The 83,179-nt window shown below is 69.4% G+C and carries 74 protein-coding genes; 29 read left to right on the forward strand and 45 right to left on the reverse strand.

All coding sequences use genetic code 11. The features are described from left to right. Positions 1–303 precede the first annotated feature (303 nt). Positions 304–1,470: a PQQ-dependent sugar dehydrogenase gene (locus DXK32_RS12105; RefSeq protein WP_247877107.1), complete on the forward strand. Its 1,167-nt coding sequence runs from the start codon at positions 304–306 to the stop codon at positions 1,468–1,470. Between the two features lie 8 nt (positions 1,471–1,478). On the opposite strand, the gene DXK32_RS12110 is transcribed toward DXK32_RS12105, so the two are convergent. Continuing rightward, positions 1,479–1,703 carry a DUF1127 domain-containing protein gene (locus DXK32_RS12110; protein ID WP_114858727.1) on the reverse strand — a complete coding sequence of 75 codons (225 nt, stop codon included), beginning with the start codon at positions 1,701–1,703 and terminating at the stop codon, positions 1,479–1,481. 149 nt (positions 1,704–1,852) lie between these two features. On the opposite strand from DXK32_RS12110, the gene DXK32_RS12115 reads away from it, so the two are divergent. Continuing rightward, complete coding sequence (locus tag DXK32_RS12115) at positions 1,853–2,692, forward strand: TrmH family RNA methyltransferase (protein ID WP_114858728.1); 840 nt, start codon at positions 1,853–1,855, stop codon at positions 2,690–2,692. On the opposite strand, the gene DXK32_RS12120 is transcribed toward DXK32_RS12115, so the two are convergent. Further along, positions 2,678–3,613 carry a LysR substrate-binding domain-containing protein gene (locus DXK32_RS12120; protein WP_114858729.1) on the reverse strand — a complete coding sequence of 312 codons (936 nt, stop codon included), beginning with the start codon at positions 3,611–3,613 and terminating at the stop codon, positions 2,678–2,680. The two genes, DXK32_RS12115 and DXK32_RS12120, sit on opposite strands and share 15 nt — an antisense overlap. Before the next feature lie 129 nt (positions 3,614–3,742). Here DXK32_RS12120 and DXK32_RS12125 point away from each other — a divergent pair, with 129 nt between their 5' ends. Then, positions 3,743–5,212: a catalase gene (locus DXK32_RS12125; protein WP_114858730.1), complete on the forward strand. Its 1,470-nt coding sequence runs from the start codon at positions 3,743–3,745 to the stop codon at positions 5,210–5,212. 68 nt (positions 5,213–5,280) lie between these two features. Here DXK32_RS12125 and DXK32_RS12130 read toward each other — a convergent pair whose 3' ends face one another. Further along, positions 5,281–5,694 carry a winged helix-turn-helix transcriptional regulator gene (locus tag DXK32_RS12130; RefSeq protein ID WP_114858731.1) on the reverse strand — a complete coding sequence of 138 codons (414 nt, stop codon included), beginning with the start codon at positions 5,692–5,694 and terminating at the stop codon, positions 5,281–5,283. A 116-nt stretch (positions 5,695–5,810) separates the two neighbouring features. Between DXK32_RS12130 and DXK32_RS12135 the strand changes: the two genes are divergently transcribed. Continuing rightward, a complete protein-coding gene (locus DXK32_RS12135; RefSeq protein WP_114858732.1) occupies positions 5,811–6,656 on the forward strand; it encodes an SDR family oxidoreductase in 846 nt (281 codons plus the stop codon). 65 nt (positions 6,657–6,721) lie between these two features. Here the strand turns inward: DXK32_RS12135 and DXK32_RS12140 are convergent, their stop codons facing one another. From DXK32_RS12140 to DXK32_RS12150, 3 genes are read right to left on the reverse strand one after another with little or no spacing between them, the layout of a single operon-like run. Next, positions 6,722–9,799 (reverse strand): MexW/MexI family multidrug efflux RND transporter permease subunit, encoded by a 3,078-nt coding sequence (locus DXK32_RS12140; protein ID WP_114858733.1) that lies wholly within the window; start codon positions 9,797–9,799, stop codon positions 6,722–6,724. Between the two features lie 10 nt (positions 9,800–9,809). Then, positions 9,810–11,006, reverse strand: coding sequence for an efflux RND transporter periplasmic adaptor subunit (locus DXK32_RS12145; protein WP_114858734.1), 1,197 nt, complete (start codon positions 11,004–11,006; stop codon positions 9,810–9,812). Then, on the reverse strand, positions 10,996–11,712 hold the full coding sequence (locus tag DXK32_RS12150; RefSeq protein WP_114858735.1) for a TetR/AcrR family transcriptional regulator: 717 nt from the start codon (positions 11,710–11,712) through the stop codon (positions 10,996–10,998). The genes DXK32_RS12145 and DXK32_RS12150 overlap by 11 nt, the downstream gene beginning before the upstream one ends. A gap of 146 nt (positions 11,713–11,858) precedes the next feature. Between DXK32_RS12150 and DXK32_RS12155 the strand changes: the two genes are divergently transcribed. The 4 genes from DXK32_RS12155 (at position 11,859) to DXK32_RS12170 (ending at position 16,483) form a co-directional block, all read left to right on the forward strand. Further along, complete coding sequence (locus DXK32_RS12155) at positions 11,859–12,290, forward strand: hypothetical protein (RefSeq protein WP_247877108.1); 432 nt, start codon at positions 11,859–11,861, stop codon at positions 12,288–12,290. A gap of 74 nt (positions 12,291–12,364) precedes the next feature. Further along, positions 12,365–13,861, forward strand: coding sequence for a multicopper oxidase family protein (locus DXK32_RS12160; protein ID WP_114858736.1), 1,497 nt, complete (start codon positions 12,365–12,367; stop codon positions 13,859–13,861). Between the two features lie 224 nt (positions 13,862–14,085). After that, complete coding sequence (locus DXK32_RS12165; RefSeq protein WP_114858737.1) at positions 14,086–15,123, forward strand: polysaccharide pyruvyl transferase family protein; 1,038 nt, start codon at positions 14,086–14,088, stop codon at positions 15,121–15,123. Positions 15,124–15,196: 73 nt separating this feature from the next. Continuing rightward, positions 15,197–16,483 carry a hypothetical protein gene (locus tag DXK32_RS12170; RefSeq protein WP_247877109.1) on the forward strand — a complete coding sequence of 429 codons (1,287 nt, stop codon included), beginning with the start codon at positions 15,197–15,199 and terminating at the stop codon, positions 16,481–16,483. Here the strand turns inward: DXK32_RS12170 and DXK32_RS12175 are convergent. From DXK32_RS12175 to DXK32_RS12195, 5 genes are all read right to left on the reverse strand, one after another. Next, on the reverse strand, positions 16,446–17,252 hold the full coding sequence (locus DXK32_RS12175; protein ID WP_114858738.1) for an ABC transporter permease: 807 nt from the start codon (positions 17,250–17,252) through the stop codon (positions 16,446–16,448). The two genes, DXK32_RS12170 and DXK32_RS12175, sit on opposite strands and share 38 nt — an antisense overlap. A 3-nt stretch (positions 17,253–17,255) precedes the next feature. Next, on the reverse strand, positions 17,256–18,023 hold the full coding sequence (modA, locus tag DXK32_RS12180) for a molybdate ABC transporter substrate-binding protein (RefSeq protein WP_114858739.1): 768 nt from the start codon (positions 18,021–18,023) through the stop codon (positions 17,256–17,258). 285 nt (positions 18,024–18,308) lie between these two features. After that, entirely contained in the window at positions 18,309–19,814 is a 1,506-nt protein-coding gene (locus DXK32_RS12185) for a tagaturonate reductase (protein ID WP_114858740.1), read from the reverse strand. Positions 19,815–19,841: 27 nt separating this feature from the next. Further along, a complete protein-coding gene (locus DXK32_RS12190) occupies positions 19,842–20,915 on the reverse strand; it encodes an aldose epimerase family protein (protein WP_114858741.1) in 1,074 nt (357 codons plus the stop codon). A 136-nt stretch (positions 20,916–21,051) separates the two neighbouring features. Continuing rightward, positions 21,052–22,104 carry a GNAT family N-acetyltransferase gene (locus DXK32_RS12195; protein ID WP_114858742.1) on the reverse strand — a complete coding sequence of 351 codons (1,053 nt, stop codon included), beginning with the start codon at positions 22,102–22,104 and terminating at the stop codon, positions 21,052–21,054. 223 nt (positions 22,105–22,327) lie between these two features. Here DXK32_RS12195 and DXK32_RS12200 point away from each other — a divergent pair, with 223 nt between their 5' ends. Further along, on the forward strand, positions 22,328–22,930 hold the full coding sequence (locus tag DXK32_RS12200) for a hypothetical protein (RefSeq protein ID WP_114858743.1): 603 nt from the start codon (positions 22,328–22,330) through the stop codon (positions 22,928–22,930). A gap of 20 nt (positions 22,931–22,950) precedes the next feature. Here DXK32_RS12200 and DXK32_RS12205 read toward each other — a convergent pair whose 3' ends face one another. The 6 genes from DXK32_RS12205 to DXK32_RS12230 form a co-directional block, all read right to left on the reverse strand. Next, entirely contained in the window at positions 22,951–24,777 is a 1,827-nt protein-coding gene (locus DXK32_RS12205) for an IlvD/Edd family dehydratase (protein ID WP_114858744.1), read from the reverse strand. A gap of 110 nt (positions 24,778–24,887) precedes the next feature. Further along, positions 24,888–25,865, reverse strand: coding sequence for a Gfo/Idh/MocA family protein (locus tag DXK32_RS12210; protein WP_114858745.1), 978 nt, complete (start codon positions 25,863–25,865; stop codon positions 24,888–24,890). A gap of 8 nt (positions 25,866–25,873) precedes the next feature. After that, entirely contained in the window at positions 25,874–27,085 is a 1,212-nt protein-coding gene (mmsB, locus tag DXK32_RS12215; protein ID WP_114858746.1) for a multiple monosaccharide ABC transporter permease, read from the reverse strand. After that, positions 27,082–28,665 carry a multiple monosaccharide ABC transporter ATP-binding protein gene (gene mmsA / locus DXK32_RS12220; protein ID WP_114858747.1) on the reverse strand — a complete coding sequence of 528 codons (1,584 nt, stop codon included), beginning with the start codon at positions 28,663–28,665 and terminating at the stop codon, positions 27,082–27,084. Before mmsA ends, mmsB begins: the two co-directional genes overlap by 4 nt. Before the next feature lie 187 nt (positions 28,666–28,852). Next, a complete protein-coding gene (gene chvE / locus DXK32_RS12225) occupies positions 28,853–29,929 on the reverse strand; it encodes a multiple monosaccharide ABC transporter substrate-binding protein (protein ID WP_114858748.1) in 1,077 nt (358 codons plus the stop codon). Positions 29,930–30,044: 115 nt separating this feature from the next. Further along, the gene (locus DXK32_RS12230; protein ID WP_114858749.1) at positions 30,045–31,073 is read right to left on the reverse strand and encodes a LysR family transcriptional regulator; all 1,029 of its coding nucleotides are present in this window, start codon (positions 31,071–31,073) and stop codon (positions 30,045–30,047) included. A 151-nt stretch (positions 31,074–31,224) separates the two neighbouring features. Here DXK32_RS12230 and DXK32_RS12235 point away from each other — a divergent pair, with 151 nt between their 5' ends. The 7 genes from DXK32_RS12235 (at position 31,225) to yjfF (ending at position 39,482) form a co-directional block, all read left to right on the forward strand. After that, the gene (locus tag DXK32_RS12235) at positions 31,225–32,109 is read left to right on the forward strand and encodes an SMP-30/gluconolactonase/LRE family protein (RefSeq protein ID WP_114858750.1); all 885 of its coding nucleotides are present in this window, start codon (positions 31,225–31,227) and stop codon (positions 32,107–32,109) included. Positions 32,110–32,149: 40 nt separating this feature from the next. Beyond that, on the forward strand, positions 32,150–33,076 hold the full coding sequence (locus DXK32_RS12240; protein WP_114858751.1) for a dihydrodipicolinate synthase family protein: 927 nt from the start codon (positions 32,150–32,152) through the stop codon (positions 33,074–33,076). A 36-nt stretch (positions 33,077–33,112) separates the two neighbouring features. Further along, the gene (locus tag DXK32_RS12245; protein WP_114858752.1) at positions 33,113–34,696 is read left to right on the forward strand and encodes an aldehyde dehydrogenase (NADP(+)); all 1,584 of its coding nucleotides are present in this window, start codon (positions 33,113–33,115) and stop codon (positions 34,694–34,696) included. A 191-nt stretch (positions 34,697–34,887) separates the two neighbouring features. Next, positions 34,888–35,853: a galactofuranose ABC transporter, galactofuranose-binding protein YtfQ gene (gene ytfQ, locus DXK32_RS12250; protein WP_114858753.1), complete on the forward strand. Its 966-nt coding sequence runs from the start codon at positions 34,888–34,890 to the stop codon at positions 35,851–35,853. Positions 35,854–35,891: 38 nt separating this feature from the next. After that, complete coding sequence (ytfR, locus tag DXK32_RS12255) at positions 35,892–37,454, forward strand: galactofuranose ABC transporter, ATP-binding protein YtfR (protein WP_114858754.1); 1,563 nt, start codon at positions 35,892–35,894, stop codon at positions 37,452–37,454. Next, a complete protein-coding gene (locus tag DXK32_RS12260; protein WP_114858755.1) occupies positions 37,451–38,500 on the forward strand; it encodes an ABC transporter permease in 1,050 nt (349 codons plus the stop codon). The genes ytfR and DXK32_RS12260 overlap by 4 nt, the downstream gene beginning before the upstream one ends. 4 nt (positions 38,501–38,504) lie before the next feature. Continuing rightward, the gene (gene yjfF / locus DXK32_RS12265; protein ID WP_114858756.1) at positions 38,505–39,482 is read left to right on the forward strand and encodes a galactofuranose ABC transporter, permease protein YjfF; all 978 of its coding nucleotides are present in this window, start codon (positions 38,505–38,507) and stop codon (positions 39,480–39,482) included. A 6-nt stretch (positions 39,483–39,488) separates the two neighbouring features. Here yjfF and pth read toward each other — a convergent pair whose 3' ends face one another. The 9 genes from pth to DXK32_RS12310 form a co-directional block, all read right to left on the reverse strand. Continuing rightward, the gene (pth, locus tag DXK32_RS12270; RefSeq protein ID WP_114858757.1) at positions 39,489–40,064 is read right to left on the reverse strand and encodes an aminoacyl-tRNA hydrolase; all 576 of its coding nucleotides are present in this window, start codon (positions 40,062–40,064) and stop codon (positions 39,489–39,491) included. Positions 40,065–40,153: 89 nt separating this feature from the next. Then, positions 40,154–40,765 (reverse strand): 50S ribosomal protein L25/general stress protein Ctc, encoded by a 612-nt coding sequence (locus DXK32_RS12275; RefSeq protein ID WP_114858758.1) that lies wholly within the window; start codon positions 40,763–40,765, stop codon positions 40,154–40,156. Between the two features lie 323 nt (positions 40,766–41,088). Beyond that, on the reverse strand, positions 41,089–42,024 hold the full coding sequence (locus DXK32_RS12280) for a ribose-phosphate pyrophosphokinase (RefSeq protein WP_014199935.1): 936 nt from the start codon (positions 42,022–42,024) through the stop codon (positions 41,089–41,091). 199 nt (positions 42,025–42,223) lie between these two features. Further along, on the reverse strand, positions 42,224–42,703 hold the full coding sequence (locus DXK32_RS12285) for a bacteriohemerythrin (RefSeq protein ID WP_114858759.1): 480 nt from the start codon (positions 42,701–42,703) through the stop codon (positions 42,224–42,226). Between the two features lie 118 nt (positions 42,704–42,821). Next, on the reverse strand, positions 42,822–43,589 hold the full coding sequence (gene pgeF / locus DXK32_RS12290) for a peptidoglycan editing factor PgeF (protein WP_114858760.1): 768 nt from the start codon (positions 43,587–43,589) through the stop codon (positions 42,822–42,824). A 46-nt stretch (positions 43,590–43,635) separates the two neighbouring features. Next, a complete protein-coding gene (locus DXK32_RS12295; protein ID WP_114858761.1) occupies positions 43,636–44,766 on the reverse strand; it encodes a class I SAM-dependent methyltransferase in 1,131 nt (376 codons plus the stop codon). Positions 44,767–44,783: 17 nt separating this feature from the next. Next, positions 44,784–45,590, reverse strand: coding sequence for a prolipoprotein diacylglyceryl transferase (gene lgt, locus DXK32_RS12300; RefSeq protein WP_114858762.1), 807 nt, complete (start codon positions 45,588–45,590; stop codon positions 44,784–44,786). A 58-nt stretch (positions 45,591–45,648) separates the two neighbouring features. Next, complete coding sequence (gene rfaD / locus DXK32_RS12305; protein ID WP_114858763.1) at positions 45,649–46,635, reverse strand: ADP-glyceromanno-heptose 6-epimerase; 987 nt, start codon at positions 46,633–46,635, stop codon at positions 45,649–45,651. Positions 46,636–46,758: 123 nt separating this feature from the next. Continuing rightward, positions 46,759–48,462, reverse strand: coding sequence for a long-chain-fatty-acid--CoA ligase (locus DXK32_RS12310; protein ID WP_114858764.1), 1,704 nt, complete (start codon positions 48,460–48,462; stop codon positions 46,759–46,761). A 282-nt stretch (positions 48,463–48,744) separates the two neighbouring features. On the opposite strand from DXK32_RS12310, the gene DXK32_RS33455 reads away from it, so the two are divergent. Together DXK32_RS33455 and DXK32_RS12320 are read left to right on the forward strand one after the other, a co-directional pair. Next, positions 48,745–49,278, forward strand: coding sequence for a cold-shock protein (locus tag DXK32_RS33455; protein WP_282184581.1), 534 nt, complete (start codon positions 48,745–48,747; stop codon positions 49,276–49,278). 109 nt (positions 49,279–49,387) lie between these two features. Further along, positions 49,388–50,050, forward strand: a complete 663-nt coding sequence (locus tag DXK32_RS12320; RefSeq protein ID WP_114858766.1) for a chemotaxis protein — start codon at positions 49,388–49,390, stop codon at positions 50,048–50,050. A 7-nt stretch (positions 50,051–50,057) separates the two neighbouring features. On the opposite strand, the gene DXK32_RS12325 is transcribed toward DXK32_RS12320, so the two are convergent. Continuing rightward, positions 50,058–51,110 carry a serine hydrolase domain-containing protein gene (locus DXK32_RS12325; RefSeq protein ID WP_114858767.1) on the reverse strand — a complete coding sequence of 351 codons (1,053 nt, stop codon included), beginning with the start codon at positions 51,108–51,110 and terminating at the stop codon, positions 50,058–50,060. Positions 51,111–51,259: 149 nt separating this feature from the next. Here DXK32_RS12325 and DXK32_RS12330 point away from each other — a divergent pair, with 149 nt between their 5' ends. Next, positions 51,260–51,760: a hypothetical protein gene (locus DXK32_RS12330; RefSeq protein WP_114858768.1), complete on the forward strand. Its 501-nt coding sequence runs from the start codon at positions 51,260–51,262 to the stop codon at positions 51,758–51,760. Between the two features lie 80 nt (positions 51,761–51,840). Here the strand turns inward: DXK32_RS12330 and ppdK are convergent, their stop codons facing one another. From ppdK to bioF, 7 genes are all read right to left on the reverse strand, one after another. Then, positions 51,841–54,534: a pyruvate, phosphate dikinase gene (gene ppdK / locus DXK32_RS12335; protein WP_114858799.1), complete on the reverse strand. Its 2,694-nt coding sequence runs from the start codon at positions 54,532–54,534 to the stop codon at positions 51,841–51,843. Positions 54,535–54,813: 279 nt separating this feature from the next. Beyond that, the gene (locus DXK32_RS12340) at positions 54,814–55,521 is read right to left on the reverse strand and encodes a DUF2270 domain-containing protein (protein ID WP_114858769.1); all 708 of its coding nucleotides are present in this window, start codon (positions 55,519–55,521) and stop codon (positions 54,814–54,816) included. A 55-nt stretch (positions 55,522–55,576) separates the two neighbouring features. After that, positions 55,577–56,575 carry a biotin synthase BioB gene (gene bioB, locus DXK32_RS12345; protein ID WP_114858770.1) on the reverse strand — a complete coding sequence of 333 codons (999 nt, stop codon included), beginning with the start codon at positions 56,573–56,575 and terminating at the stop codon, positions 55,577–55,579. 25 nt (positions 56,576–56,600) lie between these two features. Then, positions 56,601–57,905, reverse strand: a complete 1,305-nt coding sequence (gene bioA, locus DXK32_RS12350; RefSeq protein ID WP_114858771.1) for an adenosylmethionine--8-amino-7-oxononanoate transaminase — start codon at positions 57,903–57,905, stop codon at positions 56,601–56,603. After that, on the reverse strand, positions 57,902–59,311 hold the full coding sequence (gene bioD, locus DXK32_RS12355; RefSeq protein ID WP_114858772.1) for a dethiobiotin synthase: 1,410 nt from the start codon (positions 59,309–59,311) through the stop codon (positions 57,902–57,904). Before bioD ends, bioA begins: the two co-directional genes overlap by 4 nt. Next, positions 59,308–60,111: an alpha/beta fold hydrolase gene (locus DXK32_RS12360; protein WP_114858773.1), complete on the reverse strand. Its 804-nt coding sequence runs from the start codon at positions 60,109–60,111 to the stop codon at positions 59,308–59,310. Before DXK32_RS12360 ends, bioD begins: the two co-directional genes overlap by 4 nt. Beyond that, entirely contained in the window at positions 60,108–61,289 is a 1,182-nt protein-coding gene (bioF, locus tag DXK32_RS12365) for an 8-amino-7-oxononanoate synthase (RefSeq protein WP_114858774.1), read from the reverse strand. Before bioF ends, DXK32_RS12360 begins: the two co-directional genes overlap by 4 nt. Positions 61,290–61,381: 92 nt before the next feature. Between bioF and DXK32_RS12370 the strand changes: the two genes are divergently transcribed. Then, complete coding sequence (locus DXK32_RS12370; RefSeq protein WP_247877110.1) at positions 61,382–61,813, forward strand: GIY-YIG nuclease family protein; 432 nt, start codon at positions 61,382–61,384, stop codon at positions 61,811–61,813. A 296-nt stretch (positions 61,814–62,109) separates the two neighbouring features. Further along, positions 62,110–63,117, forward strand: coding sequence for a BMP family ABC transporter substrate-binding protein (locus DXK32_RS12375; RefSeq protein ID WP_247877111.1), 1,008 nt, complete (start codon positions 62,110–62,112; stop codon positions 63,115–63,117). A gap of 3 nt (positions 63,118–63,120) precedes the next feature. Here DXK32_RS12375 and DXK32_RS12380 read toward each other — a convergent pair whose 3' ends face one another. Further along, positions 63,121–63,831, reverse strand: a complete 711-nt coding sequence (locus DXK32_RS12380; protein ID WP_114858777.1) for an RluA family pseudouridine synthase — start codon at positions 63,829–63,831, stop codon at positions 63,121–63,123. A gap of 195 nt (positions 63,832–64,026) precedes the next feature. Here DXK32_RS12380 and DXK32_RS12385 point away from each other — a divergent pair, with 195 nt between their 5' ends. From DXK32_RS12385 to galU, 3 genes are all read left to right on the forward strand, one after another. Beyond that, positions 64,027–64,773, forward strand: a complete 747-nt coding sequence (locus DXK32_RS12385; RefSeq protein WP_114858778.1) for a VWA domain-containing protein — start codon at positions 64,027–64,029, stop codon at positions 64,771–64,773. Positions 64,774–64,806: 33 nt separating this feature from the next. Further along, positions 64,807–65,550 carry a DnaJ domain-containing protein gene (locus DXK32_RS33040; protein WP_114858779.1) on the forward strand — a complete coding sequence of 248 codons (744 nt, stop codon included), beginning with the start codon at positions 64,807–64,809 and terminating at the stop codon, positions 65,548–65,550. A gap of 133 nt (positions 65,551–65,683) precedes the next feature. Further along, positions 65,684–66,553 (forward strand): UTP--glucose-1-phosphate uridylyltransferase GalU, encoded by an 870-nt coding sequence (gene galU, locus DXK32_RS12395; protein ID WP_114858780.1) that lies wholly within the window; start codon positions 65,684–65,686, stop codon positions 66,551–66,553. A 53-nt stretch (positions 66,554–66,606) separates the two neighbouring features. On the opposite strand, the gene DXK32_RS12400 is transcribed toward galU, so the two are convergent. Next, a complete protein-coding gene (locus DXK32_RS12400; protein WP_114858781.1) occupies positions 66,607–67,218 on the reverse strand; it encodes a hypothetical protein in 612 nt (203 codons plus the stop codon). After that, positions 67,215–67,775 carry a hypothetical protein gene (locus tag DXK32_RS12405; RefSeq protein WP_114858782.1) on the reverse strand — a complete coding sequence of 187 codons (561 nt, stop codon included), beginning with the start codon at positions 67,773–67,775 and terminating at the stop codon, positions 67,215–67,217. Before DXK32_RS12405 ends, DXK32_RS12400 begins: the two co-directional genes overlap by 4 nt. Positions 67,776–68,054: 279 nt before the next feature. On the opposite strand from DXK32_RS12405, the gene DXK32_RS12410 reads away from it, so the two are divergent. Continuing rightward, on the forward strand, positions 68,055–68,807 hold the full coding sequence (locus DXK32_RS12410; protein ID WP_114858783.1) for an isochorismatase family protein: 753 nt from the start codon (positions 68,055–68,057) through the stop codon (positions 68,805–68,807). 130 nt (positions 68,808–68,937) lie between these two features. Next, complete coding sequence (locus tag DXK32_RS12415) at positions 68,938–70,122, forward strand: pentapeptide repeat-containing protein (RefSeq protein ID WP_114858784.1); 1,185 nt, start codon at positions 68,938–68,940, stop codon at positions 70,120–70,122. A gap of 22 nt (positions 70,123–70,144) precedes the next feature. Here DXK32_RS12415 and DXK32_RS12420 read toward each other — a convergent pair whose 3' ends face one another. Then, a complete protein-coding gene (locus DXK32_RS12420) occupies positions 70,145–71,137 on the reverse strand; it encodes a BMP family lipoprotein (protein ID WP_114858785.1) in 993 nt (330 codons plus the stop codon). A 170-nt stretch (positions 71,138–71,307) separates the two neighbouring features. Here DXK32_RS12420 and DXK32_RS12425 point away from each other — a divergent pair, with 170 nt between their 5' ends. Together DXK32_RS12425 and DXK32_RS12430 are read left to right on the forward strand one after the other, a co-directional pair. After that, complete coding sequence (locus DXK32_RS12425) at positions 71,308–72,135, forward strand: SDR family oxidoreductase (RefSeq protein ID WP_114858786.1); 828 nt, start codon at positions 71,308–71,310, stop codon at positions 72,133–72,135. A 336-nt stretch (positions 72,136–72,471) separates the two neighbouring features. Next, positions 72,472–72,729: a hypothetical protein gene (locus tag DXK32_RS12430; RefSeq protein WP_114858787.1), complete on the forward strand. Its 258-nt coding sequence runs from the start codon at positions 72,472–72,474 to the stop codon at positions 72,727–72,729. A gap of 87 nt (positions 72,730–72,816) precedes the next feature. Here DXK32_RS12430 and argE read toward each other — a convergent pair whose 3' ends face one another. From argE to DXK32_RS12460, 6 genes are all read right to left on the reverse strand, one after another. Then, complete coding sequence (argE, locus tag DXK32_RS12435) at positions 72,817–74,013, reverse strand: acetylornithine deacetylase (RefSeq protein WP_114858788.1); 1,197 nt, start codon at positions 74,011–74,013, stop codon at positions 72,817–72,819. Beyond that, positions 74,010–75,017, reverse strand: coding sequence for an ABC transporter ATP-binding protein (locus tag DXK32_RS12440; protein WP_114858789.1), 1,008 nt, complete (start codon positions 75,015–75,017; stop codon positions 74,010–74,012). The genes argE and DXK32_RS12440 overlap by 4 nt, the downstream gene beginning before the upstream one ends. Next, positions 75,014–76,003, reverse strand: a complete 990-nt coding sequence (locus DXK32_RS12445) for an ABC transporter ATP-binding protein (RefSeq protein ID WP_114858790.1) — start codon at positions 76,001–76,003, stop codon at positions 75,014–75,016. Before DXK32_RS12445 ends, DXK32_RS12440 begins: the two co-directional genes overlap by 4 nt. A 12-nt stretch (positions 76,004–76,015) precedes the next feature. Beyond that, a complete protein-coding gene (locus tag DXK32_RS12450; protein WP_114858791.1) occupies positions 76,016–76,918 on the reverse strand; it encodes an ABC transporter permease in 903 nt (300 codons plus the stop codon). Then, the gene (locus DXK32_RS12455) at positions 76,915–77,892 is read right to left on the reverse strand and encodes an ABC transporter permease (protein ID WP_114858792.1); all 978 of its coding nucleotides are present in this window, start codon (positions 77,890–77,892) and stop codon (positions 76,915–76,917) included. The genes DXK32_RS12450 and DXK32_RS12455 overlap by 4 nt, the downstream gene beginning before the upstream one ends. Positions 77,893–78,053: 161 nt before the next feature. Next, positions 78,054–79,652: an ABC transporter substrate-binding protein gene (locus tag DXK32_RS12460; RefSeq protein ID WP_247877112.1), complete on the reverse strand. Its 1,599-nt coding sequence runs from the start codon at positions 79,650–79,652 to the stop codon at positions 78,054–78,056. A 345-nt stretch (positions 79,653–79,997) separates the two neighbouring features. Here DXK32_RS12460 and DXK32_RS12465 point away from each other — a divergent pair, with 345 nt between their 5' ends. Further along, positions 79,998–81,437 carry an aldehyde dehydrogenase family protein gene (locus DXK32_RS12465; RefSeq protein WP_114858794.1) on the forward strand — a complete coding sequence of 480 codons (1,440 nt, stop codon included), beginning with the start codon at positions 79,998–80,000 and terminating at the stop codon, positions 81,435–81,437. A gap of 152 nt (positions 81,438–81,589) precedes the next feature. On the opposite strand, the gene DXK32_RS12470 is transcribed toward DXK32_RS12465, so the two are convergent. Then, on the reverse strand, positions 81,590–82,951 hold the full coding sequence (locus tag DXK32_RS12470; RefSeq protein WP_114858795.1) for a nucleobase:cation symporter-2 family protein: 1,362 nt from the start codon (positions 82,949–82,951) through the stop codon (positions 81,590–81,592). Positions 82,952–83,179 lie beyond the last annotated feature (228 nt).

The following is an 83,179-nucleotide window of genomic DNA, read 5'->3' on the forward strand; positions in this document are numbered from 1 at the left end:
GTAGGTCGCCGCCAGGTCACCACGGCACACGCCACGCCATCCAAGGACGTGGACGCAGCAGGGCTTCGCATTCGCTTGACAATCGGCTTCATGAACGACAAAGTCGGCGCTTTTCCCAGCGGGAAGCGCCGGTTTTTCGTTGTGTCCGTTGTGCCCGAAATGTCGTCGCGGGCCCCCTCCCTAACCCTCCCCCGCCCACGGCGGGGGAGGGGATCAAAGAGGGAAACTCGGGGCCGGGCGTCTTGTTCGTGGCCGTGGCGCCCCCACCTACCCATCGACAGCGACGATGCGGGAGGACGAGGAATGCGCATGGGCCGAACCGCCGCCCTGATGACCGCCACCACCCTTGCGGCTTGCCTGAGCGTCACGGACGCGAGCGCCGTGGACAAGGTGTTCAAAACCGAAAAGGCCATGGTGTCGGTGAAGACCGTCGCCAGCGGCCTCAGCCATCCATGGGGACTGGCCTTTCTGCCCGACGGGCGGATGCTGGTGACCGAGAAGGACGGCCGGTTGCGCATCGTGGCGCCGGACGGCACGGTGTCCGCTCCGGTGAAGGGCGTGCCGAAGGTCGACGACCGCGGGCAGGGAGGCCTGCTCGACGTGGCGCTGGACCCGGACTTCGCGCAGAACCGCTTCGTCTATCTCAGCTTTTCCGAGCCCGGGACGGAGGACGGCACCAACTCCACCGCCGTGGCGCGCGGCGCGCTGAGCGCCGACGAGACCGCCCTGACCGACGTCCGGGTGATCTTCTCGCAGAAGCCCAAGGTGGAAAGCCGCATGCATTATGGGTCCCGGCTGGTCTTCGACCGGCAGGGCCACCTGTACGTGACTCTGGGCGAACGCTCGCTGGAGCAGTTCCGGACGCAGGCGCAGGACCTCGACTCGCATCTGGGCAAGGTGGTGCGGATCAACCGCGACGGTTCGGTGCCCGCCGACAACCCCTTCGTGAACCGGTCCGGCGCGCTGCCGGAAATCTGGTCCTACGGTCACCGCAACATCCAGGGCGCCGCCTTGAATCCGCAGACCGGCGCGCTGTGGATCAACGAGCACGGCCCGCGCGGCGGCGACGAGGTCAATGTCCCCGAACCGGGGAAGAATTACGGCTGGCCGGTGGTCTCCTACGGCGTGAACTACAACGGGACGCCCATCGGGACGGGCAAGTCGAGCGCGCCCGGCATGGAAGAGCCGGTGTATCAGTGGACTCCGGTCATCGGCTCCTCCGGCATGACCTTCTACACGGCGGACACGCTGCCCGGCTGGAAGGGCAGCCTGTTCAACGGCGGACTGGCGACCAAGGAGGTCGTGCGGCTCGAACTCGACGGCAACAAGGTCAAGCACGAGGAGCGTATGTTCCGCGATCTCGGCAAGCGCATCCGGCAGGTCAGCCAGGGTCCCGACGGGGCGCTCTATCTGCTGACCGACGAAAACAGCGGCGAGATCCTGCGGGTGACCCCGGCGGGCAAATCGTAAGCTCCGGTTCAGCGGCCTCGGCTGCGCTTGGATGGCCTCGTCAGGCGCTCAGCGGCCATCAGGTCGCTGCGGCTGACGCCGATGTCCCTCAGCAATCGGTCGTCGAGGCGGTCGGGGGTGGCGACTCTTCGCGTCCGGCGTTCCATCAGTTTGCGGCAGGCTCCCAGCAGGGCGGAAGCGAGTGATTTCGGCAGGGTTGCGCCGAAGGCGCGGACGACGGGCAGGGTCGGCATGGACGATTCCTCCATTCGGGCGGGGACTGCCGCCCCGCGTTGCCGGTCCTGTCTAGCGGGCATTGGCCGGCGGGGAAGTGGCCCCCTTCACACCGGCCCCGCGCTTTCCGGACTTCCGATGGGACGGCAGGGGCGCTAAACAGGCGCCCATGCCAGCCATCATTCCCCCCTCCATCATCCCCATCGACGACCCGGACGATCCACGGATCGCCGCCTACCGCGACGTGAAGGAGCGCGACCTCGTGGGGCGGGAGGTGCGCTTCATCGCCGAGGGGGCGGTGGTGCTGCGGACCCTGCTGACCGCCTCGCGCCATGAAACCCTGTCGCTGCTGATTGCGGAGAAGCGGATCGCCGGGCTGGTCCCGATGCTCGACTCGCTGCCCACGGGAGTGCCGATCTACAGCGCCCGGCAGGAGGTGCTGGACGCCATCGCGGGCTTCCCGCTGCACCGCGGCATCCTGGGGCTGGGGCGGGCGGCGCCGATGCCCGAGCCGGACGCGCTGCTGGCCGCGCTGGGACCGCGGGCGACCGTGCTGGTGCTCTGCGGGATCGGCAATCACGACAATGTGGGCGGCATCTTCCGCAACGCGGCGGCCTTCGGGGTGGATGCGGTGCTGCTCGATTCCGGCTGCTGCGACCCGCTTTACCGCAAGGCGATCCGCGTGTCGGTCGGGGCGGCGTTGCGGGTGCCCTTCGTCCGCATTCCGGGGGGAACCGACCCGGTCGCGCTGCTGGAGCGGCACGGCTTCGCCGTCCTCTCACTGAGCCCGGCGGGCGCGGTGACCCTGGCGGGGCTGCGCCGTCCGGAGCGCGCGGCGCTGCTTCTGGGGTCGGAGGGGCCGGGCCTGCCGGCGTCGGTCCTGGCGCGGACACGGACGGTGCGCATCCCCATGGCGCCGGACTTCGATTCCTTGAACGTCGCCACGACCAGCGGGATCGTCCTGCACCACCTCGCCTTCATGGCGGAGCCGGAGTCAGGAGTCGGCTGAGCCGTCGATCCGGCGCAGGCCGGGCGGGGTGGCGTCGCGCAGGCTCCGGGCGAGCGCGCGGAAGCCGGCGGCGCGCGGGTCGCTGGCCCGCCAGACCAGCCCGACGACCCGGCCGGGCGGATCGCCCTGGAAGGCGCGGTAGGCGACCAGCCCGCCCACCGTCGCCGCCTCCCCGTCGCCGGTGGCGAGCCGCGGCATCAGCGTGTAGCCGGTTCCGCTGGCGACCATATGGCGCAGCGTCTCCAGCCCGGTGGCGTGGCGCATGCCGCGGCTGGTGGCGCCGCAGGCGGCCAGCGCCTGATCGCGCAGGCAATGCCCCTCCTCCAGCAGCACCAGCTCCCCGGGGTCGAGGTCGGCCAGGGCGATGGAGGGTAGGCTTTCCAGCCGGTGGCCGGTGGGGTGGGCCAGCACGAAGGACTCGAAGAACAGGGCGTCGCAGGTCAGCCCCTCCGCCTCGACGGGCAGGGCGAGCAGAACGGCGTCCAGCCGCCCCTCGCGCAACTCCTCCAGCAGGCCGTCGGTGCGCCCCTCGGACAGCACGAGCTGGACGTCGGGCAGGTGCCGGCGCATCGCGGGCAGGACGTGGGGGAACAGATACGGCCCCAGCGTCTGGATCGCCGCGATGGAGAGCGGACCGTGCAGGGCCCCCGCCGTTCCGCGGGCCAGCGCCAGCAGGCGGCGCGCCTCCTCCAGGACGACGCGGGCCTGGCGGATCACCACCTCGCCCTGCGGGGTGGGCAGCACGCGGCGGCTCGTCCGCTCGAACAGCGGGATGCCGAGCAGGTCTTCGAGCTTGCGGATCTGCGCGCTCAGCGACGGCTGGCTGACCGAGCAGCGCTCCGCCGCCTTGCCGAAATGCCGCTGTTCGGCCACCGCCACCACATATTCCAGATCGCGAAGGGACAGGCCGGCGAGATTCATGGGTAAGGATTCATAGGTTCAGGCTATCGAAGCATTTGAAACGATGTCTTGGATATATCAACGAAGCGGCGGGATAACCAGGGGGCAAAGCGGACGCGGCAACTGATAAGAAACGCAAGGAGTTGAGCCATGAGCACCCTGACCACCGCTGCCGGCATTCCGGTCGCCGACAACCAGAATTCCTTGACCGCCGGCCCGCGCGGTCCGGTGCTGATGCAGGATTTCCACCTGATCGAGAAGCTGGCCCACTTCAACCGCGAGCGCATTCCGGAGCGGGTGGTCCACGCCAAGGGGGCCGGCGCCTACGGCGTCTTCCGGGTGACCCGCGACGTGACACCCTACACCGCGGCACGGTTCCTGTCGGAGATCGGCAAGGAGACGGAGGTGTTCCTGCGCTTCTCCACCGTTGGTGGCGAGAAGGGCTCCGCCGACGCCGAGCGCGACCCGCGTGGCTTTGCCGTCAAGTTCTACACCGAGGACGGCAACTACGATCTGGTCGGCAACAACACGCCGGTCTTCTTCATCCGCGACCCGCTGAAGTTCCCCGACTTCATCCACACGCAGAAGCGCAACCCGGCGACCAACCTGAAGGACCCGACGGCGGTCTGGGACTTCTTCTCGCTGTCGTCGGAGACGATGCACCAGCTGACGATCCTGTTCAGCGACCGCGGCACGCCGCGCGGCTACCGCCACATGGACGGCTTCTCCAGCCACACCTTCTCGTGGATCAACGCGGCGGGCGAGCGCTTCTGGGTGAAATACCACTTCAAGTCCCGCCAGGGCATCCAGAACTTCACGGCGGATCAGGCCGTGCGCATGGCCGGTGTCGATCCCGACCACGCCACCCGTGATCTCTTCGCCGCCATCCGCGACGGTGATTTTCCGGCCTGGACCGTCTCGGTGCAGATCATGCCGGAGGCGGAGGCCGACGCCTATCGGATCAACCCGTTCGACGTGACCAAGGTGTGGCCGCACGCCGATTACCCGCTGGTCGAGGTGGGCGAGATGGTGCTGAACCGCAACCCGGAGAACTTCTTCGCGGAGGTCGAGCAGGCCGCCTTCAGCCCGGCCAACGTGGTGCCCGGCATTTCCTTCAGCCCGGACAAGATGCTGCAAGGGCGTCTGTTCGCCTACGCCGACGCGCACCGCTACCGGCTGGGCGCCAACCATCAGGCGCTGCCGGTCAACCGTCCGCACGCCGCGGAGGTCCGCAACCATCAGCGCGACGGCGCCATGCGCTTCGACGGCAACGGCGGCGGCAGCCCGAACTACGAGCCGAACAGCTTCGGCGGGCCGGTGCAGAACCGTGCGGTGGCCGAGCCGCCGCTGCGCATTTCCGGCGACGCCGCCCGCTATGACCACCGCGAGGGCAACGACGACTACGCCCAGGCCGGCGCCCTGTTCCGCCTGATCGGGGCGGAGGCGCAGGAGCGGCTGATGGACACCATCGCCAATTCACTGGGGGAGGTGCCGCTCTTCATCCAGCGGCGGCAGTTGGCGCACTTCTTCGCGGCGGATCCCGCCTATGGCGCGGGCGTCGCGAAGCGGCTGGGGGTGCCGGCGGCGGCACAGCCTGAAGAGGCCGCCGTGGCCGGCTGAGGCCCAGCTCCCGAACACTCGGCACCGCCGGACGCACCCCCTCGCGCCCGGCGGCTTTTTTTGACCGGTCACTCCGCGGCGGCGCTCTGCCGATTCGTCCAGCCCTCGGCAATCCGCGGCAGGTTGAACTCGATCCAGTCGGCGAGGAGGCGCACCTTCTCGGCGGCTTCCCGCCCCAGCGGCGTCAGGCTGTAGTCGACATGGGGCGGCACCACGTCGTGGGCGGTGCGCTTGACCAGCCCGTCGCCCTCCAGCCATTGCAGCGTCTGGGCCAGCATCCGCTCGCTGACCCCGCCGATGGTGCGGCGCAGTTCGCTGAAGCGCAGCGTTCCGCTTTCCAGGGCGATCAGGACCAGGACGCCCCAGCGGCTGGTGACGTGTTTCAGCACCTCCCGCGAGGGGCAGGCCGCGGCCATCAGGTCGCCGCGCTTCATCCGCTCCGACAACGGCAGCGGCGTGCAATCGTCGTCCGGTTCCGGCATGGCCGTCCTCCTTCCACCAGGAATCTTCACACTTACATTTATGTACGTACTTACGAAAAGTAAGCAAGTGGCTTAGGTGAATGGTCACCACCCAACCGCAAACGGGACACCCGACCATGACCATCGCCGTCACCGGTGCCACCGGCCAGCTTGGCCGCCTCGTCATCGCCCGCCTGAAGAAGACGGTTCCGGCCTCCGGGATCGTCGCCCTGGTGCGCTCTCCCGCCAAGGCCGCCGACCTGGGGGTCGAGGCCCGCGAGGCCGATTACGGCAACCCCGAGACACTTGCCCGCGCGCTGGCCGGCGTCGACACGTTGCTGCTCATCTCCTCGAACGAGATCGGGCAGCGGGCGGCGCAGCACCGCAACGTCGTCAACGCCGCGAAGGCGGCAGGCGTGGGCCGGATCGTCTACACCAGCCTGCTCCACGCCGACCGCTCGCCGCTGAGCCTCGCCGAGGAGCACCGGGCGACCGAGGCGGACATCAAGGCGTCGGGCCTCCCCTTCACGATCCTGCGCAACGGCTGGTACACCGAGAACCACACCGGTTCGGTCGGCGCGGCGCTGGCCGGTGGCGCCGTCATCGGCAGCGCCGGCGACGGGCGGATTTCCTCGGCCACGCGCGCCGACTACGCCGACGCGGCGGTGGCGGTGGTGACCGGCACCGGCCATGAGGGCAGGACCTACGAGCTGGCCGGGGACGAGGCGGTGACGCTGGCCGATCTGGCCGCCGAAATCTCCCGCCAGTCCGGCAAGAACATCCCTTACCGGAACCTGCCGGAGGCCGATTACGCCGCCATCCTCGCCGGCTTCGGCCTTCCGGAGGTTTTCGCGAAGGGCATCGCCTCCTGGGACGCCGATGCGTCGAAGGGCGCGCTGTTCGACGACGGGCGCCAGCTGTCGGCGCTGATCGGCCGTCCGACCACGCCGCTCTCCGCCGCCGTGGCCGCGGCCCTTCCCTGAAAAGAAAAAACCCCCTCGACCGCGTGGGGCGAGGGGGTTCGGAAAGGTTGCCGTTCGGTTCGGCCTTACTGCGAGGCCGCCGCGATCTCCCGCGCGCGGCGGGAGACCGATGCCGCGTAGTGGTCCTTGGCCAGCACGGTGTAGACCGCCGGCAGGACGAACAGAGTGAACAGCGTGCCGATCAGCATGCCCGACACGATCACCAGACCGATGGAGAAGCGGCTGGCCGCACCGGCGCCGGCGGCGGTCAGCAGCGGCAGGAGGCCCACCACCATCGCCGCCGTGGTCATCAGGATCGGGCGCAGGCGGACGCGGGCCGCGTGCTCGATGGCGGTGCGGCGGTCCACCCGCTCGTTGATCTGCATCTCGCGGGCGAACTCCACCATCAGGATGCCGTGCTTGCTGATGAGGCCGATCAGCGTCACCAAGCCCACCTGCGTGTAGATGTTCATGGTGGACAGGCCGAAGAACAGCGGCAGCAGCGCGCCGCAGATCGACATCGGCACCGAGATCAGGATCACCAGCGGGTCGCGCAGCGATTCGAACTGCGCGGCCAGCACCAGATAGATGACCACCAGCGCGAAGACGAAGGTGACCATGAGCTGGTTGCCCTCGGTCACGTACTGGCGCGACTCCGACAGGTAGGAATGGCCGAAGCCGGCGGGCAGGACCTCGCGGGCCTGCCGCTCCAGGAACTCCACGGCCTGGCCCATCGTCACGCCCGGCATCGGCACCGCGGAGAAGGTCGCAGAGGGAAGCTGGTTGTACTTGGTCAGGGCGTTCGGCTCCGTCGCCATTTCGATCGAGACGACGGTGGACAGTGGGACCTGCGCGCCGTTGCCCGCGGTGACGTAGTAGCGGGTCAGCGTCTCCGGCGTCAGGCGCTTGTCGCGCGGCACCTGCGGGATGACCTCGTAGGAGCGGCCGTTCAGGTTGAAGCGGTTGACGTAGTTGCCGCCGACCAGGACCGCCAGCGTGTCGCCGATCGACTGCATGGACAGGCCGAGGTCCGCCGCCTTCGACCGGTCGACGTGCAGCCGGACGACCGGGCTGTTGAACTGCAGGTCGCTGTCGGTGACGATGAACATGCCGCTTTCCATGGCGGCGGTCTTGATCCGCTCTATGGCGTTGAAGATGGTCTGGTAATCGCCGGGGCTGTTGATGACCATCTGCACCGGCAGGCCGCCGGTGGAGCCGGGCAGGGCCGGCGGCGACACCAGGAACACCTGCGTGCCGGCCACCTTGCCGAGATCGGCCTGGACCAGCGGCTGAAGCTCCTTGGCGCTGCGGGTGCGCTCGTCCCACGGCTTCAGGATCATGCCGGCGAAGCCCTGGGTCAGGGTGGGCAGGCCGTTCAGCACGAAGCGGGTGTCGGTCTCCGGATAGTGGGTGAACACCTCGTCCATCTCGCGCCCGTAGGCGTCCATGTAATCGAGGTTGGCGTACTGCGGCCCCTTGGTGATGCCGAACAGGATGCCCTGGTCCTCCTCCGGCGCCAGCTCCGACATGGTGTTGGCGAAGAGGAAGCCGACGCTCAGCAGAACGCCGAAGCCGAACAGCAGGGTCGCCGCCCGGTAGTCCAGCGCGCCGCCCAGACGCCGCCCGTACCAGCCGGACAGCCTGTCGAAGGTGCGGTCGACGAAGCGGGCGAAGCGGCCCTCGTTCATGTCGCGGGTCAGCAGGAGCGAGCACATCATCGGCGACAGCGTCAGCGCCACCACGCCGGAGATGATGACCGACCCCGCCAGGGTGAAGGCGAACTCGCGGAACAGCGCGCCGGTCAGCCCGCCGAGGAAGCCGATGGGGGCGTAGACGGCGGCCAGCGTGATGGTCATGGAGATGATGGGACCGATGATCTCCCGCGCGCCGATCAGCGCGGACTCGACGGGCGACTTTCCCTCCTCCAGGTGGCGGTGGACGTTCTCCACCACCACGATGGCGTCGTCCACCACGAGGCCGATGGCCAGCACCATGGCGAGCAGGGTCAGCAGGTTCAGGCTGAAGCCCATCGCCAGCATGATCGTCGCCGCACCCACGATGGACAGCGGGATGGTCACGATGGGGATCAGCACCGAGCGGAAGGAGCCCAGGAACAGGAAGATCACCACGATGACGATGCCGACCGCTTCCAGCAGCGTCTTCTGCACCTCGTCGATGGAGGCCTGGATGAAGCGGGTGGAGTCGTAGACGATCTCCATCTTCAGCGACGGCGGCAGGTTGCGCTCCAGCTCCGGCACCAGCTTGCGGATGTCCTCCACGATGGTCAGCGGGTTGCCGGTCGGCGTGGAGTTGATGCCGATGAAGATCGCCTGCTGGCCGTTCATCGACACGCTGGCGTTGGAGCTTTGCGCGCCCAGCTCGATCTCGGCGATGTCCTTCATGCGGACCAGCGCGCCGTCCTTGGACTTCACCACCATCTGCCGGAACTGCTCGACGTCGGTCAGGCCGGTGTTGGTGGTGATGTTGGAGACGACGAAGACGCCCTTCGCCTGTCCAGGGGCGGACTGGTAGTTGTTGGCCTGGATCGCCGCCCGCACGTCGGCGGCGGCGATGTTGCGCGCGGCCATCCGGTCGGGGTCGAGCCAGACGCGCATGGCGAAGGTCTGGCCGCCCAGGATCTGCGCCTCGGCCACGCCGGGCACGGTGGACAGCAGCGGCTGCACCACGCGCGTCAGGTAGTCGGAGATGGCCGCCCCGGACAGCTCCGGGCTGGCGAAGCCCATGTAGAGGATGGAGGTCGTCTCGCCCGTGGACTTCAGGATCACCGGGTCGTTGGCCTCGCGCGGAAGCTGGTATTTGACCTGCTGCACCTTCGACATCACGTCGGTCATCGCGACGTTGGGGTTGAAGTTCAGCCGGATGTAGGCGGTGACGAGGCTCACCCCCTGGGTGGAGGAGGAGGTGATGTAGTCGATGCCTTCCGCCGTCGCCACCGCCTGCTCGATGGGCGTCGTGATGAAGCCCTGCATCAGGTCGGGGGAGGCGCCGGGGTAGGAGGTGGTGATGGTGATGACGGTGTTCTGCAACTCCGGATACTGCCGGATCGGCAGGTCCGTCAGCGAGCGGACGCCGACCAGCAGGATCAGCAGGCTGACCACCAGCGCCAGGACCGGCCGTCGGATGAAGATGTCGGTGAATGACATGGCCGGGTCCTCAGTTGCGCGGAACGGTCTGCGGCGGCACCAGCGCGCTCGCTTCCGTCGGCACCACGGCGGCGCCGTTGTTCAGCTTGAGCTGGCCGGAGGACACCACCCGGTCGCCGGGCTTCACCCCGTCGAGGATCTCCACCTTGCCGTCGAAGCGGTCGCCGGTCTTGACCGGCACGCGCTTGGCGACATGGCCGTCCTTGCCCTCGGCGTCCTTCTGGGCGGCGACGACGAAGACGCTGTCGCCATAGACCGTGTAGTCCACCGCGGTTTCCGGGATGACGATGCGGTTCGCGGCCGGCGGCTGGACGACGCGGATGTTGGCGAACATGCCGGGCAGCAGCTTGCGCTCCGGGTTCTTCAGCGTGGCTCGCACCTTGATGGCGCGGGTGTCCGGGCTGACCTGCGGCTCGATGGTCGAGATCACCGCGTCGAAGGTGGCGCCGGGCGCGGCGTCGGCGGAGATCAGCACCGGCTGGCCGACGCGGATCTGGCTCAGCGCCTGCTCGGGCAGGGTGAAGTCGACGAACAGGTTGGCGAGATCGGTCAGCGTGACGACGGGGCCGCCGGCGCTGACATACTCGCCGACATTCACCTGCCGGATGCCCAGCTCGCCGTCGAAGGGGGCGCGGATCAGCTTTTGGGCGATCAGCGCCTCGGTCTTCTTGATGTTGGCGTTGGCCTCGTCGAGCTGGGCCTGGTTCTGGTCCACGGTGACCTGCGGGCCGGCCTGGTTGCGCAGCAGGTTGCGGGCGCGCTGCAGGTTGTTCTCGGCCAGCTTCGCCTGGGCGCGGAAGGCCAGCACGTCGGCCTGCTCGGTGGCGTCGTTGAGCTGCACCAGCGGCGCGCCGGCCTTCACGGTGGCGCCCGATTCGAAGAAGATCTGGGTCACGCGCCCGACCACCTCCGGCGCCACGGTGACCTGCCGGCTGGCGGTCAGGGTGCCGATGGCGGTGGTGTATTTGGGAACGGACTGCGCCGTCGCCTCGGCGACCGAGACGGGGGTCGGCGGCGGCTTGTTGCCGGCGAAGAAGTCGGCGATGGCCTTGTTGCGGAAGTTGTTGAAGGCGTACAGGCCGCCGAGCAGCACGGCCAGGATGACGGCCATGATGATGATGCGGAACGCCAGCCGCCCGCGGGTGACCGGACGGCGTTCGGTGGTCCGCTCCGGCGCGCGAGCGGAATGGTCGATGTCACTCGTCACGATCAGCCTCTCTCGAACAGGTCGGTTCTGGTTCTGTTGATTGGGTGCAATGCAATAAAGGCGTGTAAAGGGCAACCGCTTCCTCCCGCAGGCCCAGGCCACGCAGGATGAAGACGACCGCGTCGCGGATGGTGCGCCGCGGCTCGGCCAAAGAGGGGACGAGCGGCGTCGGCGGCAGGTGAATGGTGGCCAGGGTCGAGCCCAGCATCTCCGCAAGCCAGAAGGCGTTCTCGGTCACCGGGGCCGAGGGGATGAGGTCGCCGGAGTCGCGGGCGGCGCGCAGCGAGGCCAGGAAGGGCGGAGCGATGTGCTCCGACATCCAGCGGCGCACCATGTGGGCGAACTCCCCGTCCTCCAGCAAACTCATGAAGTAGAGCCGGAAGCGGGGAAGCATGGTGTCGCGCTCGCTCGGCAGTTCACAGGCGTAGCAACTCACCATCGCCTGGACGTAGGCGGCGAGCGTCTCCGTGCTCGGCGGCATCGCCAGCAGCTTCGCCAGATCCTCGTCCCCATCCACGCAGGAGCGGAAGATCGCCTCGTAGAGGGCGGCCTTGCTGGGGAAATGCTTGAAGATCAGCGCCTCCGACACGCCGGCGGCCTGCGCGATCTCCTTGGTCGTGGTGGCGGCGAATCCCTTGCGCGCGAACAGCGGAAGGGCCGCGTCGATGATCGCCGCGCGCCGGGCCGAGTTGTCCAGCCGTCCCATGATTAACCTTATAGCATAAGTGAGTACTAACTCACCTTGTTCGGGCTGGGGATAGCACGGTGCGTCCGGGCTGTCCAGAACCGTGATCGCGGCGCGAATTTGCGCTTGACCTTCCCGCCGCTGGAAGGTGGAGACTGTGCCGTGTGATGCCGATGCAGGAACGGGACACGGCGATGGCGCGGGGTGGACGCCCCCTTGGCGGGAGGATGCCGATCGGGCGGCTGCTGGCGGGGCTGCTGCTGCTGGCCGCGCTGGCGCTGTTCGCGCCGTCCGCCGCGCAGGCGCACGTTCATGCCGGCGCCCATGGTCAAAGTTACGCCGCTTCCTCGCCTTCGACGCCGGTTGGGCCTGTCTGGGTGGCCGATGCCGACCATGCGCCCCCGGCGGACGACGCCTGCGCTGGCCGGAAAGGGCTGTCCTGCGGCGGGACCTGCCCGATGATGCTGTCGGGCATTGCCACCACGGCAGCCTTTCCGACGCCGCCGCTCCGTGCGTCCGCACCTTTCCGAGCCACCGGCCTGTTGCCGGAGGGAATCGGTCCGCCGCTGGCCTTCAGACCACCGCGCTTGGCCGTTTGACCGAACTCCATGCCCGAGGTGCGCCTTCACCGTGCGCTTTGGGTCGGCATTTCGCAAAAACGGACCATCGCATCATGACGATTCTGCAGACTCGCCGCCGTTTCCTGGCGTCCGCGGCTTCGGCCGCCGTGCTGGGCGGCCTGTCCCCCCTCCTTCCCGCCGTCGCGCGCCCGGCGCGGGCCGCGGCGCCTCTCCGCCTCGCCGTCGAGCGGCGGGTGCTGGAGGTGATGGGCAAGCCCGCCTCCGTCTTCGGCATCCGCCAGCCGGACGGCACTGCCGGCCTGGTCCTCGATCCGGGGCAGCGCTTCCTGGTCGATCTGGCGAACCGGGCGGGGGAGGACACGGTCATCCACTGGCACGGCATGACCCCGCCCTACGCCCAGGACGGCGTGGCCGACGCGAACCGCCCACTGATCCGCGACGGCGCCAGCCAGGGCTACGATTTCGAGCCGCGGCCCGGCACTCACTGGATGCACTCGCACCACGGGCTTCAGGAGCAGCGTTTGATGGCGGCCCCGCTGATCGTCCGCACTGCCGACGACCGGCGGGCGGACGTTCAGGAAGTCACCGTGCTGCTGCACGATTTCACCTTCAAGGACCCCGCCGAGGTGCTCGCCGGGCTGACTGGTGGCGCCATGGATCATGGTGGCGGGCATGGAAGCGGCCACGGGGGCCATGGCAGCGGGCATGGCGGGGCCATGCCGATGATGGACCACTCGAATATGAAGGGCATGGGCGGCATGACCATGGCCGCCATGGACCTCAACGACGTGGAGTACGACGCCTACCTCGCCAACGACCGCACGCTCGACGATCCGGAGGTGGTGCGGGTGGAACGCGGCGGGCGGGTCCGGCTGCGGCTGATCAACGGGGCGACCTCGACGGCCTTCCACATCGACCTCGGCGTCCTCGACGGCACGGTGGTCGCGGCGGACGGCAACCCGGTCCAGCCGGTGACGGGGCGGCGCTTCGGCATGGTCATGGGCCAGCGGCTGGACATCCTCGTCCAGCTTCCCGCCGGGGGCGGTGCCTTCCCCATCCTGGCGCAGCGGGAAGGGGAGCGTCAGCGCACCGGCATCATCCTCGCCACACCCGGCGCCACGGTGGGCAAGACCGCCGGCCTCGCGGACGCCGCCGCCGGGCCGGTGGACCTGTCGCTGGAGCGGCGGCTGACCGCGCTCGACCCGCTGTCGGAGCGTCCGGTGGGGGCGGCCTTCACCATCCGGCTGACCGGCGGCATGGCCCCCTATGTCTGGACCATCGACAACCGACCCTTCGGCGAGCACCGGCCGCTAACCGTCCGCAAGGGGCAGCGGGTGAGCATCACCATGGTCAACGAAAGCCCGATGGCCCACCCGATGCACCTGCACGGCCAGCATTTCCAGGTGACCGCGCTCAACGGGACGGCGCTGGCCGGGGCGGTGCGCGACACGGTGCTGGTGCCGATGAACGGGTCCGCCACCATCGCCTTCGACGCCGACAATCCTGGGCGCTGGCCGCTGCACTGTCACAACCTTTTGCACATGGCGACGGGGATGATGACCGAATTGGTGTGCAAACAAACCATATGAACACGAATATTCCGGCGCGGCCCGACCGCGCCGGAACGGGTACCGCAAAAGTCCCGCGCCGAGTCGGAGGGGTGGAGCCGGCAAATCCAGGGGCATTCCTTTGGGAGCGAACTTTCACGCATCACCCCCATTCACATTGGGCCGGGGCGTGTCACTTCTCTTCCATCTGCGGGGCCGGCAACCAATGTTCCGGGACCAATCTTCTGCGGGGGCGGCCATTGGCCATGGATACGTGGTGTTATGACGGCGGTGCCGGGGGGCGCGCGGCCGCCGGATCTGGTGGTGGGTCCGCCGGCGGTGCCGCCGGTGCGGCGGACCTGTGGCTGTACCCGGACCTTGCGGCCCTGGAGGCGCTGTCGCTGCGGGTGCGGGACTTGGTTCTGCCGCATCTTGGCAGCGGGCCGGCCGTCTATGCGGACATCCCGGTCCATCTGAACGTCGGGGATCTGCTGATCAACCAGGGGGCGGAGGCGCTGTTCGCCGACGGCGGCGTGGAGATCCGCGAGCGGGTGACGCTGGGCAACGCCCGTCGCCTGCTGCGCCGCCAGCGCGACGGGCAGGCGGCGATCCTGCTGCACGGCGGCGGCAATTTCGGCGACCTCTATCCCCATCATGAGACGTTCCGGCAGAAGGTGCTGGAGAGTTTTCCATCCAGCCGCGTCGTGCTTCTGCCGCAGACCGTCTACTACCGCGACCACGACCGGCTGCGCCACGACATGAAGCGCTGGGCGGCCCACCGCAATCTGGTCTTCATGGCGCGCGACGCGCCGTCGCTCGATCTGGTGCGGCCCTTTCTCGGGGAGCGGGCGATCCAGGTGCCGGACCTCGCCCACTACCTGACGCGCTACCCGACGCGGCTGACGCCGGTCCGCCCGGCCCACGACACCACCCTGCTCGTCATGGCCCGGCGCGACCAGGAATGCGCGGGGCGCCATTGGCTGCGCCAGGATTCGCCGGTCTTCGACTGGGAGGATCTGTGCGGGCCGGAGGATTTCGCCGGCTTCGCGCTGGCCGCCCGGCTGATCCGGCTGGACGACGCGGTGCCGCTGCCCGCCGATCCGCTGCGCGGCTGGTATCCCATCCGCGACCGGCTGGTCCGCAAGGCCGTCGCCCATTTCGGCGCGGCCAACGCCGTGGTCACCAACCGCCTGCACGGAATGCTGCTGGCCCTGATGATGGGGCTGCCGGTGCAGGTGCGCGACAACTCCTACGGCAAGCTGACCAACTACATCGACAGCTGGCTCGCGGATTGGAAACGGTAAGGGTCCCGGGAACGTTTGCGCCCCGCATCCGTCTGTCATCCCGGAACATGGGCTGAAGAGGGCGTCGGCGGGTATGGCGGGCATGGTGGGCAAGGGGGGGCTGCACATCGGATTCGAGGAGACGGCGAGCGGCGGTCTGGTCCGCCGCACCGTCCTGCTGTCCGAGGACGGCGCCCGCCGCCGGCACCGTGTCGTCTACGAGTTCGAGGACCCGGCCGGGACCGCGGCGGACCGGCCGATGGACGGGTCGGTCATGGCCGTCCTGTTCCACGCCATGGAGCGGGGCCTTCCCGTCCATGTCCATGGGCCGCTGACCCGCAAGGCGCTGCACAACATCGACGCGCTGCAAGGGGTGTGGCGGCGCTGGCGTCCCGACCGCTACCGGACGGTGGAGATCATCCCGGAGACGGTGGTCGACCGCGATGCGCCCAAGCCGGGGCGGCGGGCTATCGCCGCCTATTCCAGCGGGCTGGACAGCACCTTCACCATCCTGCGCCACCGGCTGCTCCTGCCGCCGGAGCGCCGCCACCATGTCGGCGCGCTGCTGATGGTGCACGGCTTCGACGTGGAATTGGACCGGGCCGAGGATTTCGAGCGGCTGGTCGAGCGCACCCGGCCCTTCCGCGATCTGGTCGGGCTGGACCTGCGGGTGGTGCGCACCAACAGCAAGGAACTGCATCTCCAGAACTGGCAGGATTCCCACGCGGCGGAGCTGGCGGCCTGCCTGCATCTCTATGAGGCGGAGTTCGAGTTCGGACTGATCGGCAGCACCAAGCCCTACGACGCGCTGGTCATCCCCTACGGCACCACGCCGATCGCCGACCATCTGCTGTCCGGCGACGGCTTTTCGATCGTCCATGACGGGGCCGCCTATTCGCGGACGGAGAAGGCCGCGGCGGTCGCCGCCTATCCGGAGGCGGTGCGCTCCCTGCGCGTCTGCTGGGAGGGGGTGCAGCAGTTCCGGAACTGCGGCGTTTGCGAGAAATGCGTGCGCACCCGGATGAACTTCGCCGCCGCCGGGGTGCTCGCCCCGGACTGCTTCGACGGGCCGCTCGACCCCGCGCGCATCGCCGGAATCCCCGTGCGCAACGAACCGCAGGCGGCGGAACTGCGCTCCATCCTCGACTACGCCCGCCAGCACGCGGTGGAGGGGGAATGGCTGGAGCGGCTGAAGGAACGGGTAGGCACCATCCAGCCGGACTTCGGGCAATCCGATCTTGGCTCTCCCGAGCCCCGTCCCGTCCGGGCGGTGAAGGGTGCCGCCGCGTCGCTGCGGCAGGCGGCGGTGGGTCTGCTCGACGCCATGGAGCTGAAGCAGCCGCTCAAGCGGGTCCGCAACCGGCTGCGGACCCGCGGCTGACCCTGTCGCCCCGTCGCGCGCCGAGCAGCCGCATCGCCACCAGCATCAGCAGAGCCGCCGCCAGAAGCAGGATGGCGCAAGCGACGGCGATGCCGGTTTCCCCGGTGGCGATGTTGAGGAAGACGGCCATGGGCAACGTCTCGGTCTTCAGGCGGGTGGCTCCGGCGACCATCAGCGTGGCGCCGAACTCACCGAGCGCCCGCGCCCAGGCCAGAACGGCGCCCGCCGCGATGCCCCTGGCGGCCAGCGGCAGCTCCACCCGCCAGAACACCGCCCAGGGGGCGGCGCCCAGCGACTGCGCGGCGACGGCGTAGCCCCGGTCGACGGACCGGAAGGCCGCCGTGGCGGTGCGCACCACCACCGCGGTGGACACGAAGGCCAGGGCCACCACCACGCCCGCGGGCGAGAACAGCAGTTCCATCCCCAGCGCGGGAACCGGCCCGTTGCGTCCGAGCAGGAACAGCAGCCCCAGCCCGGCGACCAGCGGCGGCATGACCAGCGGCACGTCGAGCAGCGTGTCGAGCAGGACCTTTCCCGGAAAGCGCCGCCGCGCCATCAGGTAGGCCGCCGGCAGGCCGAGGGCCAGCGCGATCCCCAACGCCGCGACGGAGGTCAGCGCCGACAGCCGCAGCGCGAACAGCGTTTCCGCCGCGCTCAGGGCGGCCCAGAGATCGTCCGGGGGCAGGCGGGCCAGCAGGGCGCCCAGCACGCCCGCGATCGTCAGCGCGACGATGGCGAGCGGCAGACCCAGCAGGACGGCGAAGCCCATCCGTCACATCCTCGGGGCGGGTGGGAAGCCGAAGCGCTGGAAGGTGGCAAGGCCGGCGTCCGAGGCCAGGAAATCGGCGAAGCGCTTGGCGGCGTCCGGCGCGGCGCTGGTCTTCAGCACGGCGACGGGGGCGTATTCGGCCTCGTACCAGTCCGGCGGGATGGCGAGGACGGACAGCTTGCCGGGATTCTGGGCGGCCTCCGACGCGCCGATGATGGCGGCGTCGACGTTGCCGTCCAGCACATAGAGGGCGAGCTGCTTCACGGTCGCGGCGCGGACGGTGACGTTGCGGCGGATCGCCTCGCCCTGGCCGGACTTGTCCAGGATGTCCTCCGCCGTGCGGCCCAGCGCCATGGCCTGCGGGTCGCCGAGTCCGACGCGGACGCCCGGCTTGGCGAGGTCGGCGAAGTTGCGGATCGCCTCGGCCTTCCCCGGCGCCACGGCCAGCACCGGGCCGTGCACCACCAGCACCGTGAGGTCGGCGACCGCGCCCAGCTCCTTCAGCTTGTCGGTGTAGAAGGTCGTGCCGGGGATGAACAGGTCGCCGGTCCTCGTTTCGGCAAAGCGGGCGAGGAGCTGGCCCGACCCGCCATATTCGGCCGTCACGGTGATCCCGGTCTCCTTGCGGAACGCCTCGATCAGCGCGTCCACCGGCGGGCGGAGGCCGGCGCCGACATAGGCGTGGAGGTCCTGGGCCGCCGCGGCGGCGGTCTGGGCGGCGGTCTGGAGGGCCAGCAGCCCGAAGGCGAGGACGAAGGCTTTCAAACGCATGGACACGGTTCCTTCGGTTCGTTGCGGAATGACGACTCGCCCGACGCTGTATCGATTCGGATACTGCGCTGGATGGACGCTGTCAACAGGCCGTTGTACGCGAAGGTATATAGCGGTGGCGGGACATCCCGTGTTTCCCTCTCCCCTCCGGGGAGAGGGTTAGGGTGAGGGGGGTGCGCGTGTGCCGGACTTACGGCCATGTGCAACCCCCTCACCGGCCCTCCGGGCCACCCTCTCCCCAGAGGGGAGAGGGTTATTATGAAGAGCCCATGTGGCTTAAGGGACTCAACTCACCAACGCTTCCAAAGCGCCGCGCATGCCGCGCTCCTCGATCACCGCCAGATGGATGGCGGTGCGGTGGGCCAGACCCGGGATGCGGGTCAGGTCCTCGCCCCACAGCGCGGCGTCGGACAGCACGGCGTCCACCAGCGCCGCCGGATCGCCGCCATGCGCCGCCCAGGCGTCGGACAGCACCGCCAGGACCGCCGCGTCGTCGCGGATGGGATAAGGGCCGGCGTCGCGGCTGCCGGTGCAGGCACCGTCCGCCGCCGGCGTTCCCTTGTAGAAGCGCAGCAGGGCGGCCAGCGAGAAGGACAGGCCGTCCGGCGCCTCGCCATGGGCAGCCGCGTAGTCCTTCAGGCTGGGCAACACGCGCACCTGCCACTTCGACACCGAGTTCAGCGAAATCGCGATCAGCTCGTGCCGGATGTGCGGGTTGCCGAAGCGCTCCATGATGGTGCGGGCGTAGTCCTGGCGCTCGGCGTCCGGCAGGGGCACGAAGGGCACGATCTCCCCGAACATCACCGTGTTCAGGTAGGCGGACAGGGTGGCGTCGTCCATCATGCCCTTCACCGTGTCCACCCCCGCCACGAAGGCGGCGAGCGCCCCGGCGGTGTGGGCGCCGTTCAGGATGCGCACCTTGCGCGTGCGGTAGGGCTTGAGGTCGTCGGTCCAGACCACGTTCAGCCCGGCCTTGTGCAGCGGGAATTCCTCGGCCAGGGCCGCCGGGCCTTCGATGACCCAGACATGGAAGGGCTCGCCGGCCACGGCCAGCGGGTCCTCATAGCCCCACGCGGCGGTGAGCGCAGCGGCCTCGTCGCGCGGATAGCCGGGGACGATGCGGTCGACCAGCGTGTTCAGGAAATGGTTGTGCGCCTCGACCCAGGCGGCGAAGCCGGACTCCAGGCCCCAACGCTTGGCGTGGGCCAGCACGATCCGCTTCAGCTTGGCGCCGTTGGCCTCGATCAGTTCGCAGGGCAGCAGGACGAGACCGCTCTCCGGCGTGCCGCCCAGCGCGGTGAAGCGGGCGTGCAGCAGCGCCGCGACCTTGGCCGGGAAGCTCTGTTGGCAGGCGCCGGGGGTGTAGGGCTCCGCCACGTCGGCGATGCCGGCCTCCGTCGTGTTGGACACCAGGAAGCGCAGCGCCGGGGACGTGGCAAGGGCCAGCATGCGGTCCCACTCCGCATAGGGGTTCAGCGCGTCGGACACGCAGCTCACCACCCGGCGGGATTCGACCGCCGCGCCCCGCTCGATGCCGCGCAACAGGACGGTGTAGAGCCCAGACTGCGCGTTCAGCAGGCCGGCGACGCCCTGGTCCAGCGGCTGGGCAACGGCGACCCCGGCGCTCATCAGCCCGGCGCCGTTGGCGACGTCCACCATCCAATCGACGAAGCCGCGCAGGAAGTTGCCGTCGCCGATCTGAAGGACGGTGACGGGCAGCCGCGGGGCGCCCGCCGTGTGCGCCACATCGAAGGCGCCGGCGGCGAGCGATTCACGGGAGAGAAGAGGCATGACGGAGGGTCCTTTGGGATTCGGAGTTCAGGCGACGCCGAAGCGGTAGACGATGCGGCCCGCGCACCATTGGCCGGGTGCCAGCGCGGTGGAGGGGAAGGACGGGATGTTGACGGCGTTGGGGAAGTGCGACGGCTCCAGGCAGAAGGCGCTGTGCCGGGTGTAGAGCGTGCCGCCCTTGCCCAGGTCGCGCGGCGTCTGGCCGTCGAGGAAATTACCGGTGTAGACCTGCACGCCGGGTTCGGTGGAGAGGACCTCCAGCACGCGCCCGCTGCCGGGATGGACGACGCGGGCGTGCAGCCCCAGCGCGCCCGCCGGCTTGTCCACCGCGTAATGCAGGTCGTAGCCCTTGCCGAGCGCCAGCATCGGGTGGTCGGCGGCGATCCGCGCGCCGAAGGCGGCGGGGCTGCGGAAGTCGAGGGGGGTGCCGGTCACGTCCACCAGTTCCCCGGTGGGGACGGCGGTGGCGTCGAGCGCCAGATAGCGGCTGCCGTTGACCGTCGCCACATGATCGAGGATCGAGGACCCGGCGTCGCCCGACAGGTTGAAGAAGGTGTGGTCGGTGAAGTTCGCCACGGTCGCCTTGTCCGCCGCCACGGCGGTCCAGGCGATGGTCAGGGCGTTGTCCTCGTCCAGCGCATAGACCAGCCGGACGGGCAGGGTGCCGGGAAAGCCCTCCTCCCCGTCCTGAAAGACATAGGTCAACTCCAGGCTCGTCTCGTCCAGTTGCCGCGCGTTGAAGGTGCGGAAGCGGGAGCCGCGCTGGCCGCCGTGCAGGGTGTTGGGCGGCGCGTTGACCGCGGTGCGGTGCTCCACCCCGTCCAGCGTAAAGCGTCCGCCGCCGATGCGCCCGCAATAGCGCCCGATGAAGGAGCCCATAGAGGGCTGGCCGGCCATCGTCTGCTCCAGCGTCTCGTAGCCCTGCACCACGTCGCCGAGGGCGCCGTCGCGGTCGGGCGCCAGGATCTGGACGATCTTGCAGCCGTAATTGGTGAGGCGGACGGCCATGCCCCGGCGGTTGCGCAGGGTGAACAGGTCGGTCGGCGTGCCGTCGATGGTGGCGCGGAAATCCTCGCGCCGGAGGTCGGCATAAGGCGTCATGGCGTGGGTGCCCCTTGGACCGGATGGGTGCCGGAAGTATGTCGGATATATTAATATATCAGTTGTGGGGGCGAAAGGAGAAAAGCGCCCGCCGCCGGAGCGGGCGCTTTTGCCGCACGTCGAATGTTTGAAGGCGTCAGCGGGCCAGGGCTGCGCCCAGTTCCCCCACCCCGATCTGGTAGGTTCCGAGAACCTTGTGCTCCGCGTAACCGAGGCGGCGGTTGATCGCCAGCATCGGCCCGTTCGTCGCCGCGTTGCGGGTGATCATCAGCCGGACGGAGGGCCGGGCGGAGCGGACATGCCGCAGCAGGGCGGCCTTCAGCCCCTTGCCCACCCCCAGCCCGCGGCGGTCACGGCGCACGCCGGTGACGATCTGATGGACCCGGTCGGTTATCTCCGGGTGCCAGAAGACGTCGCTGAAGCCGATCACCGAACCGTCGGCGTCGCGCAGCACCACCATGTGATGCTCCACCTGCTGGAACTGGATGTTGCGCTTCCATTCCATGGCCATCGCCATCGTCACCGGGATCAGCGGTTGGTCCAGCCGGTCGCGCGGCAGGTCGGGCAGCAGGGCGTTGTGCAGCGGCAGGATCGCTTCGAACTCCGCATCCGGGATCTCGCCGGCATGGATGGTTTCCGTCAGACCGGAAAGCGTGCGGCGCATCGCCGCGTGCCATTCCTCCACCATCGTCCAATCGACGCTGTCCAGCGCCAGCCGGCTGTCCACTGACCGCAGCCGCTCGTCGGCCCCGATGGCACGCAGGAAGGCGTGGCTGTCCGTGTCGTCGGTGACCAGAGTGAGCAGGGTCTTCCCGTGCGCGGTCATCAGGCCGTGGATTTCCGCCAGCAACCGCCGGCCGACCCCCCGGTGCCGCCACTCTTTCAGCACGAAGCCGTCGGCGTGCAGGTGGGGCAGAGCCGCCTGGATGTTCGGCTGTTCCGGGTTGGGCAGGAAGGTGCCGACGATGCCGACAATCCGGCCTTCTGTCCGTGCCACCCAATGGACATTGCGTCCGAAGTCGCTCGGCTGGCGTTCGATCGCTTCGAACCAAGCGTCCGAGGGCGGGAGGTCGTCTGCGCCGAACTGCTCGTGCCGGATCCGGCGGAAAACATGCCGCTCCGCCCATAACTCCGGCGAAGCGCTGTGCGGGTCGAAGGGAAGGATTTCGAACGCGGGCGGAGCGGTCATGAGCGCCCTCGGTTGGAACGGTGCACGGACTGCGGGAGTGTGCGGCGTTTCTCCACGCTCCCGGGCTGTGTCGGATCGTCGCAACCCGCGGGTTGTCGATGGTCGGAGTCACGTCCGTTCGGGCGCCTCACCTTCTGCGCGATGGCTTGATGATGCCGGCAAGGCGACAATTGAGGGTTGCCGGGGCGCCGTGAACCGGCCGGCGGGACGGGGGAGGACAGCCGTGACCACCCTCTTTCACGACGCTCTGCACGAGGACTTCGGCACTTGGCCTATCGCCTACATCCCTTATGGCGGGGCGGAGTTCGGCGAGATCAAGGCGGTCGCCGAGGCCATCGGCGACGGTGTCGACGACGCCTATTACGACGCCTGGACCGCGGCAGGCGACCGGCTGGCGCATGAGGCCGACCTCGCCCTGGTCAAGGGCCACAAGGCGACCGCCCGCGCCCTCTATCTGCGGGCGAGCGCCTTCCACAACGCCTCCTTCCACCCGCTCTACGGCGCGCCCGTCGATCCGCGCCTGATCGCCGCCTTCCGAAAGGGGACGGCGGCGCTCGACAAAGGGCTTTCGCTCGGACCGCGCCCGGCCATCCCGCTGGCCATTCCCTTCGGCGGGATGGCGATGCTCGGCCGCTTCATTCCGGCGGAGGGTGACGCCCTGTCGGCCGGTGCGGGCGCCTTCTTCAAGGCGCTCACCGGACCGAAGACGCTGATGCGCTTCACCGCCGCCGAGGGCGCCGACGGGCATTGCGAGATGGGCAACCGCTCCCTCCTGAACCTCCGCGCCCTCGATTGGCTGGATGAGCGGTTCGAGGTGGGGGGCTGACGCGCCGCACGGCTGTTCCGTCAGTGGTTGTCGCGCGGGATGCCCATGGTCTGGGCGACCCGCTGGTACTTGACGGCGGGCTTCAGCACCATGCCCTCGTCGAGCTGGTCGACGATGCCGCGCTGGATCTCCTGCCAGGGGGTCTGCGACGGCGGGATCGGGTAGCCGCCCGCGGCGTCCAGAGCGGCGCGGCGGTCGGCCAGCTCGCCCTCCGAAATCAGGATGTCGGCGCTGCCGCGGCGCAGGTCGATGCGCACCCGGTCGCCGCTGCGCAGCAGGGCCAGCCCGCCGCCCGCCGCCGCCTCCGGCGAGGCGTTGAGGATGGAGGGCGACCCCGAGGTGCCGGACTGGCGGCCGTCGCCGATGCAGGGAAGGGAGTGGACGCCCTGCCGGATCAGCGTGGCGGGGGGCCGCATGTTGACGACCTCCGCCGCCCCCGGATAGCCGATGGGGCCGGTGCCGCGGATGACCAGGATGGTGTAGGCGTCGATGCCCAGGCCGGGGTCGTCGATGCGGTGATGGTAGTCCTCCGGCCCGTCGAAGACGACGACCTTGCCCTCGAACGCCTCGGGGTCCTGCGGGTTGGACAGGTAGCGTTCGCGGAATTCGTCGGAGATGACGCTCGTTTTCATGATGGCGGCGCCGAACAGGTTGCCGCGCAGCACCACGAAGCCGGCGTTGGGCATCAGCGGCTCGTCGACGGGGTGGATCACCCGGGTGTCGAGGATCGGCTGCTGGCGGCAGTTCTCGCCGATGGTCCGGCCGTTCACGGTCGGTGCTCCCTCGCGGATCAGCCCCTTGCCCATAAGCTGGGCGACGACCGCGGGCACGCCGCCGGCGCGGTGGAAGTCCTCGCCCAGATACTCGCCGGCCGGCTGGAGGTTGACCAGCAGCGGCACATCGTGCCCGTGGGTCTGCCAGTCCTCCACCGTCAGCGGTACGCCGATGTGCTTGGCGATGGCGTTGATGTGGATCGGCGCGTTGGTCGAGCCGCCGATGGCGGAGTTGACGACGATGGCGTTGAGGAAGGCGTCGCGGGTCAGGATGTCGGAGGGCTTGAGGTCCTCGCGGACCATCTCGACGATGCGCTTGCCGGTTTCGTAGGCGGCCTGCTGGCGCTCGCGGTAGGGGGCGGGGATGGCGGCGGAGCCGGGGAGCTGCATGCCCAGCACCTCGGCCAGCGAATTCATCGTGGAGGCCGTGCCCATCGTGTTGCAGTAGCCGGTCGAGGGGGCGGACGACGCCACCAGCTCGATGAAACCCTGATAGTCGATCTCGCCGGCCGCCATCATCTGGCGGGCCTTCCACACGATGGTGCCCGAGCCGGTGCGCTCGCCGCGGAACCAGCCGTTCAGCATGGGGCCGACCGACAGGGCGATGGCCGGGATGTTCACGGTGGCCGCCGCCATCAGGCAGGCGGGGGTGGTCTTGTCGCAACCGATGGTCAGCACCACCCCGTCGAGCGGGTAGCCGTGCAGCACCTCGACGAGGCCGAGATAGGCGAGGTTGCGGTCGATCGAGGCGGTCGGCCGCTTGCCGGTCTCCTGGATCGGGTGGACGGGGAACTCGATGGCGATGCCGCCGGCGGTGCGGATGCCTTCGCGCAGGCGTTCGGCCAGGACCAGATGGTGCCGGTTGCAGGGGCTGAGGTCGGAGCCGGTCTGGGCGATGCCGATGATCGGCGCGCCCGATTGCAGCTCCTCCCGCGTCAGCCCGAAATTCAGGTAGCGCTCCAGATAGAGCGCGGTCATGTCGGGGTTGTCGGGGTTGTCGAACCACGCGCGCGAGCGCAGCCGCCGGCCGGAGCCGATTTCCGGGTGCTGGGGGGAGGGCTTCGTATCGGACATGTCGGCACCAATTCGGGTTGGGGGCGCGGACCGGGGTCGGCCGGCGCCGGGGTCGTTCGGAGCCTCGTTCGGGCGTCGTTGGAAGTCGGCCGGGCGGTGTGTCCGGCGCTTTACCAGTGAAAGGCGTCGGTGGTGCGCCAGCGCCCGACCAGACAGGCGTCGGCGACCAGTTGCAGCGGACGGGCGTCGACGTCGCCGGCCGCGTCCGCGATCAGATGGCGGAAGCGGTGGTAGATGCCCTGGTACTCGGCGTCGGGCTCGGCCAGCGCCGGCACGCCGTCCACGCTCAGCCGCGTTCCGCCGTGGGTCAGGTCGAACCGTCCGCTCTCCGTCTCGATGGCGATGGTCCAGGTCTGCTCGCCCTCCTGAAGGAAATCGAAGGCGGCGGTCACCGTCCCCACGGCGGAGCCCGCAACGCCTTCCATCCTCAAGCTGGCGGCGATGGGCGTGTCGCGGTTGGCGGGGACCCGCAGCTCGGCGTCGCGGACGACGACGGGGTCCGGCAGGATCTCGGTCAGGATCGACAGGGCGTTGATGCCCGGATCGAAGACTCCGAAGCCCCCCGCCGCGAAGATCCAGTCCTGGCCGGGATGCCAGCGCCGCACGTCCTCCTTCCAGGTGATGGCGGCATGGCGGACGGTGGCGCCGGCCAGCCGCCGCCGCGTCTCCTCCACCGCCGCGTTGAAGCGGGAGTGCCACGCGGCGAACAGCGTGCGCCCAGCGGTGTCCGCCGCGTCGAGCAGCAGGCGCAGCTCTGTGAGGGTGGCGGCCGGCGGCTTCTCGATCAGGACATGCTTGCCGGCGCGCAGCGCCTCCACCGTCAGGGCGTGGCGGACCGCGGGCGGCGTGCAGATGGCCACGGCGTCGAGGCCGGGCAGGGCGGCCAGCATCTCCGCCTGGCTGCGGAAGACCGGCACGTCGCCGAGCCCGGTTTCCTCCGGGGTCGGGCCTTGCGGGCTGACCACCGCGGCGAGGCGGAACAGGCCGGTGGCGGCGATGGCCGGGACATGCTGGTCGCGGGCGATCTTGCCGAAGCCGACGATGCCCAGGGTGAGGGGGCCGGGGGGAAGGGGGCTGGGACGGGTCATGACGGTCCTCACGCCTTGTTCTTGTTGTAGACGTCGATGGTGACGGCGGCGAGCAGCACCATGCCCTTGATGACCTGCTGCCAGTCGATGCCGATGCCCAGGATCGACATTCCGTTGTTCATCACGCCCATGATGAAGGCGCCGATCACCGCCCCGGTCACCCGGCCCACGCCGCCCGACGCCGAGGCGCCGCCGATGAAGCAGGCGGCGATCACGTCCAGCTCGAACGAGACGCCGGCCTTCGGCGTGGCGGTGTTCAGCCTTGCGGCGAAGATCAGCCCGGCCAGCGCCGCCAGCACCCCCATGTTGACGAAGGTGTAGAAGCTGAGCCGCCGGGTGTCGATGCCGGACAGCTTGGCCGCCTTCTCGTTGCCGCCCAGCGCGTAGACGCGCCGCCCCACCGTGGTGTTGCGGGTGACGAAGCTGTAGAGCGCGATCAGCACGCTCATGATGATCAGCACGTTGGGCAGGCCACGGTAGGAGGCCATCAACTGCCCGACATAGATCAGCACCGCGGCCAGCGCGACGTTCTTCGCCACGAACAGCGGCAGCGGCTCCTGCTCGATGGCGACGCTCTGCCGGCGCAGGCGCGCCCTGGTGTTCATCGCCACCATCGCGGCGGCCACGGCCGCGCAGAGCAGCAGGCTGGTCAGGTGGAACTTGCCCAGGTTGAGGGCGTCCAGCGCCAGGAAGTCCGGGATGAAGCCGGAGCTGAGGCGCTGGAACTCCACCGGGAAGGGACCGACCGACTGGCCGGCCAGCAGGATCAGGCACAGGCCGCGGAAGACCAGCATGCCGGCCAGAGTCACGATGAAGGAGGGGATGCGCAGATAGGCGACCCAGAAGCCCTGCACCGCCCCGATCGCCGCCCCGGCCAGCAGGCACAGCAGCGTCGTGGTGACGAAGTCCAGATGGAGCCGCACCATCAGCGTCGCCGCCAGCGCGCCGATGAGGGCGACGACGGAGCCCACCGACAGGTCGATGTGCCCGGCGACGATCACCAGCAGCATGCCCAGCGCCATGATGACGATGTAGCTGTTCTGCAGAACGAGGTTGGTCAGGTTCAGCGGCTGCAGCAGCGTGCCGTCGGTCATGTACTGGAAGAACAGGACGATGGCGACCAGCGACAGCAGCATGCCGTACTCGCGCATGTGCGCTTTCACGAACCGCCCCATGGACACCCGCGGGCCGCGCGCCGGCAGGTTGAGTTCGGCACTCATGGCAGAGCCTCCCCGGACATCAGCGTCTCGCCGGAGCGCATGATCGCTCCCATGATCTTCTCCTGGCTGGCCTCGGCCGCCGGCATCTCGGCGACCATCGCGCCGGCGTTCATCACATAGATGCGGTCGGCGACGCCCAGCAGCTCCGGCATTTCGGAGGAAATCAGGACGACGCCCCGGCCCTCGGCGACCAGTTGGTTGATGATGGTGTAGATCTCGTACTTGGCGCCGACGTCGATGCCGCGGGTCGGCTCGTCGAGGATCAGAACCTGCGGGTCGGCGAACAGCCATTTGCTGAGCACGACCTTCTGCTGGTTGCCGCCCGACAGGTTGACCGTCTCCTGGAACACGTCGGCGCAGCGGATGCGCAGCCGGCGCCGGAACTCCTCGGCCACCTGGACCTCCTGCTCATGGTCGATGACCCAGCGCTTCGCCACCCCTTTGAGGTTCGCCAGCGTAACGTTGTGGCGGATGTCGTTGTCGAGCACGAGGCCGAGATGCTTGCGGTCCTCCGTCGCGTAGGCGAGGCCGTTCGCCATGGCCCGGCTGATGGTGGAGACGTCGATCTCCCGACCGTCGAGGAAGGCCTGACCGCGGATGTTGCGGCCGTAGGAGCGGCCGAACAGGCTCATCGCGAACTCGGTGCGGCCGGCGCCCATCAGCCCGGCGATGCCCACCACCTCGCCGCGGCGGACGGTCAGGTTCACGTCGCGGACGACGCGCCGGCCGGGGTGGGCCGGGTGGTCGGCGCTCCAGCCCCTGACCTCGAACAGCACCTCGCCGGGCACGGTGGTCCGTTTGGGGTAGCGGTCCGACAGGGCGCGCCCGACCATGCCGCGGATGATGCGGTCCTGGCTGACCACGCCCTCGCGGCAGTCCAGCGTTTCCACCGTCGTGCCGTCGCGCAGGATGGTCACCCGGTCGGCCACCTTGGCGATCTCGTTCAGCTTGTGCGAGATGAGGATGGAGGCGATGCCGCGCGCCTTGAATTGCAGCAGCAGCTCAAGCAGGGCGTCGCTGTCGCTCTCGTTCAGGCTGGCGGTCGGCTCGTCCAGGATCAGCAGCTTGACCTCCTTGGACAGCGCCTTGGCGATCTCCACGAGCTGCTGCTTGCCGACGCCGATGTCGGTGATCAGGGTCTCCGGCGGGTCGTGCAGCCCGACCAGTCGCAGCAGCTCCCGCGCCCGCAGGGTGGCGGCGTCCCAGTCGATCACCCCACGGCGCGCCTGCTCGTTGCCGAGGAACAGGTTCTCGGTGATCGACAGCAGGGGAACCAGGGCGAGTTCCTGGTGGATGATGATGATGCCCAGCCGCTCGCTGTCGGCGATGCCGCGGAAGCCCTGGGGCTGGCCGCGAAAGCGGATTTCACCCTCGTAGCTTCCCTGCGGGTAGACCCCGCTCAGCACTTTCATCAGCGTCGATTTGCCGGCGCCGTTCTCGCCGATCAGCGCGTGGATCTCGCCCTCGCGGACCGACAGATTGACGTCGTCCAGCGCCTTCACGCCGGGAAACGTCTTGGTGATGCCTTGCATCTCCAGGATCGGCATCGCCAGACTGGACCGCTCCAGGATGGAGTCCATGAGAATCCTCCGAGGAACCCGCAATCTCAGTCCCCTCTCCCCTCTGGGGAGAGGGTTAGGGTGAGGGGGTTGCGCTTTTGCCGGACGCACCGTCACGCGCATCCCCCTCACCGGCCCTCCGGGCCACCCTCTCCCCAGAGGGGAGAGGGTTATGAATGCCGCTTGGCGCCCGCCCCGCGCCGCCGCGTCACTTGACCTGGGCTTCGGTGTAGTAGCCGCTGTCGACCAGCGTGCTCTTCCAGTTCGACGCGTCCACGCTCACCGGCTTCAGCAGGTAGGCCGGGACGACCTTCTTGCCGTTGTCGTAGGTCTTGGTGTCGTTGACCGGCGGCGTGCCGCCGCCCAGCACCGCGTCGACCATCTCCACCGTGATCCGCGCCAGCTCGCGGGTGTCCTTGAAGACGGTGGCGCGCTGTTCGCCCGCCAGGATCGACTTGATCGAGGGGACCTCGGCGTCCTGCCCGGTCACCACCGGCATCGGCTGCGACGGCGAGCCGTAGCCGACCCCCTTCAGCGAGGAGATGATGCCGATGCTGATCCCGTCGTAGGGCGACAGCACGGCGTCGACGCGGCGGTTGCCGTAGAAGGCGCTCAGCAGGTTGTCCATGCGGGCCTGGGCGGTGGCGCCGTCCCAGCGCAGGGTGGACACCTTGTCCATGCCCACCTGACCGCTGCCCACCTTCAGCTTGCCGCTGTCGATGTAAGGCTGCAGCACCGACATGGCGCCGTTGTAGAAGAAATAGGCGTTGTTGTCGTCGGGGGAGCCGCCGAACAGCTCGATGGTGAAGGGACCCTTGCCGTCCTTCAGGCCCAGCGCGTCGACGATGTAGCTGCCCTGGAGCACGCCGACCTGGAAATTGTCGAAGGTCGCGTAATAGTCCACGTTCTCCGACCCGCGGATCAGCCGGTCGTAGGCGATGACCTTGACGCCGCGGTCCTTGGCTTGCTGGAGCACGTCGGTCAGCGTCGTGCCGTCGATGGCGGCGATCACCAGGACCTTGCTGTTCTTGGCGACCATCGTCTCGATCTGGGCGAGCTGGTTGGGGATGTCGTCCTCGGCGTATTGCAGGTCGGTCTTGTAGCCCTTGGCCTGGAACTGCTTGACCATGTTGTTGCCGTCGTCGATCCAGCGGGCCGAGGACTTGGTGGGCATCGCGATGCCGACGGTGGGCTTGTCCTGCGCCAGCGTCGGCGTGGCGGCAACGGTCAGGGCCAGCACGCCGACGGCCATCCCGGCCAGTGTGGTCGTGAACGAAGAAGACATGGGCCGATTTCCTCCCCCTTCTGCGGCACCGGGTTGGCCACACCCGCGGCTCTTGAACGGGTGTCGGGTGGCGCAATGTTTGTAAGGCTAGCAATCGGCCGAAAAACCATAACTGTCAAATACGATTATTGGCAGAATCCATACACAATTCGATATCACTTGAGGTGCTGGGCTGCGGCGCTTCCTGCGCGCGGCGCATCTTGGCGTCGGACGCCGCCCGCAAGGCGGCCAGGGCGGTGCGGGCACCCGGCGACAGCGGGCGGTCCTTCAGCCAGAAAATGCCGTAGGGCTCGACGCTGAAGCGCTTGTGGAAGGGCACGATGGTGCAGCTGCCGGTGGGGGAGAACACCTGGGCGAGCGCGCGGGCGAAGACGGTCACCGAATCGTTCTCGGCGACCATCGCCAAGGAGATGACCGGCGAGGCGCTTTCGATCACCTTGCGCGGCGGCGGCACCCCCTCGGCGCGGAACAGCGCCTCGACCCGGCTGCGCAGCAGGCTTCCCGAGGGCTGGAGAATCCAGGTGGCGTCCACCAGATCGGCGGCGGTCAGCGGGCGGCCGAGCCGCAGCAGCGGATGGCCGTCGCGGCAGACGAAGCACAGCTCCTCGCTGCTGATCTCCTGATACTCGAAGCACGCGGCGTCGACGTGGCCGGGCAGGCGGCCGACCGCGAAATCCATGACGCCCTGCTGCACCCGCTCGGCCAGCACGTCGCTGGTCTCCACCGCCACGGCGATCTTCAGGTCGGGATGATCGCGGGTCAGGGTGGTGATCACCGGCACCACCAGCTCCACCGCCGGGGCCATCACCGTGCCGATGGAGACGCTGCCGCTGTGGCCGGCCAGCAGGTCGTTCAGCTCCTCCCCCGCCTCCTGCAGGCCGCTGAGGATCGCCCGCGCGTGGCGGATCATCAGGCCGCCGTACCAGTTCGGCTCGACGCCGCGGCCATGGCGCTCGAACAGGGTGACGCCCAGCGACTCCTCCAGGTCGCCCAGCAGCTTCGAGGCGGCCGGCTGCGACATGGTCAGGCTGGCGGCGGCGCGGTGCAGGTTGCGGTGCTCGTCGAGCGCCACGAACAGCTGGAGATGGCGCAGCTTCAGCCGGGCCTTGAGGAACCAGTTGGCCGGGAAACGGTGCGGGGTCACGGGCGGGGGCCTCCGGTCTGACGAAGCGCCGGCATACGAAATCTCGTATCGCCAGCGCCGATATTCGTATTGGACGATTATCAGAACGCTCTCTATTGTTGGCATGGTCAACAAAATTCGGAATGGAACCGCGAGGGGGAGGCGACACGGCATGCCGCAGGAGGTTCGTTGCGTCTGGCCCGCCCGGGCGCTCCTGGGCGAAGGCCCGCTGTGGTCGCCGGGGCAGGGCGCCGTCTTCTTCGTCGACATCCACGGATCGCGGATTCTGCGCCACGGGCTCGACGACGGGACCCAAACGGATTGGGCGTTGGAGGACGCCGCCTGCTGGCTGGTGGAGTGTGCCGATGGCGACGGCTTCATCGCCGGGCTGTGCTCGCGCCGGGTGGTCCGCCTGCGGCTGGAGCCGGGCCGCGTGGTGATCGCCGGGGAATTGGCGCGGATCGACCCCGACCGGCCGGGCAACCGGCTGAACGACGCCAAGGCCGACGCGCAGGGGCGCCTGTGGATCGGCAGCATGGACGACGGAGAGGAGACGCCGTCCGGCGCCTTCCACCGGCTCGACCCCGACGGGTCGATCACCCGCATGGATGAAGGCTACACCGTCGCCAACGGCCCGGCGCTGGCGCCGGACGGGCGGACGCTCTACCACACCGACAGCGCGGCGCGGACGATCCACGCCTTCGACCTGGACGGCGCGGGGCGGCTGTCCGGCAAGCGCGCCCACATCCGCTTCGCCGAGGCCGACGGCTATCCCGACGGCATGACCTGCGACGCCGAGGGCGGCCTGTGGGTGGCCCATTGGGACGGCGGGCGGGTCAGCCGCTTCCAGCCCGACGGCACGCTGGACCGTGCGATCGCGCTGCCGGTGTCGCGGGTCACCTCCTGCGTCTTCGCCGGCCCCGCCCTCGACCGGCTGTTCGTGACCACGGCGGCGCATGGCCGCCCCGACGAACCGCTGGCCGGCGCGCTGTTCGAGTGCGATCCCGGCGGCGTTTGCGGCCTGCCGCCCGGCCGCTTCGGGCATCCGCCCGGCTGACCCGGCCTGCAATCCACCCGACAGAAGGACCCCAACGGCCATGGCCCCCAGCGCCCGCCCCTATCGGGGAGTGTTCCCCGTCGTTCCCACCATCTTCACCGAGACGGGGGACCTCGATCTCGCCGGGCAGACGCGCTGCGTCGATTTCATGATCGACGCCGGCTCCGACGGCCTGTGCATCCTCGCCAACTTCTCCGAGCAGTTCGTGCTGACCGACGCCGAGCGGGAACTGCTGATGGAAACCATCCTCGGCCACGTCGCCGGCCGGGTGCCGGTCATCGTCACCACCACCCATTTCAGCACCGCCGCCTGCGCCGCGCGCAGCCGCCGCGCCCAGGAGCTGGGGGCCGCCATGGTGATGGTCATGCCGCCCTACCACGGCGCCACCATCCGCGTGCCCGAGGCGGGCATCACCGCCTTCTTCCAGCGGGTGTCCGACGCCATCGACATCCCGATCATGATCCAGGACGCCCCGGTCAGCGGCACCGCTCTGTCGGCGGAGCTGCTGGCCCGCATGGCGCGGGAGATCGCCAACGTCGCCTATTTCAAAATCGAGGTGCCGCAGGCCGCCGCCAAGCTGCGCCGGCTGATCGAGCTGGGCGGCGACGCCATCGAGGGGCCGTGGGACGGCGAGGAGGCGATCACCCTGCTGGCCGACCTCGACGCCGGGGCGACCGGCGCCATGACCGGCGGCGGCTATCCCGACGGCATCCGCCAGATCATCGACCCCTTCCTGGCCGGCGACCGCGAGGCGGCGGTGGCGGCCTACGGGCGCTGGCTGCCGCTGATCAACCACGAGAACCGCCAGTGCGGGCTCGCCACCGCCAAGATCCTGATGAAGGAGGGCGGCATCATCGCCTGCGACGCCGTGCGCCACCCGCTGGCGGACCCGCATCCGGCCAGCCGCGCTGGCCTGCTCGACGCCGCCCGCCGCCTCGACCCGCTGGTCCTGCGCTGGGCGCGCTGAGGACGGCGTCCCCCCTCGCAAACCAGGAGACCCCTGATGACGACCATCACCGGCGCGATGCTGATCGGCGCCGAGAGCCACCGCGGCTCCGAAGGCGCCTTCCGCGCCGTCGATCCCGCCACCGGCGCGGCGCTGGAGCCGGCCTTTGGCGGCGGCGGTGCGGCGGAGGTCGAGCGCGCCTGCGCGCTGGCCTGGGCCGCCTTCGACGCCTTCCGCGAAACCGGGCTGGAAGCGCGGGCCGCCTTCCTGGAAACCATCGCCGCGAACATCCTCGACCTCGGCGACGCGCTGATCGTCCGCGCCATGGCCGAGAGCGGCCTGCCGCGCCCGCGGCTGGAGGGGGAGCGCGGGCGCACCGTCGGCCAGCTCCGCCTGTTCGCCCAGACGGTGCGCGAGGGCGGCTGGCTGGAGGCCCGCATCGACCCGGCCCAGCCGGAGCGTACGCCGCTGCCGCGCCCCGACGTCCGGCAGCGCCACATCCCGCTCGGTCCGGTCGCGGTGTTCGGCGCGTCGAATTTCCCGCTGGCCTTCTCGGTCGCCGGGGGCGACACGGCGTCGGCGCTGGCCGCCGGCTGCCCGGTGGTGGTCAAGGGCCACTCCGCCCATCCCGGCACGTCGGAGCTGGTCGGCCGGGCCATCCAGGCGGCGGTGGCCTCCTGCGGGTTGCCCGAGGGCGTCTTCTCGCTGCTGTTCGGCGTCGGCAACCCCATCGGAGCGGCGCTGGTCACCGACCCGCGCATCAAGGCGGTGGGCTTCACCGGCTCGCGCGGCGGCGGCTTGGCTTTGATGGAAGCGGCGGCCCGGCGGCCCGAGCCGATCCCGGTCTATGCGGAGATGAGCAGCATCAACCCGGTCTTCCTGATGCCGGCGGCGTTGGCCGCGCGGGCCGAGGCGCTGGGCAAGGGCTTCGTGGCCTCGCTGACCATGGGCGCCGGGCAGTTCTGCACCAACCCCGGCATCCTGCTGGGCGTCGACGGGCCGGACCTCGACCGGTTCGTGGCCGTGGCGGTGGAGGCGCTGGGCGGCAGCGTCGCCTCGACCATGCTGACCCCGGGCATCCACGCCGCCTATGATTCGGGGGTGGCGCGGCTGTCCGGCAGCGCCGCCGTGGCGACGCTCGCCCGCGGGCTGGCCTGCAGTGGCCCCAACCAGGCGCAAGCCGCCCTGTTTGGCACGACGGCCGACGCCTTCCTCGCCGACCCGGCCTTGCAGGACGAGGTGTTCGGGGCGGCGTCCCTGCTGATCCGTTGCCCGGACGTCGCAGCGATGCGGACCGTCGCCGAGCGGCTGGAGGGCCAACTCACCGCGACCGTGCAGATGGACGCGGCGGACGGCGACGCCGTGGCCGCCCTGCTGCCAACTCTGGAGCGCAAGGCGGGCCGCATCCTGGCCAACGGCTGGCCGACCGGCGTCGAGGTCTGCCACGCCATGGTGCATGGCGGCCCCTTCCCGGCGACCTCCGACAGCCGGACCACCTCGGTCGGCACCTTGGCGATCCGGCGCTTCCTGCGCCCGGTCTGCTACCAGGACATTCCCGCCGCCCTGCTGCCGGAGGCGCTGCGCGACGGCAACCCGTTCGGCCTGTGGCGGCGGATCGACGGCGTGCCGAGACAAGAGTGAGGGAAGGGCGGACAAGGTGTTGCCCGCATCGGGCGATCATGCCGGTTTCGGTATCGCTTCGGTCGAGAATCGTATTGGACAGATATGGTTTTCGATGCCTAAAGTTGGCACAACGAACAGATGCGAGCGGGCGCAGGCGGGTCGCCGGGCTGCCCGGATCGATGACAAGACACCCAGGGGAGTGAAACGGTATGTCCAGGACATGGCTGATCTCCGCCGCTGCCGCCGCGGCCTTGTTGATCGGGCTCGGCGGTGCGCAGGCCGCCGACAAGAAGCTGGTGGTCGGCTTCTCGCAGATCGGCTCGGAATCGGGCTGGCGCGCCGCCGAGACCAAGACCGCCAAGACGGAGGCCGAGAAGCGCGGGATCGACCTGAAGATCTCCGACGCCCAGCAGAAGCAGGAGAACCAGATCAAGGCCGTGCGCTCCTTCGTCGCCCAGGGCGTGGACGCCATCTTCATCGCCCCCGTGGTGGCGACCGGCTGGGATTCGGTGCTGAAGGAGGCCAAGGAGGCGAAAATCCCCGTCGTCCTGCTCGACCGCCAGATCGAGACCCGGGACCCCGGCCTCTACATGACCGCCGTCACCTCCGACACGGTGCTCGAGGGCCGGGTCGCCGGCGAATGGCTGGCCAAGCAGACCGGCGGCACCTGCAACGTGGTCGAGCTCCAGGGCACCGTCGGCTCCTCCCCCGCCATCAACCGCAAGAAGGGCTTCGACGAGGTCGTCGCCAAGAACCCCGGCATGAAGATCGTCCGAACCCAGTCCGGCGACTTCACCCGCGCCAAGGGCAAGGAGGTGATGGAGAGCTTCATCAAGGCGGAGAACGGCGGCAAGGGCATCTGCGCGGTCTATGCCCACAACGACGACATGGCGGTCGGCGCCATCCAGGCGATCAAGGAGGCCGGGCTGAAGCCGGGCAAGGACATCCTGGTCGTGTCCATCGACGGCGTGCCCGACATCTTCAAGGCGATGGCCGAGGGCGAGGCCAACGCGACGGTGGAGCTGACGCCGAACATGGCCGGCCCGGCCTTCGACGCGCTGATCGCCTTCAAAAAGGACGGCAAGGCGCCGCCGAAGTGGATCCAGACGGAATCGGCGCTGTTCACCCCCGACACCGCCAAGGCCGAGTACGAACGCCGCAAGGACGCCTACTGACCCGGCCACCCCACGGCACCGCCGGCGAGGCCCCCCGCATGACGGACCCGACCCCCACCGCGTCGCCGCCGCTGCTGGCGGTGCGCGGCCTGTCCAAGGCCTTCCTGGGCGTCCAGGCGCTCGACGGCGTCGATTTCACCGTGCGCCACGGCGAGATCCACGCCCTCCTCGGCGAGAACGGCGCCGGCAAGTCGACGCTGATCAAGACGCTGACCGGAGTCTACCAGCGCGACGCCGGCACTGTGGCGCTGGAGGGGCGGCCCATCGCCCCGCGCGGCGTGGAGGAGGCGCAGCGCCTGCACATTGGCACCGTCTACCAGGAGGTGAACCTGCTGCCGAACCTGTCGGTGGCGGAGAACCTGTTCCTCGGCCGGCAGCCGATGCGTTTCGGGATGCGCTTCGGTCTGGTCGACCGCGGCGCCATGCGGCGGCGGGCGCGGGCGGTGCTGATCCCCTACGGCCTGTCCCTCGACGTGACGGCGCCGCTCGGCCGCTTCTCGGTGGCGACGCAGCAGATCGTCGCCATCGCCCGCGCGGTGGACATGTCGGCAAAGGTGCTGATCCTCGACGAGCCGACCGCCAGCCTCGACGCGCAGGAGGTGGCGGTCCTCTTCAAGGTGATGCGCACCCTGCGGTCGCGCGGCATCGGCATCGTCTTCGTCACCCATTTCCTCGATCAGGTCTACGCGCTGTGCGACCGCATCACCGTGCTGCGCAACGGCCGCCTGGTGGGGGAGCGGCGCACCGTCGAGCTGCCGCGCCTCGACCTCGTCGCCATGATGCTGGGGCGGGAGTTGGAAGCGGCGGCCCACCGCATCGCCCCGCCGGACGATGAGCGGGAGGAGGACGCCCGGCCGCCGCTGGTCCGCTTCCGCGGCTACGGCAAGGCGCGCAGCGTCGAGCCCTTCGACCTCGACATCCGCCCCGGCGAGGTGGTGGGGCTCGCCGGGCTGCTCGGCTCCGGACGGACGGAGACGGCGCGGCTGGTCTTCGGCATGGACCGCGCCGACCGGGGCGAGGCAATGGTGGACGGCCAAGCGGTGCGGCTGCGCGGGCCGCGCGACGCCATCCGCCTCGGCTTCGGCTTCTGCCCGGAGGACCGCAAGAAGGAGGGCATCGTCGGCGCGCTGTCGGTGCGCGAGAACATCATCCTGGCGCTCCAGGCGCGGCAGGGCTGGCTGCGGCCGATCCCTCGCCGCCGCCAGGAGGAGATCGCCGACCGCTTCATCCGGCTGCTCGACATCCGCACGCCCCACGCCGAGCAGCCGATCCAGCTCCTGTCCGGCGGCAACCAGCAGAAGGCGCTGCTCGCCCGCTGGCTGGCGACCGAGCCGCGCCTGCTGATCCTCGACGAGCCGACGCGCGGCATCGACGTCGGCGCCCACGCCGAGATCATCCGCCTGATCGAGCGGCTGTGCGCCGACGGCATGGCCCTGCTGGTGGTCTCGTCGGAGCTGGAGGAGATCGTCGCCTACAGCCGCCGCGTCGTCGTGCTGCGCGACCGCCGCCATGTGGCGGAGCTGAGGGGAGGGGAGGTCGCCGTGGACCGCATCGTCGCCGCCATCGCGTCGGAGTCCGTTCCCGTGGAGCCCCGCCCATGACGCGGTCGGCCCCCGGCCCGTCGCGCAACCTGCCGCAATACGGCGCGCTGGCCGCCGTGCTGCTGGCCAACTGGCTGCTCTTCCCCGACTTCTTCTCCATCCGCCTGCAGGACGGCCGGCTGTTCGGCAGCCTGATCGACGTGCTGAACCGCGGCGCTCCGGTGGCGCTGCTCGCCATCGGCATGACCATGGTCATCGCCACCCGCGGCGTCGACCTGTCGGTCGGCGCGGTGATGGCGATCTCCGGAGCGGTCGCCGCCACCCTGACCCAGGCGGGCTGGGGCTTGGCTCCGGTGCTGGCGGCGGCGCTGGGCGCCGGCCTGCTCTGCGGCCTGTGGAACGGGCTTCTGGTGGCCGTCCTGCGCATCCAGCCGATCGTCGCCACCCTGATCCTGATGGTCGCCGGCCGCGGCATCGCCCAGCTGGTCACCGAGGGGCAGATCGTCACCTTCACCAGTCCCGGCCTCGCCTTCATCGGCAGCGGGTCGTTCCTGACCGTGCCGATGCCGGTGGTCATCACCGCCGTCCTGCTGGGGGTGACCGCGCTGCTGGTCCGGACGACCGCGCTGGGGCTGATGATCGAGGCGGTCGGCGTGAACCGGCTGTCCAGCGCCGGGGCGGGCGTCAACACGCCGGTCGTGCTGGTCGCCGTCTATGTCTGGTGCGGCCTGTGCGCCGCCGTTGCCGGTCTGGTGGTCGCCGCCGACATCCGCGGCGCCGACGCCAACAACGCCGGCCTGTGGCTGGAGCTGGACGCCATCCTGGCGGTGGTGGTCGGCGGCACGTCCCTGCTCGGCGGCCGGTTCGGGCTGCTGCTGTCGGTGGTTGGGGCGCTGACCATCCAGGCCATGAACACCGGCATCCTGCTGAGCGGCTTCAAGCCGGAGTTCAACCTGATCGTCAAGGCGGGCGTCCTGATGGTCGTCCTGCTGCTGCAATCGCCGACCCTGACCCTGTTCCTGCCGCGTCCAGGCCCCCGGCCGGTCCGGCCGCCGACCCCGCCACGGGGCAAGCCCGAGAGCCCAAGCCCAAGCGCGGGAGCGTGACGCCATGATCCACCGCTTTCTTCCCCTGCTGGTCACCACCGCCGTCCTGGTGGTCGGCTTCCTGCTCTGCGCCGCGCAGTTCCCCAACTTCGCCTCGCTGCGGGTCGTCGGCAATCTGCTGACCGACAACGCCTTTCTCGGCATCACCGCGGTCGGCATGACCTTCGTGATCCTGTCGGGCGGCATCGATCTGTCGGTGGGGGCGGTGATCGGCTTCACCACCGTGCTGCTGGCCGTTCTGATCGAACAAGGCGGCTGGCACCCCTTGTCCGCCTTCGCCGTGGCGCTGGCGGTGGCCGGCGGCTTCGGCGCGGCGATGGGCGCCGTCATCCACGTCTTCCAGATGCCGCCCTTCATCGTCACGTTGGCCGGCATGTTCGTCGCCCGCGGCCTCGGCTTCGTGCTGAGCACCGATTCCATCCCGATCAACCACCCGCTTTACGCCGAGCTGGGCGATCTGGCGCTGCGCTTCGACGGCGGGGGCAAGCTGACGCTGCCGGCGCTGCTGATGCTGGGGGTAGTGGCGGCCGCGGTGGTCTGCGCCCATTGGACGCGCTTCGGCGCCAACCTCTACGCGCTGGGCGGCAACCGCCAGTCGGCGGAGCTGATGGGCGTGCCGGTGGGCCGCACCACGGTGGCGGTCTACGCCCTGTCGGGGCTGCTGGCCGGACTGGCGGGAATCGTCTTCTCGCTCTACACCGGGGCCGGCTATTCGCTGGCGGCGACGGGGGTGGAACTGGACACCATCACCGCGGTGGTGATCGGCGGCACCCAGCTGACCGGCGGCTACGGCTATGTGATCGGCACCTTCATCGGGGTGCTGATCCAGGGCCTGATCCAGACCTACATCACCTTCGACGGCAGTCTGAGCAGCTGGTGGACGAAGATCGCCATCGGCGTGCTGCTGTTCGTCTTCATCCTGCTGCAGAAGGGGCTGCTGGCGGTCTGGACCGGCCGCGGCGGCACCCCGGCGGAGGCGTAACCCTGCCTATTTGGCGGGAGCGGTCGCCAGGGTGACCTTGTTCATGAAGGTCTCCGCCTGCCCCTTCACGACCAGCGGGAAGGCGTCGGCGACGGCGTCGATCAGCGGGTCGAGCCAGCTCTGCTCGGCCTTGGCGAAGTCATGGAGGACATAGCCGCTGACCCGATCCTTGTCGCCGGGATGGCCGATGCCCAGGCGGATGCGCCAGTACTCCTTGCCGAGATGCGCGTCGATGGAGCGCAGGCCGTTGTGCCCGCCATGCCCGCCGCCCTTCTTCACCCGGATCTTGCCGGGCGGCAGGTCCAGCTCGTCATGGATGACGACGACGTCCTCGGGCTTCATCTTGAAGAACTGAACGGCGGCGGCGACCGATTGGCCCGACAGGTTCATGAAGGTCAGCGGCTCCAGGGCGATCACCTTCTCGCCGCCGATCGTGCCCTCGGCGGTCTGGCCCTGGAAGCGCTTGCGCCAGGGGCCGAAGCCGTGGCGGCGGGCGATCTCCTCCACCGCCATGAAGCCGATGTTGTGCCGGTTGCGCGCGTATTCGGCGCCAGGGTTGCCCAATCCCACCAGCAGCAGCATGGCGCAGTCTCCTCATCGCAAAACGGCATAAGCCGGAAACGAAACAGGGGGCCGAAGCCCCCTGTCGCAACCCCAAAGGCGGCTTCCGATCAGGAAGCGGCGGCCTCGGCGCCCTCGGCCTCTTCGGACTTCAGGCCCGACGGGGCGACGATCGTGGCGATCGTGAAGTCGCGGTCGGTGATGGTCGAGGCGACACCCTCCGGCAGCTTCACCGAAGAGATGTGGATCGAATCGCCGACGTCGTAGCCCTCGCAGGAGATCGTGATCTGCTCCGGGATGTTGCCGGCGGAGACGGTCACGTCCAACTCGTGGCGGACGATGTTCAGCACGCCGCCGCGCTTCAGGCCCGGCGACTTCTCCTGGTCGACGAACTCGACCGGAACCTGCACGGTGGTGCGGGTTTCGGTGGAGACGCGCAGGAAGTCGACGTGCAGCGGGACGTCGGTGACCGGATGGAACTGCACGTCGCGCGGCAGGACCCGGTGAGTGGCGCCATCGACCGTGATGTCGAACAGGTGCGTGAAGAAGCCCGCCTGGTTCAGAACACGGGTGAACGTGAACTTCTCCAGCGAAATCATGATGGGGGCCTGCTTGCCACCGTAGATCACGGCCGGGATACGGCCATCACGACGGGTCTGGCGGGCGGTCCCCTTGCCGGCCCGGTCGCGCGCTTCGGCGCTGAGCGGAACGATCTGCGTCATCGGAAGAACTCCTTGAACGGAAAAAAGCGCCAGCCTCCAGGGGTGCTGACGCGTGGGCGCGGTGATTAAGCCATGCGGGGCACGGCGTCAAGCGCGGAGTGGCCGGCTCATGGGTGGAGCCGTGGAATCGCGGGCAAGATCGACACGGATTTCACGGACTCACACACGGATGACACGGATCTTGTTGCTCCGTATGAAGGCGCGGAAGCCAAATTCCGTGAAATCCGTGTCGATCTTGTTTCCCGCCGCGCGGCTTTCCGGAAACGAAAAACGGAGCCGCCGAAGCCGCTCCGTTCATCGCCGTCCGAAGATCGGGTATGCCGTTACGAGAACAGGCTCGACACCGAACGCTCCTCGCTGATGCGGGTGATCGCGTCGGCGAGCAGCGGGGCGATGGTGAGCTGGCGGATGTTGCGCGACACGCGCACGGCCTCGGTCGCCTGGATGCTGTCGGTGGTGACCAGCTGCTCCAGCGGCGACACGGCCACGCGGGCCACCGCACCGCCGGACAGGACGCCGTGGGTGCAATAGGCGTGGACCGACTTCGCGCCGGCGTCCATCAGGGCGACCGCGGCGTTGCACAGCGTGCCGCCCGAATCCACGATGTCGTCGAGCAGGATGCAGCGGCGGTTCTTGACGTCGCCGATGATGTTCATCACCTCCGACACGCCGGCGCGCTCACGCCGCTTGTCGATGATGGCGAGATCGGCGTCCAGCCGCTTGGCCAGCGAGCGGGCGCGCACCACGCCGCCGACGTCGGGCGACACCATCGTCACCTCGCCGATGTCCTCGAAGGTCGCGCGGATGTCCTTCTCGAACACCGGGGCGGCCATCAGGTTGTCGGTCGGGATGTCGAAGAAGCCCTGGATCTGGCCCGCGTGCAGGTCCATGGTCAGCACGCGGTTGGCGCCGGCCTGGGTGATCAGGTTGGCGACCAGCTTGGCCGAGATCGGCGTGCGCGGACCGGTCTTGCGATCCTGGCGCGCATAGCCGTAGTAGGGGAGGACCGCCGTGATGCGCCGGGCCGACCCGCGACGCAGGGCGTCGATGGTGACCAGCAGCTCCATCAGGTTGTCGTTGGCCGGGAACGACGTCGACTGGACCACGAACACGTCTTCGCCGCGCACGTTCTCCAGGATTTCGACGAACACCTCCATGTCCGAAAAACGGCGGATGCTCGCTTTGGTCAGCGGCACGCCGAGACAGGTGGAGATGGCCTCGGCCAGCGGACGGTTGCTGTTGCCGGCAAGCACCTTCATCGCAGTCGGCTCTCTCTGCAGGGAATAGGTTTCGGTGCGCCCGTCAGTCCCTTGCCGACGCCGCCCCTTGAAAACGCGGCGGACCATAACAAAGGGCCGCACCCATGTAAACGTTCCATGACGGGCGGTTCAAGACGCCGCAGCCAGCCGGCTCTGCGATTCCCGCATGGCGCAAGCGTGGCGGTAAGACGCTCGTGCATCACCGCACCGCGAACTTCGCGAGGTGCGTCTTCATGGGCAGGTCGGCCTTCACGAAATGGTCGAAGAACCAGAACTGCAGCAGCTCGTTCGCCTTCCCCTTCACGTAGCTGTACTCGAAGGCGGACTCCTCGGCGTCCACCTGCCCGATGATGTCGTCCAGGAGGTCGGCGAGCCGTCGATGCTGCGCCCTGTGCTCCTCCAGATGCGGGTAGCGCATCGAGGCCTGGACCCGCTCCTCGCGCAGGAAATGGCGGACCGAGACGCGGCGCAGCTCGTTCAGCAGGGCCAGCGCCGTCCTGCGGCCGGATTCCTCGCCCGGCAGGGCGACAAAGCGGCGGATCAGCTCGTGCTGCATCCGATGGTCGGCGTCCAGCCCGCCGTTGTCGAGCACCATCCGCGCGCTGCGCCAATCGCCCCGCCTGTCGCCGTTCCGTCCCTCGCCCCCCAGCGTCGCCTCCCGGTGCGCGTCCATCGTCATGCCGGCATCCCCCTCCGGAATGTCCCAACCCGTGAGAATTGATCTTACCCGAAATGGGTCGTATCGCAATCAGTCAGAGGTAAGAACAATTTTAGGACGAAGGATTTTCCGCTCACGGTCAGCCCTGAAGGACGATGGCCGACAGGCCGCGCCCATAGTCCTTTTCGCCGCGCAGGCAGGACCGGCGGTAGCTGAAGAAGCGGTCCTCCTCGACCACCGTGTCGTTGGGGCAGCGCTGGATGATCTCCACCCCGGTGTCGCCCAGGCGGCGGGTGATGTAGCCGGCCAGATCGAACAGGAAATGGTCCGGACGGCGGGCCGGGGCGAAATAGTCGCGGTTGCGCGGGTCCTCCGCCAGGAAGGGGGCGGGGAATTCCGGCCCGACCTCGTAGGAGCGCTGGGCGATGCAGGGGCCGATGGCGGCGACGATGCGGTTGCGCTTGGCGCCCAGCTCCTCCATGCGCGCGATGGTCCCCTCCAGCACGCCGCCCTTGGCGCCCTTCCAGCCGGCGTGGGCGGCGCCGATGACGCGGGCCTTCTCGTCGGCGAACAGAACCGGGGCGCAGTCGGCGGTGAGGATGCCCAGCGCGATCCCCGGACGGTCGGTCGCCATGGCGTCGGCGTGGGGCGCCTGATCGGGCGTCCAGGGCTCGGTCACGGCGACACAGGTCGGGCTGTGCACCTGATAGCAGGTGACGAGCCGTTCCGGCGGAACGTCCATGCGGACGGCGGCGCGCGCGCGGTTCTCCGCCACGGCGGCGGGCGCGTCCCCGGACCCGAAGCCGACGTTCAGCGAGGCGTACAGCCCCGTCGACACGCCGCCGGTGCGGGTGAAGAAGGCGTGTCGGATGTGGGTGATGTCGTTCAGCGCGCCAAGCGTAATCACGAACCCGTCCCTTTGCTGTCGCGGTCTCTTGTTCGGATGCCAGTGTTCAGGATGCCAGATCCGGGCCTTCGAAGCCCGCCGGAGGCCCCAGGCCGGGGGAGGCGAGGGCCAGAACCTTGAAGAGGGTGCCCATTTGGTCGGGCGCGATCAAGCGGGCCAGCGCGGAGTCGATGTCCGCGGCCTGCTTCGCCGTGGCGCTGCGCTTCAGCGCGGCGGCGCGCGGCTGGATGCCCAGCCGGGCCAGCCAGTCGCCCTGGTCCACCGGACCGAAGCTCTCCGCCCCGCCCTCGCGCGCGGCGGCGGCGATGGCGGCGAAGTCCACATGGGCGGTCAGGTCGGCCTCGCCCGGCGCGTCCAGCACCGGGGCGTAGGCGTGGCGGCGCAGCGCCTGGAGCGTGTCGCCGACCGCCGGCCCGCCGCGGTAGCCGTAGTCGATCACCAGGGCCGCGCCGGGGTGGATCGCCAGACGCTCCCCGATCAGCCGGGCCACCGCCTGGGAGGCCGGGGAAACCTCGACCACGCTGCCCTCCGGGGCGTCGCGCAGGGCCGGCGGGATCAGCCGGGCGCCGGCGCTGCCGAAGGCCTCCAGGACGAAGCGGAAGCGGGGCGTGTCCGTGGATTCCGTGCTGTCGATGTCGATCAGCCGCTCGAACCAGCCGTGGCTGGTCTTCTGGACCTGACGGATGGGCAGGGCGTCGAAGAATTCGTTGGCGAGGATCAGGGTCGGGCCTTCGGGCACGTCCTCCAGCCGGTCGTGCCACGTGACCGCGACACCGGCCAAGGTGTCCTTCTGGCGGGCGCGCAGCGTCGGGCTGGTCTCGACGAGATGGACACGGGCGGCCTCGCGGAAGGCGGGAACCAGCGCGGCGGCGCGCAGTGCGTCCTGCATCAGCGTGCCGCGGCCCGGCCCCAGCTCCACCAGATGGACGGGGGCGGGGCCGCCCAGCCGCGCCCAGGTGTCGACGCACCACAGCCCGGCCAGCTCGCCGAACATCTGGCTGATTTCCGGGGCGGTGGTGAAGTCGCCGGACACGCCGAAAGGGTCCTGGCGCATGTAGTAGCCGAAGCGCGGATGCCCCAGCGCCTCCGCCATGAAGGCGGCGACCGACAGCGGCCCGTCCAGCAGGATGCGGCGGGCGAGGTGGTGGGCGAGGCTGTCCGAGGCGGCGTCACTCATGGCGGGACCTTCCGGCGTCAGACGGCGGCGGGGTGGCGGCGGGCCTGGGCGACCAGCCACACACCGAACAGAACCATCGGCACCGACAGAAGTTGTCCCATCGTCGCCCCGGCATAGAGGAATCCGAGCTGCGCGTCCGGCTCGCGGAAGAACTCCGCGATGATTCGCGACAGGCCGTAGCCGATGAAGAAGATGCCTGCCGTCATGCCGGCGCGCCCGCGCACGGCGGGCATCCGGACCAGGATGGCCAGCAGGACGAACAGCACCGCCCCCTCCAGGAAGGCTTCATAGAGCTGGCTGGGGTGCCGCGGCACCTGCAGCGGGTCGCGCGGGAACACCACCGCCCAGGAGACGTCGGGCGCCGGTCGGCCATACAGCTCCCCGTTGATGAAGTTGGCGATGCGGCCGAAGAACAGGCCGATGGGGGCCGCCGCGGCGATCAGGTCGCCGAAGGCGAGCGGCGACAGGCCGCGCTTCCAGCAGAACAGCAGGATCGCGCCGAGAACGCCGATCAGCCCGCCGTGGAAGGACATGCCGCCGTGCCAGACCATCAGCGCGTCGAGCGGATTCTGGAGGTAGAAGGGCAGGTTGTAGAACAGCACGTAGCCGATCCGCCCGCCCAGGATGACGCCGACCACGGCCCAGGTCAGGAAGTCGTCGTAATCCTCCGCCGAGGGGCGGCCCGGCGTGCGGCGGGCCAGCGCCAGGCAGTAGCGCCAGCCGAGCACGAAGCCCGCCAGATAGGCCAGCGCGTACCAGCGGATGACGATCGGCCCGAGTTCGAACGCCACGGGGTCGATGGCGGGGAAGGCGATGGCGAGCATGCGCGGCGGGTGCCTTATGTTGTTTCGGCGTTTCCCCGGTCGGGGAGAGGCGGAACCGTCAGCGGTAGGGGTCGGGCTGCGACAGGAAATCCTGGACGTAGCGGCGCACGCCCTCCTCCAACTCGGTGAAGGGCTGGTCGAAGCCGGCGGCGCGCAGGCGTTCGGTGCGCGCCTCGGTGAAATACTGGTACTTGCCCTGAAGCTCGGCCGGCATGGCGATATACTCGACGCGCGGCTCCAGCCCCAGAGCGGCGAAGGTGGCGAGCGCCAGATCCCGGAAGCTGCGGGCCTTGCCGGTGCCGACGTTGAACAGCCCGCTGACCTGCGGGTTGTCGTAGAGCCAGAGCATCACCGCCACGCAATCGTCCACATGGATGAAGTCGCGGAGCTGCCCGCCGTCCTCGAACTCCGGGCGGTGCGACTTGAACAGCCGGGCCGGTTCCCCGGCCTTGAGCTGGGGGTGCAGCTTGGCGACGACGCTCATCATGTCGTCCTTGTGCCGCTCGTTGGGGCCGTAGACGTTGAAGAACTTCAGGCCCGCCCACTGCGGCGGCACGATGTCGCCTTCGCTCACCACGCGGGCGACGCGGCGGTCGATCAGGTGCTTGGACCAGCCGTAGGCGTTGAGCGGGCGCAGGGCCGCCAGCGCCTCCGGCGACCCGTCGTCGTCGAATCCGGCGGAGCCGTCGCCGTAGGTCGCGGCGGAGGAGGCGTAGATCAGCCGCGCGCCCCGCCACGAGGACCAGCGCCAGAGGTCCAGCGTCAGCGCCACGTTGTTGGCGACGATCCGGTCCACGTCGCGCTCGGTCGTCGCCGAGATGGCGCCAAGGTGGAAGATCACGTCGATCTCCGCGGCGTGCTGGTCGAGGAAGGCCAGCGCGTTCTCCGGAGCGACGAGGGTGGCGAGCTCCCGCTTGGCGAGATTCTGCCACTTCTCCCCGTCGCCGAAGCGGTCGATCACCGCGACGTTGGTGATCCCGCGCGCGGCCAGGGCCGCCACGAGGTTCGAGCCGATGAAACCGGCCCCACCGGTGACCACGATCATGCGCTTTTCCTTGCCGCCGGACCGAAAGAAAGGACGAGCGTCCTTATAGGGTCCGGGGGGCGGGGCCGCAAGGTGGGGTGGGGCGTATGGCCACCCTGCGGTTCCGGAAGGGCACGCGGTGCCTTACGAGCCCTTCCGCCGCTCCGCCTCCTCGTCGAGCAGGGCCTTGCGCGACAGCTTGCCGATCATCGTCTTGGGCAGCTCGCCGCGGAACTCGACCGCCTTGGGCATCTCGATGGGGGAGAGCTTGTCCTTGAGAAAGTCGATCAGCTCCTCCCGCGTCAGGGTCTTGCCGTCGTCGACGCGGATGTAGGCCTTCACCGTCTGGCCGCGGTACTCGTCGGGCAGGCCGGCGACCACGCATTCCGCGACGGCGGGGTGCAGATAAATCGCCTCCTCGACATTGCGCGGGTAGACGTTGAAGCCGCTGCACAGGATCATGTCCTTGATGCGGTCGACGATGTGGGTGTAGCCGTCCTCGTCCATGTAGCCGACGTCGCCGGTGTGCAAACGCCCGTCCACCAGCGTCAGCGCCGTTTCCGACGGCTTGTTCCAATAGCCCTTCATCACCTGCGGGCCGCGGATGCACACCTCGCCCTTCTCGCCGACGGGCAGGACTCGGCGCGGCTCCTCCAGGCTGACGATCTCGATCAGCGTGCCGGGCAGGGGCAGGCCGATGGAGCCGGCCTTGTTTGGCCCGGTTATCGGATTCGCCGTGGCGACGGGGGAGGATTCGGACAGGCCGTAGCCTTCCACCAGGACGCAGCCGGTGTTCCGCTCGAACGCCTCCTTGACCTCCACCGGCAGGGGGGCGCCGCCCGACAGGCAGTAGCGGATCGAGGAGAGGTCGTATTTCTCCAGATGCTTGTGGTGGTTGATCGCGGTGTAGATGGTCGGCACCGCCGGGAACAGCGTCGGCTTCCTGGTGTGGATGGTCTCCATCACCTGATCCAGCTCGAAGCGGGGCAGCATGACGATCTCCGCCCCGATGCGGATGCTGAAGTTCATCACCACGGTCATGGCGAAGACGTGGAAGAAGGGCAGCACGCCCAGCATCCGCTCCTCTCCCTGCCGCGCGCCGACGAACCACAGGCTGCACTGTTCGGCGTTGGCGAACAGGTTGGCGTGGGTCAGCATGGCGCCCTTGGGCACGCCGGTGGTGCCGCCGGTGTATTGCAGCACCGCCACATCCGCCGACGGGTCGATGGCGACCGGCTTCGGGGCGCCGTCGTTGGCGACGAGCCGGCGGAACGACAGGTGGCGGTCGTCCGCGGGGATGCGCGCGATCTCCGCCCGCTTGACGATGGGGAACAGCCAGTTCTTGGGGAAGGGCAGGATGTCGGCCATCGGGCAGACCACCAGCCGCTTCAGCCCCGATTCGGCCAGCATCCGCGCCATCTTGCCGTAGAGCACCTTGAGGTCGAGCGTGACCATCAGCTCGACGCCGCTGTCGGTGATCTGGTGGTGCAGTTCCCGCTCGGCGTAGAGGGGGTTGAAGTTCACCACCGTCCCGCCGGCCTTCAGGATGGCGAAGTAGCAGATCACGTAATAGGGCGTGTTGGGCAGGAACAGCCCGACGCGCACGCCCTTGCCGACACCGATCGCCTGGAAGCCGCGGGCGGCGCGGTCCACCATCCGCGCCACCTCCGCGTAGGTCGAGCGCTTGCCCATGAAGTCCAGGAAGGGGCGCTCGGCGAAACGGGCCGCCGCGTCCTCCAGCAGCGCGGTCAGCGGTTTCACCGGAATCGGCGCGTTCCAGTTCACGTCGGGCGGGTAGCCCAGGGTCCAGCTCTGGTCCGGCAATGTGCGGGCCGCATCCCCCATCATCGTTTCCCCTCCCATGGTCTGTTCTTGTTCGGCCCCGCTGCCCGTTCGGGCTTGGTTGCGGGCCTTTGCTTCATTGTAGCCTTTTTCGTAACCCGTCATTTGGAGAAATGGGCCCTGCGACGGTGCCGCCGCCAGAGGCAAAGGGCGGGTGTGAAGAAAAAATTACGCTGGAACCCCTATTTTCTGTGTGGCTAAAATCATGCTTGGCGGACGATCCGGCGCGGCCGGGCGGCGCCGAACCCGTTCACCGCGCTTGGCGCCTCGACCGAAAGGTTCGGATTCGTGTCTACAGCCGATTCGCATTCCAGCGGCGTTCTGGACGCTCCATCCTCTGGCGAGGGCGTTCCGGTTCGCGTCCTGGTGAAATGGTTCGATCCGGGCAAGGGGTTCGGCTTCGCGGCGCCGCAGGACGGGACGACCGACGCCTTCCTGCACATCTCCGTCCTGAACCGGGCCGGGCTGCATGAGGTCGGCGAGGGGGCGGAGCTTCTGTGCCGGGTGGTTCCGGGGGGCAAGGGGCCGCAGGTCGCCGACATCCTGGAGGTGCTGAGCACCGGCACGCCCGCCGAGAGCCGCGCCCCGCGCCGCGACCCGGCGTCCGGCCCCGAGGAGGAGCTGACGGGCACCGTGAAGTGGTTCAAGCCGGAGCAGGGCTTCGGATTCGTCACGGCGGACGACGGGGCCAAGGATGTCTTCGTTCACAAGAGCGTCCTGCGCCGCTGCAACCTGAGCGGACTGGACTCCGGGCAGCGGGTGCTGCTGCGGGTGCGCGCCGCGCCGAAGGGGCGGGAGGCGTCCTGGATCGTGCCGCTGTGACGCGCTCTCGGACGTTGAAATGACGGCGGGGCGTACGGACTTGTTGTATTTTCTTTAATTACCATCGACTAGCATCGTCGGCGCCTTTGTCCCTTGCAGGCTGACGGTGATGCCGCTGTCCGGACCGTTTCACTTCCAATCCTCCGCCGCCATCGACCGCCACGGCGCGGACAGCGACGGGCCGCGCGCGGACGGCAGCTATCTGGACCGCGAGTTCGGGGCCTATGTGGTGCCGGTCGTGCTGGGCCATCACCGGATCTCCGGCCGCGACGACGACATGCTGGTGACCACGCTCGGCTCCTGCGTCGCCGCCTGCATCAACGATCCGGTCGCCCGGGTCGGCGGCATGAACCATTTCCTGCTGCCCGGCTCCCCGTCCGGCGGCGAGGGGTATGGGGTGGCGACCCGCTATGGCAGCGTGGCGATGGAATGGCTGATCAACGACCTGCTGGAGCGCGGCGCCCGGCGCGAGCGGATGGAGGTCAAGCTGTTCGGGGCGGCCCGCGTCATCGACACCAGCCTGGACGTCGGCGCTGCCAACGCCGCCTTTGCGGTGGATTATGTGCGGCGGGAGGGGCTGGCGCTGGCCGTTCAGGATCTGGGCGGGGACAAGGGGCGGCGCGTCCATTTCTTCCCGGCCACCGGGCGGGCCTTCCGCCGCCTGCTGCGCCCCGAGGCGGAGCGGGAGACGGTGCATCAGGAGATGGACTATCTCCAGGCCCTGCGGCGCACCTCGGTGGAGGGTGAGGTGGAGCTGTTCGACCGGGGCTGACGGGGAATCACTCCCGCAGGATCTCCGCGGCCTCCACGGTCATCCACTCCGCCTGGTCGTTGTCCTCGCCATCGGTGAAGAGGGCCACGGTCACCGGCTCCTCGCCCGGCTTGCGGGCGGGAAAGTGATAGGCGCAGGCCGACCCGCCCGGCCCGCCGCCGGTGTGCCCCCAATAGGGGCCGGCCTGCGCGTCGCGCTCCACCATCAGGCCGAGTCCGTAACCCGGCTCCACCCAGGGGCGCCCGCGCATGGTTCCCGGCACCGGGAAGGACTCCTGCATGCGCGCCGCCGCGGCGCCGGGGAGCAGGCCGTCCGCGAACAGCGCGTGGAGAAGATCGGCGATGTCCGCCGCCGTCGCGGCCACCACGCCATGGGCCACCCAGCCGGGATGGTAGCGGGCCGCCACGTCGGCGGGCTGGCCGTCCTTGCCGCCGAGATAGGGGCTGGGACCGGTCCACAGGCCGGACAGGTCGCCGCGCGCCGTCGGCACCGACCAGCCGGTCAGGGCCAGCGGGCCGAACAGCTCGCGCTCCAAAGCTTGGGGGAAGGGCAGGCCGGACACCCGCTCCAGCACCCGCTTCGCCAGCAGATAGCCGATGTTGGAATAGGAGAATTCCCGGCCCGGCGGGGCGAACAGGTCGCTGGCGCGGCAGCGTTCCAGGAAGCCGTCCTCGCTCCACGGCTCCTCTCCCGCCCGCACGGCGGCGTGGTAGGCGGGGCTGCCGCCGTAATTGCGCAGGCCGGCGCGGTGGGCGAGGAGCTGGGCCAAGGTGATCCGGCCGGCCGCCGCGAAGTCCGGCAGCCAGCGGTCCAGCGGAGCGTCGGGGTCGATCAGGCCCCGCTCGCACAGCCGCAGCAGCGCGGCGGCGGTCAGGGTCTTGGTGATGCTGTAGATCAGGAAGCGGGCCGTGGCCGGCGGAGGCGCCGCGCCGCTGCGGGCGAGGCCGGTGGCCCAGGAGCGCGGACCCGAACGGACCGCCACCACGGCGGCTTGGGCCGCGGCGGGGCCATCGCCTTCGTCGAGAAGCCGGGTCAATCGATCGGCGGTGTAACGATCCATGCCTCGCGGGTCCTCCGGTGAGGAATTCCCGGATAGTACGGCCATGCCGGGCGAATGGCGACGCCATAACGGCCGCACCGGGCCGTGCCGGCTTCACGCCATGGTCCGCCTGCGCGTCTGCCTGTCGTTGAACCGACCAAAAGGAGCAGATGATGCTGCATCGCAAACGATTGGTTGCCGCGGCGCTGGGGGCCGCCCTGGCAATGGGCATTCCTTCTTACGGGTTTGCCGCGGACCTGCCAAATCTCAGCGATTTCAAGACTGCGACGACTCAGAACGGGTGTCAGCTCATTCCGTTCGCGGATCTCCGCGCGCGGTGCGTGGAGGCCAACAACGGGCTACACGCGCAGGATGCCTGTTCGGCGCCGGCCTGTCAGGCCAGTGCCGGTGTGGACGAGAACCGGCGGCGGCAGCGGGCCTGGAGCAACTGCGTCGACCGGCGCACCGCGACGGAGAAGGCGTTCTCGGACACCCTCGCTCGTTTCGAGAGCCTGAAGAAGGTTGAGCTGAAGGGGAACCAGGAGCCGAACAAGAGTTACAAGGCCGCCATGGAGACCATCACCGGGAGGATCGCGGCGGGTCAGCCGGGCCACGCCCAAGCCCTGCGGGACGCTAAGAACACTTTGGCCGCCTGCGCGAGCCAGATCTGACGCGAAACGGGCCGCTCCGCAAGGGGCGGCCCGTTTGACCGTCAAGGCGGCCCGCCCGATAGGGCGGGCCGTGGTCCGGGTCAGTCGCGCTTCACCGTGTCGGCGTCGAGCGCCGCCTGGGCGGCGGCGAGACGGGCGATCGGCACGCGGTAGGGCGAGCAGGACACGTAATCCAGCCCGACCTTCTCGCAGAAGGAGATGGAGGCCGGGTCGCCGCCATGCTCGCCGCAGATGCCGAGCTTGATGTTCGGACGGACCTTGCGGCCGCGCTCCGTGGCGATGGCGATCAGTTCGCCGACGCAGTCCTGGTCCAGCGTCTGGAACGGGTCGTGCTCCAGGATGCCCTGGCGCTGGTACTCCGGCAGGAAGGCACCGGCGTCGTCGCGCGACAGGCCGAAGGTCGTCTGGGTCAGGTCGTTCGTGCCGTAGGAGAAGAACTCCGCCGTCTCGGCGATCTCATCGGCCTTCAGCGCCGCGCGCGGCAGCTCGATCATCGTGCCGACCATGTACTCGAAGGTGACGCCGGTCGAGTCCATGACCTCCTTGGCGACGCGGTCGATGACGGCCTTGAGGATGTCCAGCTCCTTCTTGGTGACGATGAGCGGGATCATGACCTCCGGCATCACCGTCTCACCCGTGGTCTTGGAGACTTCGGCGACCGCGCTGAAGATGGCGCGGGCCTGCATCTCATAGATCTCGGGATAGGTGATGCCGAGGCGGCAGCCGCGATGGCCGAGCATCGGGTTGGCCTCGTGGAGCTGCACCACGCGGTGGTTCACCTTGAGCTGGTCGGTGCCGGTGGCCTTGGCGACCTCCGCCATCTCCGCCTCGGTGTTGGGCAGGAACTCGTGCAGCGGCGGGTCGAGCAGGCGGATGGTCACCGGCAGGCCCGACATGATCGTGAACAGCTCGACGAAGTCCTTCTTCTGGAAGGGCTCCAGCTTGGCCAGCGCGGCGCGGCGGCCGGCCTCGTTTTCGGCCAGGATCATCTCGCGCACCGCCAGGATGCGGTCCGGGTCGAAGAACATGTGCTCGGTGCGCGACAGGCCGATGCCCTCCGCGCCGAACTTCCGCGCGGTGCGGGCGTCCAGCGGGGTCTCCGCGTTGGTGCGGATCTTCATGCGGCGCAGCGAATCGGCCCAGCCCATCAGCGTGGCGAAGTCGCCCGACAGCTCCGGCTGGATCGTCGGTACCTGGCCCAGCATCACCTCGCCGGTCGAGCCGTCGATGGTGACGATGTCGCCTTCCTTGATGGTGACGCCGCGGACCGACATGATCTTGGACTTGTAGTCCACGCGCAGGTCGCCGGCGCCGGACACGCAGGCGCGGCCCATGCCGCGGGCCACCACGGCGGCGTGGCTGGTCATGCCGCCGCGGGTGGTCAGGATGCCGCGGGCGGCGTGCATGCCGTGGATGTCCTCAGGCGAGGTCTCCACGCGGCACAGGATGACCGCCTCGCCCTGGCCGGCCAGGGTCTCCGCCTCGTCGGCGGTGAAGACGACCTTGCCCGAGGCCGCACCCGGCGACGCCGGCAGGCCCTTGGCGATGACCTTGCGCTCCGCCTTCGGGTCCAGCGTCGGGTGGAGGAGCTGGTCGAGCGAGGCCGGGTCGATGCGGCGCACGGCCTCCGCCTTGTCGATCAGCCCTTCCTCGGCGAGGTCGACGGCGATCTTCAGCGCCGCCGGTGCGGTGCGCTTGCCGTTGCGGGTCTGCAGCATGAACAGCTTGTTCTGCTGGACCGTGAACTCGATGTCCTGCATGTCGCGGTAGTGCTTCTCCAGCGTGAGGCGGACCTCGTTCAGCTGGTTGAAGACCTCCGGCATGACCTCTTCCATGGCGGGGAGGTCGGACTTGTTGGCCTCCTTGCCGGCGATGGTCAGGTGCTGCGGCGTGCGGATGCCGGCCACCACGTCCTCGCCCTGGGCGTTGACGAGGTACTCGCCGTAGAAGGCGTTCTCGCCGGTGGACGGGTTGCGGGTGAAGGCCACGCCGGTGGCGCAGTCGTTGCCCATGTTGCCGAACACCATGCACTGCACGTTGACGGCGGTGCCCCAGTCGGCGGGGATGTCGTGCAGCTTGCGGTAGGTGATGGCGCGGGCGTTCATCCACGAGCCGAACACGGCGCCGACGGCGCCCCACAGCTGCTCCTGAACGTCCTGCGGGAAGGGCCTGCCGAGTTCGTGCTCGACGGCCTTCTTGTAGTCCTCGATGACGGCCTGCCAGTCGGCGGCGCTGAGGTCGGTGTCGAGGTTGTGGTTCTTGTCGCGCTTGTGGTTGTCCAGGATCTCCTCGAAATGGTGGTGGTCAACGTCCAGCACCACGTTCGAGTACATCTGGATGAAGCGGCGGTAGCTGTCGTAGGCGAATCGGGCATCGCCCGAGCGCTTGGCGAGGCCGGCGGCGGTCGCGTCGTTCAGCCCGAGATTCAGCACCGTGTCCATCATGCCCGGCATGGAGGCGCGGGCGCCGGAGCGCACCGAGACCAGCAGCGGGTTGGCCGGATCGCCGAAGGTGGCGCCCATGGCCTGCTCCAGCCCCTTCACCGCGCCGTCCACCTGAGCCTTCAGCTCCGGCGGATAGTTGCGGCCGTTGGCATAGAAATAGGTGCAGACCTCGGTTGTGATGGTGAAACCCGGAGGAACCGGGAGGCCCAGATTGGCCATCTCGGCCAGATTGGCTCCCTTGCCGCCGAGCAGGTTCTTCATGTCCGCCCGGCCTTCGGTGGCATCGGCACCGAAGCAGTAAACCCACTTGTTCTCGCCCTGGCTCGCCATCGTGAAATCCTCGTTCACCTCTATGGTCGTCCGGCCGTCGGCTGTGCGGGGAACCGGTGAAGATCAGCCCGGCGAACGGGTGTCCTTCTGGTATGACCGCGCAACCGCATCCGATGGAGCCCCTTCTAGCCCCCCGCGGAAGGAGAACACAAGACGATCCGTTGCATAGCGTGAGCGCGACGGTGCTGATCCCATTTATGCCACGGTGCGCAAAAGGGGCAGGCCGGACGGAAAACTACCCCTTATCCCTTGCGCAAAAAGGGAAATCCGCCGCGGCCCTCATGGGCCGCGGGCCAGATCCAGCACGGCGTCGGTGGCCGGCGGGGGCGGGCGTTCGCGGTCGGCGCCGCGGCGGCTGCGGAAGGTCCGGAAGGCGATGGCCATCCAGGTGCCGTGGAAGGCCATGCCGCAGAGCAGGACGATCTCCCCCGGCACCGGCCCGATGGTCGCCCGCGCGAACAGCTCGTCCAGGCTCGACAGCGGGACCGGGTGGATCATCAGCTTGCCCAGATAGGCCACCACCTGGATCAGGAAGATCCAGCCGTAGTTCCGGCGCAGCCGGCGGCCCACCGCCTCCAGGTAGGTGATGTGCAGGTTGGGGTGCTGGTAGTCCTGGAACAGCGTCTCGTTCCAGCCCCGGGCGAATTGGTCGCCCTGGCCGCGCAGGATGGGCCCCAGGAAATACAGCTCCAGCACATGGGCGCGGATTCGCCAGAAGTCGAAGAAGCGGTAGCGCCGCGCCTCGATGTAGAGGAACACGGCGACCAGCAGCCCCACCAGCACCAGCGGCAGGGGGGAGGCGGTGGCGCTGCTGAAGGTCAGCGACAGGGCGATCCCGGTGGTCACCACCGCCCAGTTGGTGGTGGCGTCCAGCCGCGTGCGCCAGACGGTGCTGCGGTAGATCTCGGCCCTGTAGAGGTGCGACAGGGCCGTGACCTCGGCCGAGGTGTAGTGGGTCTTGGGTGCTTTGGCGGCGATGTCGTCCATGCTCGGCGTCCTCCCCCTGGCTTTTCTTGGCGCAGGGGCCGGGGACGCCGGCGCGTCAGTGGGCGCCGCCGTCGGCCTCAAGCCCCAGCCGGTCGAACAGCCGCCGGTCGGCCTCATGCTCCGGGTTGCCGGTGGTCAGCAGCTTGTCGCCATAGAAGATGGAGTTCGCGCCGGCGTAGAAACAGAGTGCCTGACCCTCGTCGCTGAGCGAGCGGCGGCCCGCCGACAGGCGGACGTAGGAGCGCGGCATCAGGATGCGGGCGACCGCGATGGTGCGGATGAACTCGAAGGCGTCCAGCGCGTCGACGCCGCCCAGCGGGGTGCCGGCGACCGAGACCAGCTTGTTGATCGGCACGCTTTCCGGCTGCGGCGACAGGTTCGCCAGGGTCTCCAGCAGGCCGGCGCGGTCCACCCGGCTTTCCCCCAGCCCGACGATGCCGCCCGAGCAGACCTTCAGCCCGGCGTCGCGGACGTTGGCCAGCGTGTCCAGCCGGTCGCGGTAGCTGTGGGTGGAGACGATCTGCTCGTAGAACTCCTCCGACGTGTCGAGGTTGTGGTTGTAGTAGTCGAGCCCGGCGTCCTTCAGCGCGTCGGCCTGCGGGCGGGTCAGCATGCCCAGCGTCATGCAGGCCTCCAGCCCCAGGTCCTTCACGTCGCGGACGATGTTCGCCAGCTTCTCGACGTCGCGGTCCTTCAGCTCGCGCCACGCCGCCCCCATGCAGAAGCGGCCCGCGCCCGCCTGCTTGGCCTTCTCGGCGGCGGCGCGCACCTGAGCGCGGTCCAGCAGCTTCTCCGCCCCGACGCCGGTGTCGTACTTCACGCTCTGCGCGCAGTACTTGCAGTCCTCCTGACAGCCGCCGGTCTTGATGTTCAGCAGGGTGGAGAGCTGGACCTTGTTCGGGTCGTGGTGCTGGCGGTGCGTCTCGTGGGCGCGGTGCAGCAACTCTATGAAGGGCAGCTCGAACAGGGCCAGGATGTCCTCGCGGGTCCAGCGCCGGGCGGTGGAGGCGGCGGCGGCAGTGGAATCCGCGGTCTGCATGACGGTGTCGGGCATGGTCGGTCCTCGGGGGAAATGCGAATCAGAGAAGGGTATCGGCGGCATCGCGGATCGCGGCGTAGGCGCGGTCCAGCTGCCCGTCCGTCACGCAGTAGGGCGGCAGCAGGTATATCACAGGGCCAAGCGGGCGCAGCAGCAATCCCCGTTCCAGGAAGAAGCGCTTCAGCGTCTGCCCGACCGCGGCGGTGTAGCCCTGCGCGTCGGTCACCTCGATGGCGGCGATGGTGCCCATGACGCGCCCGCGCGACAGCTTCGGGTGGCCGGACAGGTCGGCGATGGCGGCGCGGTGCCGCGCCTCGATGCGCGCGAGGTTGGCGGCGGTCTCCGCCGAGGTGGTCAGCTCCAGCGAGGCCAGGGCGGCGGCGCAGCCCAGCGGGTTGGCGGTGAAGCTGTGGCCGTGGGCGAAGGCCCGGTCGAAGCCGGCGCCCTTGAACGCCTCGTAGATCGTTTCGCCGCAGGCGGTGACCGACAGCGGCAGGAAACCGCCGGTCAGCCCCTTGGACAGGCAGATCAGGTCCGGGGCGACCCCGGCCTTCTGGCTGGCGAACAGGGCGCCGGTGCGGCCGAAGCCGGTCATCACCTCGTCGAAGATCACCAGACCGCCCGCCGACCGCACCCGCGCCGCCATGGCCCGCAGGAACTCCGGCCGGCAGAAGCGCATGCCGGACGCGCCCTGGACCAGCGGTTCGATGATGACGGCGACCAGCTCCGCCCCGTTGGCGGCCAGCCAGCGGTCGAGCCAGTCCAGCGCCGCGGCCTCCTTGGCCTCGACCTCCGGGTCGCCGTCCCAGGTGGCGGGGTAGGGCATGCGGTCCACGGCGAACAGCAACTCCTGGAACGGCGCGTAGAAGCCGGAGCCGACCCCCGCCGCCATCGCGCCGAAGGTGTCGCCGTGGTAGCTGCCCTCGAAGGCGAGAAAGCGGCGGCGCTGGCCCTCGCCCTTGTTGCGCCAGTACTGCCAGGCGAGCTTCAGCGCCACCTCCACCGCGGTGGAGCCGTTGTCGGAGTAGAAGACGCGGTCGAGGCCGCCCGGCAGCACCTCGGCCAGCCGGGCGGCGAGGCGGGCGGCGGGGCTGTGGGTGAAGTCGGCGAAGATCACCTGCTCCAGCCGGTGCGCCTGTTCCGCGATGGCTCCGGCGATGGCCGGGTGGGCATGGCCGTGCAGATTCACCCACCAGGAGGAGATGAGGTCGAGGATTTCCCGTCCGTCCTCGGTGAACAGGCTGACTCCCTTGCCGTGGGTGACGGCCAGCGGCTCCGGCGCGGTCTGCGCCTGGGTGAAGGGGTGCCAGACGTGGCGCCGGTCGAGAGAAACGGTGTCGGTCATGGAAACACGCTGTCGAAGGAAGGGAGGAGCGCCGCCGCTTCCGCGACGGTTTCGGCGTCGAGCCGGGGCAGGGTGGGGATCTCGGCCAGCACGCGGACCTTGCCGAACCGCTCGATGGCGGCGCGGTTGCCGGGGTTGGGCGGGCCGTTCAGCACCACCCCGGCCACCGCCAGCCCGCGCGCCCGCAGCGCCTCCAGGCTGAGCAGCGTGTGGTTGATGGTGCCGAGCGTGCTGCGCGCCACCAGCACCACCGGCAGGCCGAATCGGGCGATCAGGTCGATGATGAAGACATCCTCCGTCACCGGCACCATCAGCCCGCCGGCCCCCTCCACCACCAGCAGGCGGCCGGTGTCGGGCGGGGCCAGGGCGCCGGCGTCGATGGCGACGCCCTCCAACTCCGCCGCGGCGTGGGGGGACAGCGGCTCGGCCAGCGCATAGGCCGGCGGATGCACGCGTTCCGCAGGCAGGTCGGCGAGTGCGGTGACCGTGGGGGTGTCGCCCGGTTCGTCCTTCAGGCCGGTTTGCAGCGGCTTCCAATAAGCGGCGTCCCAGGCCCGCGCGAGGCATGCGGACACCAGCGTCTTGCCGACGCCGGTGTCGGTGCCGGTGACGAACACCCCGCGGGGCTGGGCGCCGTCCTTGCGGAACAGGCCGTAGGCGATGTGGTGGGTCATGGTCAGTCCTTCCGGCCGTTCCAGCCGGCGCAACACGCGGCGCAGGGCGCCCGGCGACAGGGGGCGGCGGCCCTCCGCCGGCAGATGGGCGCCGATGCCCTTCAGTTCGGCCAGGAACTCCAGCCCGTTGGCGTGACGGCGGAGAAGCCGTTCCTCCGCGACCGATCCCTCGCCCCCGGCGGGCCACAGCCGGTCGAGGGCGTGGCGGGTGGGGTAGGTGGGCACTCCGGCCTCAAGCCCCAGCGCGTGGTGGGCCTCCCGCCACTCCCGGAAACTGTCGGCGGCGAGCGTGGCGACGGCGATGCGCCCGCCCGGCGCCAGCAGCCTCGCCCAGCGCGCCAGGGCGGCAGCGGGGGCGCGGAACCATTGCAGGGCGAGGCTGGAGACGATGAGGTCGAAGGGACCGTCGAGGTCCGGCTGTTCCCCGTCCATGATCCGGAACGCGGAATCGTCCGGGTCGCCCAGCGTGGCGCGGCAGCGCTCCAGCATGTCCGGTGACAGGTCGGTGAGCAGCCAGTCCGCCGGTCCGATCCGCTCGCGCAGGGCGCGGCTGAGGAAGCCGGTGCCGCAGCCGATCTCCAGCACCCGGGGGCGGGGCGGCAAGGGCAGGCGGGCGACGCGCTCCGCCAGACGCTCCGCCGCGATGCGCTGCACGGCGGCGTGCTCCTCGTAGCAGGGGGCGGCCTTGCCGAAGGCGGCGGCGATGGCGGCCTTGCGCGGGTCGGCGGTCATGCCGTCAGTCCGGCGGCGAACGCGGCGATCCGCTCGGCGCACCAGCCCGGCGCGGTCAGCGGCAGCAGATGCCCGCCCTCCGGGTGCCACTCGACCGAAATCCGACCGCATCCGCCATCCCCTCTCCCCCCTGGGGAGAGGGTTAGGGTGAGGGGGTTGCGCAATGCCTGATCGTCCGGTTCCCCGAGCCCCCCCTCACCCGGCGCCTTCGGCGCCACCCTCTCCCCGGAGGGGCGAGGGACAGAGTGGTCGCGAAACGCCTGTTCGGTCATGGTCGGCGGGACGATAGGGTCCTGCCCGCCAGCCAGGGCCAACGCCGGACCGGTGAGCGCGTCGCGGGCGTCCCAGTCGCGCAAGGTCCGCAGGGCTCCGCCCAGCCGGGCCGCGTCCAGGCGTTCAGGCGGTGCGGCCTCGACGCCGCAGCGGCGTAGGAAGTCGGCGGTCACCGCCTCCGGCGTGGCGTCGAAGCGGGCGATCATGCGGTCCAGCAGCCGGCGTGGCGTGGCGGGGGCGAAGCCGTCGCCTTCGGTGAAGCGGGGGAAGCTGTTGATCAGCACCAGCCCGTCCCAGGCGAAGGGCCGCTCGTGCAGCAGCCACAGCCCCCCGAAGGAGTGGCCGACCGCGACGACGGGGCGCCCGGCGGGAAGATCGGGAAGCGACGGCGGACCGTAGAAGCCGAGATCCACCGCCACGCTCTCCCCATTCGGAAGGGCGTCCCGTACAGCATCCCAGACGGCGGGGCCAAACCCCCAGCCATGGACGAAGACGAACAGCGGCGCGGTCATTGCGGGTTGGGTCATCGCCAGCTCCAGGCGTCGGCCACCGCGTCCGTCAAGGCGTCCAGGTCGGCGTCGGTGTGGGCGGCGGACAGGGCGAAGCGCAGGCGGCTGGTGCCCGGTGGTACGGTCGGCGGGCGGATGGCGATGCCCAGGATGCCGCGCTCCTCCAGCCGTCGGCCGACGCCCAGCGCATCCTCCTCCGCGCCGGTGATCGCCGGGACGATCTGCGTGCTCGACCCCGCCGTGTCGACGCCCAGCCCGCGCAAGGCGGTTCGCAGCCGTTCGGCCATGGCCTGGAGCCGGGCACGCTCGGCGTCCAGTGTCGGCACGAGGTCGAGCGCCGCGTCCATCGCCCCCAGCACGGCGGGCGGCAGGGCGGTGGCGTAGATCAACCCGCCGCAGCGGTTCACCAGATAGTCGCAGAGCGCCCTCGACCCCGCCATATAGGCGCCGAAGCCGCCCAGTGCCTTGCTGAAGGTGCCCATGGCGAGGTCCACGCGCCCCTCGCCCAGCGCCGCCAGCCCCATCCCGCGCGGGCCGAGCACACCGGTCGCGTGCGCCTCGTCGAGGAACAGGAAGGCGCCGTGCCGCTCCGCCAGCGCGGCCAGCGCCGGCACGTCGGCGCGGTCGCCGTCCATGCTGAAGACGCTTTCCGTCACGATGAAGCGCATGCCCGGCTGGCTCGCGCGCTGGGCCAGCAGGCGGTCCAGATGGTCGAGATCGTTGTGACGGAAGCGGATCTGCCGCACCCCGGCGGCGGCGCAGCCATGGTGCAGGCTGGCGTGGTTCAGCCGGTCGGTGAAGACCAGCGCGTCGCCCCCCAGCAGGTCGCGGTCGAACAGGGCGGGCAGGACGGCGGCGTTGGCCTGCCAGCCGGAATTGAACAGAAGCGCCGCCTCCGTGCCCTTCAGCCGGGCGAGCTTCGCCTCGACCTCCGTGTGAAGCTCCAGCGTGCCGCAGACGAGGCGCGACGCCGTGGCCCCGGCACCCCAGCGCCGCGCCCAATCGGCGGCGCGCTCCACCAGCAGGGGGTGGGAGGCGAGACCGAGATAGTCGTTGCTGGAGAAGTTCAGCAGCGTCCGCCCGCCGCGCCGGATGCGCCCCGCCCCCTCCGGGCGCACGGGCAGCAGGGTGCGGCGCGTGTGGCGCTGGGCGAGGCGGTCGAGATGCTGGTGGAACAGCGGGTCGAGCAGGGACATGATGCGGGCGTGATAGCAGAGCGCGCCGCTGGGGCGAAAGGTCCGAATGGCACAGGTGCCCCGGCGCCCTGGCGGGCGTAGACTGCGTGGCCATGCCGTCCGATCCGCCATTCCACGACCGCCCCGACGCCCTGCCGCCCGAGCCCGGCGCTTATGTGCTGCTGATCGCGCTGGACGGTGCGCTGACCCTTCGCCTGCCCGGCAAGCCGGAAAGCGTGCTGGCGCCGGGCCGTTACCTTTACTGCGGCAGCGCGCGGGGGCCGGGGGGCCTGCGGGCACGGGTCGGGCGCCATTTCCGCCAGGGCAAGCCGGAGCGTTGGCACATCGACCGGCTGACCGCGGCGGGGCGGATGCTCGGAGCCTGGATCGTTCCAGGTGGTGACGAATGCGCCCTGGTTGCGGCGTTGTCCGGCCTGCCGGTACCGGTCCCCGGCTTCGGCAGCAGCGATTGCCGCCGCTGCGCCAGTCACCTGCTGCATTGGCCGGATGGGGCGCCGATTCCGCTGCCCAATGCGCCGTTCTGAGGCTCCGGACGGGCTCCGGCGCGGGAATTGAGGCGAATTGCTTGGTCTGACCATCCTCCAAGGGTTATAGTCCCCTGTCATCGGGAGGCGGCATGAAGACATTGATCCATAACCGCCGGGCCCACAATCGACGGGATGTCCTCCGGGCTTTCGGGGGCGCCTTCGGGGCCGGGGCCATGCTTCTGACCGCACCCCAGGCGTTGGGGCAGGCGGCGGGGCAAGCGGCGGCGTCCGCCCTTGGATCGCCCGCTCTTGGGCCATCTCCTCTTGGGCCATCCGCGGCTGGATCATCCGACTTGGGTGTCGGCGTCCTCTACTGTGGCGACCGCACGGATTTCGGTTTCAACCAGGCCCATGCCGAGGCCGCCCGGGCCCTGACCGTCCTGCCCGGCCTGCGGCTGGAGGAACGGGAGCACGCCGCCGGCACGCTGGCCGCCACGGCGGAGGAGCTGGTCGGCCCCCAGGGCTGTCGGATCGTCATCGTCACCGCCGCGGGCGACGCCCTGCCGGGGCTGCTGGCCCAGGCCGACGCCCATCGCGACACGGTGTTCCTGTTTTCCGGCGCGCCGCTGGACCGCGACCGCCTGCCGATCAACACCGGATTCTTCGAAGGCTATCTCGACGAGGCGCAGCACATCTCCGGCCTCGTCGCCGGTTACGCCAGCCGGGCGAAGACCATCGGCCTCGTCGCCTCCCACCCCGCGCCAGACGTGCTGCGCTGCGTGAACGCCTTCGCGCTCGGCGCGCGGCGCGCCGATTCCGCGACCGCGCTGCGCGTCGCCTTCGTCGGCGAGGCGGCGACGCCGCGGCAGGTCGCCGAGGCCGCCCGCGCGCTGGCCGACGGCGGAGCCGACGTGCTGGCCGCCCAGCTCGACGGGGCGCGCCCGGTTTGCGAGGTGGCGGAGGCGCACGGCATCCTGTGCTGCGGCCTGCACACCGACCTGTCGGCCTTCGCGCCGCAGGGCCTCCTGACCGGGGCCGAATGGGCCTGGGAGAAGGCCTACGCCGAGGCCGTCGCGCTGATTGCCGCGGGCAAGCCGTGGAAGCATCTGCGCCAGGGCGGCTTCGACCAGGGCTTCGTGCGCAACACCCCCTACGGCCCGGCGGTGGGGGTGGAGGCGCGGGCGCACGCCGACGCGGCGCGGATGCAGCTCGCCAACGGCAACGCCGCCGTTTTCCGCGGGCCGATCCAGGACAACACCGGGCGAACGGTGGTCGCCAAGGGCAAGGCTCTGCGCGGCGGCGACGCGGAGCTTGGCCGCATGGTCTGGCTGGCCGACGGCGTCACCGAGGTCGGGCGCTGACCCTCATACCCCGCTTTGCTCCGTCCAGCCGCAGGCGGTCAGCGCGTCCCGCATGTGCGGCGGGGGTGGCGCCAGGGCGGTGACCGGTTCGCGGTCGAAGGCCATGGTGAAGGTGACCGACCGCGCCAGCAGATGCAGGTTTCCCGGCGGCACGCGCACCGGGCCGTAATAGGGCTCTCCCACCAGCGGGCAGCCGATGGCCGCGCTGTGGACGCGGAGTTGGTGGGTGCGGCCGGTCCGCGGCTTCAGCTCCAGCCATGCCCGCCCGTTGCCGGTTCCCAGCACCTTGTACTCGGTGACGGCGGGCTGGCCCGTGGGGTGCGTCACGATGTTCCAGGCGCCGGGGATCAGCAGCTTCAGAAGGGGAAAGTCGATGACCCCCTCCGCCGCCTCCGGGATGCCCTCGCTGACCGCCCAGTAGGTCTTCCCGACATGGCCGGCGGCGAACATGTCGCCCAGCCGCTTCAGCGCCCAGAGCGACCGGCCGAGCACGAGGCAGCCCGCCGTGTCGCGGTCCAGCCGGTGGGCCAGCCGCGGCGGCGTGCCGTCCCCCTCCGCCAGGAAGGGCAGGTAGAGGTCGAGATGGTCGGTGATCCGCCCGGCCTTGTGCACGGCCAGCCCGGCGGGCTTGTTGATGATGAAGACGTCCGCATCCTCGTGGAGGATTCGGGCGCGCAGTGTGGCGGGGGTGAAGGTGGTGCCAGCGTCGCTCATGGGCGCCACCCAAGCACGGCGCGGGGGGAGGGGCAAGCCCGCCGGCGGTTTCGCGTCGCGGAACCACCATGGCGAATGGCTTGTTGCCCAACGGGCGCCGCCGTGGACGAGTCGGGATGGACGAGTCTGGACCCGCGCCGCCGCGCCGCCCATCTGTACGGAATGACGACTCACCATGGCGAAGGGATGCGGGCGATGGCTGAACGCGACAATCTGCCGGCGCAGCAGCGGTCCACCCAGAGCGAGGTGGATGAGTTCCTGAGCCGTGTGGCGGCCCTCCCGCGGGCGACGGGCGGCCCGCGGGGGCGCCTGATGTTCGCCATGGACGCCACGGCCAGCCGCGAGCCGACCTGGGACCGCGCCTGCCAGATCCAGGGCGAGATGTTCCAGGCGACCTCGGCGCTGGGCGGGCTGGACATCCAACTCGTCTATTACCGGGGGTTCCGCGAGTGCCAGGCCAGCCCGTGGGTCGGCAACGCGCAGGACCTGCTGCGGCGGATGACCGCGGTGTCCTGCATGGCCGGCCAGACCCAGATCGCACGCGTGCTGGGGCACTGCATCAAGCAGACGCGGGACCGCAAGGTCAACGCGCTGGTCTTCGTCGGCGACTGCATGGAGGAGGACGTCGATCAGCTCGCCCATCAGGCGGGCCAATTGGGATTGCTCGGCGTCCCGGTCTTCATCTTCCACGAGCGCGGGGACCTGATCGCCAAGCGCGCCTTCCAGACCATCGCGCGGCTGAGCGGCGGGGCCTATTGCCCGTTCGACGGCTCGTCCGCCCAGCAATTGCGCGACCTGCTGAGCGCGGTGGCCGTCTACGCGGCGGGCGGCCGGGCGGCGCTGGAGCATTACAGCCGCGGGCGGGGCGACGCGGTGCGGCTGCTCACCAGCCAGCTCGGCAACGGTCAGGGGGGACGCGGGGGGCAAAGCCATGCATCATAGGGCAGGATTCGGCTAGGAAAGGAACAGGGCGGGATGTTTGGGTTTTTCCTCCTGGGCATCGCGCTGGTGGCCGGTCTCGCCATGCTGGCCCGCGTCTTCGTGTCCGCGGATCCGCGCACGCTGGCCACGGCGGTGCGCTATGGCGGCATTGCGCTCGCGGCTGTGGCGGTCGTGGTTCTGATCCTGACCGGGCGACTGGGCACCGCCATGATGCTGGGAGCGATGGCCTTCCCGCTGCTGACGCGCTGGCGGACGCTGCGCGATGCCTTCCGCCCCTCGTCCTACGGAACCGCGAGCGGCGGGCAGACCTCGCGGATCGAGACGCTCTATCTGCGGATGACGCTGCAGCACGACAGCGGAGCGATGGCGGGGGAGGTGCTCCACGGGCCGTGGCGCGGACGGGCGCTTGAGTCGCTGACGCTGGGGCAATTGCTGGCCCTGCTGGACGAGTGCCGGCGCGACGATCCGCAATCGGCCTCCGTGCTGGAAGCGTGGCTGGACCGCGCCCATCCCGACTGGCGAACCGCCGAAGAGCAATCCGCCGGACGCGGGAACGATGCCGGTTCGAAGGATGGTGGTGGTCGTGGTGGCGGTCGTGGTGGTTCCATGACCCGCGAGGAGGCCTATGAGATTTTGGGGCTGCCGCACGGAGCCACACCCGAACAGGTAAAGGACGCCCACCGACGGCTGATGATGAAAGTGCACCCAGATCATGGGGGGTCCACCTATTTGGCAGCCAAGATCAACCAAGCGAAGGATTTGCTGCTGCGCAACTAACCTTTTGCCGGGTTACGGAAGGGGAGTTGCGTCACCGAATTGCCTGTGGCAGAAAGCTGGACGAGCGTTTTGCAAATCTGCGAATCGTCTCCATATTCGAAGTATTTCCTCAAGCAACCACAAGAGAACCCCAATGCGAAAGCCTGTGCGCAAGGTGGTGTTCCCCGTCGCCGGTCTCGGTACGCGCTTTCTGCCGGCGACCAAGGCGATTCCAAAGGAAATGCTGCCTTTGGTCGACCGGCCTCTGCTTCAGCATGCCGTGGAAGAGGCGCGGGCCGCCGGCATCGAGGATTTCGTGTTCGTCACGGGCCGCAGCAAGCGCGCCATCGAAGACCATTTCGACACCGACACGGAACTGAACCGCACCCTTGAGGAGCGTGGCAAGCAGGATGCCCTCGATGTGGTGCGCCACAGCGAGATCGCGCCGGGCCGCTGCTTCTACACGCGCCAGCAGGTCCCGCTGGGCCTCGGCCACGCGGTGTGGTGCGCGCGGGCGGTGATCGGCAACGATCCCTTCGCCATCGTCCTGCCCGACGACTTCGTCCAGGGCGACACCCCCTGCCTGAAGCAGATGGTCGACGCCTACAACGAGGTGGGCGGCAACATCGTCGCCGTCGTGGACGTCCCGCGCGAGCGGACCAGCAGCTACGGCATCCTGGATGTCGAGAAGGACGACGGCCGTCTGGCCACCGTTCGCGGCCTCGTCGAGAAGCCGAAGCCGGAAGAGGCGCCCTCCACCCTGTCGATCATCGGCCGCTACATCCTGCAGCCGGAGGTGTTCGACCATCTGGAGAAGCAGCAGCGCGGCGCCGGCAACGAGATCCAGCTGACCGACGCCATGGCCAAGCTGATCGGCACCCAGCCCTTCCACGGCCTGCGCTTCGAAGGCACCCGCTACGACTGTGGCGACAAGGTCGGCTTCATCGAGGCCACGCTGGCCCACGCGCTACGGCGTCCGGACATGGCGGACAAGGTCCGCGAGATGCTGCGCAAATACTGCTGACGCGGGTGGCCGGCGGGGAGGGGCGCCGCCCTTTCCCCGTCGGCCTGTCCTCGTCAGCGACCGCCGGCGGCGGCCCGGCGCGGGGCGCGCGCGGCCTCTTCCGGCGGGGCGGAGCGGCGGAAGGTGCTGAGTTCGGGGATGCGGTTCACCGACAGGCCGGCGACCCGGCAGGGCACCACCTCCAACACCTGAAATCCGGCCTTGCGCGGGTAGCGGGCGCTGACGCGCTCGCGCACCTCCCGTTCCGTTTCGGCGGTCAGGAGACAGCGGCGGATGCCCACCCAGCCGCGTTGTCCCGTCATCACCGTGGCGTCGCTCGGCACGTGGCGCACCGCGGCCTCCCAGAACCGGCCCGGACGGGGTTCGGAGCGGTCGAACACATGATAGCGCACGACCGGCGCGGTCTGCCTCGCCTCCAGTTCGTTCAGGGCGGCCTGCATGTCCTGTTCCGCCTTCTGGGCGCGCTTCTCGGCCTCGGCGTGCTTCTGGGTGATCTGGGAATAGGCGGTGGCGATGTCCTCCACGTCCTTCCCCACCTCCTCCATCTTCTCGCGGATGCGGATCTGGGCCTGCCGCAGACCTTCCAACTGCCGCCGCCAATAGCGGTTGGACAGCACCGTCAGCACCATCAGCCCGAGGCTGAGGTAGAGCATCATCCCGGTCATGCCGCCTCTCCTTGCGCGTCGGGGTCGGGCGCCTGGGCGAGCGGGACGACCATGGTCGGCAGGACGCCGTTCTTGACGGTGAAGGCGACGCGCGCCATGGCCGCCGCCTGATCGGCCGAATAGGTCCAGACATGGGCGACGTTGGAGTAGCTCCAGATCTGGCGGGCGAAAATCACATCGCGCCGTTCGATGGCGGGGAATTCGTCCTGCACGGTCAGCCGGACCCAGAAGGCGCTGGCCTCCTCCCCATCGCCCAGCTCGTGCACGAACTCCACCTTGGTCAGTTCAAGCGCCCGGATTTCCGACAGCGCCTTCTGCCGCCGCCCGTTGCATTCGGTGGTGCGGGCCAGGAAGGCCGTCATCTCCTCCTGCCGCTGCTCCAGCTTGCGGCCCCATTCGCCCAGCGCGGTCTTCTTCCGGTCGTGCTGGCGCATCATCATGGTCTGGCGCGCCTTCTCCGACGTGATCTGCCCGACGTCGATGACGATGGACAGGCCGAGCGCCGCGGCGCTGGTGACCAGCAGAAGCATGCCCAGGAACTCGGCCGATAGAACCATTGGTGTACCTTATGGTTGCGGCGGAAGCTTCGCGTCTCCTTTATTGAGGACCGGGTTTCACGGCTTGGCATTGCGGTATTCCGTCGCACGGCCCGCCGCATGCAGACGGGAATATGTCGCGCGGTTGCAACAAACGGTCGATCGGCCTGAATTCCATTGATCTTTTCGGACCCATGCGCAAGCGTTCGGCCACAATGTCGCAGTGCTTGGACACAGTCCTGAAATGTTGCGCACCCCTGGTGACAGGACTGACATTTCCACCGTTTGAAGGGAGGACCCATGCTGGACCTGATGACTCGCGGCGACGAGGCGCTGGACACCATCCGCCGCACCTTTCCGGTGGCGCTCGGCGATTACGCGATGCCCGCCGGGGGCACCGGTCTGGTGATCATCGACGAGGTGAAGGGGTTTGCCGCCGTCGGTTGCGGTCCGCTCGCCCCGGCGGCCCCGAACGCCCAGGTGGACCGCATGATCGCCGAGACGGACCGGCTGGCCCGCCGCTTCGCCGGGGCCGGCTGGCCGATCTGCGTCTCGCTGGACCGCCACGCCCCGGACAGGCCGGAACCGCCCTATCCCCCGCACTGCCTGATCGGCACCGGCGATGACGAGCTGGTGTCCGAACTGGCCTGGCTCGAGTCGGAGCCCTCGGCGACCCTGATCGCCAAGGACTGCATCAATTTCTTCATCGGCGCGATCGAAACGGACGGCGCGGGCAAGGCCGGGCGCAACCGGCTGGTGGATTGGGTCAACGGCAACCGGCTGGCGTCGGTCGTCACCGTCGGCATCTGCACCGACGTGTGCGTGATGGACTTTGTCCTGACCCTGCTGTCGGCACGCAACCACGGCATGATGCCGACGCTGAAGGACGTTGTGGTCTACGAGCCGGGTTGCGCCACCTACGACCTGACGGCGGAGACGGCGCGGGACCTCGGCCTGCCGGAGACGGTGGTCCATCCGCAGGAGCCGGCGCACCACATGGGGCTCTACATGATGGCGTCGCGCGGCGCGCTGCTGGCCGATACGCTGCGCTGAAGCGCGGCGGGTCAGGGCTTTCGCTTTTTATCGGCGGCTCTGGTAACATCCCTGCGTGGCAAGGGTCCCGATGGTTCAACCGGCTGTCCTGGGCCGGCGGAAACGGACGGGCGGTGCGGAGACGTCGCACGTGGAAGAGCGCTATCTGAGGGCGATCCGCAACGCGCTGGTCCGGCATCAGCAATGGCTGACGCGCGACCCCAGCATGAAGGGGCGCTGCGCCGACCTCAGCTTCCACAACCTGTCGGGCCTGGGCTTGCGCCGCATCAACCTCAGCAGCGCCAAGCTCAGCGGGGCGAATCTGAGCAGCGCCCGGCTGACCGGAGCCGACCTGTCGCGCACCGACCTGTTCGGCGCCGACCTGTCGAAGGCCGAGCTCACCGGCGCGTCCCTGGAAAGCGCCGACCTGCGCGGCGCGCGGGTGGAGGGCGCCACGCTGGAGGAGGCCAACCTGCGCGGCGCCGACCTGCGCAAGGGCATGATGCTGGGCGCCGACGAACGCAAGCCGGCGGGCAACGCCGACGGCAGCACCACCTTCATCGGGTCCAAGATGGCCCGCGCCATCCTGTCCGACGCGCGTCTGGCGCAGTGCGACTTTTCCGGCTGTGATCTCTGCGGCGCGACCTTTTCCGGCAGCGACATGACCGGAACGATCCTGATCGGCGCCAATCTGATTGGCGCGGTGATGGAGCGGGTGGAGATGCAGGGCGCCCTGCTGTGCGGCGCCCGGCTGGACGACGAACTGCGCCAGACGCTGGAGCGGCGCGGCATCGACGTGGACGGCACCGGTCTGGTCAGCCTCGCCGGGCGGATGGCCGACAGCATTTCCGCCCACCAGCTTTGGGTCGAGCGCAACGCCGCCGCCGGGCAGCGGCTGGAGATGCAGCGCGTCGACCTGCGCGGCTACAACTTCGCCAACCAGCTCCTGGCCGGCAGCGTGATGCGCTTCTGCGGCTTGCGCGGGGCGGATTTCTCCGGGGCGAAGCTGGTGATGGCGGATCTGTCCTATTGCGACCTGCGCGAGGCGGACTTCACCAGCGCCGACCTGTCCGGCTGCAACCTGCGCGGCGCCAATCTGGCGGGGGCCAAGCTGTGGCGGGCGCGGCTGCGTCCGGTGGACCTCGCCGGGGACGGCAGCCGCCTGTGGCCGACCAACCTCGCCGAGGCCAGCCTGACCGGCGCCGACCTGCGCGACACCAGCCTCGCCCGCGCCATCCTGCACGGCACCGACCTGACGCGCATCCGCGCCACGGTGGAGACGCTGCGCGGCGCCGACCTGAGCTTCGCCGTCGGGGTCGAGCCGCAATACGCCTGAGGGCTGGCACGCCTGAGAGTGGCTACGGGGCCTCCGCGATCCGGATTCGGCCCTGGATGATGGCCTCGCGCGCCTCCTCCAGCCGGTCCCTCATGGCGGGGGTGACCAGCGCGCGGTTGTTGTCGTCCAGCGCGTAGTCGACGCCGCGCTCGGCCAGCCCCAAGGCGCGCGGGCCGGGGGTCCAGGCGCCGCTGCGCCCCTCGCCGAAGGCGCGCTCCACCGCCAGGTCCACCCGCTTGAGCATCGAGGTCAGGATGGTACCGGGGTAGAGGTGGTTCTGGTTGCTGTCCACCCCGATGGCGAAGCGCCCGCCGTCCTTGGCCGCCGCGAAGATGCCGAAGTTGGACACGCCGGCCCCGGCGAACACCACGTCGGCGCTGCGCTGGAACTGGGCCATCGCCACCTCGGCCCCGGTGGTGGGGTCGTTGAAGGCGGCGGGGGTGGTGCCGACGAAATTGACCAGCAGGCCGATGTCCGGACGGGCGTGGCGGGCGCCCTGCTGGAAGCCGGCGATGAATTTGCGGATCAGCGGGATGTCCAGCGCTCCGATGAAGCCGATGGTTCCCGTCCGCGAGGCCATGGCCGCCAGCATACCGACGAGGAAGGAGCCCTCCTGCTCCTTGAAGGTCACGGACTGGACGTTCGGCGCCTCCACCACCGCGTCGACGAGGGTGAAGCGGACGCCGGGATGTTTCGGGGCGAGGCTGGCAAGCGGCGCGGCGTAGTAGAAGCCGATCAGCGCGAGGTCGGTCACGCCGCGGCGCAGCAGGGCGGCGACCGCCTGCTCGAACTGCGCCGTGCTGGCCGGCAGATAGTCGCGGTAGGCGACCCCGGTGGCCTCCTTGAACCGCTCCGCCCCGGTGAAGGCGCCCTCGTTGAAGCTCTTGTCGAACTTTTGCCCCACCGCGTAGAGCAGCCCCGGCGCGAAGTCCTCCGCCCGCACCGGAGCGGCGAGCGCGGCGAGGCCGGCGGCGCCCAGCGCCAGGACGGAACGGCGGGAGGGGAGGGTCGTCATCGGGCGGGCTTTTCCGAAAAGGACGGGCAAGCGCAGTCTAGACGGGATGGCCGTATTGACGCATAGGTTAATTGAATGACGTGCGCGTCTGGACGAGTCCTGGGGGATGTGTGGTAGCATCGCCGGCAACAGGCCGGCTGCGGCGGAAGAACCATGGGGAGGGAAGCGACATGACGGACACACGCACGCTGAAGGGCAAGACCCTGTTCATCACCGGCGCCAGCCGGGGCATCGGCAAGGCGATCGCGCTGCGCGCCGCCCGCGACGGCGCCAACGTCGTCATCGCCGCCAAGACGTCGGAACCGCACCCCAAGCTGCCCGGCACCATCTTCTCCGCCGCCGAGGAGGTCGAGGCCGCCGGCGGCAAGGCGCTGCCGATCCTCTGCGACATCCGCGACGACGCCCAGGTGGCCGAGGCGGTGGCCCGCACCGTGGAGACCTTCGGCGGCATCGACATCCTGGTCAACAACGCCAGCGCGATCAGCCTGACCGGCACGCTGGACACCCCGCTGAAGCGCTGGGACCTGATGATGGGGGTCAACGGGCGCGGGACCTTCGCTTGCGCCCAGGCCTGCCTGCCGCATCTGCTGAAAGCCGGGAACCCGCACATCCTGACCCTGTCGCCGCCGCTGAATCTGAACCCGCGCTGGTTCCAGAACCACACCGCCTACACCATCGCCAAATACGCGATGAGCCTGTGCACGCTGGGCATGAGCGCCGAGTTCCGCGGCAAGGTCGCCGTGAATTCCCTGTGGCCGCGCACCATCATCGGCACGGCGGCCATCGCCATGCTGAAGGGCGCCGCCGAGTTCGACAATTGCCGCAAGCCGGAGATCCTGGCCGACGCCGCCCACGCCATCCTGACCCGTGACGCCAGGACCTGCACCGGACACTTCTTCATCGATGACGAGGTGCTGGCGGAGGAGGGCGTGACCGACCTGGAGCCCTACGCGGTCAAGCCGGGCGCCCCGCTGGCGCCGGACATCTTCCTGGATTGAAGGCGGTCCGGCGGGGCCGTGACGTCTGTCGGGGTGGCCGGGCCGTGGCTACCCCTTTTGCGTCCCGTGAACGCTCTTGGCGCAGAGCAGCGTTCCCACGATATCACAAGCATCGGCCGCCGGTTTCGATTACACTGCGGTTTGTTTGCTCCCCAAATCGAAAGGGACCCTTTTCGCCGATCGGCTGATCCCCGGATTCAATCCGCCAACCGGCAAGTGTCCGCACGTCCCTTTCCAGCTTGTTTTCACACACCGTCCGGTTGGGGCGGAGCGGATGCTCGAACAGCGTCAAACACTGAGCTTGTCCCAGAACAATCGGTTCATTCCGGAGCTCTTATGACCATCGAGCTGCACACCTTTACCGTTACCCTGAATCACTCGGAAGCAACGGCGTACAAGAGTCTGGCCGAGCATCGGGCCTGGGTCCGCACCGCGGTGTCCGACCTGTCGGAGGCGCTGCGCACCTCCGGCATGGGCGCGGAGGCCCGCCTGCGCGGGCACGACCGCTGCGGCCACCTCGTCGTCGAGGCGACCGACACGGGTGCGAACTTCCTGCGCACCCTGCCGGCCATCGTCAGCGTGGAGGTCCACTGACCGGCGAAGCGCAACGGTCCAGGGGACACTTTGAAAGGGGCCGGAGCGGAAACGCTCCGGCCCCTCCGCGTTGCAGGCCCTTTTGCTTTACAGGCCCTTCTTCGCGGCGTCCCTCAGCCGGTGCAGGAAACGCTCGGCGCGGGCGAGTTCGCTCAGCTCCACATACTCGTCGGGTTTGTGGGCCTGCTCGATGTCACCGGGGCCGCAGACCACGGCGGGAATGTTGGCGATGCTGGTGAACAGCGCGCCCTCCGTGCCGAAGGCCACCTTGCCATGGCCGTTCTGCTCGGCGAGGTTCTTGACCAGAGTCACCTCCTCCGACTCCGGCGGGGTGTCGAGCGCCGGGCTGTCCGACAGGGTTTCCCAGGAGAAGCCGGCGTCGGGACGGACGGCGCGCATCTCCGGCTCCAGCGTCTTGGCGAAGTCGCGCAGCTCCTTCAGCATCGGCGCCACGGGATGGTCGGCGAGATGCCGGATCTCGAACTCGAAGGCGGCGTCGGAGGGGACGATGTTGCGGGCGGTGCCGCCCTCCATCACCCCGGTGTGCACCGTGGTGAAGGGCACGTCGTAATCGTAATCGAACGGCCCCTGCTCGGCGAAGCGGCGGCCCATGCCGCGCAGGAAGGACACCAACTCCGCCGCGTATTCCACGGCGTTCACCCCCTGCGGGGCGAGCGAGGAGTGGCAGGCGTGGCCGTGGACTCGGCAGCGCATCGCCACCTTGCCCTTGTGGCCGACGATCACCCGCATCCGCGTCGGCTCCCCGACGACGCACAGGCGCGGCTTCACCGCCATCCCGGCGAGCTGGGTCAGCAGGCCGGGCACGCCGAGGCAGCCCAGTTCCTCGTCGTAGGAGAAGGCGTAATGGACCGGCGTCGTCAGGTTGGCGGCCAGGAAATCCGGCGCCATGGCCAGCGCCGCCGCGATGAAGCCCTTCATGTCCGCCGTGCCGCGCCCGAACAGCTTGCCGTCGCGCTCCGTCAGGGTGAAGGGATCGCTGGACCAGTCCTGGTCGTCCACCGGCACCACGTCGGTGTGGCCGGACAGGCAGACGCCGCCGCGGTCCATCGGTCCGATGGTGGCGTAGAGGTTGGCCTTGGTCCGCTCCTCGTTGAACACCAGCGTGCTGGACACGCCCAGCGCCGCCAGATGGTCGCGGATGTAGTGGATCAGGTCGAGGTTTGAGTTGCGGCTGGTCGTGTCGAAGGCGATCAGGTCGCGCAGCAGCTCCAGCGTGCGCGGGCTGCACGCGGATGGGCCGGCGGGATCGGGTGAGGGCATCATGGACCTGTGGTTTCGTTCAGATGGCAGGCGGACCAGCGCCGGGGCGCGATCGCGCGCAGGGCCGGGCGTTCCGCCGAACAACGTGGCATCGCGTGCGGACAGCGCGGGTGAAAGGCGCAGCCCGCCGGCGGGTCGAGGGGCGATGGAATCTCTCCGCGGATCGGCGCGAACCGCCGCTTCTCCACGGACACGCGCGGCGCCTCGTCCAACAGCGCCTTGGCATAGGGATGATTGGGTTTGTCGAACAGCTCCGGTGTCGGGGCCAACTCCACGATCCGTCCAAGATACATGATCGCGGTGCGGTCGGAAATGTGTTCCACGACGCCCAGGTCGTGGCTGATGAAGAGATAGGTCAGCGAAAGCTCTTCGCGCAGGCGCATGAACAGGTTGATGATCTGCGCCTGGATCGACACGTCGAGCGCCGCCACCGACTCGTCGCAGACCAGCACGTCCGGCTTCACCGCCAGGGCGCGGGCGATGCCGATGCGCTGCCTCTGCCCGCCGGAGAACTGGTGCGGGTAGCGCCGCAGATAGGCGGGGTCCAGCCCGACCTGCCGCAGGGTCGCGGCCACATAGTCCTCCGCCTGCCGCCGGGGAACGAGCCCGTGGACCACCGGCGCCTCCCCGACGATGTCGGCCACGCGCAGGCGCGGGTTGAGCGAGGCCATGGGGTCCTGGAAGACCATCTGGATCTTCAGGTTGGCGTGGTGGCGGTCGGCCGGCGACAACTCCCGCAGGTCGCGGCCGCGCCAGCGCAGGGTGCCGGCGCTCGGCGGCAGGATGCCGGCGACCATGCGGCCCAGGGTGCTCTTGCCGCAGCCGGACTCGCCGACCAGCCCGACCACCTCGCCCTCGGCGATGGACAGGTCCACGCCGCTGACCGCCTGCACCGCCCGGTCGTCGACGGCCGCTCCCAGCCGGCGGGCGAAACGCTCCACCACGTCCAGCTTGCGGGAGAAGCGCTTGGTCAGGCCGTCCAGTTCGATGATGGGAGCGGCGGTCATGCGGCGTCTCCCCGGACTTCGGCCGCGACGGGGTTCCAGCAGCGCCAGGCGCGGTCGTCCCGCTCTCCCGCCAGTTCGGGCATGGTCGTGCAGGCTGCGGTGGGCCGGTCGCAGCGCGGGCGGAAGGCACAGCCCTCCGGCAGGTCGAGGACGGAGGGCGTCATGCCGGGGATGGAGCGCAACGGGACGCCGCGCCGGTTGCGGCTGGGCACCGATTCCAGAAGGCCGCGGGTGTAGGGGTGGCGCGGGGCGCCGATGATCTCGGCCACCGTCCCGGTTTCCACCACCCGGCCGGCGTACATCACCGCCACCCGGTCGGCCAGCGCCGACACGACGGCGAGGTCGTGGGTCACCCAGATCAGCGCCGTCCCCGTCTCGTGGCAGAGTTTCTGCACCTCGAACAGGATCTGCGCCTGGATGGTCACGTCGAGCGCGGTGGTCGGCTCGTCGGCGATGATCAGGTCCGGGGAATGGAGAAGGGCGATGGCAATGGCGACGCGCTGGCGCATCCCGCCGGAGAACTGGTGCGGGTAGGAGGCCAGCCGCTCGTCGGGCGAGGCGATGCCGACGCGGGCCAGCGCCCGGCGCGAGCGCTCCCACGCCTCCGCCCGGCTGACCGCCTCATGGGCCCGCACGGCCTCGACCATCTGGGTGCCGATGCTCAGCACCGGGTTCAGCGTCATCATCGGGTCCTGGAAGATCATGGCGATGCGCCGCCCGCGGATGGCGCGCAGCCGCTTTTCCCCGGCGCCCACCAGATCCTCGCCCTGGAACAGCACCCGGCCGCCGACCACCCGGCCCGGCGGATCGACGAGGCCGAGGATGGATTGCCCGGTCACCGACTTGCCGGAGCCGGACTCGCCGACCAGCCCGAGGATCTCGCCGCGGTCGAGCCGCAGGTCGACCCCGTCCACCGCCTTCACGGTGCCGGCGCGGGTGAGGAAATGGGTCTTCAGCCCGTCGACGCGCAGCAGGGGTTCGGTCATCGCGCGCCCCTCCTAATGGTTCAGGCGTGGGTTGAGGACGTCGCGCAGCCGGTCCCCGACCAGATTGATCGCCACGATGGTGACCAGCAGGGCGAGGCCGGGGAACAGGCTGACCCAGTAGTCGCCCGACAGCATGTACTGGTAGCCCGACGCGATCAGCATCCCCAGCGACGGCTGGGTCACCGGCACGCCGACACCGAGGAAGCTCAGCGTCGCCTCCAGCGCGATGGCGTGGGCGACCTGCACCGTCGCCACCACGATCAGCGGCGGCAGGCAATTGGGCAGCAGATGGCGCATCATGATCCGGCGGTGGGGCAGGGCAAGGCACTGCGCGGCCTCGATGTATTCCTTGCGCCGCTCCACCAGGGCGGAGCCGCGGATGGTGCGCGCGTAGTAGGCCCACTGCACGGCGGCCAGCGCGACGATCACCTTATCGACCCCCTTGCCCAGCAGGGCCAGCAGGATCAGCGCGATCAGGATGGCCGGGAAGGAGAGCTGGATGTCGACCAGCCGCATGACCAGCCCGTCCACCCGGTCCCCGGCATAGGCGGCAAGCAGCCCGACCGCCACCCCGACGGCGAGAGCGATCAGCGTGGCGACCACCCCGACCAGCAGGCTGGTGCGCAGGCCGAAGACGATGGCCGACAGCATGTCGCGCCCCTGGTCGTCGGTGCCCAGCCAATAGGTCCAGCCGCTGCCGCCCAGCGATCCCGGCGCCATCATGCCGTCGAGGATGTCCAGCTGGGCGAGGTCGTAGGGGTCCTGCGGCACCACCCAGCGGGCGAGCAGGGCGGCGAGCACGATCAGCACCAGCACCGCCAGCCCGGCCAGCGCCGTGCGCGACCGCGCGAAGTCCCGCGCCAGCCGCAGGAAGGGGGTTTCGACCGGCGGGGCCTTGGCAACGGCGCTGCTCATGCCCGCCCTCCGCCCAGCCGGATTCGCGGGTCGAGCAGCGAATAGACCAGATCGACGATCAGGTTGATGACGACGAACAGCAGCACCGTCACCAGCAGGTAGGCGATCACCACCGGCCGGTCGAGCTGGAGGATGCTGTCGATCAGCAGCTTGCCCATGCCCGGCCAGGCGAAGACCGATTCCGTGACCACCGAGAAGGCGATGACGCTGCCCAGCTCCAGCCCCAGGACGGTGACCACCGGGATCATGATGTTCTTCAGGATGTGCACCCCGACGATGCGCGCGGGCGCCAGCCCCTTGGCGCGGGCGAACTTCACATAGTCCTGCAAGGCGACCTCCCGCGTGCCGGCGCGGGCCAGCCGGATGACCAGCGACAGCTTGAACAGGGCCAGATTGACGGCGGGCAGGATCAGATGGGCCAGCCCGTCGGCGGTCAGGAAGCTCCACTGCACGCCGAACAGGCTCGCCGTCTCGCCGCGCCCGCCCGCCGGCAGCCAACCGAGCGTCACCGCGAAGGCCATGATGAGCATCATCCCGACCCAGAAGGTGGGCAGCGAGAAGCCGAGGATCGAGCCGGTCATGATGACGCGCCCGGCCAGGCTGTCCGGCTTCAGCCCGGCCCACAGACCGAGCGGGATGCCCAGCGCCACCGCCACCAGCATGGCGCAGAGCGCCAGTTCCAGCGTCGCCGGGAAGCGCTGAAGCACGAGGCCGAGCGCCGGCACCCCATGCACGAAGCTGGTGCCGAGGTCGCCGCCGAGCGCGCTGTCCACGAAGCGCAGGAACTGCTCGTGCATGGGCTTGTCGAGCCCCAGCCGGGCGATGGCGGCGGCGCGTTCGAACTCGTCGGCCTCTGGGCTGATGAGCACGTCGATGGGGTTGCCGATGGCGAAGATGCCGGCGAAGACCAGCACCGACATCGCCACCACGACGACCGCGCTCTGCGCCAGCCGCCGGAGGATGAAGACAAGCATGGCGCTCCGCTACTGTCTAACCCTCTCCCCTCCGGGGAGAGGGTGGCCCGGAGGGCCGGTGAGGGGGATGCGCGTTGCGGAGCGTTCGGCAGAAGCGCAACCCCCTCACCCTAACCCTCTCCCCAGAGGGGAGAGGGGAAGAGGGCCGCGCCCAAACCACGCTACTTCGCGGGGGTCACCTTCTGCGCCAGCGTGTACTGGTCGGCGCGCGGTTCGTAGCTCAGCCCCTTCTTCATCGCCCAGACCGTCACCTCGTAATGCAGGGGGATGATGATGTCGGCGTCCACCGCCCGCTTCACCGCGGTCTGGAGCAGCTTTTCCCGCTTGGCGTCGTCCACGGTCGCCAGCACGGTGTCCAGCATGCCGTCCAGCTCCGGGTCGGAGTAGCTGGTGTAGTTGGTCGTGCCGTAGCCCTTCTCCTTGATCGGCGTGGCGATCAGCGCCTTCAGCGGCGACGACATCTCGCCCGAATCGGCGCCCCAGCCGGCCAGATAGACGCTGTATTCCTGCTTGTTGCGCTTGGAGAAGAAGACGTTGGCGGTGGTCGCGTCGACCTGGGTCTGCACGCCGATGCGGGTGAACATCTGGGCGACTGCCTGGGCCACCTTGTCGTCGTTGATGTAGCGGTCGTTCGGCGTGCCGAGGGTGAGCTGGAAGCCCTTCGGGTAGCCGGCCTCGGCCAGGAGCTGCTTCGCCTTGTTGGCGTCGGTGGCGACGGTGACTTCCGGGTTGTTGCCGTAGAAGCCGGCGGGGAGGTACTGGTTCGCCGGCTCCGCCACGCCCATCATGATGCGCTTCACGATGGCGTCGCGGTCCACCGCCAGCGACAGCGCCTTGCGCACCTTCGGGTCCTTCAGCGGATTCTTGCCGTCGGTCCCGGTGATGGTCGGCGGGGTGTCCTGGACGCCCAGCGCCAGATAGATCACGCGGTTCGACTGGGCCTGGGCCAGGGAGACGTTGGGGGCGGACGTCAGCCGCCCGATGTCCTGAACCGGGGGCGATTCGATCATGTCCACGTCGCCCGCCAGCAGGGCGGCGACGCGCGGCCCGTCGCTGGTGATCGGGCGGAAGACCACCGTGTCCCAGGCCGGTTGCGGCCCCCAGTAGTCGGGGTTGCGCTCCAACACCTGCCGGTCGCCCTTGGTGTAGGACTTGTGCTTGAACGGCCCGGTGCCGATCATCAGCGAGCCGTCGTTGAAGGCCTGGGTGGTCGGCCAGGAATCGGCCTTGCAGCCCGCCTTGTCGAAGGTGACCGCTTCGCCGCCCGCCGCCTTGGCGGAGATGATGCCGAAGGTCGACAGCTCCACCGGCAGCAGCGGGTAGGGCTTGGCGGTCTTGATGATCAGGGTGTACGGGTCCGGCGCCTCGATCCCCGCGATGCCCTTGGTGTAGACGGTGAAGGAGGACGGGCTGTTGGCGACGTTCGGGATGCGGCAGACCGTGTAGACGAAGTCCTGAGCCGTGAACTCGGTGCCGTCGTGGAACTTCACACCCTTGCGCAGCGTGAATTCCCAGGTGGTTTCATCGACGGCGCGCCAGCGTTCCGCCAGTTCGGGCTGGAGCCGCATCTTGGCGTCCATGCTGACCAGCGATTCGAACACATGCTTGCGGGCGCGCGTGTTGGGGCCGAGGTTGTGGTAGTGCGGGTCAAGGGCGCTCGGCTCCGCCGAGGTGCCGACCGTCAGGGTCGCCGCCCGCGCCGGCGCCGGGATGGCGGCCAGCAGGGTCAGGGCGGCCACCGCCGGCAGGGTGTGTTTCAAGGTTCCTGAACGCAGCGCATCCGCAAGACGTCGATCACGCCAATGCCGATCACGTAAGGCCATCCCTCGTCCCCCTGATTGTACGTTTGATGTGTACCCGTGAAGCAGGCTCCCAGCCCTTGGACCGCGGTTGTTGCGGCCCGATTCTTGTCGTTCGGCTCGCCGCAAGCGGAGCGGCGGCGCATATGTGTTCAACGATCAGAGCTTGAAACCATTGATCTGTCAACAGGGTCCGGTCTTCTGACCTATCCGGTTTTTCCCGATGGAAAGCTTTGGCAAACGGCTCCGGACGGGGCAGGATCGTTTCACCCGAAAACGCCAACGAAGAGAGCAAGGGGATTAGAGATGAAGACCTGCCAATCCTTCTACATTGGCGGCGCCTGGACCGAACCCGCGGCGGGCGCCACCGTGATGGAGGTGTTGAACCCGGCGACGGAGCAGGTGTCGGGCACCGTGGCGCTCGGCGGGCCGGAGGACGCGCGGCGCGCGGTGGCGGCGGCCCACGCCACCTTCGACGGCTTTTCCCGCACCCCCCTGAACGAGCGGCTGGAGCTGCTGGCCGCCGTCTGCGCGCTCTTCGAGAAGCGCATGGACGAGGTGGCCGACGCCATCACCGAGGAGATGGGCGCACCCCTGGCGGCGCTGTCGAAGCCGGCGCAGGCCTTCATGGGGCTGGCCCATTTCAAGACGGCCCTTGAGGCCGCCCGCGAATACCCGTTCGAGCGGACCCGCGGCACCACCCGCATCCTGCGCGAGCCGGTCGGCGTCTGCGCGATGATCACGCCGTGGAACTGGCCGATCAACCAGATCGCCTGCAAGGTCGCCCCGGCGCTCGCCACCGGCTGCACGATGGTGCTGAAGCCCAGCGAGTTCGCCCCCTATTCGGCCTGGATCTTCGCCGAGATCCTGCACGAGGCCGGGGTGCCGGCGGGCGTCTTCAACATGTTCTACGGCGACGGCGCGGTGGTCGGTCCGGTGCTGGCCTCGCACCCGCTGGTCGACATGGTGTCGCTGACCGGCTCCACCCGAGCCGGCGCGTCGGTGTCCCACAACGCCGCCAACAGCATCAAGCGCGTGTCGCTGGAGCTGGGCGGCAAGTCCGCCAACATCATCTGCGAGAGCGCCGACCTGACCAAGGCGGTGACCCACGGCGTGCGGTCGATGATGTCCAACACCGGGCAGAGCTGCAACGCGCCGTCGCGCATGTATGTCCCGGCCTCCCGCCTGGACGAGGCGGAGAAGATCGCCGCCCAGGTCTGCGCCCGTCTGGTGGTCGGCGACCCGCGCGGCGACCGCACCGGCGTCGGCCCGATCGCCAACCAGCGCCAGTACGAGCGGGTGCAGCGCCTGATCCAGACCGGCATCGAGGAGGGGGCTTCCCTGCTGTGCGGCGGTCCGGGCCGCCCGGAGGGGCTGGAGCGCGGCTTCTACGCCAAGCCCACCGTCTTCAGCCGCGCCACCGACAGCATGACCATCATGCGCGAGGAGATCTTCGGCCCGGTCCTGACCATCCGTCCCTACGAGGACATCGAGGAGGCGATCCGCAGCGCCAACGACTCGCTCTACGGCCTGTCCGGCTACGTCTACGCCGGCACGGTGGACGAGGCGCGGGCGGTGGCGAAGCGGCTGCGCACCGGCATGGTGCATCTGAACGGCGCCTCCATCGACCTCGCGGCCCCCTTCGGCGGCTACAAGCAGTCGGGCATCGGCCGCGAGTGGGGCGAGGTCGCGTTCGAGGAGTTCCTGGAGACCAAGTCCGTCTACGGCAGCGAGCCGGCGGCGTAAGGGGTTTGAAATAGCGTCCTGAATTCCCTCTCCCCTCCGGGGAGAGGGTTAGGGTGAGGGGGTTGCGCGTGGCGGATCGTCCGGCAAAAGTGCAACCCCCTCACCGCCCGCTTCGCGGGCACCCTCTCCCCAGAGGGGAGAGGGCTAAACGGTTACGCTTCCGCGGTCTTGGCGGCGGCGACGAACTCCTCGCTGGTCGCCTTGCCCAGCCCGTTGAAGAACAGGTTCAGCAGGACCGCGGCGATGGTGCCCAGAAGGATGCCGCTGTGCAGGAGCGGCGACAGGAAGGGCGGCATTTTCTGGAAGATCTTGTCGGCGACCAGCGGCACCATCCCCAGGCTGATGCTGATGGCGACGACGTAGATGTTGCCGCGGTTGGCCATGTAGTCGACCTTCGCCAGGATCTTGATGCCGGTCGCCGCGACCATGCCGAACATCACCAGCCCGGCCCCGCCCAGCACATAGGTGGGAACGGAAGCGACGACATGGGCGAGCTTTGGGAACAGGCCGAAGGCGATCAGGATGGCGCCGCCCGCCACGCAGACCCAGCGGCTGCGCACCCCGGTGATCCCGACCAGACCGACATTCTGTGAGAAGGAGGTGTAGGGGAAGGTGTTGAAGACACCGCCGATCAGCGTGCCCAGCCCATCGGTGCGCAGGCCGCGGGTCAGCTGCTCCGGCGTCACCGGGCGGCCGACCATCTCGCCCACCGCCAGGAACATGCCGGTGGATTCGATCATGACGACGATCATCACCAGCGACATGGTCAGGATCGACCAGAACTCGAACACCGGCATGCCGAACTGGAACGGGTAGATCACGTCCACCCACTTGGCCTGTCCCACCCCGTCGAAGCTGACCAGCCCCAGAACCATGGTCAGGGCGAAGCCCGCGACGATGCCCAGCAGGACCGAGATGTTGGCCCAGAAGCCCTTGGCGTATTTGGTCACCAGCAGGATCACCGCCAGAACGAACAGCGCGACGCCGAGATAGAGGGGGTCGCCGAAATTCGGGTTCCCGGCCCCGCCGCCGGCCCACGTGATGCCCACCCGCATCAGCGAGATGCCGATGATGGCGATCACGGTCCCCGTCACCACCGGCGGGAACAGCGGCAGCAGGCGCCCGACCAGCGGGGCGGCCAGCGTGGCGAAGACGCCGGCCCCGATCACCGCGCCGTAGATGCCCAACAGCCCCAGCGACGGGTTCCCCGCCATGGCGACCATCGGCCCGACCGCGGCGAAGGTGACGCCCATCATCACCGGCAGGCGGATGCCGAATTTCCAGAAGCCGAGCGTCTGGATCAGCGTGACGATGCCGCAGGCGAACAGGTCGGCGTTGATGAGCAGGGCGATCTGATCCTTGGGCAGCTTCAGCGCGCCGCCGATGATGAGCGGCACGGCGATGGCTCCCGCGTACATCACCATCACATGCTGCATCCCCAGCGCCAGCAGGCGCAGCAGCGGAAGCTTCTCGTCAACCGGATGGGTTGGGGGTGAGGATTCCAGCGACGACATGATCCATGACCTCCGCGAATGAACAGGCGCGAAGTGCATGGCCCGTGCCACAACCGGCGGGGCGGGAGATGCGTGCGCGGTCCCCCGGGATGTGCCGCGAAAGGCGGCGGTGTTCCAGAGAAGTGCTCAATCCATGGGCAGCCCCATATCCCCTCTCCCCTCCGGGGAGAGGGTTAGGTCCTGTCTGACGGCCATTTGACGCGCATGCATTGCTGGATCATGGCGAGC

This window comes from Azospirillum brasilense, assembly GCF_003349955.1.
Classification (GTDB): domain Bacteria; phylum Pseudomonadota; class Alphaproteobacteria; order Azospirillales; family Azospirillaceae; genus Azospirillum; species Azospirillum brasilense_B.

Coding starts and splice junctions, on each gene's coding strand:
- DXK32_RS12105 (WP_247877107.1), top strand. CDS start 304: ATGCGCATGGGCCGAACCGCCGCCCTGATGACCGCCACCACCCTTGCG.
- DXK32_RS12110 (WP_114858727.1), bottom strand. CDS start 1,703: ATGCCGACCCTGCCCGTCGTCCGCGCCTTCGGCGCAACCCTGCCGAAA.
- DXK32_RS12115 (WP_114858728.1), top strand. CDS start 1,853: ATGCCAGCCATCATTCCCCCCTCCATCATCCCCATCGACGACCCGGAC.
- DXK32_RS12120 (WP_114858729.1), bottom strand. CDS start 3,613: ATGAATCTCGCCGGCCTGTCCCTTCGCGATCTGGAATATGTGGTGGCG.
- DXK32_RS12125 (WP_114858730.1), top strand. CDS start 3,743: ATGAGCACCCTGACCACCGCTGCCGGCATTCCGGTCGCCGACAACCAG.
- DXK32_RS12130 (WP_114858731.1), bottom strand. CDS start 5,694: ATGCCGGAACCGGACGACGATTGCACGCCGCTGCCGTTGTCGGAGCGG.
- DXK32_RS12135 (WP_114858732.1), top strand. CDS start 5,811: ATGACCATCGCCGTCACCGGTGCCACCGGCCAGCTTGGCCGCCTCGTC.
- DXK32_RS12140 (WP_114858733.1), bottom strand. CDS start 9,799: ATGTCATTCACCGACATCTTCATCCGACGGCCGGTCCTGGCGCTGGTG.
- DXK32_RS12150 (WP_114858735.1), bottom strand. CDS start 11,712: ATGGGACGGCTGGACAACTCGGCCCGGCGCGCGGCGATCATCGACGCG.
- DXK32_RS12155 (WP_247877108.1), top strand. CDS start 11,859: ATGCCGATGCAGGAACGGGACACGGCGATGGCGCGGGGTGGACGCCCC.
- DXK32_RS12160 (WP_114858736.1), top strand. CDS start 12,365: ATGACGATTCTGCAGACTCGCCGCCGTTTCCTGGCGTCCGCGGCTTCG.
- DXK32_RS12165 (WP_114858737.1), top strand. CDS start 14,086: ATGGATACGTGGTGTTATGACGGCGGTGCCGGGGGGCGCGCGGCCGCC.
- DXK32_RS12170 (WP_247877109.1), top strand. CDS start 15,197: ATGGCGGGCATGGTGGGCAAGGGGGGGCTGCACATCGGATTCGAGGAG.
- DXK32_RS12175 (WP_114858738.1), bottom strand. CDS start 17,252: ATGGGCTTCGCCGTCCTGCTGGGTCTGCCGCTCGCCATCGTCGCGCTG.
- modA (WP_114858739.1), bottom strand. CDS start 18,023: ATGCGTTTGAAAGCCTTCGTCCTCGCCTTCGGGCTGCTGGCCCTCCAG.
- DXK32_RS12185 (WP_114858740.1), bottom strand. CDS start 19,814: ATGCCTCTTCTCTCCCGTGAATCGCTCGCCGCCGGCGCCTTCGATGTG.
- DXK32_RS12190 (WP_114858741.1), bottom strand. CDS start 20,915: ATGACGCCTTATGCCGACCTCCGGCGCGAGGATTTCCGCGCCACCATC.
- DXK32_RS12195 (WP_114858742.1), bottom strand. CDS start 22,104: ATGACCGCTCCGCCCGCGTTCGAAATCCTTCCCTTCGACCCGCACAGC.
- DXK32_RS12205 (WP_114858744.1), bottom strand. CDS start 24,777: ATGTCCGATACGAAGCCCTCCCCCCAGCACCCGGAAATCGGCTCCGGC.
- DXK32_RS12210 (WP_114858745.1), bottom strand. CDS start 25,865: ATGACCCGTCCCAGCCCCCTTCCCCCCGGCCCCCTCACCCTGGGCATC.
- mmsB (WP_114858746.1), bottom strand. CDS start 27,085: ATGAGTGCCGAACTCAACCTGCCGGCGCGCGGCCCGCGGGTGTCCATG.
- mmsA (WP_114858747.1), bottom strand. CDS start 28,665: ATGGACTCCATCCTGGAGCGGTCCAGTCTGGCGATGCCGATCCTGGAG.
- chvE (WP_114858748.1), bottom strand. CDS start 29,929: ATGTCTTCTTCGTTCACGACCACACTGGCCGGGATGGCCGTCGGCGTG.
- DXK32_RS12235 (WP_114858750.1), top strand. CDS start 31,225: ATGCCGCAGGAGGTTCGTTGCGTCTGGCCCGCCCGGGCGCTCCTGGGC.
- DXK32_RS12240 (WP_114858751.1), top strand. CDS start 32,150: ATGGCCCCCAGCGCCCGCCCCTATCGGGGAGTGTTCCCCGTCGTTCCC.
- DXK32_RS12245 (WP_114858752.1), top strand. CDS start 33,113: ATGACGACCATCACCGGCGCGATGCTGATCGGCGCCGAGAGCCACCGC.
- ytfQ (WP_114858753.1), top strand. CDS start 34,888: ATGTCCAGGACATGGCTGATCTCCGCCGCTGCCGCCGCGGCCTTGTTG.
- ytfR (WP_114858754.1), top strand. CDS start 35,892: ATGACGGACCCGACCCCCACCGCGTCGCCGCCGCTGCTGGCGGTGCGC.
- DXK32_RS12260 (WP_114858755.1), top strand. CDS start 37,451: ATGACGCGGTCGGCCCCCGGCCCGTCGCGCAACCTGCCGCAATACGGC.
- yjfF (WP_114858756.1), top strand. CDS start 38,505: ATGATCCACCGCTTTCTTCCCCTGCTGGTCACCACCGCCGTCCTGGTG.
- pth (WP_114858757.1), bottom strand. CDS start 40,064: ATGCTGCTGCTGGTGGGATTGGGCAACCCTGGCGCCGAATACGCGCGC.
- DXK32_RS12275 (WP_114858758.1), bottom strand. CDS start 40,765: ATGACGCAGATCGTTCCGCTCAGCGCCGAAGCGCGCGACCGGGCCGGC.
- DXK32_RS12280 (WP_014199935.1), bottom strand. CDS start 42,024: ATGAAGGTGCTTGCCGGCAACAGCAACCGTCCGCTGGCCGAGGCCATC.
- DXK32_RS12285 (WP_114858759.1), bottom strand. CDS start 42,703: ATGACGATGGACGCGCACCGGGAGGCGACGCTGGGGGGCGAGGGACGG.
- DXK32_RS12295 (WP_114858761.1), bottom strand. CDS start 44,766: ATGAGTGACGCCGCCTCGGACAGCCTCGCCCACCACCTCGCCCGCCGC.
- lgt (WP_114858762.1), bottom strand. CDS start 45,590: ATGCTCGCCATCGCCTTCCCCGCCATCGACCCCGTGGCGTTCGAACTC.
- rfaD (WP_114858763.1), bottom strand. CDS start 46,635: ATGATCGTGGTCACCGGTGGGGCCGGTTTCATCGGCTCGAACCTCGTG.
- DXK32_RS12310 (WP_114858764.1), bottom strand. CDS start 48,462: ATGATGGGGGATGCGGCCCGCACATTGCCGGACCAGAGCTGGACCCTG.
- DXK32_RS12320 (WP_114858766.1), top strand. CDS start 49,388: ATGCCGCTGTCCGGACCGTTTCACTTCCAATCCTCCGCCGCCATCGAC.
- DXK32_RS12325 (WP_114858767.1), bottom strand. CDS start 51,110: ATGGATCGTTACACCGCCGATCGATTGACCCGGCTTCTCGACGAAGGC.
- DXK32_RS12330 (WP_114858768.1), top strand. CDS start 51,260: ATGATGCTGCATCGCAAACGATTGGTTGCCGCGGCGCTGGGGGCCGCC.
- ppdK (WP_114858799.1), bottom strand. CDS start 54,534: ATGGCGAGCCAGGGCGAGAACAAGTGGGTTTACTGCTTCGGTGCCGAT.
- DXK32_RS12340 (WP_114858769.1), bottom strand. CDS start 55,521: ATGGACGACATCGCCGCCAAAGCACCCAAGACCCACTACACCTCGGCC.
- bioB (WP_114858770.1), bottom strand. CDS start 56,575: ATGCCCGACACCGTCATGCAGACCGCGGATTCCACTGCCGCCGCCGCC.
- bioA (WP_114858771.1), bottom strand. CDS start 57,905: ATGACCGACACCGTTTCTCTCGACCGGCGCCACGTCTGGCACCCCTTC.
- bioD (WP_114858772.1), bottom strand. CDS start 59,311: ATGACCGCCGACCCGCGCAAGGCCGCCATCGCCGCCGCCTTCGGCAAG.
- DXK32_RS12360 (WP_114858773.1), bottom strand. CDS start 60,111: ATGACCCAACCCGCAATGACCGCGCCGCTGTTCGTCTTCGTCCATGGC.
- bioF (WP_114858774.1), bottom strand. CDS start 61,289: ATGTCCCTGCTCGACCCGCTGTTCCACCAGCATCTCGACCGCCTCGCC.
- DXK32_RS12370 (WP_247877110.1), top strand. CDS start 61,382: ATGCCGTCCGATCCGCCATTCCACGACCGCCCCGACGCCCTGCCGCCC.
- DXK32_RS12380 (WP_114858777.1), bottom strand. CDS start 63,831: ATGAGCGACGCTGGCACCACCTTCACCCCCGCCACACTGCGCGCCCGA.
- DXK32_RS12385 (WP_114858778.1), top strand. CDS start 64,027: ATGGCTGAACGCGACAATCTGCCGGCGCAGCAGCGGTCCACCCAGAGC.
- DXK32_RS33040 (WP_114858779.1), top strand. CDS start 64,807: ATGTTTGGGTTTTTCCTCCTGGGCATCGCGCTGGTGGCCGGTCTCGCC.
- galU (WP_114858780.1), top strand. CDS start 65,684: ATGCGAAAGCCTGTGCGCAAGGTGGTGTTCCCCGTCGCCGGTCTCGGT.
- DXK32_RS12400 (WP_114858781.1), bottom strand. CDS start 67,218: ATGACCGGGATGATGCTCTACCTCAGCCTCGGGCTGATGGTGCTGACG.
- DXK32_RS12405 (WP_114858782.1), bottom strand. CDS start 67,775: ATGGTTCTATCGGCCGAGTTCCTGGGCATGCTTCTGCTGGTCACCAGC.
- DXK32_RS12410 (WP_114858783.1), top strand. CDS start 68,055: ATGCTGGACCTGATGACTCGCGGCGACGAGGCGCTGGACACCATCCGC.
- DXK32_RS12420 (WP_114858785.1), bottom strand. CDS start 71,137: ATGACGACCCTCCCCTCCCGCCGTTCCGTCCTGGCGCTGGGCGCCGCC.
- DXK32_RS12425 (WP_114858786.1), top strand. CDS start 71,308: ATGACGGACACACGCACGCTGAAGGGCAAGACCCTGTTCATCACCGGC.
- DXK32_RS12430 (WP_114858787.1), top strand. CDS start 72,472: ATGACCATCGAGCTGCACACCTTTACCGTTACCCTGAATCACTCGGAA.
- argE (WP_114858788.1), bottom strand. CDS start 74,013: ATGATGCCCTCACCCGATCCCGCCGGCCCATCCGCGTGCAGCCCGCGC.
- DXK32_RS12440 (WP_114858789.1), bottom strand. CDS start 75,017: ATGACCGCCGCTCCCATCATCGAACTGGACGGCCTGACCAAGCGCTTC.
- DXK32_RS12445 (WP_114858790.1), bottom strand. CDS start 76,003: ATGACCGAACCCCTGCTGCGCGTCGACGGGCTGAAGACCCATTTCCTC.
- DXK32_RS12450 (WP_114858791.1), bottom strand. CDS start 76,918: ATGAGCAGCGCCGTTGCCAAGGCCCCGCCGGTCGAAACCCCCTTCCTG.
- DXK32_RS12455 (WP_114858792.1), bottom strand. CDS start 77,892: ATGCTTGTCTTCATCCTCCGGCGGCTGGCGCAGAGCGCGGTCGTCGTG.
- DXK32_RS12465 (WP_114858794.1), top strand. CDS start 79,998: ATGAAGACCTGCCAATCCTTCTACATTGGCGGCGCCTGGACCGAACCC.
- DXK32_RS12470 (WP_114858795.1), bottom strand. CDS start 82,951: ATGTCGTCGCTGGAATCCTCACCCCCAACCCATCCGGTTGACGAGAAG.